Source organism: Glutamicibacter sp. MOO4, from assembly GCF_056934395.1.
Genome location: NZ_CM167800.1, coordinates 1209801 through 1320552 on the forward strand (window position 1 = coordinate 1209801; position 110752 = coordinate 1320552).

At 56.7% G+C, this 110752-nt stretch carries 125 protein-coding genes (1 of these 125 running past the window's edge); 19 read left to right on the forward strand and 106 right to left on the reverse strand.

The genetic code is table 11. The features are described from left to right. The 38 genes from metK to AC1Z3F_RS05680 form a co-directional block, all read right to left on the reverse strand. On the reverse strand, window positions 1-554 hold the 5' portion of the coding sequence (gene metK / locus AC1Z3F_RS05495) for a methionine adenosyltransferase (protein WP_131088248.1). It extends 652 nt beyond the left edge of the window; 554 of the gene's 1206 nt are visible here — the first part of the coding sequence; it begins with the start codon at window positions 552-554; the stop codon falls past the left edge of the window. A gap of 80 nt (window positions 555-634) precedes the next feature. Next, window positions 635-1858, reverse strand: coding sequence for a bifunctional phosphopantothenoylcysteine decarboxylase/phosphopantothenate--cysteine ligase CoaBC (coaBC, locus tag AC1Z3F_RS05500; RefSeq protein ID WP_131088249.1), 1224 nt, complete (start codon window positions 1856-1858; stop codon window positions 635-637). Between the two features lie 134 nt (window positions 1859-1992). Beyond that, entirely contained in the window at window positions 1993-2253 is a 261-nt protein-coding gene (rpoZ, locus tag AC1Z3F_RS05505) for a DNA-directed RNA polymerase subunit omega (RefSeq protein WP_131088250.1), read from the reverse strand. An 11-nt stretch (window positions 2254-2264) separates the two neighbouring features. After that, window positions 2265-2828 (reverse strand): guanylate kinase, encoded by a 564-nt coding sequence (gene gmk, locus AC1Z3F_RS05510; RefSeq protein WP_131088251.1) that lies wholly within the window; start codon window positions 2826-2828, stop codon window positions 2265-2267. Window positions 2829-2831: 3 nt separating this feature from the next. Continuing rightward, window positions 2832-3167 (reverse strand): integration host factor, actinobacterial type, encoded by a 336-nt coding sequence (gene mihF, locus AC1Z3F_RS05515; RefSeq protein WP_131088252.1) that lies wholly within the window; start codon window positions 3165-3167, stop codon window positions 2832-2834. Window positions 3168-3312: 145 nt separating this feature from the next. After that, window positions 3313-4155 carry an orotidine-5'-phosphate decarboxylase gene (gene pyrF, locus AC1Z3F_RS05520; RefSeq protein WP_131088253.1) on the reverse strand — a complete coding sequence of 281 codons (843 nt, stop codon included), beginning with the start codon at window positions 4153-4155 and terminating at the stop codon, window positions 3313-3315. After that, a complete protein-coding gene (gene carB, locus AC1Z3F_RS05525) occupies window positions 4148-7426 on the reverse strand; it encodes a carbamoyl-phosphate synthase large subunit (protein ID WP_131088254.1) in 3279 nt (1092 codons plus the stop codon). The genes pyrF and carB overlap by 8 nt, the downstream gene beginning before the upstream one ends. Further along, entirely contained in the window at window positions 7426-8595 is a 1170-nt protein-coding gene (gene carA / locus AC1Z3F_RS05530) for a glutamine-hydrolyzing carbamoyl-phosphate synthase small subunit (protein WP_131088255.1), read from the reverse strand. The genes carB and carA overlap by 1 nt, the downstream gene beginning before the upstream one ends. Next, complete coding sequence (locus AC1Z3F_RS05535) at window positions 8596-9102, reverse strand: PH-like domain-containing protein (RefSeq protein ID WP_242632439.1); 507 nt, start codon at window positions 9100-9102, stop codon at window positions 8596-8598. Next, a complete protein-coding gene (locus tag AC1Z3F_RS05540; protein WP_131088256.1) occupies window positions 9095-10399 on the reverse strand; it encodes a dihydroorotase in 1305 nt (434 codons plus the stop codon). The genes AC1Z3F_RS05535 and AC1Z3F_RS05540 overlap by 8 nt, the downstream gene beginning before the upstream one ends. Before the next feature lie 11 nt (window positions 10400-10410). Continuing rightward, window positions 10411-11373 carry an aspartate carbamoyltransferase catalytic subunit gene (locus AC1Z3F_RS05545; RefSeq protein WP_131088257.1) on the reverse strand — a complete coding sequence of 321 codons (963 nt, stop codon included), beginning with the start codon at window positions 11371-11373 and terminating at the stop codon, window positions 10411-10413. Further along, entirely contained in the window at window positions 11370-11939 is a 570-nt protein-coding gene (gene pyrR / locus AC1Z3F_RS05550) for a bifunctional pyr operon transcriptional regulator/uracil phosphoribosyltransferase PyrR (protein WP_131088258.1), read from the reverse strand. The genes AC1Z3F_RS05545 and pyrR overlap by 4 nt, the downstream gene beginning before the upstream one ends. A gap of 392 nt (window positions 11940-12331) precedes the next feature. Continuing rightward, a complete protein-coding gene (nusB, locus tag AC1Z3F_RS05555) occupies window positions 12332-12742 on the reverse strand; it encodes a transcription antitermination factor NusB (protein ID WP_483566728.1) in 411 nt (136 codons plus the stop codon). After that, entirely contained in the window at window positions 12742-13302 is a 561-nt protein-coding gene (gene efp / locus AC1Z3F_RS05560) for an elongation factor P (protein ID WP_131088260.1), read from the reverse strand. The genes nusB and efp overlap by 1 nt, the downstream gene beginning before the upstream one ends. A 122-nt stretch (window positions 13303-13424) precedes the next feature. Next, the gene (locus tag AC1Z3F_RS05565) at window positions 13425-13955 is read right to left on the reverse strand and encodes a tetratricopeptide repeat protein (protein WP_131088261.1); all 531 of its coding nucleotides are present in this window, start codon (window positions 13953-13955) and stop codon (window positions 13425-13427) included. Between the two features lie 2 nt (window positions 13956-13957). Beyond that, window positions 13958-15049: a 3-dehydroquinate synthase gene (aroB, locus tag AC1Z3F_RS05570; protein WP_483566729.1), complete on the reverse strand. Its 1092-nt coding sequence runs from the start codon at window positions 15047-15049 to the stop codon at window positions 13958-13960. Window positions 15050-15127: 78 nt separating this feature from the next. Beyond that, window positions 15128-15616 carry a shikimate kinase gene (locus tag AC1Z3F_RS05575; RefSeq protein ID WP_131088263.1) on the reverse strand — a complete coding sequence of 163 codons (489 nt, stop codon included), beginning with the start codon at window positions 15614-15616 and terminating at the stop codon, window positions 15128-15130. 13 nt (window positions 15617-15629) lie between these two features. After that, the gene (aroC, locus tag AC1Z3F_RS05580) at window positions 15630-16829 is read right to left on the reverse strand and encodes a chorismate synthase (RefSeq protein ID WP_131088264.1); all 1200 of its coding nucleotides are present in this window, start codon (window positions 16827-16829) and stop codon (window positions 15630-15632) included. Between the two features lie 29 nt (window positions 16830-16858). Then, entirely contained in the window at window positions 16859-17698 is an 840-nt protein-coding gene (locus AC1Z3F_RS05585; RefSeq protein ID WP_483566730.1) for a shikimate dehydrogenase family protein, read from the reverse strand. Between the two features lie 42 nt (window positions 17699-17740). Further along, entirely contained in the window at window positions 17741-19138 is a 1398-nt protein-coding gene (mltG, locus tag AC1Z3F_RS05590) for an endolytic transglycosylase MltG (protein ID WP_483566731.1), read from the reverse strand. A gap of 49 nt (window positions 19139-19187) precedes the next feature. Then, the gene (gene ruvX / locus AC1Z3F_RS05595) at window positions 19188-19661 is read right to left on the reverse strand and encodes a Holliday junction resolvase RuvX (protein ID WP_262197748.1); all 474 of its coding nucleotides are present in this window, start codon (window positions 19659-19661) and stop codon (window positions 19188-19190) included. Next, window positions 19654-22344 carry an alanine--tRNA ligase gene (gene alaS, locus AC1Z3F_RS05600; RefSeq protein WP_483566732.1) on the reverse strand — a complete coding sequence of 897 codons (2691 nt, stop codon included), beginning with the start codon at window positions 22342-22344 and terminating at the stop codon, window positions 19654-19656. The genes ruvX and alaS overlap by 8 nt, the downstream gene beginning before the upstream one ends. A gap of 19 nt (window positions 22345-22363) precedes the next feature. Further along, complete coding sequence (locus AC1Z3F_RS05605) at window positions 22364-22573, reverse strand: hypothetical protein (protein ID WP_131088269.1); 210 nt, start codon at window positions 22571-22573, stop codon at window positions 22364-22366. Window positions 22574-22651: 78 nt separating this feature from the next. Further along, the gene (locus AC1Z3F_RS05610) at window positions 22652-23023 is read right to left on the reverse strand and encodes a DUF948 domain-containing protein (protein ID WP_131088270.1); all 372 of its coding nucleotides are present in this window, start codon (window positions 23021-23023) and stop codon (window positions 22652-22654) included. A gap of 305 nt (window positions 23024-23328) precedes the next feature. Beyond that, the gene (locus AC1Z3F_RS05615; protein ID WP_483566733.1) at window positions 23329-23475 is read right to left on the reverse strand and encodes a hypothetical protein; all 147 of its coding nucleotides are present in this window, start codon (window positions 23473-23475) and stop codon (window positions 23329-23331) included. Between the two features lie 10 nt (window positions 23476-23485). Beyond that, a complete protein-coding gene (locus tag AC1Z3F_RS05620) occupies window positions 23486-23797 on the reverse strand; it encodes a hypothetical protein (RefSeq protein ID WP_483566734.1) in 312 nt (103 codons plus the stop codon). A 101-nt stretch (window positions 23798-23898) separates the two neighbouring features. Continuing rightward, window positions 23899-24804 (reverse strand): SDH family Clp fold serine proteinase, encoded by a 906-nt coding sequence (locus AC1Z3F_RS05625; protein WP_483566735.1) that lies wholly within the window; start codon window positions 24802-24804, stop codon window positions 23899-23901. 19 nt (window positions 24805-24823) lie between these two features. Beyond that, entirely contained in the window at window positions 24824-25048 is a 225-nt protein-coding gene (locus AC1Z3F_RS05630) for a hypothetical protein (protein WP_483566736.1), read from the reverse strand. A 340-nt stretch (window positions 25049-25388) separates the two neighbouring features. After that, window positions 25389-26351 (reverse strand): LAPAL motif-containing putative phage structural protein, encoded by a 963-nt coding sequence (locus AC1Z3F_RS05635; RefSeq protein WP_483566737.1) that lies wholly within the window; start codon window positions 26349-26351, stop codon window positions 25389-25391. A gap of 122 nt (window positions 26352-26473) precedes the next feature. Then, entirely contained in the window at window positions 26474-26794 is a 321-nt protein-coding gene (locus AC1Z3F_RS05640) for a hypothetical protein (RefSeq protein WP_483566738.1), read from the reverse strand. Window positions 26795-26802: 8 nt separating this feature from the next. Continuing rightward, window positions 26803-27669, reverse strand: coding sequence for a hypothetical protein (locus AC1Z3F_RS05645; RefSeq protein ID WP_483566739.1), 867 nt, complete (start codon window positions 27667-27669; stop codon window positions 26803-26805). A 43-nt stretch (window positions 27670-27712) separates the two neighbouring features. Continuing rightward, a complete protein-coding gene (locus tag AC1Z3F_RS05650) occupies window positions 27713-28021 on the reverse strand; it encodes a hypothetical protein (protein WP_483566740.1) in 309 nt (102 codons plus the stop codon). A gap of 9 nt (window positions 28022-28030) precedes the next feature. Continuing rightward, a complete protein-coding gene (locus tag AC1Z3F_RS05655) occupies window positions 28031-28453 on the reverse strand; it encodes a hypothetical protein (protein ID WP_483566741.1) in 423 nt (140 codons plus the stop codon). Between the two features lie 215 nt (window positions 28454-28668). Beyond that, entirely contained in the window at window positions 28669-30258 is a 1590-nt protein-coding gene (locus AC1Z3F_RS05660) for a carbohydrate-binding protein (protein WP_483566742.1), read from the reverse strand. 217 nt (window positions 30259-30475) lie between these two features. Next, complete coding sequence (locus tag AC1Z3F_RS05665) at window positions 30476-30937, reverse strand: hypothetical protein (RefSeq protein ID WP_483566743.1); 462 nt, start codon at window positions 30935-30937, stop codon at window positions 30476-30478. Beyond that, entirely contained in the window at window positions 30907-33105 is a 2199-nt protein-coding gene (locus AC1Z3F_RS05670; protein ID WP_483566744.1) for a hypothetical protein, read from the reverse strand. The genes AC1Z3F_RS05665 and AC1Z3F_RS05670 overlap by 31 nt, the downstream gene beginning before the upstream one ends. A gap of 9 nt (window positions 33106-33114) precedes the next feature. After that, window positions 33115-33831 (reverse strand): hypothetical protein, encoded by a 717-nt coding sequence (locus AC1Z3F_RS05675; protein WP_483566745.1) that lies wholly within the window; start codon window positions 33829-33831, stop codon window positions 33115-33117. A gap of 12 nt (window positions 33832-33843) precedes the next feature. Further along, a complete protein-coding gene (locus AC1Z3F_RS05680; RefSeq protein WP_483566746.1) occupies window positions 33844-38439 on the reverse strand; it encodes a phage tail tape measure protein in 4596 nt (1531 codons plus the stop codon). 82 nt (window positions 38440-38521) lie between these two features. Between AC1Z3F_RS05680 and AC1Z3F_RS05685 the strand changes: the two genes are divergently transcribed. Beyond that, window positions 38522-39199: a DUF732 domain-containing protein gene (locus AC1Z3F_RS05685; RefSeq protein WP_483566747.1), complete on the forward strand. Its 678-nt coding sequence runs from the start codon at window positions 38522-38524 to the stop codon at window positions 39197-39199. Here AC1Z3F_RS05685 and AC1Z3F_RS05690 read toward each other — a convergent pair. From AC1Z3F_RS05690 to terL, 14 genes are all read right to left on the reverse strand, one after another. Next, window positions 39196-39528, reverse strand: a complete 333-nt coding sequence (locus tag AC1Z3F_RS05690) for a hypothetical protein (protein ID WP_483566748.1) — start codon at window positions 39526-39528, stop codon at window positions 39196-39198. The genes AC1Z3F_RS05685 and AC1Z3F_RS05690 overlap by 4 nt on opposite strands. Window positions 39529-39533: 5 nt before the next feature. Next, window positions 39534-40187: a hypothetical protein gene (locus AC1Z3F_RS05695; RefSeq protein ID WP_444613437.1), complete on the reverse strand. Its 654-nt coding sequence runs from the start codon at window positions 40185-40187 to the stop codon at window positions 39534-39536. Window positions 40188-40292: 105 nt separating this feature from the next. After that, the gene (locus tag AC1Z3F_RS05700) at window positions 40293-40811 is read right to left on the reverse strand and encodes a phage tail tube protein (RefSeq protein WP_483566749.1); all 519 of its coding nucleotides are present in this window, start codon (window positions 40809-40811) and stop codon (window positions 40293-40295) included. A 2-nt stretch (window positions 40812-40813) separates the two neighbouring features. Then, window positions 40814-41029 carry a hypothetical protein gene (locus AC1Z3F_RS05705; RefSeq protein WP_483566750.1) on the reverse strand — a complete coding sequence of 72 codons (216 nt, stop codon included), beginning with the start codon at window positions 41027-41029 and terminating at the stop codon, window positions 40814-40816. An 11-nt stretch (window positions 41030-41040) separates the two neighbouring features. Then, entirely contained in the window at window positions 41041-41463 is a 423-nt protein-coding gene (locus tag AC1Z3F_RS05710; RefSeq protein WP_483566751.1) for a hypothetical protein, read from the reverse strand. Window positions 41464-41467: 4 nt separating this feature from the next. Further along, complete coding sequence (locus AC1Z3F_RS05715; RefSeq protein WP_483566752.1) at window positions 41468-41833, reverse strand: HK97-gp10 family putative phage morphogenesis protein; 366 nt, start codon at window positions 41831-41833, stop codon at window positions 41468-41470. 10 nt (window positions 41834-41843) lie between these two features. After that, window positions 41844-42263: a DUF6093 family protein gene (locus AC1Z3F_RS05720; protein WP_483566753.1), complete on the reverse strand. Its 420-nt coding sequence runs from the start codon at window positions 42261-42263 to the stop codon at window positions 41844-41846. Further along, the gene (locus tag AC1Z3F_RS05725) at window positions 42263-42634 is read right to left on the reverse strand and encodes a hypothetical protein (RefSeq protein ID WP_483566754.1); all 372 of its coding nucleotides are present in this window, start codon (window positions 42632-42634) and stop codon (window positions 42263-42265) included. Before AC1Z3F_RS05725 ends, AC1Z3F_RS05720 begins: the two co-directional genes overlap by 1 nt. A gap of 26 nt (window positions 42635-42660) precedes the next feature. Continuing rightward, window positions 42661-43740 (reverse strand): phage major capsid protein, encoded by a 1080-nt coding sequence (locus AC1Z3F_RS05730; protein ID WP_483566755.1) that lies wholly within the window; start codon window positions 43738-43740, stop codon window positions 42661-42663. Between the two features lie 17 nt (window positions 43741-43757). After that, window positions 43758-44102: a capsid cement protein gene (locus AC1Z3F_RS05735; RefSeq protein ID WP_444613444.1), complete on the reverse strand. Its 345-nt coding sequence runs from the start codon at window positions 44100-44102 to the stop codon at window positions 43758-43760. A 12-nt stretch (window positions 44103-44114) separates the two neighbouring features. Next, window positions 44115-45296: a hypothetical protein gene (locus tag AC1Z3F_RS05740; protein WP_483566756.1), complete on the reverse strand. Its 1182-nt coding sequence runs from the start codon at window positions 45294-45296 to the stop codon at window positions 44115-44117. A gap of 169 nt (window positions 45297-45465) precedes the next feature. Beyond that, entirely contained in the window at window positions 45466-46518 is a 1053-nt protein-coding gene (locus AC1Z3F_RS05745) for a phage minor head protein (protein ID WP_483566757.1), read from the reverse strand. Window positions 46519-46532: 14 nt separating this feature from the next. Beyond that, complete coding sequence (locus tag AC1Z3F_RS05750; RefSeq protein ID WP_483566758.1) at window positions 46533-48086, reverse strand: hypothetical protein; 1554 nt, start codon at window positions 48084-48086, stop codon at window positions 46533-46535. Between the two features lie 18 nt (window positions 48087-48104). Further along, window positions 48105-49610, reverse strand: coding sequence for a phage terminase large subunit (gene terL, locus AC1Z3F_RS05755; protein WP_483566759.1), 1506 nt, complete (start codon window positions 49608-49610; stop codon window positions 48105-48107). Between the two features lie 48 nt (window positions 49611-49658). On the opposite strand from terL, the gene AC1Z3F_RS05760 reads away from it, so the two are divergent. After that, window positions 49659-50027, forward strand: coding sequence for a hypothetical protein (locus AC1Z3F_RS05760; protein ID WP_483566760.1), 369 nt, complete (start codon window positions 49659-49661; stop codon window positions 50025-50027). 702 nt (window positions 50028-50729) lie between these two features. Here the strand turns inward: AC1Z3F_RS05760 and AC1Z3F_RS05765 are convergent. Genes AC1Z3F_RS05765 through AC1Z3F_RS05790 form a run of 6 tightly spaced genes read right to left on the reverse strand, consistent with a single transcriptional unit; the run spans window position 50730 to window position 53445 of the window. After that, complete coding sequence (locus tag AC1Z3F_RS05765) at window positions 50730-51515, reverse strand: hypothetical protein (RefSeq protein ID WP_483566761.1); 786 nt, start codon at window positions 51513-51515, stop codon at window positions 50730-50732. Then, window positions 51512-51949 carry a hypothetical protein gene (locus AC1Z3F_RS05770; protein WP_483566762.1) on the reverse strand — a complete coding sequence of 146 codons (438 nt, stop codon included), beginning with the start codon at window positions 51947-51949 and terminating at the stop codon, window positions 51512-51514. The genes AC1Z3F_RS05765 and AC1Z3F_RS05770 overlap by 4 nt, the downstream gene beginning before the upstream one ends. Window positions 51950-51958: 9 nt before the next feature. Continuing rightward, window positions 51959-52291 (reverse strand): hypothetical protein, encoded by a 333-nt coding sequence (locus tag AC1Z3F_RS05775; protein WP_483566763.1) that lies wholly within the window; start codon window positions 52289-52291, stop codon window positions 51959-51961. Beyond that, window positions 52288-52503: a hypothetical protein gene (locus AC1Z3F_RS05780; RefSeq protein ID WP_483566764.1), complete on the reverse strand. Its 216-nt coding sequence runs from the start codon at window positions 52501-52503 to the stop codon at window positions 52288-52290. Before AC1Z3F_RS05780 ends, AC1Z3F_RS05775 begins: the two co-directional genes overlap by 4 nt. After that, entirely contained in the window at window positions 52500-53198 is a 699-nt protein-coding gene (locus AC1Z3F_RS05785) for a hypothetical protein (RefSeq protein WP_483566765.1), read from the reverse strand. The genes AC1Z3F_RS05780 and AC1Z3F_RS05785 overlap by 4 nt, the downstream gene beginning before the upstream one ends. Beyond that, window positions 53188-53445: a hypothetical protein gene (locus tag AC1Z3F_RS05790; RefSeq protein WP_483566766.1), complete on the reverse strand. Its 258-nt coding sequence runs from the start codon at window positions 53443-53445 to the stop codon at window positions 53188-53190. Before AC1Z3F_RS05790 ends, AC1Z3F_RS05785 begins: the two co-directional genes overlap by 11 nt. Window positions 53446-53646: 201 nt before the next feature. Between AC1Z3F_RS05790 and AC1Z3F_RS05795 the strand changes: the two genes are divergently transcribed. Further along, window positions 53647-53907, forward strand: coding sequence for a GlsB/YeaQ/YmgE family stress response membrane protein (locus tag AC1Z3F_RS05795; RefSeq protein ID WP_483566767.1), 261 nt, complete (start codon window positions 53647-53649; stop codon window positions 53905-53907). 54 nt (window positions 53908-53961) lie between these two features. On the opposite strand, the gene AC1Z3F_RS05800 is transcribed toward AC1Z3F_RS05795, so the two are convergent. From AC1Z3F_RS05800 to AC1Z3F_RS05895, 20 genes are all read right to left on the reverse strand, one after another. Further along, window positions 53962-54369 carry a hypothetical protein gene (locus tag AC1Z3F_RS05800; protein WP_483566768.1) on the reverse strand — a complete coding sequence of 136 codons (408 nt, stop codon included), beginning with the start codon at window positions 54367-54369 and terminating at the stop codon, window positions 53962-53964. Then, a complete protein-coding gene (locus AC1Z3F_RS05805) occupies window positions 54362-54580 on the reverse strand; it encodes a hypothetical protein (RefSeq protein WP_483566769.1) in 219 nt (72 codons plus the stop codon). Before AC1Z3F_RS05805 ends, AC1Z3F_RS05800 begins: the two co-directional genes overlap by 8 nt. After that, window positions 54577-54849, reverse strand: coding sequence for a hypothetical protein (locus tag AC1Z3F_RS05810; RefSeq protein ID WP_483566770.1), 273 nt, complete (start codon window positions 54847-54849; stop codon window positions 54577-54579). The genes AC1Z3F_RS05805 and AC1Z3F_RS05810 overlap by 4 nt, the downstream gene beginning before the upstream one ends. Before the next feature lie 67 nt (window positions 54850-54916). Further along, window positions 54917-55369: a hypothetical protein gene (locus AC1Z3F_RS05815; RefSeq protein WP_483566771.1), complete on the reverse strand. Its 453-nt coding sequence runs from the start codon at window positions 55367-55369 to the stop codon at window positions 54917-54919. Window positions 55370-55477: 108 nt separating this feature from the next. Then, a complete protein-coding gene (locus AC1Z3F_RS05820) occupies window positions 55478-55660 on the reverse strand; it encodes a hypothetical protein (protein WP_483566772.1) in 183 nt (60 codons plus the stop codon). Between the two features lie 136 nt (window positions 55661-55796). Continuing rightward, window positions 55797-56171, reverse strand: a complete 375-nt coding sequence (locus tag AC1Z3F_RS05825; RefSeq protein ID WP_483566773.1) for a RusA family crossover junction endodeoxyribonuclease — start codon at window positions 56169-56171, stop codon at window positions 55797-55799. A 130-nt stretch (window positions 56172-56301) separates the two neighbouring features. Then, on the reverse strand, window positions 56302-56808 hold the full coding sequence (locus AC1Z3F_RS05830; RefSeq protein ID WP_483566774.1) for a hypothetical protein: 507 nt from the start codon (window positions 56806-56808) through the stop codon (window positions 56302-56304). 247 nt (window positions 56809-57055) lie between these two features. Further along, window positions 57056-57490, reverse strand: a complete 435-nt coding sequence (locus AC1Z3F_RS05835; protein ID WP_483566775.1) for a hypothetical protein — start codon at window positions 57488-57490, stop codon at window positions 57056-57058. Between the two features lie 202 nt (window positions 57491-57692). Then, on the reverse strand, window positions 57693-58460 hold the full coding sequence (locus AC1Z3F_RS05840) for a hypothetical protein (protein WP_483566776.1): 768 nt from the start codon (window positions 58458-58460) through the stop codon (window positions 57693-57695). Beyond that, window positions 58457-59203, reverse strand: coding sequence for a hypothetical protein (locus tag AC1Z3F_RS05845; RefSeq protein WP_483566777.1), 747 nt, complete (start codon window positions 59201-59203; stop codon window positions 58457-58459). Before AC1Z3F_RS05845 ends, AC1Z3F_RS05840 begins: the two co-directional genes overlap by 4 nt. 328 nt (window positions 59204-59531) lie before the next feature. Next, window positions 59532-59900 carry a hypothetical protein gene (locus AC1Z3F_RS05850; RefSeq protein ID WP_483566778.1) on the reverse strand — a complete coding sequence of 123 codons (369 nt, stop codon included), beginning with the start codon at window positions 59898-59900 and terminating at the stop codon, window positions 59532-59534. Next, window positions 59900-60187 (reverse strand): glutaredoxin family protein, encoded by a 288-nt coding sequence (locus tag AC1Z3F_RS05855; RefSeq protein WP_483566779.1) that lies wholly within the window; start codon window positions 60185-60187, stop codon window positions 59900-59902. The genes AC1Z3F_RS05850 and AC1Z3F_RS05855 overlap by 1 nt, the downstream gene beginning before the upstream one ends. Window positions 60188-60403: 216 nt before the next feature. After that, a complete protein-coding gene (locus tag AC1Z3F_RS05860) occupies window positions 60404-60886 on the reverse strand; it encodes a single-stranded DNA-binding protein (protein ID WP_483566780.1) in 483 nt (160 codons plus the stop codon). Between the two features lie 2 nt (window positions 60887-60888). After that, entirely contained in the window at window positions 60889-62100 is a 1212-nt protein-coding gene (locus tag AC1Z3F_RS05865) for an AAA family ATPase (protein ID WP_483566781.1), read from the reverse strand. Between the two features lie 74 nt (window positions 62101-62174). Then, complete coding sequence (locus AC1Z3F_RS05870) at window positions 62175-63050, reverse strand: hypothetical protein (protein ID WP_483566782.1); 876 nt, start codon at window positions 63048-63050, stop codon at window positions 62175-62177. A gap of 25 nt (window positions 63051-63075) precedes the next feature. After that, the gene (locus AC1Z3F_RS05875) at window positions 63076-63315 is read right to left on the reverse strand and encodes a hypothetical protein (RefSeq protein WP_483566783.1); all 240 of its coding nucleotides are present in this window, start codon (window positions 63313-63315) and stop codon (window positions 63076-63078) included. Window positions 63316-63493: 178 nt separating this feature from the next. Beyond that, complete coding sequence (locus tag AC1Z3F_RS05880) at window positions 63494-64339, reverse strand: hypothetical protein (protein WP_483566784.1); 846 nt, start codon at window positions 64337-64339, stop codon at window positions 63494-63496. Between the two features lie 146 nt (window positions 64340-64485). Beyond that, the gene (locus AC1Z3F_RS05885; RefSeq protein ID WP_444613474.1) at window positions 64486-64686 is read right to left on the reverse strand and encodes a helix-turn-helix domain-containing protein; all 201 of its coding nucleotides are present in this window, start codon (window positions 64684-64686) and stop codon (window positions 64486-64488) included. Next, on the reverse strand, window positions 64679-64963 hold the full coding sequence (locus AC1Z3F_RS05890; protein WP_483566785.1) for a hypothetical protein: 285 nt from the start codon (window positions 64961-64963) through the stop codon (window positions 64679-64681). Before AC1Z3F_RS05890 ends, AC1Z3F_RS05885 begins: the two co-directional genes overlap by 8 nt. Window positions 64964-64994: 31 nt before the next feature. Continuing rightward, a complete protein-coding gene (locus AC1Z3F_RS05895; protein WP_483566786.1) occupies window positions 64995-65321 on the reverse strand; it encodes a helix-turn-helix transcriptional regulator in 327 nt (108 codons plus the stop codon). A gap of 232 nt (window positions 65322-65553) precedes the next feature. Here AC1Z3F_RS05895 and AC1Z3F_RS05900 point away from each other — a divergent pair, with 232 nt between their 5' ends. The 4 genes from AC1Z3F_RS05900 (at window position 65554) to AC1Z3F_RS05915 (ending at window position 68109) form a co-directional block, all read left to right on the forward strand. Then, window positions 65554-66030, forward strand: a complete 477-nt coding sequence (locus AC1Z3F_RS05900; RefSeq protein WP_483566787.1) for a hypothetical protein — start codon at window positions 65554-65556, stop codon at window positions 66028-66030. A gap of 5 nt (window positions 66031-66035) precedes the next feature. Next, window positions 66036-66590 carry a hypothetical protein gene (locus tag AC1Z3F_RS05905; protein ID WP_483566788.1) on the forward strand — a complete coding sequence of 185 codons (555 nt, stop codon included), beginning with the start codon at window positions 66036-66038 and terminating at the stop codon, window positions 66588-66590. Window positions 66591-66643: 53 nt separating this feature from the next. Further along, window positions 66644-67033, forward strand: a complete 390-nt coding sequence (locus tag AC1Z3F_RS05910) for an ImmA/IrrE family metallo-endopeptidase (RefSeq protein WP_483566789.1) — start codon at window positions 66644-66646, stop codon at window positions 67031-67033. 92 nt (window positions 67034-67125) lie between these two features. Further along, window positions 67126-68109 carry a tyrosine-type recombinase/integrase gene (locus AC1Z3F_RS05915; RefSeq protein WP_483566790.1) on the forward strand — a complete coding sequence of 328 codons (984 nt, stop codon included), beginning with the start codon at window positions 67126-67128 and terminating at the stop codon, window positions 68107-68109. 66 nt (window positions 68110-68175) lie between these two features. On the opposite strand, the gene rpsD is transcribed toward AC1Z3F_RS05915, so the two are convergent. Then, a complete protein-coding gene (gene rpsD / locus AC1Z3F_RS05920) occupies window positions 68176-68799 on the reverse strand; it encodes a 30S ribosomal protein S4 (RefSeq protein ID WP_483566791.1) in 624 nt (207 codons plus the stop codon). A gap of 188 nt (window positions 68800-68987) precedes the next feature. Beyond that, entirely contained in the window at window positions 68988-70394 is a 1407-nt protein-coding gene (locus AC1Z3F_RS05925) for a replication-associated recombination protein A (RefSeq protein ID WP_131088272.1), read from the reverse strand. Window positions 70395-70483: 89 nt separating this feature from the next. Between AC1Z3F_RS05925 and dtd the strand changes: the two genes are divergently transcribed. Beyond that, window positions 70484-70921: a D-aminoacyl-tRNA deacylase gene (gene dtd, locus AC1Z3F_RS05930; RefSeq protein ID WP_483566940.1), complete on the forward strand. Its 438-nt coding sequence runs from the start codon at window positions 70484-70486 to the stop codon at window positions 70919-70921. Here dtd and AC1Z3F_RS05935 read toward each other — a convergent pair. The 4 genes from AC1Z3F_RS05935 to hisS form a co-directional block, all read right to left on the reverse strand. Continuing rightward, entirely contained in the window at window positions 70918-71247 is a 330-nt protein-coding gene (locus AC1Z3F_RS05935; RefSeq protein WP_483566792.1) for a PadR family transcriptional regulator, read from the reverse strand. The two genes, dtd and AC1Z3F_RS05935, sit on opposite strands and share 4 nt — an antisense overlap. Further along, on the reverse strand, window positions 71240-72358 hold the full coding sequence (locus AC1Z3F_RS05940; RefSeq protein ID WP_483566793.1) for a DUF1129 domain-containing protein: 1119 nt from the start codon (window positions 72356-72358) through the stop codon (window positions 71240-71242). Before AC1Z3F_RS05940 ends, AC1Z3F_RS05935 begins: the two co-directional genes overlap by 8 nt. A gap of 148 nt (window positions 72359-72506) precedes the next feature. Further along, complete coding sequence (gene aspS, locus AC1Z3F_RS05945) at window positions 72507-74294, reverse strand: aspartate--tRNA ligase (protein WP_483566794.1); 1788 nt, start codon at window positions 74292-74294, stop codon at window positions 72507-72509. 91 nt (window positions 74295-74385) lie between these two features. Further along, the gene (gene hisS, locus AC1Z3F_RS05950; RefSeq protein WP_444613484.1) at window positions 74386-75708 is read right to left on the reverse strand and encodes a histidine--tRNA ligase; all 1323 of its coding nucleotides are present in this window, start codon (window positions 75706-75708) and stop codon (window positions 74386-74388) included. A gap of 142 nt (window positions 75709-75850) precedes the next feature. Here hisS and AC1Z3F_RS05955 point away from each other — a divergent pair, with 142 nt between their 5' ends. Together AC1Z3F_RS05955 and AC1Z3F_RS05960 are read left to right on the forward strand one after the other, a co-directional pair. Further along, window positions 75851-77209: a DUF349 domain-containing protein gene (locus AC1Z3F_RS05955; RefSeq protein ID WP_483566795.1), complete on the forward strand. Its 1359-nt coding sequence runs from the start codon at window positions 75851-75853 to the stop codon at window positions 77207-77209. A 60-nt stretch (window positions 77210-77269) separates the two neighbouring features. Next, on the forward strand, window positions 77270-77893 hold the full coding sequence (locus AC1Z3F_RS05960) for a hypothetical protein (RefSeq protein WP_483566796.1): 624 nt from the start codon (window positions 77270-77272) through the stop codon (window positions 77891-77893). On the opposite strand, the gene AC1Z3F_RS05965 is transcribed toward AC1Z3F_RS05960, so the two are convergent. From AC1Z3F_RS05965 to pdxT, 9 genes are all read right to left on the reverse strand, one after another. Next, the gene (locus AC1Z3F_RS05965) at window positions 77890-80157 is read right to left on the reverse strand and encodes a RelA/SpoT family protein (protein ID WP_131088279.1); all 2268 of its coding nucleotides are present in this window, start codon (window positions 80155-80157) and stop codon (window positions 77890-77892) included. The two genes, AC1Z3F_RS05960 and AC1Z3F_RS05965, sit on opposite strands and share 4 nt — an antisense overlap. Before the next feature lie 235 nt (window positions 80158-80392). Further along, entirely contained in the window at window positions 80393-81361 is a 969-nt protein-coding gene (gene secF / locus AC1Z3F_RS05970) for a protein translocase subunit SecF (RefSeq protein ID WP_131088280.1), read from the reverse strand. After that, on the reverse strand, window positions 81354-83087 hold the full coding sequence (gene secD, locus AC1Z3F_RS05975) for a protein translocase subunit SecD (RefSeq protein ID WP_131088281.1): 1734 nt from the start codon (window positions 83085-83087) through the stop codon (window positions 81354-81356). The genes secF and secD overlap by 8 nt, the downstream gene beginning before the upstream one ends. 59 nt (window positions 83088-83146) lie before the next feature. Beyond that, window positions 83147-83572, reverse strand: a complete 426-nt coding sequence (gene yajC / locus AC1Z3F_RS05980) for a preprotein translocase subunit YajC (protein ID WP_131088282.1) — start codon at window positions 83570-83572, stop codon at window positions 83147-83149. Window positions 83573-83758: 186 nt separating this feature from the next. Then, window positions 83759-84811: a Holliday junction branch migration DNA helicase RuvB gene (gene ruvB / locus AC1Z3F_RS05985; protein WP_131088283.1), complete on the reverse strand. Its 1053-nt coding sequence runs from the start codon at window positions 84809-84811 to the stop codon at window positions 83759-83761. Window positions 84812-84832: 21 nt separating this feature from the next. Then, complete coding sequence (gene ruvA / locus AC1Z3F_RS05990; protein WP_131088284.1) at window positions 84833-85450, reverse strand: Holliday junction branch migration protein RuvA; 618 nt, start codon at window positions 85448-85450, stop codon at window positions 84833-84835. 92 nt (window positions 85451-85542) lie between these two features. Then, complete coding sequence (gene ruvC, locus AC1Z3F_RS05995; RefSeq protein ID WP_131088285.1) at window positions 85543-86142, reverse strand: crossover junction endodeoxyribonuclease RuvC; 600 nt, start codon at window positions 86140-86142, stop codon at window positions 85543-85545. A gap of 3 nt (window positions 86143-86145) precedes the next feature. After that, on the reverse strand, window positions 86146-86904 hold the full coding sequence (locus AC1Z3F_RS06000; RefSeq protein WP_131088286.1) for a YebC/PmpR family DNA-binding transcriptional regulator: 759 nt from the start codon (window positions 86902-86904) through the stop codon (window positions 86146-86148). A 3-nt stretch (window positions 86905-86907) separates the two neighbouring features. After that, the gene (pdxT, locus tag AC1Z3F_RS06005; RefSeq protein ID WP_131088287.1) at window positions 86908-87519 is read right to left on the reverse strand and encodes a pyridoxal 5'-phosphate synthase glutaminase subunit PdxT; all 612 of its coding nucleotides are present in this window, start codon (window positions 87517-87519) and stop codon (window positions 86908-86910) included. A gap of 248 nt (window positions 87520-87767) precedes the next feature. Here pdxT and AC1Z3F_RS06010 point away from each other — a divergent pair, with 248 nt between their 5' ends. After that, the gene (locus AC1Z3F_RS06010; protein ID WP_131088288.1) at window positions 87768-88403 is read left to right on the forward strand and encodes a DUF6226 family protein; all 636 of its coding nucleotides are present in this window, start codon (window positions 87768-87770) and stop codon (window positions 88401-88403) included. Between the two features lies 1 nt (window position 88404). Here AC1Z3F_RS06010 and AC1Z3F_RS06015 read toward each other — a convergent pair whose 3' ends face one another. Further along, complete coding sequence (locus AC1Z3F_RS06015) at window positions 88405-89616, reverse strand: CapA family protein (RefSeq protein ID WP_483566797.1); 1212 nt, start codon at window positions 89614-89616, stop codon at window positions 88405-88407. A gap of 76 nt (window positions 89617-89692) precedes the next feature. Between AC1Z3F_RS06015 and AC1Z3F_RS06020 the strand changes: the two genes are divergently transcribed. Both AC1Z3F_RS06020 and AC1Z3F_RS06025 read left to right on the forward strand, forming a co-directional pair. Then, window positions 89693-91705, forward strand: a complete 2013-nt coding sequence (locus AC1Z3F_RS06020) for a M3 family metallopeptidase (protein WP_483566798.1) — start codon at window positions 89693-89695, stop codon at window positions 91703-91705. After that, window positions 91705-92469, forward strand: coding sequence for a GNAT family N-acetyltransferase (locus tag AC1Z3F_RS06025; protein WP_131088291.1), 765 nt, complete (start codon window positions 91705-91707; stop codon window positions 92467-92469). The genes AC1Z3F_RS06020 and AC1Z3F_RS06025 overlap by 1 nt, the downstream gene beginning before the upstream one ends. 81 nt (window positions 92470-92550) lie before the next feature. On the opposite strand, the gene AC1Z3F_RS06030 is transcribed toward AC1Z3F_RS06025, so the two are convergent. The 6 genes from AC1Z3F_RS06030 to thrS all read right to left on the reverse strand — a co-directional run bounded on the left by AC1Z3F_RS06030 (window position 92551) and on the right by thrS (window position 98407). Next, a complete protein-coding gene (locus tag AC1Z3F_RS06030; protein ID WP_483566799.1) occupies window positions 92551-92754 on the reverse strand; it encodes a dihydrofolate reductase family protein in 204 nt (67 codons plus the stop codon). Next, the gene (locus AC1Z3F_RS06035) at window positions 92711-93112 is read right to left on the reverse strand and encodes a dihydrofolate reductase family protein (protein WP_483566800.1); all 402 of its coding nucleotides are present in this window, start codon (window positions 93110-93112) and stop codon (window positions 92711-92713) included. The genes AC1Z3F_RS06030 and AC1Z3F_RS06035 overlap by 44 nt, the downstream gene beginning before the upstream one ends. Before the next feature lie 144 nt (window positions 93113-93256). Continuing rightward, window positions 93257-94186 (reverse strand): TauD/TfdA dioxygenase family protein, encoded by a 930-nt coding sequence (locus AC1Z3F_RS06040; RefSeq protein WP_483566801.1) that lies wholly within the window; start codon window positions 94184-94186, stop codon window positions 93257-93259. 382 nt (window positions 94187-94568) lie between these two features. Continuing rightward, on the reverse strand, window positions 94569-95471 hold the full coding sequence (gene pdxS, locus AC1Z3F_RS06045; RefSeq protein ID WP_131088294.1) for a pyridoxal 5'-phosphate synthase lyase subunit PdxS: 903 nt from the start codon (window positions 95469-95471) through the stop codon (window positions 94569-94571). Window positions 95472-95795: 324 nt separating this feature from the next. Beyond that, complete coding sequence (locus tag AC1Z3F_RS06050; protein ID WP_131088295.1) at window positions 95796-96359, reverse strand: HIT family protein; 564 nt, start codon at window positions 96357-96359, stop codon at window positions 95796-95798. Window positions 96360-96391: 32 nt separating this feature from the next. Then, window positions 96392-98407 carry a threonine--tRNA ligase gene (thrS, locus tag AC1Z3F_RS06055; RefSeq protein WP_131088296.1) on the reverse strand — a complete coding sequence of 672 codons (2016 nt, stop codon included), beginning with the start codon at window positions 98405-98407 and terminating at the stop codon, window positions 96392-96394. A 323-nt stretch (window positions 98408-98730) separates the two neighbouring features. On the opposite strand from thrS, the gene AC1Z3F_RS06060 reads away from it, so the two are divergent. Beyond that, window positions 98731-99171 carry a VOC family protein gene (locus AC1Z3F_RS06060; RefSeq protein WP_483566802.1) on the forward strand — a complete coding sequence of 147 codons (441 nt, stop codon included), beginning with the start codon at window positions 98731-98733 and terminating at the stop codon, window positions 99169-99171. Here the strand turns inward: AC1Z3F_RS06060 and AC1Z3F_RS06065 are convergent, their stop codons facing one another. Then, on the reverse strand, window positions 99172-102627 hold the full coding sequence (locus AC1Z3F_RS06065) for a DNA polymerase III subunit alpha (RefSeq protein WP_444613498.1): 3456 nt from the start codon (window positions 102625-102627) through the stop codon (window positions 99172-99174). It abuts the gene before it with no gap. A 37-nt stretch (window positions 102628-102664) separates the two neighbouring features. Next, window positions 102665-102973 carry a DUF6504 family protein gene (locus AC1Z3F_RS06070; RefSeq protein ID WP_347559253.1) on the reverse strand — a complete coding sequence of 103 codons (309 nt, stop codon included), beginning with the start codon at window positions 102971-102973 and terminating at the stop codon, window positions 102665-102667. A gap of 306 nt (window positions 102974-103279) precedes the next feature. Between AC1Z3F_RS06070 and AC1Z3F_RS06075 the strand changes: the two genes are divergently transcribed. Together AC1Z3F_RS06075 and AC1Z3F_RS06080 are read left to right on the forward strand one after the other, a co-directional pair. After that, window positions 103280-104365: an S-(hydroxymethyl)mycothiol dehydrogenase gene (locus tag AC1Z3F_RS06075; protein WP_131088300.1), complete on the forward strand. Its 1086-nt coding sequence runs from the start codon at window positions 103280-103282 to the stop codon at window positions 104363-104365. Next, the gene (locus AC1Z3F_RS06080; protein ID WP_131088301.1) at window positions 104365-104994 is read left to right on the forward strand and encodes an MBL fold metallo-hydrolase; all 630 of its coding nucleotides are present in this window, start codon (window positions 104365-104367) and stop codon (window positions 104992-104994) included. The genes AC1Z3F_RS06075 and AC1Z3F_RS06080 overlap by 1 nt, the downstream gene beginning before the upstream one ends. Window positions 104995-105094: 100 nt before the next feature. Here AC1Z3F_RS06080 and AC1Z3F_RS06085 read toward each other — a convergent pair whose 3' ends face one another. Then, entirely contained in the window at window positions 105095-105823 is a 729-nt protein-coding gene (locus tag AC1Z3F_RS06085; protein ID WP_131088302.1) for an SOS response-associated peptidase, read from the reverse strand. A 123-nt stretch (window positions 105824-105946) separates the two neighbouring features. Here AC1Z3F_RS06085 and AC1Z3F_RS06090 point away from each other — a divergent pair, with 123 nt between their 5' ends. Continuing rightward, window positions 105947-106225, forward strand: coding sequence for a mycoredoxin (locus AC1Z3F_RS06090; RefSeq protein ID WP_262197645.1), 279 nt, complete (start codon window positions 105947-105949; stop codon window positions 106223-106225). Between the two features lie 89 nt (window positions 106226-106314). On the opposite strand, the gene AC1Z3F_RS06095 is transcribed toward AC1Z3F_RS06090, so the two are convergent. Beyond that, the gene (locus tag AC1Z3F_RS06095; RefSeq protein WP_131088304.1) at window positions 106315-107052 is read right to left on the reverse strand and encodes a lipoate--protein ligase family protein; all 738 of its coding nucleotides are present in this window, start codon (window positions 107050-107052) and stop codon (window positions 106315-106317) included. Window positions 107053-107147: 95 nt separating this feature from the next. Between AC1Z3F_RS06095 and AC1Z3F_RS06100 the strand changes: the two genes are divergently transcribed. After that, a complete protein-coding gene (locus AC1Z3F_RS06100) occupies window positions 107148-107753 on the forward strand; it encodes a uridine kinase family protein (protein WP_131088305.1) in 606 nt (201 codons plus the stop codon). Between the two features lie 7 nt (window positions 107754-107760). Here AC1Z3F_RS06100 and AC1Z3F_RS06105 read toward each other — a convergent pair whose 3' ends face one another. Further along, the gene (locus tag AC1Z3F_RS06105; protein WP_483566803.1) at window positions 107761-108579 is read right to left on the reverse strand and encodes a thioesterase family protein; all 819 of its coding nucleotides are present in this window, start codon (window positions 108577-108579) and stop codon (window positions 107761-107763) included. Window positions 108580-108649: 70 nt separating this feature from the next. Beyond that, the gene (locus AC1Z3F_RS06110; protein WP_444613500.1) at window positions 108650-109225 is read right to left on the reverse strand and encodes a helix-turn-helix domain-containing protein; all 576 of its coding nucleotides are present in this window, start codon (window positions 109223-109225) and stop codon (window positions 108650-108652) included. A gap of 77 nt (window positions 109226-109302) precedes the next feature. Here AC1Z3F_RS06110 and AC1Z3F_RS06115 point away from each other — a divergent pair, with 77 nt between their 5' ends. Then, a complete protein-coding gene (locus AC1Z3F_RS06115; RefSeq protein WP_444613501.1) occupies window positions 109303-110211 on the forward strand; it encodes an NAD(P)/FAD-dependent oxidoreductase in 909 nt (302 codons plus the stop codon). Window positions 110212-110752: the final 541 nt, after the last annotated feature.

Here is a 110752-nt window from a genome sequence, read left to right on the forward strand (position 1 = left end):
GTCACCTGGGTCTTGCCGTCCGGGCGCAGCAACGGCATGCGACCGTTTTTTCGCACCTGGGTAAGACGCTCGGACAGACGGTGCGCGAGGAAGATCGGGGTCGGCATCAGCGAGTCGGTTTCATCCGAAGCGTAGCCAAACATCAGGCCTTGGTCCCCGGCGCCCTGCAGGTCGCGCGGGTCCTTAGCGGTACCTTCGCGCGACTCCAGCGAGTTGAAGACGCCGTCGTGAATCTCTTGGGATTGCTGGCCGATCGACACGGAGACACCGCAACGCGCGCCGTCAAAACCGTTGGCCGACGAGTCGTAGCCGATGTCCAGAATGGTTTTGCGGACGATCTCAGGGATCTCGACATAACCGTTGGTGGTCACCTCACCGGCCACGTGCACCAGTCCGGTGGTGGTCAGGGTCTCGACGGCGACCTTGGAATCGGGGTCCTGCGCCAGCATGGCGTCGAGGATCGCATCCGAAATCTGATCGCAAATCTTGTCCGGGTGTCCCTCGGTCACGGATTCCGAGGTGAAAAGACGAAGTTCAGGGGTTGTTGAAGTCACCTTGTTACTCTATCTGGTCTGGTGGACCGTTAAGCAGTTGTTGCGACAATACGTGACCAAGCCGCACATGGCTCAGCTCACTATTCTTGCGCAGCATGTCCTTTTGTTGCGTGGGAAATCTGTTCGATGACGACCCGGGCCACCTCTAATTTGCTTCCGGCAGCATGGACCGAGTCGCTCGAGCCGGCAAAAAGCACGTGAATGCTGTTGGTGTCCTGGCCAAAGGTCAGCGTGGCACCAACTTCATTCACGACCAGCATCTCGCATCCCTTACGGGCGAGTTTGGCGCGTCCATAGTCAAGAACCGTGCCCTGCTCATCGCCCGTTTCAGCGGCGAATCCCACGATGAAGGGCGGAAGCTGGGCGTTGGTGGCACGTTGCGCCACCACTTCGGCCAAAATATCTGGGTTCCGCACCAGTTCGACGACGGGGGCGGAATACTCATCGCGCTTCTTGATTTTCGAATTTTCGATCGTTGCCGGTCGGAAGTCAGCGACCGCGGCGTTCATGATCAGCACGTCCTGACCAGGTGCATGGGTGAAGACCGCCTCATGCAAGTCCTGTGCGCTGGAGGCTTCGATCAGCGTCACCCCGTGCGGGGCGGGCACCTCCAAATGGCAGGCGATCAGTGTGACTTCGGCGCCAGCTGCCCTTGCAGCTTCTGCCAGAGCCACACCTTGGCGTCCCGAAGAACGGTTGCCCAAGAACCGCACCGGGTCAAGTGGTTCACGAGTACCGCCGGCGGTAATCAGCACCTTGGTCCCGGCGAGTCTCGCATCGCCGAGTAGGTCCTGAACGGAAGCGAAAATTTCTTCGGGCTCAGGCAGGCGTCCGGGGCCAGAATCCTTGCCCGTGAGGCGCCCGGTGGCCGGATTAATAATCCGCACTCCCCTGTCGCGCAGGGTTTGTACGTTGGCGACCGTGGCTGGGTGCTGCCACATCTCGGTGTGCATGGCCGGAGCCATCACTACCGGAGCGCGGGTAGCCAGCAAAGTGCCGGTGAGCAGATCGTTGGCCAAACCGGCGGCGGCCTTAGCCATAAGGTCTGCGGTGGCTGGGACAACAAGGACCAGATCGGCCAGCTGACCTAGTCGCACATGGTTCACGTCCTGAACCCCGTCAAAAACGTTGGAGGTCACGCGGTTGCCCGACAGTGCTTCCCAGGTGGCGTCGCCGACGAAGTTTTCGACGTTGCTGGTGGGGATCACGTCAACGTGGTGTCCGGCTTCGCGCAGTAGACGCAGGAGCAGGACCGACTTATAGGCAGCGATTCCTGCCGAGACGCCTAGAACGATTCGCTTCACTAGGGACTTCCTTGAAGTGTCGGTGCTAATTGACGAGCCGCCGGCTGGCAGAAACTGCCACGGGACTCAACGGCTTGTGCTTAAAGGTGCTTAACCAAAAAGAAGGCGCCCTAATCAGGGCGCCAACTTTTGAATTAGTCCTCGACGACCTCTGCCGGAGTGACCTTGAGTAAGGTTTCATCCAGTTCGCGCAAGGCGATGGTCAGCGGCTTCTCGTTCAGCTTGGTCTCGACCAATGGACCAACATACTCGAACAGGCCTTCATTCAGCTGTGCGTAGTAAGCGTTGATCTGGCGTGCTCGCTTAGCCGAGTTGAGCACGATGGCGTACTTCGAGTCGTTGGTCTCAAGCAACGAGTCGATCGATGGGTTAATGATTCCCTCTAGGTTGGACACAGGACTCCCTATTAGTCGTTCTTAAGCCCCATGAGGGCTACAAGCTCTTCGGCGGCACGTGCCACATCGTCATTAACGATGGTCACGTCGAATTCAGATTCCGCCGCAAGTTCTAGTTTAGCGGTTTCTAGGCGACGTTGCTGTTCTTCGGGCGATTCAGTGCCACGCCCCACAAGGCGACGTACCAATTCATCCCACGAAGGCGGGGCCAGGAAGACAAATTTTGCCTCCGGCATCGACTCCTTCACCTGACGTGCACCCTGCAGATCAATCTCTAACAGGACCTTTTTGCCGTCAGCCACTGCATCTTCAACCGTCGATCGGATGGTGCCGTAGCTATTCTGGCCGTGGACTACAGCCCACTCCAGCATCTGCCCATCTTCGACGAGCTCATGGAAACGATCAGGGCCCACAAAGAAGTAGTGAACTCCGTCCTGTTCCCCTGGTCGAGCGTTTCGTGTCGTTGCGGACACCGAGAGCCAGACATCTGGGTAGTTGTCACGGATGTAGGTGGAGACAGTTCCCTTACCTACGGCCGTGGGGCCGGCTAGAACAGTTACCGACGCAGCGGTCATTGACTACACTTTCGTTTTTGGCGGGCTTTGCTTGAAGTGCTCGGTGATTGCGGTGCGCTGCTTGCGCCCCAGTCCACGCAGTCGGCGGGATGGGGAAATGCCAAGGCGTTCCAACAAGTTTGCCGCGCGTACTTCGCCGACGCCCGGCACCGATTCCAGAAGGTCCATGACACGCATGCGTCCCACGGCTTCATCTTCGTATACCAAGTCTAGTACGTCGGTGATGGAAATTTTGCCGGCGCTGAACTCAGCCTTGATTTCCGCACGACGTGTGCGGGCAGCAAGGGCTTTGGCGCGGGCCCGGATACGATCTTCGTCAGAGAGTTCTCGCAGTACCATCGTTCAGCCATCCTTAATGTGTAGTTGACTAAGGCTATGTTGAGAAACATAGCTTTCAAACGCTGCTTTTGCAAGACTAAACGCGTCGTGGCTACCAGAAACTCTAGTAGCCACGACGCGTTTGTGTCACGAACCTATTTTTCAACTACCCCGCGGCGATCAATTCATCGCGTACGCTGCGTGCTTTCTCGCGAAGGGCCGCTACATTCGGCCCGACTTTGAGAATGTCTCGACTGCTGGTGCCCAGCACCTGCGAGTAGCTCGAGGCGAATGACTTGGCGATATCTTTCGCGGTCGCACCCTGAGCCCCGAGGCCCGGAGTGAGCAGCGGAGCTTTGCTGGCGCTCAGGTCGATGCCCAGTTTTTGTGGTGCGTCCCCGATGGTGGCGCCAACTACCAAACCGACGTGACCCAAATCTACTGCAGCAGCATTTTCCCGGGTGACTTGGTCGATAATTGATTTAGCAACCGAGTTTTCACCACCAACGTGCTGCACCGAGGGGCCTTCTGGGTTGGAGGTCAGCCCGAGGACAAACACTCCCCTGCCGGTGGCGGCAGCCAGATCGAGCGCCGGACGCAGGGACTCGTAACCCAAGTATGGGCTCAGAGTTACCGCATCGGAAGCCAGCGGAGATTCATCATCGAGCCAAGCGGTCGCATAGGCGGCCATGGTCGAACCAATATCCCCACGTTTCGCATCGGCCAAGGTGAGCAGCCCGGCAGCCTTGGCCGCAGCCAAAGTTTCCTCGAGGGCAGCAAAACCGGCCGAACCGAAACGCTCGTAAAGGGCAACCTGCGGCTTGAGGATCGCGGCGGCACCGGCCATGGCTTCCACCACGGTCAGTGAGAAAGATCGCACACCTTCGGCCGTATTTTCCAGCCCCCAGGCTTCCAGCAACGCCGGATGCGGGTCGATTCCCACACACAGCGGGCCGTAAGCCTGCATGGCAGAACGCAGGCGGTCACCAAATAGGATCGGGCTAGGCATTGCGCGCCGCATTCAGGTGAGCCTCGTGCTCCTGCAAGCTGGTGACATCCCACGCGTATTCGCGCAGGGCGTCAATCGCCTGAACCGAGGCGCCAAATTCGGCCACCGTGGTGATCACCGGGGTGCCCACTGAGGTAGCTGCAGCGCGGATCTCGTAACCGTCGCCACGGGCGTCGGAACCCGAAGGGGTGTTCAGGATGAGTCCGATTTCGCCAGCGTTGATCAGATCGACGATCGAGTCGCCACCTTCATGCAACTTGCCCACAACCTTGGTTGGGATGCCGTTGCGACGCAGAACCTCGGCGGTGCCACCGGTGGAGATGATCTCAAATCCGTTGTCCGACAGGTGCTTGACCGGAAGGACGATCGAACGCTTGTCGCGGTTGGTCACCGAAACGAAGACCTTGCCGGAGGTTGGCAGTGGGTTGTTCGCGGCGGCCTGGCTCTTGGCGAAGGCCGTGTCGAAGTACTTATCGATGCCCATCACTTCACCGGTGGAGCGCATCTCTGGGCCGAGCAAGGAGTCAACTACCTTGCCCTCTGGGGTGCGGAAGCGAGCGAATGGCATAACCGCTTCCTTGACCGCGATCGGCGCCGAATCTGGCAGGTGTGCGCCGTCGCCCACCGCTGGCAAGTAGTTGCCACGCAGTTCGGCCAGGGTCTTACCCACGCCGATCAACGCTGCAATCTTGGCCAGCTGCACGCCGGTAGCCTTCGAGGTGAACGGCACGGTGCGCGAGGCACGTGGGTTCGCTTCGATCACGTACAAGATGTCCGATGCGAGCGCAAACTGGATGTTGATCAGTCCGCGCACACCAACGCCCTGGGCGATAGCCAAGGTGGCGGCCTTCACGCGGTCGCGCACATCTGGGCCGAGGGTGATCGGAGGCAAGGTGCAGGCCGAGTCGCCGGAGTGAATACCGGCTTCCTCGATGTGCTCCATAATGCCGCCGACGTACAGATCGGTTCCGTCGTAAAGTGCGTCAACGTCGATCTCGATGGCGTCTTCGAGGAAGCGGTCAACCAATACCGGGTGGTCGACGGTGATTTCGGTGGCGTTGGTGATGTAGCGCGAGAGGTTGGCCTCGTCGTACACAATCTCCATGCCGCGCCCGCCCAACACGTAGGAAGGGCGAACCAAGACCGGGTAACCGATGGAGTCGGCGATGGCCTTGGCATCGGAGAAGGATACTGCGGTGCCGTTCTTTGGTGCGATCAGCCCGGCGTTATCCAGTACACGCTGGAAAGCGCCACGGTGTTCGGCCAAGTCAATAGCCTCAGGCGAGGTGCCAAGAATCGGAATTCCGGCAGCCTTCAGCTCAGCAGCAAGCTTCAGTGGGGTCTGGCCGCCCAGCTGTACAAACACGCCCAATACACCGCCGGTCTGCTCTTCGGCGTGAATTACTTCCAGCACGTCCTCTAGGGTCAATGGCTCGAAGTAGAGGCGATCGGAAATGTCGTAGTCGGTGGACACGGTTTCCGGGTTGCAGTTGACCATCACGGTCTCGTAGCCTTCGGCGCGCAAGGCCATCACCGCGTGCACGCAGGAGTAGTCAAACTCGATGCCCTGGCCGATGCGGTTTGGACCCGAGCCGAGGATGATGACCGACTTCTTCTCGTGCGCCACCACCTCGGTCTCTTGATCGTAGGTGGAGTACATGTACGGGGTGAAGGCTTCAAACTCGGCCGCGCAGGTATCAACGGTCTTGAACACCGGGCGGACACCTAGTGCGTGGCGAATACCGCGAACCACGGCCTCGGACTTGCCGGTCAGCTGTGCCAGCTGAGCATCGGAGAAGCCGTGGTGCTTGGCTTCGCGCAAAATGTCTTCAGGCAGGTGCTTATTGGCGGCAACCAGCTGTGCGGTCTCGTTGATCAGCGCCAGCTGATCCAGGTACCAAGGGTCGATCGACGTCACTTCGTACAGGCGCTCGATCGAAAGACCCGAGTAGAGCAGGCGCTGGACCAGCGACAGGCGCTCGGTGGAGCCCTTGACGATGGAGGCCAGTACGGCTTCGTGCTCGGATTCGTCAATGGTCTCGAAGCTCAGCTCCGAGCCCTTCTGCTCTAGTGAGCGCAGGGCCTTTTGCAGTGCCTCGGTGAAGTTACGGCCCAGGGCCATCGCTTCGCCGACCGACTTCATGGTGGTCGTCAGGGTCTTATCCGCTGCCGGGAACTTCTCGAAGGCAAAGCGTGGGACCTTGACCACAACGTAGTCCAGAGCCGGTTCGAAGGAGGCCGGGGTCTTCTGGGTGATGTCGTTCGGGATCTCATCCAAGGTGTAACCCACGGCCAGCTTGGTGGCGATCTTGGCGATCGCAAAGCCGGTGGCCTTGGAAGCTAGTGCGCTGGAGCGTGAAACGCGGGGGTTCATCTCGATAACCACTACGCGGCCGGTGTCCGGTTCAATAGCAAACTGGATGTTACAGCCACCGGTGTCCACGCCAACTTCGCGGATGACGGCGATCGAAATGTCGCGCAGGTTCTGGTATTCGCGGTCGGTCAGGGTCATCGCTGGGGCGACGGTGATCGAGTCGCCGGTGTGTACACCGACCGGATCGAAGTTTTCGATGGAGCAGACGACTACAACGTTGTCGTTCTTGTCGCGCATCATCTCCAGTTCGTATTCCTTCCAACCCAGGATGGACTCCTCCAGGAGCACCTCGGTGGTTGGCGAATACTGCAGGCCGGCACCGCAGATGCGGCGCAGGTCTTCTGGGTTGTAGGCCATGCCCGAACCCAAGCCACCCATGGTGAACGATGGGCGGACAACAACTGGGTAGTTCAGTTCCTCGACGGCAGCAAAAGCCTCGTCCAGGGTGTGTACGATGACCGACTTGGCCGATTCGGCGCCGCAACGCTCCACCACGCCCTTAAACTTCTCGCGGTCTTCACCGAGCTCGATGGCTTCGATGTTCGCGCCGATCAGCTCCACGTTGTACTTTTCCAGGGCGCCGGACTTATCCAGTGCGATGGCGGTGTTCAGTGCGGTCTGGCCGCCCAGGGTTGGCAGGATCGCATCCGGGCGTTCCTTGGCGATGATCTTTTCGACGACCTCTGGGGTGATCGGCTCAACGTAGGTGGCGTCGGCGAATTCCGGGTCGGTCATGATGGTGGCCGGGTTGGAGTTCACCAGAACAACTCGCAGCCCCTCTTCCTTGAGCACACGAAGTGCCTGGGTGCCGGAGTAGTCGAATTCAGCGGCCTGTCCGATAACGATCGGGCCCGAACCGATGACGAGAACTGATTTCAGATCGGTGCGCTTAGGCATTACTTGCTGTCCTTTTCTGCGGCGGAATCCAACGCGGTGATGAAGCGGTCAAAGAGGTAGGCGGCATCGTGGGGGCCAGATGCGGCTTCTGGGTGGTACTGCACTGAGAAGGCTGGAATGTCCAAGCAGTTCAGGCCTTCCACCACGTGGTCGTTCAGGGAGTAGTGCGAAACTTCGACCTTGCCAAAACGCTCAACCGGGGCCAGCTGTGAGCCCTCGATCGGCGCGTCAACGGCGAAGCCGTGGTTCTGGCTGGTGATTTCTACCCGACCGGTGGACTTGTCCATGACCGGCTGGTTGATGCCTCGGTGGCCGAAGCGCAACTTGTAGGTATCAAAGCCGAGCGCGCGGCCCAGCATCTGGTTGCCGAAGCAGATTCCGAAGTATGGCAGTCCGGCGTCGAGCACCGAACGAACTAGCTCCACCTGCTTGGTGGCGGTGGCTGGGTCACCAGGTCCGTTGGAGAAGAACACGCCGTTGGCGCCGGTGGCCTTGATATCTTCCAGGGTGGCATCGTGCGGCAAGACGTGCACACGCAAACCACGCTCGGCCAGGCGGTGCGGGGTCATCGACTTCATGCCCAGGTCGATCGCGGCCACGGTGTGCTTGATGGCACCGGTGTAGCCGTGATCGGCTGGCTCAACGATGTAGGCCTGCGCGACGGAGACCTCAGCGGAGATGTTTCGGCCGGCCATCGGTGGCTGTGCCTTGACGATCTCGATAAGCTCGGCGTCGGACTTGGCCGCAGCATCGCCGGAGAACACGCCGGACTTCAGCGCGCCAACTTCACGCAAGTGGCGAGTCAGTGCACGGGTATCCACACCGCGGATGCCCACGATGCCATATTCTTTTAGGTCATCGTCCAAGGTGCGCTCGCTTCGCCAGTTGCTTGGTCGACGAGCAGCATCGCGCACTACATAACCGGCAGCCCACATGCGGGTGGACTCCGGATCCTGCGAGTTCACGCCGGTGTTACCCACGTGTGGGAAGGTCTGCACGATGATCTGGTGTGCGTAGGAAGGGTCAGTCAGGGTTTCCTGGTAGCCGGTCATGCCGGTGGTGAACACTGCTTCACCCAGGGTTGTGCCCACGGCGCCATAGCTGCGCCCGCGGAAGATGCGGCCATCTTCGAGTACCAACACGGCTGGTAGGTTGCTCAGAGAATTCACTTATTTGTCTCCTGCTCGGCTTACGTCGGTGTGCGACGCCAGCAACTGATAAATCTTTGGGGTGTCCTCGGCATAGCGGGGACGGAATCCGGTGTCGAAGGTGAATCCTTCGCGATTCCAGGTGATCACGATCAGCCCGTTCTTCTCGACAAATTTGCCGATCATCCCGCTGGACCGCTTAACGTTTTCGAAGTGCTCCCACCCGATGTGCAGATCGCGGCTGCCGGATCGGATCAGGTGAATGCCGTGGCTTCCCAATTCCAAGGTGGCATTGGTTCGCACGCCAAGATCATGCACGGCAATGCGGTCCAGCCAGTCATCAAACTTGGTGGTGGCCACATACATTCCGGTGAAGCTGTGTTCGAGCGTATCGGCAAACTCAGCGTAGGGCTCCGGGATGTCCGATTGGCGGGCTTTGAGGTTCCGCCAGCCCAGCAAAATCATGGTGATGCCGGCTGCGATGATCAGCACCGTAATGATGATCGGGCCTAGTGCTCCCTCAGGCATGGACCGGCCTTGGGGTAGCGAGCTTGGAGTCGAGCACCGTGGCGTGACCGTGCAGGAAGGTGGCGCGTACCGAACCCGGTAGCTGCATTCCGGCAAACGGTGAGTTCCGGCCCTTGGTGGCCATAACGCTCGGGTCAACCGTCCAGGTAGCAGCCGGATCAACCAGAGTCAGGTTGGCTGGCTCCCCTACCGCGATTGGTCGGCCCTGATCGGCAACACGGCCGATCTGCGCAGGCACGGTGGAGGTAATCCGGGCCACATCGGCCCAGGAGAGCAACCCGGTATCCACCAGCGTGTGCTGGACGATGGACAGCGCGGTCTCCAGACCGGTCATGCCCATGGCCGCAGCTCCCCATTCACAATCCTTGGATTCGGAAGGGTGCGGGGCGTGGTCGGTGCCGATCACGTCGATGGTGCCATCGGCGAGGCCCGCACGGAGTGCCTGCACGTCGGCTTCGCGGCGCAATGGCGGGTTGACCTTGTACACCGGATCGTAGGTGCGAACCTTTTCGTCGGTCAGCAACAGGTGGTGCGGGGTGGCTTCGGCGGTGACGTTAATTCCGCGAGCCTTGGCCCAGCGGATAATTTCTACCGAGCCGGCGGTGGAGACGTGGCAGATGTGCAGGCGCGCACCCACATGCTCGGCAAGTAGTACGTCGCGTGCGATGATCGACTCTTCGGCGACCGCTGGCCAGCCTGGCATGCCCAAGATGGAGGAAACTTCGCCCTCGTTCATCTGGGCACCCTCGGTCAGACGTGGTTCCTGGGCGTGCTGGGCGATCACTCCGTCGAAGGCCTTCACATATTCCAGTGCACGGCGCATCAACAGTGGGTCCCAGACGCAGATCCCGTCGTCGGAGAACATCTTCACGGCAGCGCGCGAATCGGCCATGGCGCCGATTTCGCTCAGCTGCTTGCCGGCAAGGCCTACGGTGACCGCACCTACCGGACGGACATCCACCCAGCCGGCCTGACGGCCCAGTTCGTACACTTGCTCAACCACGCCGGCGTTGTCCGCCACCGGGGTGGAGTTGGCCATTGCGTGCACGGCGGTGTAACCACCAAGGGCAGCAGCTTGAGAACCGGTTTCCACGGTTTCAGCGTCTTCGCGGCCTGGTTCGCGCAGGTGGGTGTGGGTGTCAACCAGACCTGGCAGGAGCACCAGGTTCTTCGCGTTGATGACCTGTACGTTCTCGGTGGCTTCGATGCTGCCGATCTGCGCGATCTTCCCGTCAACGATGAGCACATCTTGCACGGTGTCACCGAGTACGGCGGCCTGTTGGATCAAATAGTTCATGGGGTCTTCTTTCAGATCAGGTCGCCGGAGAGGAGCATATAGAGGCTGGCCATGCGCACGGCCACACCATTGGTGACTTGGTCGAGCACCGTGGAGCGCGGTGAATCGGCGGCAGCCGAGGAGATTTCCAGGCCACGGTTCATCGGGCCCGGGTGCATGATCAACGTTTCGGCGCCCGAAGCGTCAAGGGTGGCCAGGCGGGCATCGTCCAGTCCCCAGTAGCGTGAATATTCGCGTGGGTTCGGGAAGTAGGCAGCGTTCATGCGCTCACCTTGGACGCGCAGCATCATCAGTGCATCGATCCCGGACGCGATCACTGCGTCGAGGCCGTAGCTGATGGTGCACGGCCAAGCGTGGGCGCCCACTGGAAGCAGGGTTGGCGGGGCCACCATGGTGACCTCAGCGCCGAGGGTGTTCAGCAGCCACAGGTTGGATCGAGCCACGCGGGAATGCAGAATATCCCCGACGATCGCGACCTTCAGACCATCAAGGCCTTTGCCCAGCGGGTTAACACCTTCGCGTAGTGCCACCTGGCGGCGCAGGGTGAATGCGTCCAGCAGCGCCTGGGTGGGGTGTTCGTGGGTTCCGTCGCCAGCGTTGACGATCGGCAGGCCGATCCAGTCGGTGGCAGCAAGTCTGGCCGGGGCACCGGAATCTGGGTGGCGGATGACTACTGCGTCGGCACCGATAGCCAGCAGGGTTTGGGCGGTATCCTTCAGTGATTCGCCCTTGGAAACGCTCGAACCCTTCGCAGAGAAGTTGATGACGTCAGCGCTCAATCGCTTGGCGGCAGCTTCAAAGGAGATGCGGGTTCGGGTGGAGTCCTCAAAGAAGAGGTTGACCACGGTGCGTCCGCGTAGCGCGGGAAGTTTTTTGATGGCTCGGGTGCCGGATTCGCGCATTTCTTCGGCGATATCCAAGATTGAGATGGCTTCTTCGCGGGTTAGATCCGCGGTGGATAGCAGGTGTTTCATGCGGCGCCCTCGATAATCACTTCGTTCTTGCCATCAATTTCTGCAAGGTGCACACGCACCTTTTCGCTCTTGGCCGTGGGCAGATTCTTGCCTACATGGTCAGCGCGGATGGGTAGTTCACGGTGGCCTCGATCAACGAGGACTGCAAGGCGCACGATGCGCGGCCGTCCCCAGTCGGAGAGGGCATCCAGCGCTGCACGAATGGTGCGCCCTGAATAGAGTACGTCGTCGACCAGGACCACAACTTTTCCGTCGATCCCACCGGTCGGAAGGCGGGTTGGGGCCGGGGTGCGTGTGGTGGAGTGGCGCAGATCGTCACGGTACATGGTGATGTCGAGCTGACCTACAAGAGTTGCTGGGTCCAAATGTTCAGGCGCGGAAGCTGCGATGCGTTGCGCTAAGCGCTGCGCCAGCGGGAAACCACGGCTGGGAATGCCCAGGAGCACAAGGTCATCTGTGCCCTTGTTGGCTTCGATAATTTCGAAAGCCACACGAGTGAGTACACGATCAATATCGTCGCCGGTCAGAACCGTGCGCGACACATCTGGCACTGAATTTTCATTCATGCTGTGCACCTCTCCCTTCTCCGCCTCACGGGACGGCATTTAAAGGAATATTGCTAATTCAAATTATCACGATCCGGGGCCGATTCCCTAGCGGAAAGCTATGCATGACACTGAATGGCCAGTGAAATGCATCACTCGATGTATAGCTCTGCGCCCACGCACCCTGAGAATTAGGCACCTTAGCCCCCGCAGCAGCTAAGTGAGGCTGCCAGTATTGGCCTTGGCACACCGTGATCGAGAGATTAATAGAAGCTCCATGCGGGTAATAAAGCAGCGGTGTGATGCTCCTCCATCGCAGCGTGAAATGGGCGCAAAAAAGCCTGGGCCCGATCTCACAATGGAGATCGGGCCCAGGCTAGAAAACTGAGGAACGCGGTTAGTTGACCAAAGTATTAGTCAACCAAGGTGTCCTTGACGCTTTGGATTCGACCCAAAACGCCGTTGACGAATTCAGGTGACTCGTCGGTGGATAGCTCGCGAACGTTAACCACGGCTTCTGCCACGGCTACGGCGTCGGGAACATCGTCGTTGTAGAGCAATTCCCACACACCGATGCGCAGGGCGCAACGGTCAACGGCAGGCATACGCTCAATGGTCCAGTCCTTGACGTAGCTCTCTAGAACTTCGTCAATACGGTCCAGATGGGCCATGACGCCTTCGAGGATCGTCAGCGAGTACTCGTTGAGTACGATGTCCGAGTTTTCCCGGCGAGAGATAGCGACACTCATTGGATCAACGTCACGGGCTTCAGCTTCAAACAGGAATTCCAGGGCGCGGCGACGGGCTTTGGCGCGGGCTCTCACTAGTTGACACGACCCAGGTAATCGCCGGTGCGGGTATCAACCTTGACCTTGGTGTTCTGCTCTACGAACAGTGGAACCTGAATTTCCTTACCGGTTTCCAAGGTAGCTGGCTTAGTGCCAGCCGAGGAGCGGTCGCCCTGCAGGCCTGGCTCGGTGTAGGTGATTTCCAAAACAACCGAAGCTGGCAGTTCCAGGTACAGTGGGCTGCCGTCGTGCATGGCGATGGTCAGTTCCTGGTTTTCCAGCATGAAACCGGCGGTCTCGCCTACGGTCTCGCCTGGAACGGTGATCTGGTCGTAGTCTTCCAAGTTCATGAAGACGTAGTCATCGCCATCTTGGTAGAGGTACTGGTAGTCGCGACGGTCAACAGTTGCGGTCTCGATCTTGGTGCCAGCGTTGTAAGTCTTGTCGACTACCTTGCCGGTCATCACGTTACGCATCTTGGTACGGACGAAAGCGCCACCCTTACCTGGCTTGACGTGCTGGAAGTCAATGATGGTCCAAAGCTGGCCCTCAATCTTCAGCACCACACCATTTTTGATGTCAGTTGTATCCGCCACGTTTCCTCAATCCTCTATTTACACCAGCATGCACTGGCATTATCAAAAAACCATCTATAACTTTACCCTACCGACCGCTTCTGCGTTAGGGTTTGACCCGGTGGCGCTCGTTACTGCCTGGCTTACTGCTCGACGCGCTCTTCGGCAATGTTCAAACAAATGCTCGATGCATTCACCAAGTAGGCGTCGTCGCCGAGCTCGAGGCGAAGGTCCATAGCCTTACGGAAACGAGTCGCCGCAGCCTTGTAGTCGCCCTTGGCGTAGAACGAAAGTCCCAAGTGGTGATGCATCAGTGGCTCGTAATCGGTGCCAGCAAATTCTTCGGCCAGTTTGCGCAGGCGGTTGATCGCACGATCAAAATCACCCTGCATGCGGGTTAGCTCGGTGTCCAATACACGAAGGTGTGCGTTGGTTGGGTCAATCAAGCGGGATTCGGCGATCAGCTCGCCGGCTTCAGCCAGGTGGCCTCGGGCCAGCAGGATCATGACCTGATCGGTCGGCGAACCAACCTGCATCTGGTGCTCGGCGGCCTGCTCGTCGGCGACATAGGGCTTGAGGGTTTCAGGATCGACCAAAACGCCTTCGACCGAAGTTCCGACGCCCTGACGGTTTACCGATGCGACGTCAATGGCGTATGCGGTGTAGTCACCCATTTTCATTCCCCGATTTCCTGGTAGGCCGCAAAGAGCAGCGAATTATCCGGTACTTCGTAAATCCGTGGCTTGCCAATGGCTTCAAGAACAACAAAGCGCAGCTGGTCGCCACGGGCCTTCTTATCGCGCTTCATTCCATCAAGCAGTGCTGCCCAGCGGTCGTTGCGGTAGGTCGTTGGCAACCCCAGTGACTTCAAGATGTTCACGTGGCGATCGGCAACCTCATCGGAGGTGTGCCCCACCGAACGTCCCAGTTCAGCAGCGAAGCACAGACCGATGGATACGGCTGCGCCGTGACGCATCTGGTAGCGCTCGGCAAGTTCGATAGCGTGGGCCAAGGTGTGACCGTAGTTCAAGAACTCACGATCGCCAGCTTCCTTCAGATCCCGGCTGACCACGTCAACCTTGACCGCGATGGTGCGCTCGATCAGTTCACGAAGGCGTGCGCTGCCTGGCTCGATAGCCTCGGCTGGGTCTTCTTCGATCAATTCCAGAATGCGTTCATCTGCGATGAAGCCGGTTTTGACGATTTCGGCCATGCCCGTAACCAGTTCGTTCTTAGGCAACGTCGCCAAAGCATCAAGGTCAGCCAATACGGCGGCAGGTGGGTGGAAGGCGCCAACCAGGTTTTTGCCTTCTGCTGTATTGATTCCGGTCTTGCCGCCCACGGCTGCGTCAACCATCGCCAACAGCGAGGTAGGAATGTGGATGACCTTCACGCCGCGAAGCCAGGTGGCTGCAACAAAGCCAGCGAGGTCGGTCACCGCGCCACCGCCTACGGAGATCACTGCGTCGGTGCGGGTGAAATCGTTCTTGCCCAGCACCTCCCAGCAGAATGATGCAACCTGGATGTGCTTGCCCTCTTCGGCATCCGGGATTTCAGCGGTTAGTGCCTCAAGGCCAGCATTGGCCAATTCGTCACGAACTACGTCGCCGGTGGTGCGCAAGGCGCGGGGGTGAATAACCAAAACCTTTTTAACCGAAGATCCAAGTAGCTCTGGCAAGTGAGACAAAAGTCCGTTGCCAACAAGTACTGGATACGATTCGGCGGGGGTGTTTCCCGAGACCTTAAGAGTGGTCGGTGCCAATGGCATCAGTCTATTCCTCCTGATGGTGATGATTTTTCTAGCGTACGCGTGCAAATGAGCAGAACTTGCATCTCGTGGTCCTAATCACAGTTGCTCAAGTTGCGGCAAAATCTCTTCGACAATTTGTAGAACGGACTTGCCGTCCACCACAACATGCACGTCAGCTAGCATTTCGTAAATGGGGCGACGCTTTTCGTAGACCTGTGCCCAGACGGTGAGTGCTTCGTCACCTGCCAGCAAAGGCCGGTTGGAGTCTTGGCGAATCCGTTCCGAAGCGGCCTCTTGGCCAAGCTCGAGATAAACCACGGTGCCTCGGGAAAGTAGCTGCTGGTTTTCTTCACGCAACACCGCGCCGCCGCCGGTAGCGACCACTCCGGTGAGTAATCGGGCCAGGGCCTGAACCTCTAAGTCGCGGAAGTGCTGCTCACCGTGTTCGGCAAAAATTTGCGGAATGGTCCCGTGATGAGACACCACCGCAGCATCGGAGTCGGCAAAACTAGTGGATAAGGCCGTGGCCAGCGACCTGCCCACGGTGGACTTGCCACTGGCCATCGGACCAATGAGGTAAATCATTACCGAATGCTTCCTAGACGCCGGTCGATCCCAGATTATCCGGGATGTTAGCTAGGTAGGAGTCGATATTGCGCTTGGTTTCGGTCACCGAGTCGCCGCCAAATTTCTCCAGCAGGCTCTGTGCAAGAACCAGCGCGACCATAGCTTCGGCAACAACACCGGCGGCTGGAACCGCACAGACATCCGAACGCTGGTGGTGGGCGGTGGTCTCTTCTCCGGTGGCCGTATCGATGGTGCGCAACGCCCGTGGAACGGTCGCAATCGGTTTCATACCAGCGCGTACACGCAGTACTTCACCGATGCTCATGCCACCTTCGATGCCGCCTGCGCGGTTGGAGTTGCGCTTGATGCTGCCATCTTCGGCGTAAACAATTTCGTCATGGGCAGCGCTGCCACGTCGGGCTGCGGTAGCAAAGCCGTCGCCCACTTCAACACCCTTGATGGCCTGGATGCCCATCAGGGCTGCGGCCAAACGGGAATCTAGTCGGCGATCCCAATGTACGTAGGAGCCGATACCCGGAGGCAGGTTGTAGGCCAAAACCTCAACCACACCACCCAGGGTCTCCCCTGCCTTGTGCGCGTCGTCAACTTCGGCAACCATAGCTTCGCTGGTCGCGGCGTCAAAGCAACGCAATGGATCGGCGTCCAGTGCGGCAACATCGGCGGCGGTAGGCAACGGGGCACCTTCTGGGGACGACACAGCACCAACAGCGGTGGTGTGCGAGACCAGTTCGATGCCAAGATCGTTCAAGAATCGTGAGGCGACCGCACCCAGGGCCACACGGGCCGCGGTTTCACGGGCGCTAGCACGTTCTAGAATCGGACGAGCGTCCTCAAAACCGTACTTCTGCATGCCGGTGAAGTCGGCGTGGCCTGGACGCGGGCGAGTCAGTGGCGCGTTGCGCGCCATGGATGCCAGCTCGTCCAGATCAACGGGGTCAGCGTTCATCACGCGTTCCCACTTAGGCCATTCGGTGTTCCCGATTTCGATGGCCACCGGGCCACCCTGGCTCTTACCATGGCGGACTCCGCCAAGGAAAGTAACCTGGTCCTTTTCAAACTTCATACGCGCACCGCGGCCATAGCCTAGACGGCGACGCGCCAACGCTTCGCGTACTACTTCGCTATCTACCGATACTCCGGCAGGTAGTCCTTCGAGAATTCCAACAAGTGCCGGGCCATGCGATTCGCCCGCGGTCAACCAACGCAACATGTCCTCTATTTTGCCATGACATGACGTATTTACTGGTGTCGAGTCAGGCCCAGAGAGTCAAACATCGCATTTGTGACGTCAACACGACGCTGCTCGTCCCATGCCTCGTGCGCAAAGAGGCGGACTTGTTCCACTGCTTGATGCACCAACATGTGCAATCCGGAAATGACCGGTCCAGCCCAGTTTTGCGCCAAGTGAGAGGGCCATGGATCGTAGGCGACGTCTAGCAGGATGCCGGTTCCCGGACCAAGGGTTGAGACCCAAGTATCGGCCGCGCGTGGCGGCAGGGTACTAAAGACCAGCGGCAGTTCTTGGAGCTGCGCTCCAACTTCTTCGGTGATGCCTGAGATTTCGTGGAAGACCGGGTTGAGCGACAGCTCATTAGCTAGGTCCAGGGCCCGGGAGGCGCTGCGAAGAGAGCGAACCACCAAAAAGACTTGCTGTACGCCCAGCTCAGCGCAAGCCTGCAAGGCTGCCAACGCGGTATTGCCCGATCCGAGGATCAGCGCTTGACCAAATGGCGCTTGAGAAAAATCCCGAACCGCGCGGATAAGCCCGTCAACGTCGGTATTTTCCCCAAACAGTGTTCCGTCGTCACGCACCACAATGGTGTTCAGTGCACCGAGGCGTTGGACTCGGGTGGAAACTTCGTCCATGTAGGGCAGGAACACGTCTTTGAGCGGCATGGTCACCGAGCAGCCGGCCCAATCTTCAGTACGCAGTCGAGCTATGTGCGCAGCGCTTTGGCCAGGCTCCAGATCGATCGCCTCGTAGCTCAGATCGGCACCGAGTAGCTGGTAGGCACGCTGATGCAATACTGGTGACTTCGAGTGGCTCACCGGGTGGCCCAGAACCGCAGCCTGCTTCATCTTTTCCTGCACTTTCTGCTGTGGAGTTACTGCGGGTGGTGTCTAGCAGACGCCGGGATTTTCTGAGCACCAGGTTCGGAACTGTGCCTGGTTCTGCTGGTGTTCTGCATAGGTGGAGGCAAATTTGGTTTCGCCGGTACTGATATTGACCGTCACCCAGTAGTAGTAACCGTTATCTTCCGGATTAGCTGCCGCCTTGATCGCAGCATCTGCGGGAGAGCCGATCGGCGTCGGAGTTAGGCCGGTATGTACATAGGTGTTGTACTTGTTGGCCTTGTCCTTTTTCTCCGACGGACTGAACTGCAGGCTGTAGCGCTTGAGACCGTAGATGACCGCCGAGTCCACCTGCAATAAGCCGTGGGTTTCCTTATTGCCTGGGTCCAAACGATTTTCGATCGCTCCGGCTACGGTGGCGTAGTCCTTCTCGCGCGCCTCGGCTTGGAGGATGGAGGCAACGGTTAAGGTCCGGTAACCCTGTTTCAGATCGGTGATTCCAGCGTTTTTCAACGTTGTTTTGGTGCCCTTAACCATCTTGGCGAGAACGGTTTTGGCGTTGGTGCCCAGCTCAAAGCGGTACTCCCCTGGGTGCAGCCAACCTTCAAGGTTGGGCACAGATGAGGGAAGCCCGAACTTTTCTGGCTGATTGGCCAGCTTTTTCAGGTCCGCTAGTTTCAACCCAGAGCTCTTAGCGATCTCGCTCAGTGCTGCGTCAAGGCGGAGGTTAGCTTTCAGCCCAATGTAGAAGACCTTGCCCGGCTTGTTATTAACCAAAACCTTGGCCGCGTCCGCTGCCGGCATCTGCGACTTAAGCAGGTAGGTGCCGGGGTGAATGAACTTGTTTGTGGATTCGGAATCCTCAACTGCTTTAATGAGCAGCTTGTCGTTGGAAATCACGTCCATCTCTTCAAGCTTGCGCGAGATCACTCCCACGCCCCAGCCATCTTCGACGGTGAATTCCACGGCGGATCCGCCTGGGCCCGGATAGTCGTCGGGATTAAATTGCTTAACCAGAGCCTTAACGAAGAACAGCGACCCTGCGACGATCAGGGCAAAAATAATGACGGTGGCCAGCATGACGACGTTGCGCTTGCGCCGGGTTTTTTTGCGTCGTTCGCGCTTAGACACGGAAGGGATTTCGCCGGTCAAAGAGCTGGCAAACATCGTTTCTGATGCTTGCTCTCCCGTGGTTTGGGTGCTCTGCGCAGGTGCCAAGGCGGGGAGGAACCGGGTGTTGGTATTCTCCCCGTCCTGGCTTTCTGGTGCGCTCGTGCTTGCCGAGGCAGCGGCGGTTTGCTGTGCAGCGCCACCGCTGTAGTGATTCAGGCCGGTTAGTTCCGGAGCCGAAGGTTCTGCGATCGGCGGACGTTGGCCCGCCGAGAAGCTTTCGTATAGCGCGCGATGTGTATCGCGTTGGCGCTCATGACGGGCTTCTTCTCGCATTGACTCTCGTTTCTCGGGGCGGTTCGTACTAAACCTAGGATCGCTAGGTTTACTTCAGTACGATCCGGCTGGCCTGCACGCGGACGTTGTTCCGGCGCATTTCCAGCACCTGCTGCAGGATTTCTGTGGCTGCGACTTGGTCGACAACCTTGCGATGATCCTCCATCTTACGTCCCGAAGCATGCAACGCGCGGTGCGCATTAACCGTGCTCAAGCGTTCGTCAATCAGAAAAACCGACAGCTCGATATTAGCCTCTGAAGCTTCTTCTGCCAAAGCAATAGCGTAGTCACGAGCCATTTTGGTGGATTCTGTGGTGTTTCCGGCCAGCGATTTTGGCTCCCCGATGAACACCTCGGTGGCATTTCGATCGGTGATGATGCGCAAAAGCATTCGACGGTCCGAATTTTTCTTCACATCGCGTCGAAGGGTCATCACAGGGGTCGCCAGAATGCCCGATGGGTCAGACGCGGCAACGCCGACGCGGGCTAGGCCCACGTCGACGCCGAGTGCAACATTAGCCATTAGCTAGGGCCGCCCGGATAGCATCCAGTGCTTCGTCAATCTTCGAAGCATCCTGGCCGCCGCCCTGAGCCATATCGTCCTTGCCGCCGCCACCGCCGCCGAGTACACCGGTCGCGGTACGGACCAAGGCCCCAGCCTTAAATCCATTGGCACGTGCGTCATCGTTGGTCACTGCTAGCACCAGTGGACGGCCGTTGGATTCGCCGATCAAGACGATCACCGCCGCTTCACTGCCTAGCTTGCCGCGCAGATCCAAAGCCATGGTGCGTAGCGCATCAGCCGAATCGATCTGGCCGGCGTTGTGTGCCAGCAGACGGGTCGAACCGATGGTGACGACCTTCTCCAACAGCGATGCGGACTGTGCAAGCATTGCCTGGCTCTTGAGTTCAGCGATCTGCTTTTCAGCCGCCTTGAGCTTGGCAACGGTGTCGTTAACACGCTCGGAGACCTGGTTAGAAGGCACACGGAACAAGCCCGAAAGCTCAGAAACCAAAGCACGCTCAGCTGCGCCGTGACGGAATGCTTCCATACCGACCAGCGCCTCAACACGGCGGTTGCCCGAGCCCACCGAAGCTTCGGAGAGCAAGGTCAGCTGACCAATGCGGGCGGTGTTATCCACGTGGGTACCACCACACAGTTCGCGCGACCAAGCACCGTTCATTTCAACCACGCGAACGTCGTTGGAGTACTTTTCGCCGAACAGGCTCATAGCGCCCAGCTTCTTCGCCTCTGCCAGAGCCATTTCGTTGGTGACAACCTGGTAGTTCGAAGCAATTGCGAGGTTCACAACCTCTTCAACTTCGCTGCGAGCTGCTGGCGAAAGCGCCTCTGCCCACGAGAAGTCGAAGCGCAGGTAGCCTGCCTTGTTGAAGGAACCAGCCTGGGTGGCCGTTGGGCCAAGCAGCTCGCGCAGTGCAGCGTGCACCAAGTGAGTGGCGGAGTGTGCCTGCTCGCCGGAGCGACGGCGTACCGCGTCAACTTCGGTGCGGACCAAAGCCTCGGCTGGAAGCTCGCCCTCACGCACGATCACCTTGTGTACGTTCAGACCCTTAACCGGAGCCTGCACATCGGTGACCTCGAGAACAAAGCCATCACCGGTGATCAGACCGCTGTCGCCAGCCTGTCCGCCGGACTCAGCGTAGAACGGGGTCTCGTTGAGCACCAGGTCAATTTCCTGACCCTGCTCAGCGTAAGGAACAACCTGGCCGTCGCGGATAATGCCACGGATCGACGACTCGCCCTGAAGGGTGTCATAACCGGTGAAGTGCACATTGCCGGCCTCAGCCAGCTGGCTGTAGACAGAAAGGTCAGCGTGGCCGGCCTTCTTGGCCTTAGCATCCTTCTGCGCGCGGGTGCGCTGTTCGTTCATCAGTTCGCGGAAGCGCGGCTCGTCAACGGACAGACCAGCTTCTGCTGCGATCTCTAGGGTGAGGTCGATCGGGAAACCGAAGGTGTCGTGCAGGGTGAAAGCGTCGTCACCTGAAAGGTTCTTGCCCTCGTCCTTAGCGTGACCCAGCGCTTCATCAAGACGGGTGGTGCCCGAAGCGATGGTGCGACGGAATGCGCGCTCTTCAGCGTAAGCGATGCGCGCAATACGCTCGAAGTCGTTGGCTACCTCTGGGTAAACACCCTTCATGGCATCGCGCGAGACTGGAAGTAGCTCTGGGAGTACTTCGGTATCCACGCCCATCAGGCGCATGGCACGCACGGCACGACGAATCAGGCGGCGCAGCACGTAGCCGCGGCCTTCATTGCCCGGAGTGACCTGGTCGGAGATCAGCATCAGCGAGGAGCGGATGTGATCGGCGATCATGCGCAGGCGCACGTCGGTGGCGTGGTTAGGGTCAGTTGGATCCTCGGTGGAGGTGTAGGTGACGCCAGCGAGTTCTGCAGCCTTGTCGAGCACCGGACGGACCTGATCGGTCTCGTACATGTTCTCCACACCCTGCAAGATCATCGCAAGGCGCTCAAGGCCTAGACCGGTGTCGATATTGCGCTTTGGCAGTTCGCCGGCAACATCAAAATCGGTCTTGGAGCGTACGGCCGAAAGGCGGTACTGCATGAACACGAGGTTCCAGATTTCGATGTAGCGGGTCTCGTCGACAGCTGGGCCGCCTTCTTGACCGTACTGTGCACCGCGATCGTAGTAGATCTCCGAGCAAGGACCGCCGGGACCGGGCTGGCCGGTGTTCCAGTAGTTATCTTCCTTACCGGTGCCTACAACGCGCTCGGTCGGGATGCCGATCTCTTCTTCCCAGATGCGTCGTGCTTCAACGTCCTTCTCATCGCCGTCTTCATAGACGGTGACCCAAAGGCGTTCCTTGTCCAGACCGTAGCCACCATCCTCGAGCGAGTTGGTCAGCAGTTCCCAGGCGTAGTGAATGGCTTCATTCTTGAAGTAGTCACCGAAGGAGAAGTTACCGCACATCTGGAAGAAGGTGCCGTGACGTACGGTCTTACCTACTTCTTCGATGTCGCCGGTACGGATGCACTTCTGCACCGAAGTCGCACGGTTGTACGGAGCCTCTTCACGGGCGGTGAGGTACGGAATGAAAGGAACCATACCGGCCACAGTGAACAAGAGTGAAGGGTCGGCTGATACCAGCGAGGCGCTGGGCACCGCGGTGTGGCCCTTCGAGACGAAAAAGTCGACCCACCGACGGGCAATTTCCTGCGTTTTCATCGTGTTACGGATGATCCCTTCACTTAGCGGCGTCCACGCCCAAGGCGGAACGTAATTCTTCTTCGCGGGAGCTCATTCCTTGATGGAAGGCTTCCAAATATTCCGCGACGCGGTCAGTGTATTTGCTGACCTGGCGATTAAGCGCTGCCCCGGACTTTACTTCAGCGTATTTCTTGGTGGCGAGCATTCCTACGCCCACACCAATAGAAACCCACAAGAGCTTTTTCATTCTAGTCTCCTTGGCGGCCATCAGCTGGCCGACGGTCTGATCAAGCATCGATACGTGTTCGATCGAACAGGCTCTGACTTAGCGGCTGCGACGTGCCTTGCCACTTGGCTTGGTGTTCATTGCAACCTTCACGCCTTCGGTGAACGCGGCGACCTTGATCAGCGGCTTGCCTACGGTGGCAGCAACTAGCGAGGACAGCGCGGAAACATTGGCACTGGTATCAGAAACGTTACTGGTGATCGTGTCGACCTTTTTGAGCTGGTCATTGGTGGTGGCGACCGTGTTGGCGACCTCCCCTAGCAATGGGGTGGTTCCGTCTGCCACGTCTTTGATCGTGGTGCGAAGCTCATCAAACACCTTGCCCAATTTAATGATCGGCACTGCCAGCAGTACGACCAGTACTACAAACGCGCCGGCGGCGATAAGCCCTGCAATATCCGAACCCGACATGTGCTTCCTCTTCTGCTTTGGTTTTTGGTGCCAGTCCACCTTATCGAAGTCTGAGCTCCAACAGGTAGTTAAGCGACAAGCCCGCAACCGAAATCGGTTGCGGGCTTGGAACTAGCGCACGGATTTAGCGTGCGTAGTCTGACGCGTATTAAGAGGTATAGATGCTGTGGTCTGTGTTTACGCAGAATTCCGGGGAAAGTATGGAAATCAACGGGTTTGGTGAGCGGTCGTTAGTACAGCGTAGAAAAGCCTAAAAGTACTGTCTACAAGCAGCCAACCGCCACAAAACAGCCACAACTCCCCTACTAATCCCGATCAGCCATGATGCTGATGACTTCGGCGCCTTCGGGTACTAGTTCGCGGGCCTGCTCACGTGCTGTTTCGTAGACATCTCCGTTGACTGAAGACGATCCGAGTTCGCCGTTTTGCAGGTAGTTCACTTTTACTTCCACAAGCCGAATTCTAGTCCGGTTCCGGAAGGCTTGCCGTCCATGGGTCTGCCCGGTAGTTGATCTTCGCGTCTTCGCGTTGGTGCCAGGACGGATCATCTTCGGTGCCACGCCAGATGCTGTCTGCTCGTCTGATGCGTGTGGCTGCCGTCGTTGGTATCCATTTCGCGTCGAGTCGCCCGTTGTAGACCCAACGGGCCCCGTTCGGCGGGTACTCGATGAACAATTCACCGGCAACCCATCCGCGCACACGGGCATGGATCTTCCCCAACTCCGGATCGAACACTTGCACGTACGGGTACTCCCCCGGCATGTACGTTCGCATTCTTTCGAATCTTGGGTCGGCGAACTTGGGCATATCTAGATTGTCTCTTAACGCAGAAAGCCGCCCCACCCTCGAAGGAATGGAGCGGCTTCTCGTTAGGTTCACTGCGTGGGATGATTCTTCATCCACATACGCCCCGTACTGGAAGCAATAAGCTTTGAAGCGAGGGTAGCTTCAAAATAAATTGTCAACAGGTGGTAGCAGGTTAAGACTAGATCTTGGAGTTTGTTATCGTTTTCAAGATCCTCAATCCTGACCCCAATTTCTTTGACTTTCTCGCGATTTATGCGGCGTCCATGGTTCTTGTGAGCGCTAGCATCATTGAAAAATGCAGCTATTCGTCTTGCTTCAGTTTGTGGATCTGGAGAGTTACTTAGCATCCATTTCGATAGCCAACCTCCAACAAGCATCTCTGAATAATCCAACGCGTTCTGCGCATCCTGCAGAAGTGATGGTCCAATGGAAGAGAGGATCGGATGCCACACATGAGCACTTGCGTTATCTTCCATAATTTCAGTGCGAGCGCGTTCAAATTGTTCTACAACGGCACGTGCGGACATTGAACCGTTGGCCATAGTAAATTGTGGATCTATGGGGCCCAGTTGGCTCTGTCGCCCCATTATGATGTTATCGCCAGCGAGGGCCATCATAGTTCCGGCAGACATTGCCATTACGGGAACTATGACTTCAACGTCCTTAAACTTACTCCGTAAATAGTCAACGATTGAATCAGCTGCGTTGGGATCGCCACCCGGCGTGTGCAAAATCAGTGTCAGGCCCTTGTCCCAGTCCATCTGATAGATGCATCCCATGAATCCGTTTATGTCTTCAGAAGATACCGCAAGAAAATTTCCAGGGTAGTGGGGGCGCTGCAAAAAAGCAGAGGCGTAAACCAATACGTTTCGGTCTTCTCGCGAGGCAGAAATCCCCTTCAGGGATTCGGTCAGTTCGCCGAATAACCAATTACTCTTCTCAGCGTCCGCTACTGCAGCAAACTGATTGAGCAAGTCATCCCAAGACGCCAAATTATTTACCTATCAGAGTGAAACCGACGGGAGCAATTTTCGCTTCGGATGAAACAGCCGCTGAGCTGGCAAGATCCGACAACGAACGCAATTGAGAAAGCTCTAGGTATTTGTCGTACTGCTCAGAGACCCCATTTAGCAGATCTGGGATAGTCATGCCATTCATCATTTCTCCTATTGAATTTTCTGAGTTCCGTAGCTTCAAGGCATTGGTTGACAACATCATAGCGATTACGTTGCCTCAGAAGATAGAGCGTAGCCCATTCTCATGGAACTGCTGAAATGATCCTTGTCAGGGCAAAGTAAAGAAGCTTTATGGTGTCCGACAATTGGATGACATGAAAGCAATCCCGTATATGCGGTTCCCGTAAACGAAGGAAACCGCCCCACCCTCGTTATGAGGATGGGGCGGCTTTTGGGCTCAGCGCTTTTTCAAAGTCACAATAGCAAAGCAAGTCGTGAATACTGGAACAAGGATGATCCATGGACTACTGCCATTGAATATTCCGTAAAACGCCAGAACCATGCTTACTAGGCCTACGACCAAAACAGCTATGCTTACGAAGTCAAATTGTCTTTGGGCTCGGTGATTCTCCGGCAATTGTCGATGATGTATCGTCGTCATGCCCACCTCCCCGGTGTTTACGAACGATCTCTAGAAGCTCCCACTCCTTTACGATTCGTTCCTTCTTCATTGTACGCGTCTCACGGATCTTGACGTCGAATATGTCATTCTTGTGCAAAGACATGCCCCGGTCAAGGCTTGCCAGGAATTCTTTGTCGTTCACCTTCGCCTTTCGGCGGCCGCGAAGAGTTTTGACAGACCATTTCTCACCCGGCCTGAAGTCGACTATTTCCAGCTGGGCCTCAGCATCAAATATTTCAACATCCGGATCAGCGTCAATTGGCTCGGCTACAGCAGCGCGGTATGCGTCTTTACCAATTACTACTGCCGGTTCTTCAGTCATCAGTTGATCTGTGACGGAACTCGGAACTCCGTCACGAACTTCAAGGATTTCCACGTCATCACCCAAAGGAGCCATAATCTTGCGCAGCGCCTGGCGGGTTGGCCGTTTCATAGCGTTCAGTTTGTCCCAAGCCTTCATTGGGATTTCCTGAGCAACGTCGTTTTGCCAAATGACCTTTACATTCCCGTTGTCGAGGTGCTCAAAATCTTTAGGTTTCTCGCCTTTTAGGCGACGCACACCGACATTAATTGCCTGCACTACAGAACCGCCGGAAGCCAATAGAACCGGCACTGCATCTTGCGGGTTCTCTCCCGCCCACTGAATGAGCGCCTCAATCACGAACGATCCCTCTTTAGGGGGACGAATTCGAACTTCAGGTGGCAAACCATCGCCGAACACACCACTTTTCGCCAACTGGCTAGTGAATTCGACAAGCCCTTGTAGGGTCTCGGACATTTCAGCCGCGCTAATATCCTTCACTTTACCGCCGTCGTCGGCAAACCGAAGTTGAACTAGCCCGTCTTGAATTTCACCATAGTTCTCTGAATTCTTTTCAGACACTAAAATCCCCCTGAGAATGACAATCCAGACTATGGTATATCGCTTTTCAGAATCTTCTAAAACCAATACGCGGGTTAAGTAAAGATCCGCCCCAACCTCGATTGAGGATGGGGCGGTTCTGTCTATTCGTCCAAGGTAACTGGGCCGGTCACTTCGAAACCTGCGGCAGACGGCTCGTCGTCCTTGGTGCCGGCGGCAAGCCACGGCAGGAAGCGCTGCAGGAACTCCTCGACCATCGGCAGTGCCATGATGCGGGTAACCGCTGCGGCGATACCCAGAGCCAACGCCGCGGCGCCGGTAGCCGCTTCAGGACTTCCCTGGGTGGCAGCACTGTAGATCGATGGTGCCATGGCAGACAGAGCGACGATGACCGCGAGGATAGTGCGGACGGTAGCTCGCCATGGGTGTTGGGACTGCGTGGTGATGGCTGAATGCTTAGCCATGATGCCTCCTAGTAGGTGTTGTTGTCGTTGAGCCAGCGCTGGATGGCTTCGTAGGTCATCTTCTTCGGATCACCGTCGAGGATGCCCTTGTAGAACTTGCGGTCCTTGAGGTAGCGCTGGAATTCGTACCAGAACCACTTACCGTCTCCGCCATCGACCTTGAGTGGAGTTCCCTTCGGCACGCCCCACTTCGCGACCGGAGTCTTCGTGTAGTAAGGGTTGCCGTTCGGGTCGCGTACGTCGCGCAACCAGTTCTGTAGGTCGGTGTAGCCGAGCTTCCCGATCTTGCCGTCCCACTGCTTGTTCGACTTGAAGCCGAGCTGATGCATGAGAATCTGGATCGCGCCCTGTTCCCAGGACTTGTAGTTGCCGTTGATCTTCAGCTCGGCGTAGTCAGTCGGGAAAGTGGTGGAGCCGTTTGGGGTGTTCGATGGCGACTGGTTTTTGACCTTCTTCACCTTCGCGTCTTCAGGCTTTCCGACTGGCTTCACATCACCCTTGGAAAGGCCCCACGAACCAGCCTTGGCCGCGGCAGTAGTGTGCTTGATTGAGACGTGAACATGCTTGGTGTGGGCATTTGCGCCTTCGTACTTGCGCCAGCGAGTGCCGCCCCAGATGCGGTAGTTGTAGATGACGTAGGAGGTTCGGGCATCGTAGATCGTGGCGTTCAGGAACGCAGTAACGTCGATGCCGTCCTTGTCCACGTCGATGGCCCGGACGATACCGCCAGCGCTCCAATCAGGGTTATGGTCAGACACACGTGCACTGTGCGAGGTGTCACCGATCCAACCGTCAGAGCCTTTGTCACGGTCGGGCCAACGGGTATTGCATTCGCTGCGGAGATCCACGAGCGACGGGGCTAGATAGTAAGCCATGCTTGCCACCTTTCGGGCAAAAGAATAAGGACTAGCAGTTTTGCTAGTCCTTGTTGGTTTGTGGTTTTTCTGGCGGGGAAGGCCATGCGCCGATTTGTTCTAACGTTGCACCGTGTTCGATAGCGATCCGGCGCACGTGTGAACAATGCTCAGCGGTCAACCGGCGGTAGGTGGCTTCCCATTCGCGCCACGCTTCAGCAGTCGACACACGCTGCATGAGAGACAGGTTCTCGTTGCGTTCCGACTCAGAACGACCTGACCGCCACTTAGCGAACTCCTGAATACCGACAGTGAGGAAACCACCACTGCCTACCATGATCGCTATCGTCGCCCATATTTGCGGAGCGTCCATACTGGCCTCCTACTTGCCGGGCTCATACGAATACGGTTTGATCCGCCAGTACCTGTTGATGAAATGCAGTAATCCGATGAGGACGAAAACAATCTGCGGGATACGGTTGCCCGCCTGAGTTATGTGCAGTGAAACAAGGATGCCGGCGTACAGGGTGATCGCAGTAGCGCAGGCGATGATCGCGGGCTTCTCAATCAGCCACTTCCCGGTCGGCGCTGAATAAGCACCCATCGCGCCACCGATGAGCGCGAACAACCCCCACGCCAACGTGACACCGTTACCAAAAGCACCCTCAATACTGCGCGGCGGGTCCAAAATGGTCACTAGTCCGCCGATGAAGCAGAGCACATAAATGAGTGTTTGAACAACGGACACAAGGCGAGGCTCCTGAATACGATTCCAAAGACTCACCGTCCAATGCGGGTTAGACATACGAACACCTCGGCAGGTTACGGGGCGGCTGAAAACGTTGTGTAGGCATTGTTACCTCAAATCTTGGGGCACCCGTGCGGAGGGCATAAAAAATGCGCCCCTGTGAGCGCTTTGTTTGGCGCGAGTGGTTGTTTAGATTGCGAGCAGTCAGGTGTTCATGGCGTTCACGTCGATACTGACGGTGATCGCCTGTTGTATCCCTTGTGCTACGTGCCTCATGCCCACGCTCCGGCTGACGCGTGCGCAAGATTTCGGTGCACCGCGGGGATGGTGAGGGTATCGGCGATGTATTGCATGCCGGTCGCGTTGGGATGGAACTTAGCGGAATCATCCGTGGATGCCATCGTGGTGTAATCCCACCCCGGCCCGAGGTCAACAACTCGCGCCGAACTGAACTCGGCGGTTACGGTGTCAATGATCGAGTGAAGGTATGGGCTGTTCTCAGCCCACGCATCCTGTCGGGCCTGCGTGGTCAGTGCCCCGACCGGCGGGTCTTTGAGCACCAACACGGGAGGAGGCACCGCGCCGGGGATAAGCAGTGCATCAACATAAGCTGATGATGCGGCGCCACCCTTGGTGATTTTTACGGTGTGCGAACCAGTCTTCGGGATATTCACCGGGATCACCGCGTGACTGTAGGTGGGCCACCCGGTGCTGGTGACAAGGGAGGTGAACTGTTGCATCTTGCCGCCGCCGTTCCAGGTAATGCCCTGGTCCACGCCGTCGACTTCGACAGTCAGCGATCCGATGTTAGCTTCGGCCTGCTCGTGCACGAACGTGAGGATGTACGCCTTACCCAGTGGGGTTTCGACATTGTTGAAGGTGAGTGTGTTCCCGTTGACGGCGGTGTATCGAGTGGAGCCGCCGGAGCCAATCGGGTTGCTGGTGAAGTTGTTCCATGTCCCGGTGGTCGTAACCGACGAGGCGTTGGACTCGATACGTTTCGCCGCTGTCACTGTCGCCAGTAGGGCGCGTAGCGCGTGCTCGAACCCGAGCCGCCCCTGTGCCGTCGCGGGCCCTGAGAGGGCGTCGTTCGTTTCACATTCGATGATGGTCAGCGCTTTGGTGCCGGGCTGGTGCGTGTTGGCTCCACTGATACCCGGCACGGATGGGGCGATGGCCATGGCGGCGCATTCGATCATGCGTGCACCGGAACGTCCGTAGCTGGTTCGGGTGGTGCCAAGCTTGGCAGCCAGCACGCTCGACCATTCCTGCCCGGGTTGCACGTAAGCGCCGGGGATGATGGTGTAGGAGTGTCCACGCACGACGATGGGGGTGTCTGAGATGACGGGGCCGAGCATGTCGATGATCGCGGTATCGAGTGCGGATCGGGTTTGACTGTCCTGATCGACGATCAGGTTCTTGTTCATTGTGTCGGTTGGCGCTTCGGCGGCTTGCGCGGCGGCTTCGGCTCGGTCGGCGTTTGCCTCCGTTTGAGCGGCCCAGTTCTGTAATTGGGCTGCTGTGGTACCGCCGGGGATTATGGTGGTAAATCGTGGCAGTCGGGAGTAGGCAATGCTGGTCGTACCGTCAGGCACCCCGACGATTTCTGACCATGCCCGATGGTTGATGTGGTCTTTGAGTGTGACCTTGTAAGCCCAATCTGGTTCCGGCCCGTCCGGTGAGACGGCGATGTTGAGCATGGTGGCTTTTCCGTTAGACAGGCCTACGCGTGTAGCTGCCGGGAGGATGGTTGTGGATCCGTCGTGGCGGAGGCTGGTTGGCTCGATAGTGATTTCGCCGAACAGGATTTCTCGGACGTCGCCGCCTCCAATTCGAGCGTCGACGGTAATGTTGCGGCCCATATGGGTTGCCTCCAAAGATGGTTTTTTGGGCATGACAAAGGCGGCAGGATCATTCCTGCCGCCGTAGCTTGCATCCAAATTGGTTTTGCTGGTGTCTATGCTGGTGGGTCTACTGTTTCGGTGGGCTCAGTCGTGGCTTCGAGGAGGCGTTGTATTTCTGTCGCGACCTGCCTGCGTTGCTCAATGGCTCGGAGCATCACCGGATCGCTGGTGCCCATCAGTCGATCATGTAGCGGACGATGCCCTGGGCGATGGTTCTGGTCGCCCCGGTCTGCTGGACGACCCCAATATCTCCGGTGGCCGCATCTACGAAGATCTGCCCGATCTGCCCGTCGCCCATGTACGCTTCGCCGCGGGCGTTGGTTCCAGGCGGGCACAACGCTGGCGGGACGAGCGCTGCGGAAGCGGTGGAGAGGCCGACGGGAAATGAACCTGTGACAGAGACTCTGATCTCCACTTCCCTGCCTACTCGCCGGTAGTCGATCCCCGGCGCCATTTGCACCCGGCGCGTGTCGTAGAACGACTCACCGGATGGGGATAACGCTTTGATCCACTCGGTGATGTTGATGAACCACTGCCGGAACGAACCGCTCCATGGGTTGTCGCTGACTGTGGGGCTTACTGGTGCTGCGGATGTTGTTGGTGTGCTCATAGCTCGCCTCCAAAGTCGATGCCCCATTCGTCGAACGTGTTGAACGTGTCGATGTTGTTGTCTTGGAGCCACTGGTCAAGTTCGTTGAAAGTGTCAATTCCGTGCTGTTGTAACCATTGGTCGTAGTCATCCCAGGTCAGCGCGAGCAGTGCCAAGTCAAGGCGTTGCGTGTATCCGCTTGCGTCGCCACCGTTGCCTACGCCGACGATGAGTGCTTTGGACAGTAGGCCGGTATGGCCATCTGTTAGTCGGACGACGTCGCCGAGCTGTCGGGCGAGGTCTGGTTTCACCCTGACTTGCTCGATCTTTGCTTTCGCTTGGCGTGTCTGGCCTGATACCCATGACAGGAGTTCTTGGGCGATGCCAGAGTCTTGAACCCATGAACCACAATCCAGCGTGAGTACTGAGATAGCTCGGGTAAGCGGCTCTCCCGCCCAGATCGTCAGTTGTTCGCCGGGGATCACCTGTGTTGAGGTGCGTAAGATCAAGCACGGGTCTCCGTTGCCGTCCACGACCCAGAGCGTGTCCTGTGTCGTGTTGGTGATGTTCAAGGTGACTTGGTTGATTCCGGTCATTGTGGCGGTGATGCGTAGCGCCTTATTTGACGGGTGTTCCCCTCCACCTTCAGCACTGGTTGCAGCAGCCCATCGGGAGAACCGTACGTCAGCCGCGCTGGTATCCCAGAGCGTTTTGAACGGCGACAGCCTAGACACGGCACCGTTGAGTTCAGCGACAATAGTAATGGTCTGCCCGATACCCACACGGATCGTGTCGGTGGCTTCCCATACGGTGGTCGCTTCGTCACTGGCCACAACTCGTGTTGGAGTGTAAGACAGTTCGACCCGGTCCGCAGTGTCTGCGGGGTCGATCACCCAGTCCAGGGATTCGATGCTGTCTAACGCTTCTACTGATTCGACAATGTTTCCGGTGCGCATCGCTGACCGGTTCTTGTAGGTGAACACGCCTGACTCGTCCACCCATATAGCACCAAAGGTTGCTGAAGCGATGGCCTGCGCCATACTCCACCCATCAGTGCCTGTTGCGTCAAAGGCCGCATGCAATGGGGAGCCGGTGAGATTGATCTTCGCAGTTGGGGTGAAAGCCCAGTCGTTGACCGGTGCGTTCTCGACCATCACTGACCGGATGAACCGACCCTCAGGCGCAGCGTCGGTGCGCACTGCGATCTTATGGTTGTCGCTCGCGATGATCTTTGACGCGAGTGTCACCGTCAAGGGTGTTGATGATTGGGTAGCTGATGAATGAACGGTGATCGTCGGGGTTAGACTCGTTGCGTTTTCTACGCTGACTCGCACCCGAGCTATGTCAAAGTTTGGGCCTGCCGGGTACGGGATGGTCCAGTCCTGTGCCCCATGGGAGATGATCACGTGATCGCCACGGAAGTTGAACCACATCGTCGACACAACAACTTGACCGCCGGTGCCTGCGACGTCCGCGCTCACATGAATCTCACGGGCTTTCGGTAGTGTTGCTGAGCAGTCCACAATCACAATGCCACCGGGTCCAAGACCTGGTTTCCCATCAAATTCTGTCCACTCAGGTGCGGTCGCCGTGATCGTGTTTCCACGCTCAGCCATCGTTCCACCGACCAGAGGCAATGACATGATCGTGGAGCTACGTGTCCCAGGCGTTTGCCAATACCCGGCAGCTCGGGCGGTCTGGTCGAGCACCCATGCTGCGTCCATCTCGAAACGGTCGGCCCGTACTTCGTTGCGTCGCCATGGGAAGGACACTGGTCGGCGCAACCGCATCGACGCTTCGTCAAGTTCCAAATCGATAGTGCCGGACGTACTCGCTCCACGTATCGGTGCGATCACGAACTGCCCTAGCTTCAACCGCGCAAGACTTGCCGCCCCGTCATGGGTGGCATAGAGAGTGCATGCGCCTCCCGGTGACATGCGTGCCCCGCCGCGCCCCCACGGCGAAAGCACTTCGGTATCAGGTTGCGGTATTTGTACTTGCCCTGAAGCGATACTGAACCCCGACGCACCACGCACCTGCCCTGGTAGCATGCCACCGGTGAGCTGACGGTCAACAGACCATTGCCCTACGACCGCAGAACCAGCCGGGGCGTCACCGACGGATGGAGGCCATGTACTGCCGGGCAGTTCCACCACAAACTCTGGCAGTGTTTCCACCGAGTAGCTTTCTGGCCATCCTGCTGGTTTCTGCTGCATGCATCCTCCTTATAGTTGGCCGGCTTTCCCTACTTCAAGCAAGGTGACCGTGTAGTCGATACGGGTTTGATCAGTGACCAATTGCAGAACCTGCTCTGGGTCTTTGACTGCAACTCGGCAGGGTGTGCCGTTGCCAGCGTGGAACACTCCGTCGAAGGTCCCTTCGTTGAGTCTGAGACCAGACACGTTGGAGCCGGTCACGGTGATGGTGATCGTTGTATCGGTGGCGGGTGTGAAAGATGCTGACCCGTTGCCGCCTGTGCTGTATACGGTGATCGGTGTTGCTGATCCCATCGCATAGGTGAACAGTGCCCCATCGGTGGCACGCCACCCAGACAATGAATAGAGCCTCCCAGCGAGGACCGGAAGGCGCACCTGATGCCCTACCGTGAGCGCTCCCATAGGCAGGCCACCAACCTGCACAGCAGACCCAAGCCCAGTAGAAAGCTGGGCGGGGATCATGTTCTGTCTAGCTGCGGCCACGTCATAGAGCCAACACTCACCGATCAGCCCATGCGCAGCCAACGAGAGAACCCGCACCCATTCAGGGTCCTGCCACTGCCGAGACACTTGCCATGTGCGGGGTGCGGCACGTCCACGTTGAACATGCCGCACCCCGCCAGAACTAACGAACTCGGAGAACCCCCGGCCAGTTTCTACATTCACCCCAGCCGAAACGACCAGCGGACGCATTGCACCCAAGGGGCCGAAATAGAAACCACTCACCAGGTGTTCCTCCTACTTGTGTGTGTTGATATGCCGTTGACCAGATTGCACCAGCGCGCCAGCCTGCCGACCATTCACGTTCAACTGGGCGTTGAGCTGAACCGTTGACATGATTTGCGCCAACGCAGTTAAGTCGCCATCGGTGAAATTTCGTGCAGACGGTGATGCCTGAGCTGACGCGTACTGTGACACCTCATACGACGGTGGAACAGCAAGCCCTGGCTGATAAGCCGAAGCCACATCATCACCCAAAGACGTGTAGGTGTCGATCAGTTGCTGACGCTTACTCTCGGCACCAACAATCACACCGTCGATAGAATCGACACCGCCAATGGCCATAGTCTTTGACGGGGAATGCATGTCCAAGGATCGTCGGAAAGCTTTCTCTGCGCTCTTGCCGAGCTTGTAGAAAGCATCCTCAACGTTCTTGTTCTTGGATTCCAGACCCTTGACCAGACCCTCCGCGGCGTCAATACCGCCCTTGGACATTGATCGGGTCAGTGATTCGCCGACGTTGAGGCCGGTCGATTCCAATGACCTGAACGATCCGATGAAGCTGTGCCGTTCGCCCTTAGTCATGGACAGCATTGCGTCGGCTAGTTCGAAGGTTCCTGAACTAGTCCATTCGTCAATGACTTGCTGGATCATGTTTTCGCCGAAGCCGAGCTTTTGAAGCTTTGCAACTTTGCCGTTCAGCTTCTTAGCTCCACCAGCCAGGGACTTACCAAAGGACAGTAACCCGCGCTTGCCAGCGAACTTGTTGTAGCCCCACTGATCTTTCTGTCCAGTTAGGCCACCCAAGTCGAATGCGCCAACCATGGAGGATTGCACACCCTTTTGAGCCGAGAGCAGATCATCACGCTTTGACGTGGCTTTGTCGAGCGACATCGATAGCGTGTCTGACTGCTTCTCTAGCCGCAGCAGGTCACGTTCCATGCCGTACGCAGTAGACCGCAACGATGAACGCTTACCCTTAGACAGGTCTTTGTTCTTCGACTGCTCAAACAACTTGTCAACAACGCTCATACCCGAGCCCGAGGTGAAGCTGTCTGTGATTTCGCCACGCTTCAAATCACGTGACAAATCAAAGCGAGCCTCAGACAAACGCCCCTGACGCTCACGTTCTTCCTTGGCTGCCTCTTGAGCTTTCTTCTTAGCTTCGTCAGCACGCTTCTTAGCGTCCTTAGCCGCCTTGTCCGAAGCCTTCTTAGAAGAATCGCTAGACTTCTTAGACGCTGTAGCCTCAGCCTTGAGTTGCTTGAGCTCGTACTTAGCGTCGTACAAATCAGCCTTGAGAGCCGCCTTACGAGCCTTATTCTTCTTATCCCCAGACATCAACGAGAACTGACGCTGTAGCTTGTCAACCTTGGACTGTTGCGCTCCAACACGGCCACCTGATGCGAGGCCAGCAAGGTGCTGTACTGCAGGGTCGTCGCGATTGATGGCTGACAAAATGCCGTTGTATTTGTCGGAGCTCTTGTTGTTGATGATCCATTCGCGGTCATCCACCCAAGCGATTGGGTTTCCCTTGGAGGTCATCGCAAGAATTTGATCAGTACCCAACCCAGTGGAAGGCAACTGTCCGCCGTCGGTGTAGCCAGGCAAACTTGCCCGGCCACCGTTAGCGTTCTCAGTCAAACCGCCACGACCACCACGCCCAGTGGAAGTTTGACCGCCACTGATGACTACGCGGGTGTGAATGGTTGACCAACGGTCAGCGGCCGCAGCATTCAAAGCGGCGATTGCTCCACCAACAATTGGGTTAGCGGTAATCGTTGCGATACGGGCCTGAGCGACCGTATCCAACTCTCCGTCTGCTGTACCAGTGTTGGTAGCTTGCGCCTTGATCTGAGCTTCACGGTACTTATTAGCGACAGCGTCAGCTTTCTTACCTGTCACCTCCGCTGTACCGTTGTCAGTCACTTCGATACGACCGTCAGGCAACGTTGTTACCTTGTAACCCATCGCTTCAAGAGCAGCAATAACCTGCGGGCTGTTCTCGTCGATCTGGATCTTGCCGTCCGGTGTTGCCTTGACGAGCTCGTGAATACTAATCAGCTTGGCACCGATGTCGTCAGTGTTCGAATCGAAACTGATGTACACCGAGCCGGGAATCAAGTTCAGCTGATCGGCATACGCTGACGCTGCCTCCCTGCTGTAACCCATCGCCATTGCTTGTTCGATGAAGTTCTCACGACCATGCGCGATCTGTTCAGCCATCTCAGCGGTGGTGGCCCCTGCTTCACGCATGGGATCAATGACACCGAGAGTGCTAGAAGCAATTCCGTCGAGGGCTGCAGCGCTTTCCAAGTACTTCTGTGAAGTACTGTCTATTGCTTCACCGCTCTTGTTTACGACCTTGCCGTTTGCATCGATAGCTTCTGACGCAGAGTTGATACTTTCTTGAAGTCCACGGATCGCTTCGTTCTCACCGATTACGATCATGCCCGTTCGAACCATCGCATCGTAGAAGTCGTCAACCTTCTGCGCTGCAGCTTCAGCATCCGCAGCGATAAGCTCGTATGCTTCAGCTGCTGTAGTAGCACCCTGCGCGGCAGCTTCGCCAGCTGGCAATCCGTCAAGCATCGCCTGAACAAGACGCTCCTGCGAAACTTGCGTTTCACCATTAGCAGTCAATGCCTGATAGGCGGCATCCCGATACTGCGGGAACATGTCAATAACGTCTTGAACATCACCGCCACGTTCAGTGGCGGAATCCATGACGCTCTTGAACCCGGCTGCAGCATCTGAGAAATTCCCACTACCAGCGAGATCGCTCAGCGCCTGGTCCATCTTGCCCAAGTTTCCGCGGACAACCTCGGATCCAGACTCTACTCCGGGAAGCCAGGTTCCAAGGAAGTCGTTAGCTTTGTCGTACACGCTCGTTTTGTATAGGCGATCCATCGCAGACGCAATGTCATTGACTGCCGTTGGTACGCCACCGAACTTCGACCCTGCGATTTCTTGTTTGCCGGTTGCTACTGATCCGCTGAATACTTTGTCGAGTGCTTCGGATGCTTTGTCGCCGCTGTCCGTAATGTCGGTGAGGGCATTTACGAACTCGCTGGAATCTATCTTCTTGTCGAAGCCCTTACGGACATCCGATGCAATAGCGGCGGCTGTAGCAATAGCGGTATAGGCTGCAGCTACGCCGAGCGCGGCTTTCTCCATCTTGGACATTGCGCCAGCAGACCCGCCAGCAGATTTGGCAGTGCCGGCCAGCCCATCATTGCCCTTGCGCAACGCACCTGCGAGGTCACGAAGGCCACCAACAGCGCCGATAACCTTTGGCGCGAACTTGGCGAATGCACCACCGGCCAGCAAAGCTACCCCAGCGACGCCACCCATTACGGTCAGTACGGTTTTTACTGGTCCTGGTAGGTCTTGCCATGCGCCGACCAGATCAGCGACCGCTTCAGCTATTCCTGCGACGGCCGGCAGCAGGACTGCGCCGGCATCGATGCCAGCATCTTTAATATTGTTCCATGCGATACGGATCTTAGACTGTGCGGTCTCGTAGCGTTTTCCAGCTTCTTCAGCTAGTGCAGTGTTTTCTTCCCACGCCTTGGCCCCGAGAGAGAGCGAATCAGACAGTAGGTCGCCGGAGTTGGCGAGGGCGAGCATGACCTGAGTTTCCTCAGTGCCCTTGATGCCCATTTCTTTCAGGGTCGCGGTGACGTTGCCACCTGCTTCGTTCACACCATGGATACCCTTGGACACCAAGTCCAATGCTTCTACTGGTGATTCGCGGAACTTGGTTGCGAACTCGTCGGCAGAGAGTCCGGCGACCTTGGCGAATGACTCTAGGCTGTCTCCACCTTCATCAACGGCACTACGCATCTTCAGTAGGACACGGGTGGTGACACCGCCACCGAGCTCAGCCTTCACACCCATGGAAGCCAGGGTGTTCGACAAGGCGAGCACGTCAGCTTCAGACGCTCCAACCGTTGCACCAGCGCCAGCGATGCGTTGAGCCATCGACAGAATTTCGGACTCTGTGGAAGCACCATCGTTACCGAGTGCTACCAGTGCAGAACCGAACCTTTCGACGCCCTTGGAGCCTTCACGCTCCATCGTGCCCATCACGTTGCTAATCTGCGCGATGTTTGTGGCGGCTTCTTCAGCAGTGAGGTTGGTGGACTCCCCCAAGTCGACCATCGTCTTAGTGAAGCCAGTTACGTCCTTACGGGCTACGCCGAGCTGTCCGGCAGCTTCAGCAACCGCGGCAATCTCTGTGTGAGTAGACGGGAGCGTCTTTGCAAGGTTCCGGAGTTCACCCTCCAGCTGGGCCATCTGCTGAGGTGAACCGTCAACAGTTTTGGTTACGCCAGTCCAAGCGGACTCCCAATCGATGGCGGCTTTGGTGGAGAGAGCGAGAGCGCCAACGATTGCCGTACCGCTGGCAACCATGCCGCTTGAAACCTGCCCCCAAGCTCGATCATGAGTTGAAGCCGTCTGAGCCATTCGCCCAATGCTTGACTCCGCTTTCTGACCGGCCTTTTCAGTTTCGTTAGCGGTCTTCTTTGCGGCGTCAGCGGCGGCGGCCATATCGCGTTTGAAAGCGCCAATTTCGGCTTTGATTCGGACTATTACATCGCGCTCAGCCACATTGGCACCGCCTATTCAATTATTCGTACGAAAGTGACTAGAATCAGCCTCGATAACTCGCATTTTTCGAAGCGGAGAAACAATGAAAAAATATGCCGTAGCGTTCTCTGTCACGGCCATGCTTGCCTTGACAGGATGCAGCGCCGGGACCAATGAAGCGGCAACCGGATCTGAGTCTTCAACGCCAATAGCTCGCTACGATTCGGTGAATGACCTGCGCGACGCATTCGTAAATGCTGGTGGCGAATGCCCGAGCTATGAGCAGGGCAACGGTGTGAAATATTCGGCAGAGTCGGCTACATGCTCTGACTCGACGGTGCTGTCGACTTACCTGTCTTCAGAGACAGTACAAAAGCGTGTCGATGAATCAAAGACAGCCCTTCAGGGAATGGATTCATCAACATGGCTGGTTGGTGAAAATTGGATAATAAATGCACCAAACCCTGAAGGACTTCAAGAAAAAATGGGAGGTCAACTTATTTCTTGGGGTGATACAACTGAACTAGATGTATATGAGAATCAGTTTAAGAAATGGCTTCTCGATGACCCTGCGAGTTTTGCCAGCTACGATTTCCGACCTGCACTTGCCATTGGACACAGAGTTTGCGAAATCTATGACACGGGCGACCATCAAGACGTTCTCAATTATCTAAGCCCACTAGCGGGTGAAGATTTCAATTCGGAACAACTAGGTGCGATCCTCGGAATTTCGGTGGGAACTCTGTGCCCAGAGCATGGTGATGAACTACCTGACAGCTAGTCCTGGTCCCATACTGGGTAGAAAAGTTGTCCTGGGTATTGGTTGTTTTTGTTGTCGTTGTGTGCGGCTTCTTTAGCTTCGCATGCGTGGCAGATAGTTTCTTTCCACTCGACACGACCGACATTGTCATCTCCGAAACCGATGGATGACGGGACACCACATGAGTGGATGCTGTCCTCGTACTGTTGCAGGGCCAACGCCATGACGCGGTCTTGCTCCAACCATCGCCCGTTGTCTGCACGGAAGCCCAACAAGACGGTGACGGGGATCCTCCACGACCGGGCTGTTTTAGCCCAGGTGATGAAGTGTCCCCATCGCCGTGTTGTCATGGCCGCTACGATTTTGGGACGGTGACCTCTGGGGTCTCGTTGTTCGCCTTGTATGCGGCATCTGCGAGTAACCCGATTTGGGATTCGCCGAGCTTCTCGTACAAGGTTCGAGTCTGGTCCAAGGTGAGTTGCTTCCACCCTTCACCGACCTGCATTTTGGTGGCTTCAGCGATCATCCGCAACGTGGTTTCGTGGTTGATGACCTTGTCGGTGAATTCTTTGACACCGATGCGGAGGTAGGCGTTGATGTCTGCGGGCACGGTGATTTCCATGCGCTTGCAGGTTTTCTTCGCTTCGGTCCGGCCCATGGCGGCTGCTTTGTCTATCTTGTCGGTGCATTCGTCCAAGACTTTTTCGCGGATCGCGTCGGTTTCTTGCTTGGTGAGTGCGGTGACGCGGAAGACTCGTTTGGACTGGTCGATCCGGTTCCACAGGTCGTCGATCTGTGCTTCGAGTTCGGCGTTGGGGTTGTTGGTGCCGCCTAGTGCTTCGTCGCCTTCAGCTACTTGTTCTACAGGCTGTTTCTGGGCTTCGAGTGCTTCGACCTCGGCGATGAGGTCCATGCGTGCGTAGAGGTTGACGTTGTGGGTGTTTCGTTCGCCGGTTGCTAGCCACTGGTCGAGGTCTAGTTCGGCGTTTGGTGCAATGTTTTCAGACACGGTTGACTCCTAAAGGTTTGGGAGACTCCCTAAAAGGTTTAGAGTCCGGGGAGGGGCGGGAGTCAAGCACCCCTACCCGGACTGGTCTTTACCTGCGGTTACCGACTATGGGCCAGCAACGATGGCACGAGCCTTGAACGCCTGCGGAGCAAACGACATGCCGAACTTCTCGTAACCAGCCGTAGCTGGCGACAGTGGGCGTGGGGTCAAGGTGGTCACCTGCATCACGGATACTTCATCAGCAGCCACATATGGCGTATCTGATGGGTCTTCGCCGTCAGCAACCTGACCGATACGCTCCACGAGGTAACCGTTGATGTCCTTATCGGTGAACGTGGTCCACGCGATGTCGTCGGCGGTTTCCTTGAATCGGAACATGTTGAAGGCAGCTTCAACAGTGTCGATACCAGGCGCACCAGCTTCGATGTCGTCACACAAAGACTGGTCGACAACAATGTTGGTACCGGTTACGCCGAAGCTGTAATCGGCTGCGGTTACGAGGCAAGTCAGCTGCACGCCAGCGTTGAGCTCTGCCGCGGTTGGGCTCTTGATATTCGCGATGGTCGGCACCCAGTCAAGGCGACGGTTCGCGGTGTTCAGCATCTTTGGTCCGGGAGCGGCCATTGCTATTTACCTGCTTTCTGGGAAGGAACTTCTTTGAGTCGTGGGAATCGTCCGTCGACCCACGTTTCTGGGACTGGTCGGCGAACGACTTCTCCGGTGACGGTGTCGTACACGCGTACTTTCTTGTTTGGGTCGTACACGCGTTGTGGTTTGACTGGTTCGGTCACGGTGTTGGCCGGCGCGGTGGCTGGCTCAGTGACCTGTTTGGGGGTTGCCAAGGGTTGGCCTCCTAATTGGTGGTGAGCCGCCATGAGAGCGGCAGGTAGAACCGGGCCGGTGTGACCTGGTTGTCTGTGAGTGGCGTTGCTACCCGGAACGCGTTTGCGTCGGGTTTGAGCCAGTGGTTCCCTATGCGGGTGTTGGTGAGTGCTTGAGCGACGTATTGGGCGCACATGCGTGAGTGTGCTGGCGTGGGGCCGACGCAGTTAGTTTGTGGCGCCCAGTCGTGAACTTGGGTGTCTGTTTTGCCGGTGAGGTCCGGGTCTTGAATGTCGGCGGTGATTCCGGAGAGCAGTAGAACGTACGGGAGGATGTAGCCTGCGCCGTCGGCGGGGAGCTTTTCGGGTACGTACCCGTCATAGATACGGCCACCTAAAGCGGGGATTGCTTTTAGGGTGGCCGTGAGCTCTGTATTCAGTTGTGTAGCGTCCACTTACTTACCCGCCTATTGCTTTTGCTGCGAGTTGCGCCATTGCCTGCGCGAACGCTGGTTCGTGCTTGTCCGCTGCCGGGCCCATGAACGGTCGAGCCGCCATACGCGACGTACCCATCTCGACATAGACGGCATAATTGGCAGATGCGCGAACCTCGGCAGATGGTGAATCGTGCGAGACGCTCCGCAAGTCGCTAGTTTTGACGGATGATTTCAGATTGCCTGTCTTCACCGGGGAAAGCGTCTTAGCAGTAGCTTCAATATCCTTCGCCGTCTTCTTCACCGCTATCTTGGCTAGTTGACCGGCAACCTTAGGAACAGTGCCGAGATCTGCAGCGAGGGATCGCAGTTCCGATGCATCGAAGCTCATGGGGTACCGCCTAAGGGTTTTGTTGGGTTTGGTTTTCCCATGCGATGAAGTCGTTAGCCCACAACTCGGATCCGGTCATGCGCTGTTTGAGCGTGTACTCAACCCCGTTGCTGGTGACGATGTCGCCGCGCTCCCCCACGTGAAGTGGTGGAAGCGGATTCACCGCAAGCATCGGGAGCTGAATCAGATATTGGCGTGACTCAGTTGGTTGGTCTGTTGGGAACGCTGTTGATTCACGCTTCAGCTCCTGAATACGTGTCATCCCAGACCAAACCGGCGTGCGTCCCGTCCACCCGTCAGGTATCGGGAATGGTGCTGGCCCATCAGTGACACGCTCAATGACACAGTCCGCAGTCATGCCACCAGCAACCACCGGACGATGATGCTCAGACCAACCAGCCGGGATGATGCCGGTTCCGGGGAAAGGCATTAGAAGGCCCTCCACGATTCAAGCTCACTCAACCCGGATCCGGTGTCGATGATTTCAAACACGCCACCAAAGTCAGGGTCTTCATTGTCAGCACGCTGACGTAAGCCTGTGGCTTGCTTGCGCAGTTCAGCAGCAACGCTTGGCCCATCTATTGATAGGTCTTGCGTGCGTATCTTCTTCGAAGTCAGGACTTCACTCGTCGCGATAGCGTCGAGCGCGTCAGCGGCAGCCCGGTAGACAGCCCACCGGGCACCGTCTTCCCAGCCCTGCAACTCCAAATAGGTTTGCAGGGTCTGGTCGTCGAGTAGTGGAGGGGTGGCCATGTCTGCGATTAGTACACGCACGTGCTTGATTGGTGTTTCGTAGTCCATGACCACCACTCCCCTATCCGATGTGTTTAGACCGTGCCGTTCGAGGCATAAACGCCTGAGGTGAAGCCCTTGTCGATACCGTAAACGTCGCGGCCACGGAACCAGATGGAATCGTCGTTGAACGATCCTGCATCAACCGGTACAGTGCCACCGCCTGGGCGTTCGCCCTGGTCACGCTTGACGCGGATGTCCACGTTTTCCTCGCCCGAAAGCAAGGTGCGGATGATTGCTGGCAGATCCGAGGAACCGGCAGGAACCAAAGCCCAACCGGTGGACTGTGCAGCGCCGAGACGCTTGCCAATCGCACGGGATTCCAGTGGTGTGACAACACCCTTGAATGGGTTCTGCACACGGGTCTTGGTGACCTTCGCGCCGTCGGTGACCTGCATTTCCAGTTCGTATGCGTTCAGTACGCGTAGAACCTCGGAGCGTAGGCCAGCCGAGTGAACCAACACGAGGTTGGACACGTCGACCAGATCGCCACGGTGGTCAACAATCTGTGACAACTGCTTGATAGCAGCATCCAGGTTGTCAGCGGTGAACTTCTTGGTGTCCACGGTGCCGAAGAAGTCAGCGCTCCAGTTGCCGGCGGTAGCGTCGACCAGCAGGTCTGCTACACGGCTGTTCTGGCCCTTGACCGAGCCGTTGCCCAGTACTACAGGGAAGTTGGCTAGTGCGGTGAACTGGCGGGAACGGCGAAGCTCCCACGACAGGCCGTAAGACTTACCGTGCTTTTCAGCGCCGTGAGTCAGTTCGGTTTCGTTCATCGAACCGGACTTGTACTCTTCGAGTTCCTTCACGGTCTCGAATTCGTCCGAGCCCCACAGGTCAACCAGCTTGTGACGGTTGAAGTCGTCCACAGTGATGTTGGTGAGGATTGGTTCGAATTCCTTTACCGCAGCTTTCTGGGCTGCGATGGCCTTCTTGGTGAATGCGTCACCGAGCAGGATTGGGAAGTCGTCGGTGCTGAATGCTTCGAGCAGGCGTGCCTGTGCGAATGGGTCGGATCCGGTGCGGCCGGCACCGAACAGCTTGGCGGCTTCGTGGACGCGCTCTTCGTGGGAGGATGCGCGGCGGAAGCCTTCCTGTGCAATTTCGTGAGTCATGGTGTTGACTTCCTTTCTTAGGCGGTTGCGCCAGCGGTGTAGCCGAGCGGCACGACCTCAACGGGTGCGGTGCCGGTGGTCTTCGATGCGAGCGCTACGCCCCAAGGGGTGTTGCCGGTCGCGGTGGCGGTAAGTACGCCAGCCGAAGTGATGTAGACGGGCAGGCCCTGGGTGGCGAGAGCACCGGTAACGGGGATGTCCCAGGAACCGTCCAACCAGATGGTGACCTTTTCGCCGATGGCAGCATCAATCTGTGCTACGCCGGAGATCTGGCCTACCTGTACTGGGTCGCCGGACTTGATCGCCTTGGTGGCGGTGACGGTGATGTGTAGGGCGTTGGTGTAACGCTGGTTCTTTGCCACGGTGTTGCCTCCTTAGAGTGCGTTGATGATGTCTTCGTCGGAGACAGAAGTCTTCGACTCGGTGATGGTCTGGGAGCCAAGTCCGCGTGGCTGGCCTGCACCTTGGTCGGCTTCGTTCTTCGCTGCAGCTTCGGTGACTTCTGCACGGAACTTGTCTGCGTCGAAGTCGTCCGGGGTGGCTGCAGATTCGGCCAAGCGGGTGTAGAGCGCTGGTGCGTCTTCGCCGAAGGCTTCTACGACAATGCGCTTGGCTTCTGCGATGCGGTTCGCGGTAGCTTCGGTCGCACGCTCTGCGGCTTCCTGTGCTCGTGCGTCCTTTTCGGCCTGCAGTTCCGCTTCTAGGGCGGTGACCCGGCCGGCGGACTCGCGGAGCTGGGTCAGCTCTGCTTCCTCAATCTGGGTGGTTGCCATGGAGGCTTCCTCCTTCTTGTTTTCGGTTACCCCGGCCGGAGTGGCGGGGAGAATGACGGGGTCGTATTCGACGCGTCGGCGTACCTCAACTGGGTCGCCGGTGAGGGTGACGTTTACGCCGGTTAGCTCGTAGGCCTGCCGGAAGTATTTGTCGCCGATTTCGTAGTAGACGTAGGTGTCATCGTGGTCAGCTACCCAGGCATAGTTGTCGTGGGAGGCGCGTACTGTGGCTTGCAACCACATGCGCACGTCGCTGGCTGTTGCTTCAGCGATGATGGACCGTGACTCTATGGCTTTGGCTGCTTCTAGGATTTGGTCGACTTTTCCGCCACGGCCTGCCACGGTCACAAGGTCGGCACGGTTGAACGGGTCGGGAATGATTCGTTCAACGACTTTCTTCCCTGACTCGTCTGTACTAATCTCTGCGCTGGCGAAGATGCTGGCGCCAATGTGTTCGTGGAAGTCTTCGACTAGGTCACGCCATGCGGAAGCTACTTTGGCTTCGGCCTGTAGCGCCCCGCCTTCGCCGATGTATGCGTCTTCGTCGAGGACGATGGCAAGGTTTCGGAGTGAACCCTCGGGGCGTTCAATCATCTCTGTTGGGGTGTCGTGGTCGATCATTCCCAACGTGCCACGAGGGAAAGCACGCTCCTGAGCGGCAGTAGCCAACACCTCTGGGGTGTAGCCACCACTGGATCCTTGACCCGGCGTGATTAGGGTGAGCAGGATACGTCCGGGACCGCGCCGGGTTGCGGTGGCCGCTTCACGGATTCTTTTAGGCACGGGGCCTCCTATAATCATGGTCATGGGGTTAGACAACGCGAATGACACACCAGGTGAACCGGGGGCATGCCCGGGCCATGAGTGGCGGGTCGGCAAGGTGTACTTGCGTCCGACTGGCGGATCCATGTCGGTTGTCTGTAAGTGGTGTGGGACGGTGCAGTATGAGCCGTCACGAAGCGATGGCTTGTAGGTCTCTTACTGGGGTTTGTGTGTAGGAGTCTCGCCATGCGTCTGATTTGCGGAGTGTGGCGAGGTCTTCCCATTGGATTTGACCGTCGTTGAGTAGCTGCATCCGGGTTGGCCCCATGATTGCTAGTTTGGAGTCGTCGGTGAGTCCGTCGTACCAAGTGCGTGCGTCGGGGAAGGTGTCGGCTGGTTCGTCAATACCTGTGAAGCCAAGCTCAGCCCACGACTTGGTGATGTCAATGCGTGCACACCGGCCGTTCTGATGGTCAATCGGCCCGAACTCGTCTACCGGGTACAAGGTGCCATGCTTCGATAGGCAGGATGGGCAGGTGCGCCGATCTAGCGTGCACTGCCACTTCCAACCGGTCAGCAAGTCAGTGTTTGACTTAGCCGCAGCTAGCGACCCGTTGCGGTGTGCGTCCAGCATCTCTGTGCGGGCGATCCTGGTTGCGCGGGCTAGTCCCCCGTTGAAGTGTCCTTCGGTAGCTTTCATCAGCTTGCGGGCCACTTCACGAGGATTGTCACCGACGGCTATGCCTCGCACTAGTTCTTGGCGCATCGCTTGAACAACCCACCCAGCCAACGGCTTGCTTGCCGCATGAATCTGTTGGGTCGTTCGGGTAACGATTGCGTCCAATGCTTCCGGCGCGGGTGCATCCAAGTTGAATGACACACCGGCTTGGTTTGCTGGTAGCTGTGACTGTAGGACTGCTTGGTGTGAGCTCACAGCGTCGAGGACTGCTTCAGCGAGACTGTTTTCTATGACTTCGTTCGCGCCGCGGGTTAGCTCATTGAGTGTGGCTCTTGCTTGCCGGAGAGCGGACTGTAGGCGCCGGTTACGTGCAACTACTGCACGGGGCAACCGGTCAGGCGCACCGTGCAAGAGATCCAATAGGGCTTCGTTGAATAACGGTGTGAGTGAATCCCACGCGTCCACCCATGACCGGGTTAGTTCTATGACTTGTTCGTCGGTCATGCGTTGCAGTCGCCGGCGTGTGTCGGCGGCTATCAAGAGTGTTTCGTCTGTGACAGCCACCGATCATCACCGCCTTATACTTCTTCTGCTGGGTCTTCACCACGGCGGAATGCATCCACAGCGGCTTGACCGGCAGCACCAATCGGGTCAATGAAGTTGCCGTTTTCGTCCTGCAGTTCAGCCAACCATTCGTCAACGTCACGCACGTTCAACGCACGCATGACGAGTTCAGCAAGAAGCAACGGTGGGATGTGACCGTCTGCCTTTTCCAAGGCTTCCATCATCGTCTTAGCGTCGATCTTGGAGATGTCCGGGAACGTGATCGTTAGCGTGCGGTCTTCCTCGTTGTTGAGGATGGTCTCTAGCCGGTCACCGTCACGAACAGTTTTCCCTTGACCACGCAGTAACCCACGTGGTGCGATGACTGCATGGTCGATGACGTAGCCGAGGATCTGACGGCGAGCTTCACGCCACACGTCCTGTCGGCCCTGCATGGTCAGTTCGGTTGGCTTGTCCAATGTTTCCGCTACAGCTCGTGCGCCGGTCTGGCCGGGGTCAGCCAACAACATGGTCACTGGGATACCCAACGCAGTGGCTACCATGGCAGCCAGGGGTTTAGCCGACTCGGAGTCGATGGTCGCCCCAGTCTTAGGGATCGCTTCAAGCTTCGTGTCATCCGTAGCGTTCACACTGCCACCAGCTGTCATGCCCGGGATCTTTTCCAGTTCACGACGGGCGTTAGCAGTAGTACGTTTCCCGGACTTGCCGACGCGTTGCCAAACAATCTTGGACAGCGCATTCATCATGACAGCCCATGATTCAAGGAATTCCTTGTACCCGCGAGCCCATGGGATTGCTGCGTATGCGTCGCCGATGCCGTATTGCCAACCGGTGAGGGCGTTGACCTTCACATGGTAGATCGGGGCATCCCACACGATTTCGTGCTGTTCGTTTGAACCGGCTGGCCGGTAGAAGCGTTGGCGGATCTGTGGGCGGTAGTCGTAGCGCGGATGGTAGGTGATGATTTCTTGTTCGTCGCCTGTGGTGGTGCGTCTGTTGTAGACCCGCTTGTAATAGCGGACTGTCAACGAGTCTTCAGGGTCAGTGACTTGTTCTTGGATTTCTTCGAACTGGATCACTCGCGGCTTCACACGCCCTGTGAGTGGGTTGGTGAAGAGTGCGAAGAACACGTTGCCGTCAGTTCCCAATGCGAGCTCGTTGCGTGCCTGGGCTTGCGGTCCTGCGAAGACTTCGCGTACTTCGGCGTCATCCAGCCATGTTTGAACGATGTCGTTGACTTGTTCTCCGGTGGCTGTGGTTCCTACGCCTTGCCCGAAAACATATGCTGCGCGTAGTTCTAGCCCACGTTTGATTAGCGGGTTAGCTATCGCGAATATGCGGCATAGTTCAGCGTTGCGACGCCGTGCCTCTGGGGTGAGTTCTCGTTGTCCGTCCTGCAGGATTCGTTCCCAGCCAGCGTCTTCACGCGCTAACGACAATTGGGCCATGGACTCGGTGAGGTTCTCGATCTTGTGTTCGAGTGTGCCCACGGTGCCTACAGGGACTGTCTCAGTTGCTGTGGTGGTGTCTGATTCTTGGGTGAATCCAAGCCACGTGCGTATGCCCATGGGTGACACCTCGTTTCGTTAGTACTGGGATAGGTAGTAGCCCTGTTCGTCCAGGACGTCGTATTCGTCAGGTTGGACTAGTTCGTCTTCGACACTGTCTATCCGGTGTAGGAGTAACTGGTTGACTGCTTGGGACATGGTGTCTAGCTGGTCATCGTTGGCGCCTGCAGGGAATGACAGTGCTTCTTGGGTGAAGTGTTCTATCCATGGGCAGAGCGTGGTGGATGGGAGAACAATGTTTTTTGAGAACGCCAATGGTGAAACGGCGGATACGCGAGCGTATTTGGATCCGACTGGTTCCACTGGGATCAGGCCGATGATGGTTTGTTTGAGCGAGTTCATCACTGCTGGGCCGTTAGCTTTGTCTTCCACGAGCTTCGCTGTCGCTTCAGGCCACTTCGCTGTGAGCGCTGTGATCGCGTCACAGGTCTCGTTGAAGTTCATCCGCCGGCGCACCTGGTCTAGCAGATAGGCGATATTGCCGACGCGCAGCCAGACTTGGCCAACAACGTAGTCGCTGGTGTTCTCACCCTTGAATGCGAGGTCCCATGACTGTATGAGTTCGTGATCGTCGCGGTCGATACCGGGCACTGTGTGCCTGCCGTCGGGGTGTTCGATCCAGAGTGGTTGGTCGTAGCGTTCCCACTCTGTTGGTAGTACGCCGCCGTCGTCCAAGGTTGGGTTGCCTTGGTAGAGGGATTGCCACACTTTGGGGCCGACAGATACTTTGATCTGTTCCCACTGGTGTGGGGTACGCTGTCGGGCTGATTCGAGCCATTCACCGGGTTTACGCCCTAGCGGGTCGCCTTCGACAGCTTCGGCAGGAATGTTGAGTACAGTCCAGCGGTCAGCGTCTTCACCAGCGAGCAACCGACCGGCTAGGTCATCGGCATGCCAGCGAGTCAGCACAAGGATGACTGGAGCCCCGGGTGCGAGGCGGGTGATACCGACTGACTGCCAGAACCCCCACGCTTGCTCACGATAGGTTTTCGAGTAAGCCTGCTCAAGGTTGCTGATGGGGTCGTCAATGAACAGCGCATCAACAGCGCGACCTGTTAGACCACCGCGGATACCGACTGAGCGGACGCCACCCTTGTTGGCTTCGAGCTTCCAACGTCGTGCAGCGCCGTTGTCTTTGGCAACACGTAGCCCGAGGTCAAGGGTTTCGTCATCACCATCGTTGGATGCGATGTGGTTTCGGATGTTCCTGCCAAACTCGTCAGCGAGGTCTTGGGCGTAGGAAACAATAGCTATACGTCGGTCCGGGTTTCGGGTGAGGAACCAGAGCGGGCCGATCGTGGTTACGCGGGTCGATTTTCCTTCCTGGGGCGGCAGGTTGATGATCAGACGATCGATCTCGCCTGCTTCGACCTTCACCAGGTACTCGTCGATTAGGTCTAGTGCGGGGGTCTGCAGCGTGGTGGGCTCGATAGCCTTCGCCAGCTGTCCGGGGGTCTCCCAGTCATGCTCTGGAACTTCGAACGCTCGGGCCGCGTATTCCGCCCAGTCGTAAGCGGCAGACACGGCAGCACCTCCTGCAGTCTAGGTACGCAATAGACGTAATCTTGAAGAATGGAATTTTTTGTTTATGGGAACAGCACGGAAGATCACGAATCTGCGTACGCAAAGCTGTCAGGAAGAGAAGAGAACGGTAATCCACAGGATCGAATAGCTAAAGTTCATTTCAGACACAACAACGAAGAGTTTCTTGTAGAAGTTGGAAAACCCGTCCAGTTGAAGAGATATCGGGGCCATTCGGATCGGTTCTACTGGATCGATGATGGAACTGCCAAGGTCGTTGCCATAGTCCAATCTGTAACCGTTAGAGTACACACGGATAAAGGACAGCCTGGAGGCGGAAAGACCGAATGGAACAACCCCTTCGATATCGGCAGAAACTCAATAATCGAATGGTGGTCTTTCGCAACGATTGACGCGTAGCCCGTTATGCTGTTGACGGCGGTCTTTTTGTCCGCGGTGTGCGCCTCGCGTAGCGGGTCGCTTGTGTGTTGTGTCGGCTTGTTGGCCGCCGTCAAGGGTGTGTGGGGCAGATCTGGATACCCGTTCGAACTTTTACAGTTTCGGATCATGTCCAGTCTTAGCGCCCGTCGCGACTATTGGAGTCGTGCGGGTTGGCAGGAACCCCTCGTCGGCTTGCGGGATTCGAACCCGTATCTTCTCCCCCATGGGAGGTGCTCTGAACCCGTCCAGTAATTCCCTAGCCGTCCTGCTGCAGCAGCGCTAGCGGATATGTGGGGCTACCCCGTTGAGCTATCAGCCGTTGGTGGTCCGCTTCAATTCGGCGGGGAACCATGCCGACCCGCCCGTGCGTTGGCGGGTTTCTACTGGCCATGAGCAAACCAGTGTCGTGCGCTACTCAGTCGTGAACTGGCGGGGACATACCCGGTAGCGCTCCCCCAGGTCTCGTGTACCTCAGGGGCTATTTAGTTGTGCGTGCGGTGGTGCCGGTCTTGGCAGGATGTGTCTACGCCTTGGGGGTACGTAGTCCTGCTGTCAGCGTTCCAATGGCAGTAGGTGTTCCACCCGCGGCGCGGATCTTCACTGGTTACAGTTCTTCGATCTTGGCTTTAGCCTATGGGACAACGAGGCAGATTGTCCAGTTGAAACGGTCGGAAGCCATGTTCAAATGGAAATTGATTGCAATACTTTGAGGACTTCGGCTGGTGAGTGTCCCTCCTGCCGGGTTTTGAGGTCGCATCGTGGGTGGAGTTTGCCGCGTTGCGCCCACTTTTTCGCTCGTTCGTAGTTGATCGAGTAGCCGGCATCGTTGAGGGCGCGGACTACGACGGCGAGTGGTGCGACATGGTGCCAGGCTTGCGCGAACCGGTCGGTGATCCGGTCGGTGAGGTCGTGTTGGCGGTGGCATTCTTTGCATCGGCCGGTGGTGGCTGTTTCGTGGCCTTCGACGATGCCAGCGCATTTGGTGACTGTGCCGTCTGTGCCGAGGTTGAGCGCCCCGCACTCCCCCAGCGGACGCTTCTGAATTGGCCGGTCTGCTGCGGAGAGTACCCGCCATTCAAGGTCACGCAACTCTAGATAGATGTCGCCAACATACTCGCGTTTCCGCATCGTGTGCGCCACGGCTCTGAGGTACTCTGCAGAGTGGAACGTGGTGGTGAAGATCCGCAGGTGCTGTGGTTCCTCCCGCCCGTTCACCCAATGCGCGAGTTCGGTGAGTCGGCGCTCGTATTCGCTGAGCCGTTCAGCCATGTCCAGATTCAGGGGCGCACCCGGCGCCGACGTTCCAGCTGACCCGACGCGGGGTTGCACGCCCTGATTCGCCAACGTCTCCCCCGCCGTCTTCAACGTCGCCGGCACACGATCCAACACTGCACGGAATCGGGCATCGCACTGATTGCACAAGTACAGGCCGGCCGCGGTGCTGTACTCACAAACTTTGCAGGTCATTTCTTTTTCTTCCGACGGGGTGGCTTTGGATTTTCTTTGATATGGTCGCGCAGAGTTTGGGCAATTGCCGAATATGCCACTTCTCGGTAGGAGGGAGGCTGGTGCGCATCTTCTGCGAGGAGCACTGCTGGTGATATCAGATCGTTGTACCCTTTCTTGCCTTCCATTTCCGAAAGGTACGGGTACGCGTCTTTACGAGCCTGGAGCATCTCCACCACGGTTCCGTAATCGCCTTTGATCTCAAACTGATATTCAGCCAATGACGCTTTGTCGGCTACATCTTGCAACGCCCGCGCATAGTGATTCAACGACTGGATACGCTTCTCGTTGCGATCTCGACGGTCCTTGGCGATGTGATAGCCCTGAACAAGGCCACCAGAGATTAGCGTGCCGACGACCCCGATTAGAGTGTGTATCCAAGATAAATCTGCCATGCCCTAATCCTATTCGTTCTGGTCGAGTACTGATCGGTGTAGGTCTAGCCTTGTTGGGGATGGTTCGCCGGTGATGGTGATGGGGTGGTCTGGGCTTAGGTTGGCGGTGATGAATGTTCCTGCGCTGAGCAGTTCGATTCGGAAGGCGGGTTCGCCAAGGCTGTAGGTGGGGTGCGGGTCGCAGAGACTTGTGTCTTCGATGAGGTTCAGTTGGTGGTCTGCTTTGACTAGGCGCCCGGTGTGGGTGATGGTTTCGCGGGTTTCTGGGTCGAGTATCTTGTAGCTGATGGTTTTGCCGAGGTCTGCGCCGGATAGGTATTTTGCTTCGCGTGTGAGAGTCATGGTGTGTCCCAGTTCTGTCCTTGGGTAAGTAGTCGGATGCGTTCTTTCTCGGTTGCTGCACGGGCTTTCTCTTTGTCCCATTCCTCAGTGATGTGGCGGGTCAGGTCTTCGTCGGCTTCATATCGGTAGCGCGCACCGTATGCGTGCCATCCGCAGGTGCACGAACTTTGGTACATCACGCCTTCGCGGTAGACGCGATTGTGGGCGCTCATGGTGTGCCTCCGGTGAGTTGGCGTAGGGCGTTGGGGACGATGGTGGGGAGCATGTCGGCTTGGATCTTGGAGAGGTTCAACGCGGCGAAGATCTGCTTCAACGCGACCACGACGAGTTCGGCTTTCTGCTCTTCCAGTTCGATGCGACGCTGCTCGATACCGGCTTTCAAGGCCATGGTGGTGAGCTTGGCGAAGTGCTCACGCTCTTTCGTGTAAAGCTGGTACCAGGTGTTGAAGCCGGCTTCCTGAACGGTCATATCAACGGGCCCTTGGGCACCGATACCAACTTCAGTCTTTGCTATCCCCCATACAAGCTCGTTGGGTTCCACCTCGGCTACCTTGGTACGGAGCCATTGGACGTGTGCGTGGCTGATCCGGATCTCTTGCAGGAGTGCTTGGGCAGGGTCGACGTCCGGGTACTTGGATCCGATGCCGAGGGTGCCAACTGCGTGCGTGAGTTCTTGTTCGGCGGTGCGTTGCTCCGCAGCTGCTTTCGCCTTCGGGCTGTTCCCACCATGCCGGCCACACCTGGTGCCACCGGGTACCGGGGAGGATCCACACGCTTCGACCTTGCCGCGCTTCTTCGCCCCACAGATCAGCTTCCCGTCGCGCTCCTGCCCTGGCGCGTAGGCGGGGTCCCCCTTGTACCGTTTGATCGCTTTGCCCAGGTTCTCAGCGGTCACTCTAACGACCATTGGCCGGTTCCTCCATTCCGAGTAGTTGCTTACCTTCTGCGTGCGGACAAAGTTCGCCAGGCTTCAAGGACAGGTATCCGTGGGCTTGGCATCCTCCGTGGTGGTCGAACCAGCAGTCATCCATGTCCAGTAAGTCGCGGATAAGATCACGTAGCTTGGCTTCCCGCTCCTGCATGTGCTTGTCCAGGACCTCAGTAACATGAGCGCGGTGTAGGGTGTACAGCTGGTCCTCCGTCTCAGCGGTCACGACTTCCCCGCACTTGCACCGCATCCGACTGGCTTCACTCCACGGCCGCTTCACCGTGTGCGATTCGAGGATTTCCAACGGTGTCACCCTCGCCTCCTATGTTTCTGATTAGTGAAACCTGTGCATCGACCTGTATTGTTTTCCGAGTGCATCTCAGTCCTGATGCTGAACGAAGTCACTCGATCCCAATAGGAGGAAGTTATGGGTTTCATTGGTTGGATTGTTTTAGGCCTTATTGCTGGTGCGATCGCTAAGGCGATCAAGCCTGGTGAGCAGGGTGGCGGCTGGCTCGCTACCCTGGTGCTTGGTGTTGTTGGTGCCATTCTTGGCGGCTGGATCGGTTCCGCGTTGTTCAACGTTGGAGTGAACAATTTCTGGTCGCTTTCGACTTGGTTGCTGGCCATCGGCGGCTCGCTGATCGTCCTCGTTATCTGGGGACTGATCACACGCAAGAAGGCGTAGTTTGCGCGACAGAACGGGGTCTTACCTTTCGAGGTGAGGCCCCGTTCGCCATGCCTAGGCATCGTCCACCTCCGGGCGTTCGATGTTCAGCGTGTACTTATCCGCTGGCGACCATGCGCGGTCGGACTTTACGATCAATCCGACGAACGTTTCATCAGGTGCCAGCTTCCAGCACTCGTGCTCTGGTTCTTCTTCCCAACTGATCACCTGCACCTGTGCCGGGATCGCTTCCACGCTGTTCACTTCCGGCTGGGCGACGGCGAGGTAAGCGGACACGATTCGCTCGGCCTGTTCTCGATACTCAATCTTCGTAGCTTCACTGATAATTCCGAACTCGTCTGCCTCGTCCCACGGCGCGTACCATGTCTGATCTTTGCGCGGGTCAGTGTCGATTTCGTACTGACGCACTGCCTTGGCAGCCGCTTCGAGCGCGTCCGGGTTTAGCGGGGTCGGGTTAGGCATTGGTGTCTCCTAGTCCGAGGCGTTCCCTAACTTCGGCCTGTAGTTCATCGTATTTTCCGTCTGTCACGAGGCTGTCACTGAGTAGCGCGTGGACCAATGTCGCGGTGCGCTGCTCGTAAGCGAGTGCGAGGGTGGCTTGCGTCATTCCCCACTGTCCGTCTGACTCGTCTTTCCATGATTCTGCAAACGGATTGCCGGGTAAGTGGCTCATTTGGTTTCTCCTTGGTTGGTTCGTGCCATACGGTCTGCATAATTAATGGCTTCGGCGTGGGTGGGGAATGTCTTGATTCCGGTTAGTTGTCCTGCGTGCCAAGGCCCGTAGTATTTTTGAACGGTCCACCTAACGGTTCCGTCAGCGTTCGTGCGGTAGGCATCAGCAATCGAGTCGCTGCGATCAACCCCGTCTGACCACGTGCCGTCAGCGAGGCGGTGTGGTGGTCGTCGGTAGTGCACGCGGCAATCAGGATTCGGCTCGTACATTGAGCCAGGTTCAGTCGCCCCGTAATGCGTTGTGTGCATCTCCGGTGGTAGCTCGAAACAAATGCACTTACTCATTCGACTCACCATCCAGTGCGCGGAGAGCGTAGTTAGCGGCTTGGATGTATCCGTCAGCGAGGGCATGAGCTTGGACGCTTCGGTTCGATCCAGTGCACGGGCGTGCGTTGATCCTCTTGCCAGTCTCACGGGTATCTTCCAACTCACTCCGCACTCGTGCTACCTGCTGCTCGGCTTTGGTTGCGCGGTCTTGCTGTTGGCCTTCGCGTCCTTCGGCTGCGATCTTCGCTGAATCAGCTTCCTCAAAGAATCGTTCGGACAGCTTCAGGTTGACGGTGAGTTCAATGTTTCGTTCCGCCAGAGTTTTGACTGTGGAAGTCTGCTGTTCCAGTTGCCACTGAACCTTCTCTAGGTGGTTGATTAGGGCGAGTGATTCTACGTAGAGGAGGCCTACTTGTTCCTCAGCCCTCGCACGTAGCTCAGTGATGTTTAGTTCTTGGCTCATGACCGCTTCTCGTTTTCTGTGTGTACCTCGGCTAGCCAGTCGGTTAGGCGGAGGATCAGGCGTTTCACGCCGGTGATGAATGCGTGGATGATTGTCATCACTCCCCCTTTAGGCCAGGTACAAACCGACAGGGAAGCTGTCGTAGTCGGGGTATTCGTGGCGGTAGTAGGCGAGACTGTCGCCGGAGAACGGTGCACACCAGTCAGCGTCAGCGCTGTGCGCGTCAATGATTTCGGCGACTGAATCAGTCGGATACACACGCAACTCACGCTGCACGATTTGATTGCTCATGATTTTGAATCCCCATGTGTGTTTTCCCCACTCTCAGACGGTGGGGTGATCGAATTTCTACTGCCAAGCCCAAGCCTAATCCAGTTCAGGTTGCGTGGCAACCATTTTAAATGGACAACAATTTCAAAACTCCATCTCATGACCGCCTGATAACCACCACCAACTTCTCTGGACCGTAGCCGCCATGGTGAATAAATGGGCCGGCTAAGTATTCGCTGGAATCGTCCACGAGTAGCCCGTAATCCACGAGCCCATCAATCACAGGCTTCAGCGTCGGCATGAGGTTGTGCGGGTCGTACCGTACTTTGGTTTTCTTCCACACGTACACGTCAATCCGCACACTGGATAAGCCCTTCGGTAGCTTGGCCTGGCGGGCGTAGATGTGCGCACCGTGACGCCACGCTTGAACGCGCTTATTGCGTGGCGCCCAATGTTCTTTCTGGTTGAGGTTGAGCCAGTCAGCAAGTTTAGGGATTTCAAAGGTAAAACTTTCAGGAGCCGTAGAATCCATTTTAAGAGCCTTTCAGGATGATGAACGAGGAAATATCCGCTCGGATGGTTTGCGTCGCCACGAGGGGCGGTTTCTTACCTCGCAACTGGTTCTTTTAGCCACATAACCAGTTGGGTTGGTTGCCGAGAGCTTAGAATGGGGCTACGCCCCGGGTTGTTTCAGCCATGGTTGGCGTTTGTTCGTCGCCGACGTTTTTGAATGCTTTGCCCCAGTCGACTGGCTTGGTTGTCGAACCCGTTTTTGGTGCGAGTCGTTTGCCCAGCATGTTTTCCGGTCGTTCGCCGAGCTTGATGTCTGCCCAGCAACATGTGCATGTTCTGGCTTGGAAGTCTGGATGTTCTTCACATGGTGGTTCCTGGTGTTTCTTGTGACGTGATCCTGTGGGTGCTGTTTGGTCCCAGTGCTGGCCTGTTGCCGGGTAGACGGCTGGGGTGTGCTTGGCGTATTTGCCGTCGGGGGCTAGTTGGGTGGCGTAGTGGGCTGCGGCTCGGATTGCGTGGTCGAAGTCGTGCCCTGGTAGCCCTCCGTCTTGGTTAGCTTTTTGGAGGATGCGGGCGATTCCTTTGTCGTCGAAGTCTGGCCGCATTGCGGCGATCATTCGGGTGAGTCGTTCGCCTTGGGATCGGGTGAGGATCATGGTTTCTCCTGTGGTGAATTTTGCATCAGCATCGTTCTTCTCGTGTGCGTTAAGTTTCTGAACGAATGCTGCTTTTCTTTAGCTCATTCTTTTAAAACTGAACCAAGAGTGTTCGTAAGTTTTGCTACCTACGTAAGTAGGTTCTTAACTTCTTAAGTTCTGCCACTGCGTTTGCTACTTTGCGACTTGGGGTTTTGTGTCTAGCTAGAGTGGCATTTGCTAGAATTTTGCTACTTTTGCTAGGCGGTTAGAATGGTGGTTCTTCTGGGATGACTTGGGCTTTTTCTCGTTCTTGCGAGTCTTCTTGGCAGTACTCGCAATCTGTAGCAAAAATGCCCTTGTTTTTGTGGTTCTTCGTGTGCCCTCCACGGGCGCCTGAAATGGCCCGTTTTTTGGATAGTTCGTGCACGGTTTGGTGCTTCTCGTAGTCGTGGATCCGGTAGGTTTTTGCGTCTTCTTTGACGAGCAGTTTTCCATCGGTGAGTTCTTTGAGCGTGGTCTTCCCTCGTTGCTCTGCGATGCGTGCTGAAACCTTCCCGCCGGATCGTTGTTGGGCTGCTCTGAGCATTAGAGATAGGTGCAAGAGGATTGCCTGGTCGCTGAGTCCGTCGATCTTTGGGTTGTCGAGATAGTCGATGGATAGCTTGATCCAGGGCCGTTCGTCCTTTTGTCTGTATGTCATTGGGTCCTCCTGACTTGTCGTGTCCAGTGCCAGCCGCCGGCGTGTTCGTAGTATCGGACAGGTTCGGCGGCTGTTCTTTTTTCGGCGATGATTTCTGCTCGGAGTTGTTTGGCAGTGCGCTTGTCAGGTGCCCAGACTTTCCGGCAGTAGGGGTCTGGGCAGATGGGGCGTGGCGAGCAATGCGGGTGCGGTTGCGAGGTCATTACGGGATCTCCTTGAAAGTCCATTGCTCCATTGGTGGTCGCCTAGTTCGATACTTGTCTGAACACGGATTGCAGATGTTGAACGTGTAATCTGGGTGACCTTCCCCTGCTGGGCCACCACCCATTTCGTTGAGATTCTTGCGCGTACCGCAGTATGCGCAGAACTCATCGTCGTATTGATTCGGCCCCGTTTTAGCCGTGAAATGAAGCTTCACCTCCTTTTCAGGCTTTGACACATGAGATTCTTCGAATTCCCACGGGTACTCTGCCGGGTCGAGTGAATATTTCAATACGCCGTTGTCGATTAGATAAGCGCCCAACCATTCGTCGAATATCTCTGCCCGGATTCCCCACCTTTCACGCGTGTGGTCGATCTGCCATCGCAGATGATCTGCCAGTTGAAGTGTGGTTGGCTTTCGTACTGATTTGCCGTGAATCCCCCGCGTATCCCAGCAGCACTGATATGGTGCTTCACCCGACATGCTCTTTACGATCTGCCCCACCGCATATTTCACGTGATTCAACGTCAAATTCATCGCCGTGCACATCCGATTCCCGGCAAGCCAGCCGAGGGGTGAATGGTTGTTTTGGTAGTCGAAGTAGCTGGTCTGTTCGCGCCCACACATGACGCAGTAAACAGGGTTATCGGGTGATGGAACGAAATGCTGATCAGCGAAACTAATCGGACTCCGGTCTCGCTGACTATTCGTACGTTTCGGCTTCTCGGATTCGAGCAGGTCGAAAATATCTAACTGTCCGGCGATCATGCTGCAGCCTTGCCATTGAATCGGAGGCGACGCAGAAGATCCAAACGTTCGAACCTTTCGAACCGCTTCTCCATAGACTCCACTGTCACCCCGAGACCAGTGGCAAGACGGTCAATGGTCTCGCCCGAATCAGCAAAGAACTCAGCTTCTTCCAAGAACGCTTCACGCTTCGCATCAACCTTGGAAACGTTCTGAAGGTTGACCACCGGGCTATACGTCGGGTCATCGATCTGATCGTCATCCCACGCCATAGGAGGCAACCACCCATGGAACCGTGCGTAATTCCGTGCCCTCGTCGCAGCGCTCAAATCCTGCCAACTAGACGCCTGGTTAGGCTTGTCCCACAACTCCGTGTACAACTCACGAACCTTGAGGGCAGTCTTCACCGTGACTTGATCACGCTGAAGCAACACATGGAAATTCGAGGGGCTCACGCCCAATCGAACAGCAAGATTCGAAACGCTCCAACCCAGAGTCACAAGAGCCTGCACCCGGCGACGCGTACCCGTGGCATCAATCGGCCGGCCAGCGGACATGATGTCCATGCTTGGCTTCACCGCAAGAATTTTCTCCGCAGTAGAAGTCAGCACCCGGCCGTAAGGCTCATGACCGCGCTCGCCCCGACCGTAAATCATCGCCATAATCGCTGACTTACTCACACCCGAAGCACTAGCCAACGCCCTGTAGGAGACACCATTGACCCGCAAGAATTCAACATGCTCACGCACAGGCTGTGCGTCCACACGGTCAGCTTCCCGACCGTAAAGACGGTCAAGCCTGCGCGACTTCTCATAGCGAGTAGCAGCAGCCCTGCAAACCTCTCCACGACACTTATGAATCAGATACATGTTCCGGGTGCCGTGCTCGTGTCGGGCAACTTTGCAGGCACATACTACGGTGCAGTTCATCGTCTTCTCCCAATTGCTTTTGCCTCGGATATGGATTGTGCTCGTGCCAGCTCTTCTAAGGTGAGCTTCTTGTAGACCGGTTGATCATTGGTGTGGCAGGAGCACTCTTGCTTACGGCTACACACTTCGTACGGTGTCCAGCAGCATGATTTCTTGCATGCGCTCATGATGCTTGCTCCAACCATCCATCAGCCTTCACAAACCGCTTGCAGTCGTTGCAGTAGTAAGCCTTTTCTGGTGCGTACCTGGCGTTTCGCTCTAGCCCACACCGTTCGCACTCCCGAGAATGCTTCGAGTCCAAAGCCTGAACCGGTTGAAATTCAGCCACTGGCGACACAGCAACCACAACAACTGCGGTAGGCCAATCCCCCGGCACCTCACGTCCGAGACGAACCATCACGTCCGGCTCACCAGCGGTGATGACACCGTGACGGCGTGCCACCTTCGGCAAATCTTCAATCGCTTCCGTGATCAATTCCTCGTGAGTTAGACCGCCACCGATGACAGGCCAGACAGCTTGAAAGACACCCATTACGCTGCGTCCTCGTCTCGTACTAGTGCGAAGTCAGTGATCTTTCCGGGTTGGAAGCCGAACCAGTCAGCAACCAACATGTTGTCGTCGTCGTACACGGTCACATAAGGCATGGTTGCTGGTACGCCGAGCTCGTTGGCACGTCCACGAATAGCTTCAGCAAGGTCATGTGCGTCAGCTGCGTCCGCTTGGACTGTCACGTATTCGACGCTGGATTTGTCTAGGACTCGTTTGGTTCCTCGGCACTGCTGGCAGTTCTGGGTGGTGTACAAAGTGATGGTTCGCATTGGTTCTCCTGAATGGTGTTGGTTGGGTGGCCTGGTCCGACTACTGGCCAGACCACCCTGTGAGTTACTTCGGGTTAGTGCTTCGCTGGAATCTCATAGGTGAGTGAGCACTTTTTGCAGATCAACCAACCGCACAAACGCTTTGTGCAGTGCGGGACTGAGTGGTTGGCTGCGGGGCGTTTACAACGTGGGCAAACTAATTGCTTAGCCATTGGTTTAGAACGGTGGATCCTGTGCGGGTGGGTTGCCCCAGCCACCGCCACCGCTACTGTTGTTCCAGCCAGCACCGCTGTTGCTGTTTGGTGTGCGCCCTGCAGCGCCTTCACCGTTTCCTCGTGCTGTACGGGTGACTTTGGCGGATGCGTACTTCAGGGAAGGGCCGACTTCTTGAATTTCCAGTTCCATGACGGTTCGGCGTTCGCCTTCTTTTGTGTCGTAGGAACGTGACTTCAAGAAGCCTGTCGCGATAACTCGCATCCCCTTGGTTAGGGTTTCCGCAGCGTTTTCTGCTGCTTCCTTCCATACCGAGCACCGGAGGAACAACGCTTCGCCGTCCTTCCACTCGTTCGATTGGCGGTCAAAAGTCCGCGGAGTCGAAGCAATCGTGAAGTTAGCTACCGCGCTACCCGAAGGTGTGAAACGCAGTTCCGGATCCGCCGTCAGGTTGCCGATTACAGTGATAAGGGTTTCGCCAGCCATGGTTAGGCCACCTCTCCGTCGATGATTGTGTATGCGTCTTCGATGTCGTCGCCGACTACTTCGAGCCAGATCTGGTATCCGTGCTCCTGCGCTGTTTCCTCGATCAGTGCGAGGCTGTCAGAGTCCAGCAGTGAACCGTCCTGAATGCGGATGACCTTTAGCTTTGGGTTCAGTGCGATGGCCATTGCCATGGATACGCGGATCTGTTCAGCGCTGGATGCTTGCTTGAACGGCACGCCCTGGTAGGTGACTCCGTCTTCGGTGAAGCCGAGGCCGTCCACTGGGAACGATGCACTTGCGAGGCCGTCGGCTTTGGCCTTGGCGATTTCGTCGAGTTTCGCGGTCAATGAGTTTGCTTGGCCCTTGGCTGCTTCGTGCTGGAATGACAGCGACCCGCGTTCTTTGGCTTTACGCACGAGACGGTTGGTTTCCTCTGCGCCGTCGATCTGCGTTCGCATGCGCTCTAGATCTGCCTTGTAATCGGACTGGTTAGCCACGAGTGCGGACACATCATCGAAGTGCTTTCGGGCTGCCGCTAGTTGACGTTCAAGCTCCTGCACCTTGTACTGAGATTCATTGAGGTCGGTCAGGTACCTGTCGCTCTCCTGCTGAGCGGCTTCTAACTTCCGGTACTCCCCCAGCAGTTCAGAAACGCTGACTTCGTTTGCCGGCACACCCTCCGGCAGTTCACCGAACTGTGCGAGAGCAGATTCGAATTCCTTTACCCGTCGGTTCACTGCGGTGCGCTCGTCAAACACCTGCTTGCGTTCGTCTTCCAACTGGTCCGGGTCAAACGGCAACTCCACCAGCTCCAAAAGCTGTGCCAGTTGCTTCTTGTCATCCAGCAACGTAAAAGCGAGAGGATCCATGGACAAGTCCCCCACGAGCTCGTCCAGCTTCGCCTGCGCCTTCGGGTACTTCGCGCCGTCCTTGCTAGTCAAGGTCAGTCGGGAACCAGATGGGGTGAAGACACGGGTGACCGTCAGTTCCTCAGTTTCAAGGACGATCTCTGCCCGGTCTTCACCGTCACGGATTGGCTTAGGGGTCGTCTTGCTGTTGGCGCCACCAAGTGCTGCAGAGATGCTGTCCAAGACACTGGATTTTCCTTGCCCGTTCTTCCCGGCAACGATGACCAGGTTTCCCTCTGGATCTGGTTTGATCTCTACGTGCTTGGCACGCTTGTAGTTGGTTGTGGTAAGGCTGATGACCTTCATGATGTTTGACTCCTACTAGTTGGTGGTGAGTGCCCAGCTTTAGGGCTGGGCACCCGCCGGGTGTTGGTTTGGTGTTACTGCTGGATGGTTTTGGATCCGGCTTCGGTGATCCGGTCCACCACCTCAGCCGGTGCGCCCTCGGCAACCGCACGGTTCCAAAGGGAAATCAAGGCGTCTCGGTCCCCCTCGGTCTGTGCAAGCTCTGCGTCCCAGTCAGTTTCGAGAACCGATGCTGGGCGGTCGTCCTGAATCTCGCCTGTCGATTCGTCTGCCAACGGTGCATCGACTGACTTCGGTGCTGGGTCAGGGTTCTTGGTTGCAGGCTTGCGGGTGAGCTTTCGTGTCTTCACCGGCGCCTCGGCAGGCTGTGTAGTTTCGCCCATGTCTTCCAGTTCCATCTCTTCCGCGCTGTATGGCATACCTGCCAGCACGTCGGGGGCGATGACTCGGCAGGCTTCGGCCTGCGCCTTGGCAGTGAGCATGGCGATGGGGTCGGTTTTGTACTTCGCGTTACTCGTGTAACCGGCTTGAGTGGCACGCTGAATGGACCAGGTGAAATCGCTCCAACGTTCCTGTCCTTTACGGCGTGCGCTGATGGTCACAGATTCGTTGGTTGCTTCGGTCCGTACGATCTCGTGCCCCTGCGCCATGACCAGGGCGACCATTGTGCGGGCGTACATTGCTGGGCGACCGTGAACAACGAAGATGTTTGCGAGGGCGTTCATTGGGTCGAGGCCTACGGACTTGCCGGTGAGGATTGCTGCGGCTGCTGCTTCGGGCTTGCCCATGAAGTCTTTGGGAACGAATGCCGTTTTGCAGAGGGCGGTTCCGAGCTGGTGTGCTGCGCCGAGTTCTGCAGCCCATTCCGCGAGCTGGATGGTTCCCGCGCTTGCAGGCAGGGATGTTGGGGTGGCGATTTCGCCGGCTGGGTTGAATGGTTGGATACTCATTTGGGTTGACTCCTAGATGTGTTGGTTAGGCTGCTCGGGCTTGTCGTGCACGGATTTCGGCGATCATGTCTTGCAGGACCTTGACCATGTGTTCAGCGCTGTCGACTGGGATGATGACTTCAAGATCTGGTCGGTCACACTTGCGGAGCTTCCCGTACATCCGGCTCCGGTCGGTTGGGTACATGTCGATCGCTATAGCGTCTTCGTCGTAGTAGAAGGCAATCTCGTCGCCACGGTGGTCGTCTTCGAACTTGTAGGCACTCATTTGCGGTTCCTCCTTTTGCGGGCTTGAAGTTTGCGGGTGTGGTTGATCTGGGCGCGGAGCCCCCTAAGGAATAGGACCCTTACCTCTGCGTAGATGGCTCGTTCTGAATGTTTGCGAAGCAGACATTCACGGAGGATTGATCGCTCTATCGCTGCCCGGTATGTTCGGCGGGTGAAGATCATGCTGCGACCTTCATTTCGGTTGGGCGGTTGATGGGTTCGAGCTTCTTCTTGCCTCGCGCTTTCGCGTCCTCGTGGACTGCTTTGGCGTGGAGGAACTGTTGGAAGTGTTCGTCAATCTCGGCGGGAGACGTTGCCAGCGGGTAAAGGCTCGTACCTAGTGGGCTACCTTCGTACCGGGCGTTGATGCCTTCCCGGTCCATCGGTGTTACGTGAGCGACGAACGTCTTCACAACCTCAGGCATGGGGACTTCCTTGTCGCCGTCCATGTAGAACTCGGCACGGGAGTACGCTGCGGTCTGCAACGCGGTCTCGAAATACACGCCCTTGGAAGTTTTGAGGTCAATCTGGATCAGCTTGCCTGCATCAATATCCGCTTGGGACATGAGCAGTGGCGACGTAGCCAGGAGGTCGACCTTGCCGGAGAACCAGTGCTCACGATTCGCCAACACAACTTCGACAAGCACTGGCGTGATCTGCCATTCGTCCAAGAAGTCCATGTACCCCTCGACGAAACCCACGAGGTCCTCGGGTGCTTCGACTTCGCCTGTGGTGGCGAGCTTCTCCGCGAGGTCGTGCACTTCAGTGCCACGTTCGGCAGCGCTGTCACGCTCCTTGTTGGGTAGGGTCTGCAGGAACTTGACCGACTGATCAGTGTCTCCGGCGAGTAGCTCGGCGACCTTGTCAGCGTTACCAGGGTCGGTAACCCATTTGGCAACTACGCCCGGGGCCCACCAGACCAGTGCTGGTTTCGGGATTCCTCCACCGAGGATCGTCGTAACGCCAGTGACCGGCTTTCCATCCAGCTTGTAGCGGTGTGATGCTTCGTTGAATGTCAGGCTCATGACCTATGCACCTATCTGAAAGTTGATTACTGATTCGATAAGGAATGCCGTACCGCACATCGCGATGATTCCTACGCCGATCATTGAGACCAGCACCCGCTCCCCCAGACTGGTGAGCTTCAACCCTTTGCGTTCCATCCACCGGCTCATGCTGCGTGCTCATGCCGGCGCAAGAACCGTTCGATACTTGATTCGCGGATCTTCCACGTACCGCCACGATTGGCCGATGAATACTTGATTCCGACAAGGTCGCCACGACGTAGCATCTTGCGCACCGTTTCCGGGTGAGACCGCAACCGATCTGCCGCCTCCGGAACCGTCAAAAGATCGTCAGTTTGTTTAGCCACGGTGGTCCCTCCAGGTCTTTCCGATCCATTCGTATTGGTGTCCGCCATTGCGGGATTTGACTCTGCTTGTGGCGTTAGCGTGTTTTGCGATCCATCCGCGTCGCTGGGCCGTCGTGAAGATTGAGCCAACCATGTTTTTGTGCGGTGCTGGACGCCGCATTTCCTCGCGGAGGTCGTCTGCTGTGAACCGCCGGCCTTGCGTGGCCCAGCGTTCAACGATGTCCAGTGCGTCTTCGCGCCATGTGGTGTCTTCGAGTGCCATTGGTTGTGCAGTCACCGGCGTGTCCTTTCGTTATACAAGATCTAATTCAGGCTGTTTTTTGACCAATTGAATTGGTTTCTTGTGGGTCGAACAAGACCGTCACGGCGAGCCCGAGAGCCTCCGAGATACGTTCTGCGGTTTCCGGTTTGCAGCTTGTTCGGTACCCAGAGACGAGGTGAGCTATAAAGCTACGCGAGACTCCGGCCTTTTGGGCTAATCGGGTTTGGGTAACTTTTCGCCCGTCGATTGGCTGACCATTCAGAATGGCCGCCTTATCCTCTTGCGTGTAGACAAAAGTTCGAAGACGGTCGCTCGAAGAAAGTCGCATATAGGTACCCTCCTTCCATTTTTTCTTTGTTCGGAATGGTGACATCTCATTTCCTTTCAGTAAACAACTCCCGCCCCTGTGGCGCACCTAAAGCATCCCACATAAGTAAACACGTGTCCAGTTCAAATGGATAAAAATCTCTAATTATTCAGTAAGAGCTGAGCATAGAACCCAAAAATCTAGTAAACAAGTAGTGCCAAGTAGGGCAAACTTGCTAGTAAACACGTCCATTTGAATCGGATTGCGCCCAACGGATTCCAGGAAGCAGATTTGACCCATGACAAATTCACCGACAAACCTGCAACAACTAATCCTGAACAACAAGCGCGATCGGACGTATGAGCAACTCTCAAAAGATGCTGACGGCCTGGCCACAAAGTCCAACATCCAGCGACTGGCAACTCAACCAATCAAAGATATGCCGACCACGGCAGTCCTAAAAGGGCTTGCGCGAGCTTTGCGCGTCAGGCTAACTGACGTCGTTCAAGCGGCAGCGGTTTCGGCCGGACTCAACCCCTCTGGAACTCGCGATCACGATCTGGTGATCGTTGGCGCTGGAGACCTTCCTGCGGAGTCGCAACAAATTCTGATAAGTACCGCCGAGAATATGCTTTGGTGGCAGGAACAGGCCGGCATGTCAGATTCCGTAGACTCCGAAACAGTGGCCGATGTCCATGAGCTTTTCCCGGTTCATCGCGCAGCTGCCGATAAGGGCGAACAGGGTATCGATCCAGAACAGCTTCCAGAGGACTGAGCCAAATGGGGATCTTTGGACGGCTTTTAGGCAAGCCCGCGGAAGTCAGCAATGCGGAACCTGAACGTACTTCCCTCTCGACTCGCGAAGAGCGTCGAGCTGAACGCGTCGCGGAACATCATGCGACAGTCGAGGAATTCTCGGCGCGAAATGCGCGTGAGAATCCATCCAAGGCCAAACGTGCGTTGGTGCGTGGAAAGAACTACATCTATTGGGTTCCCGAAATAGAGCAACTAAAACGAGACGGGCGCCTCGAAGACGCGCTGGATCTGGTTCTTGAATGTTGCCGAGCAGCGGAGCGTGATCGGCAGGGGCGTGAACCTGCGCCAGCTTATACCCGCCATGCAGTGATTATCTGTCGCAAGCTTGGTTACCTGGTAGATGAACAGCGCGAACTGGAGCGTTGGATTTCATTTGGATTTGAATCCAAGGCTGGCGCATTCGAGGACCGCTTGAGCAAAGTGAATTCTTTGATCGATTCCAAGGTTGAAAAAGGAATTTCCCTAGAGGAACTCACGCGTCCATCTTCGACAATTCAGGGAAATCTGATCGAGCCGTAACATCTGGAAGCTTGAACTCTAAAGTGTCGTAGGACTCAACTATATTCGAACTCATGTTCGAAGAAATTCTTTCGCGGATACGCCCACGAGTCATAGAGGCGAACCTCCCCAATAACCTCTGGGGGGCCTATGACCTCGTTACGCACACCATCGCACTCAGACCGCGCCTCGCACCAATTCAACGACGCTCCACGCTCTCTCACGAGACCGCGCACGCAGTACTTGGACACGCAGGCTACTCGCCTCGCCAAGAACGCGCTGCAGAGGAACTCTCAGCGTCCTGGCTAATACGACACGACCAGTTCACCCAAGCATCACTGATCTACGGCACAGCAACCGCCCTAGCTAACGAACTCGACGTGCTCCCCCGAGACATCCACGCATACATGCGCCTACTAAAGCGCACCCAAAAACAGGAGACACCATGGCCACCGGAAGGATAAACGACCTCTGGCACCGAAAAGACCGAAGCCGAACCACGAGGTATGGATCCGGAAAGCGCTGGCAAGCCATATGGACCGACGGCACCGACAACGTGACAAAGCGATCCTTCGACTACAAAGACGCAGCCCAAGCATGGCTCGACAGCAAAACCACCGACTACACCCTGAACCCACACGGGCTCAAAGCCGACATGCTATTCAAAGACTTCTGGGATAAGTGGCGTCACCAGCAAACACACCAGCGGGCAAGCTCGCTTCGAATGATCGACTCTGCCGGCCGCAAAAGGATTCTCCCCGCATTCGTTGACTGCTACCTTACGGAGATCAAACGAGAGGACATTCAAGCCACCATCAACTCATGGATTGCAGACGGGATGGCTGCGTCAACTGCACGGCTCTACTACACGTATATGCGCCAGGCATTCAAAGAAGCCGTATTCCAGAAGATCATCCGCGAGTCCCCGTGCGTGAAGATTAGCTTGCCTCAGGTGGAGAGTAAGAATTTTCAGTTCAGCAAGGAGACTCTAGATCAGTTGATCGAACTGGTTCCGGAGCCGTACGCCACGGCTATGCGCGTAGGAGCGGCGACGGGGTTGCGACCGAGCGAGTTGTTTGGCTTGTCCAAGCAGGACATTGATTTTCCGAATAGTGTCATTCGTTTGACGTTGCAAGATGCAAGCCGTCGAACCGGAGAACTCGTCCGTGGGCCACTAAAGACCAAGTCTTCGCGACGGAGCGTGAGTTTCGGACCGGTGATGCGGAATATTCTTTTGGAGCTCTGCAATTCTTCCGGGCCGGAGGGTCGACTGTTTCACGCCGAGGGGCTCGTGCAGATTTGGAAGTACGAGGCCGTGTGGGTGAAGGCGCGCAGGTCGCTACCTGAGATTGGGCCAGGCTGGCATCAGCTACGCCACTATCATGCGAGCGTACTGATCTCCCATGGCTTCTCGCCCGTGGCTGTGGCGGCACGTCTGGGGCATAAGGATGCTAACGAAACTTTGCGGACTTACGCGCATATGTGGGACAGTGACGGGTCGGCGATGGCTGCTGTTTCAGATACAGTTGTGGCGGCCTAACTAGGTTAGACCGCCACAAAACCGCCACAGCTAAGCTGGATCCCTTTGTTTATAAGGGATCAGGTATTAGCGTGCGTAGTACTCGACCACGAGGTTCTCTTCGCAGGTCACTGGGATCTCTGCACGCTCAGGAGCGCGCAGGTAGGTAGCCTGAAGGACTTCCAGCTTTACGTCCAGGTAGCTAGGAACAGCTGGAAGCACCTTTGCGTGCTCACCTGCTGCAGCCATCTGGAAAGGAACCATCTTCTCGCTCTTCTCGTGTACGTGGATCAGCTGACCCGGCTGTACCTTGAAGGACGGACGGTCAACACGCTGGCCGTTGACCAGGATGTGACGGTGCACAACCAGCTGGCGAGCCTGCTGGATGGTGCGAGCGAAGCCTGCACGCAGAACCAAAGCATCCAAGCGGGACTCGAGCAGTGCCAACAGGTTGTCACCGGTCTGGCCGCCGAGGCGCTTAGCTTCCTTGAATGCGTTCAGCATCTGAACTTCGCGGATGCCGTACTGGGCACGCAAACGCTGCTTTTCGCGCAGACGTACTGCGTAGTCGCTGTCCTGCTTCTTACGGGCGCGGCCATGCTGGCCTGGACCGTATGGACGGCGCTCCATGTACTTTTCAGCTTTAGGGGTCAATGCAAGGCCGAGCGCACGCGAAAGGCGTACGGTGCGGCGGGCACGGGCGTTAGCCATTAATGTGTCCCTTTCGATCAGCGACGATATCTACTGGCCTCCAGGATGGAGAGTGTGTGGGCGTCGCGTCCCTGCTACACTGCAACCCTGCTCCAGTACGCGATCGCTCGCATTCTGGGCATGGCTTGCCAGCCAAAGATCAAGTCTACACGAAACCAGTACGCCTGGCGCTGAGTTCTAGCGCACAATTAACGCTGCTTTTTACCTCGTACCGGGTCCTTGCCGCGAATGATTTCACGCAGCCGGGTGAGCCTGGCGCCAATGGTTTTTTCGGCCCCATTAACTGTCGGCGTGTAGTAGTTGGTGCCGACTAGATCATCGGGCAAATACTGCTGGGTGGCGATGGAATGTGGCGCGTCATGGGCGTAGATGTAGCCCACGCCGTGGCCCAGTTGTTTGGCACCGGGATAGTGTGCGTCGCGCAAATGATCTGGAACCAAGGATCCCTTGCCTTCGGCTACATCCGCTAAGGCGGCGTTGGTGGCGTTGTAGGAGGCATTGGATTTTGGTGCGGTCGCCAAATGCACGGTCGCTTGGCCCAGCATGATCCGCGCTTCGGGCATGCCGGTCAGTTGCACCGATTGGGCCGCGGCGACGGCCAGGGGAAGGGCGGTGGGATCGGCCATGCCAATATCTTCACTGGCTGAAATCATCAGTCGCCGGGCAATGAAGCGGGGGTCCTCCCCCGCGGAGAGCATACGTGCAAGATAGTGCAGGGCGGCATCCACGTCGGAGCCGCGGATGGACTTGATGAATGCGGAAATGATGTCGTAGTGCTGGTCGCCGTCCCTGTCGTAGCGCTGGACCGCTTGGTCCATGGCCAGCTGGACGTGATCCGCGGTGATCTGCACCGGCGGGGCCACGCCAGCTCCGGCGGCGTTCCAGGCCACTGCCCCGGCAGCTTCCAGCACGGTCAGCGAGCGGCGGGCATCGCCCTGGGCCAGCCGGACGATGGCATCGCGCTGCTCCTCTTCGAGGATCACCTGGTCGTTGAAGCCGCGTTCGTCAGATACGGCGCGTTCAAGCAGGGTCGACAGGTCACCGTCGGTCAGCGGACGCAAGGTCAGTAGCAGCGAACGCGAGAGCAGCGGGGAGATCACCGAGAAGGACGGATTTTCCGTTGTCGCAGCCACCAGCACCACCACGCGGTTTTCCACCCCGGGCAGCAAGGCATCTTGCTGGGCCTTGTTGAAGCGGTGGATCTCATCGAGGAACAAAACGGTGGTGACCCCGCGCAGGTCGCGGTCGTCCTTGGCCTGCTCGATGACCCGGCGTACGTCCTTCACCCCGGCGGTGATCGCCGAGAGTTCGACGAATTTGCGGTCGGTAGCGCGGGCGATCACATGGGCGATGGTCGTTTTGCCGATGCCCGGAGGCCCGTAGAGGATCACGCTGGCCGGACCGGCCAAGCCGGTCTCCGGGTTTTCGGCAAGCTGGCGCAAAGGCGAGCCGGGACCGAGCAGGTGCTGCTGGCCTACCAGTTCATCCAGCGACTTGGGGCGCATGCGCACCGCAAGAGGCGGACGCGGCCGGTTGACTTGGGGCTCGCGTGCTTCGCGCGGATCATCGGACAGGGAATCGAACAAATCGCTCACCTGCTAAGCCTACCGATATTCTGGGAGTCGCGCGGTGCATGCCAACACGCCACCGCCGACACCTATTGCCTCTTGAAAGGACTTGCTCCATGCGCGCCGTCGTCCAGGTCGCCAGCACCGCCCACGTCGAAGTTGAAGGGGAGATCACAGGCCGGTTGGACTCCCCCGGGCTGGTGATCCTGCTGGGCGTGACTCACGATGACGATCAGGCCACCGCGCGCAAGGTCGCCCAGAAGATCTGGCAGCTGCGCATTTTGGAGGATGAAACCTCCGCTGCCAGCAAAAATGCCCCGCTCTTGGTGATCAGCCAGTTCACCCTCTACGGCTCGGTGCGCAAGGGGCGCCGGCCTTCGTGGTCCAATGCGGCACCAGGGCCGGTGAGCGAGCCGTTGTACGAATACTTCGTGGCTTACTTGCGGGAACTGGGCGCGAGCGTTCAGACCGGCGCATTTGGCGCGATGATGAATGTCTCGCTGACCAATACCGGTCCGTTCACGATGATCGTCGACTCGGCAGACCTCCCCTAGCGGCTGGTGCTCTGTACCAGTTTGGTCAGTTGCTCGAAGCTGGCTCGTTGCTCGGCTAGTTCTACCCGACCGGCGGCGGCTAGTTCGTAGACCTTGCGCCCCGGCCCGCCTTGGCCTTCTTGCCACCGGGTTTCCACGAGACCCGCGGCTTCCAGCTTCGCCAATGTGGGGTACAGCGTTGCGCCTTTGAGCGGGCCGAAACCGCGTTCTTGCAGGGACTTGGACAGGGCATAGCCGTGAGCGTGGCCGTTGGAGAGCTCAGCCAGCAGGAGCATCGGGAGCATGGCGCGTTGCCAGCTGCCAGGAAATGGCGAGTCCTTACTCATCGCGGCCTTCTTCCATACCGCGGACTTGGGCGCGCCTTTCAGCAAGCTTGGATTCTACGTATTCTGCGCGATTCGCCGGGCGCAACTCGTAGAGGGTCACCGCAACAAAAATCAGAAGGCACGCCGCGAAGAAGATATCCCATCCACTGCGGTCTGGGGCGATCGCCTCCGGCACGAGGCTGAAGCTGTAGAGGCCCACTACGGCTAGCGGTAGCAGGCGGCGTAGTAACCAGCGTCGCTTCAGCGCTGTGCCGGTGTTCACTGACAGGCCGATAGCGAATTCGCCCGGCGTGCCGAACTCTTGCGCAATGCTGGCCCCGCCGCCCTCCATGCTCATATTCGACCAGTGCTCGCGGGCAGGTTCCAGAGCGGACGCCGCTTCCCTGCTTCGCATTCCGTAGCGCCCGCGCAGCAAACGAGTGGTTTCGGAAAACCACGCTTCTGGATCCGTGAAAGCGCAGGCGCCACCGCGTACTGGTTCAGACTCATCATTCCATGGCAGCCAGAACACACCGACAGCCAGGGCGATGCCGAGAATCGGCGCCAGCCAATTGGGCAGCGGCATGACCTCTCCACCGCCGAATACCGCGATCAGTACGGCTGCTGCGATGGAAACCGCAATTCCGGACAACCCCAGCACCCATGATCGCGCGAATTTGCCTTTCAAACGGTAGAACCACCACAGGTGCCCGGATAAGGCGATTCCCGTGCCTGCAGTCAGGGCCGCCAGTTGCCAGAAGTGCCACGAGTTCGACGTCCATCCGTCGCGGAATCCGACCCACGTGCCAAAACCGGTGCACAGCAGGCCAACAACGAGCCCGATGCCAGCCAGGAGCAGCAAACTGCTGTTGATCGGCATCTCCGAATCCGCAAGCTGCTGCGGATCCAGGCGCGCGAAAGCCCGGGCTTCGCCGAATTCAGCGGGATCACCAAAGAGTTCTTCTGCGCTTTGACCGCTGTCGCGGAGCGCATCCAGCACTTTGCCCAGTTCCGCTGCGCACTGGGAATCGTTCAGCTCCTTCCACCACATCGCGATGTTGAAGTCCTGCGCCCATTGTCGGTCGCTTTCAGGGTAGAGCTCGATGATGTCATTGGGTTCTGCCGAGGCCAAGTGCTCTCCTGGGATCTAAAAGTCTAGGTTGAAAACCAACCTAGTATTAAAACCAGCTTTAATCTACTTTTTAGCCTATTTCATGCAAAAAAGTAGCCGGATCGAACGCATGAATACGTTCAATTCGGCTACTTGAAGCTGCGAAAGCCTACTTGGCTTCGGCCTCTTCGGCCTTCTTCTTCTCAGGCTTGAAGTCGATGCCAGCTTCCTTGCGCTGCTGCGGGGTAATTGGCGCAGGTGCCTGGGTCAGTGGATCGAATCCGCCACCGGTCTTCGGGAAGGCGATGACGTCGCGGATGGACTCCGAGTTGGTCAGCAGCTGCAGCACGCGGTCCCAGCCCAGTGCGATGCCGCCATGTGGTGGGGCGCCGTACTTGAAGCCTTCAAGCAGGAAGCCGAACTGGGTGTCAGCCTGCTCCTGGGTCACGCCCATGAGCTTGAAGACGCGCTCCTGAACGTCACGCTGGTGGATACGGATCGAACCGCCGCCGATTTCGTTGCCGTTGCAGACGATGTCGTATGCGTAGGACAGTGCCGAGGCAGGATCGGTGTCGAAGGTGTTCATGAACTCTGGCTTAGGGCTGGTGAATGCGTGGTGCACAGCGGTCCAAGCGCCAGCGCCCACGGCCACATCGCCCGAGGCAACAGCGTCCGACGCGGCTTCAAACATTGGTGCGTCGACGATCCAGACGAAAGCCCAGTCGCCTTCCTTGATCAAACCGGTGCGGTGACCGATTTCAACACGGACCGAACCGAGCAGCGCGCGCGCTTCGTTCTTCTTGCCAGCGGAGAAGAAGATGCAGTCGCCAGCGCTTGCGCCGGTAGCTGCGGCCAGGCCGGCCTTCTCTTCATCGGACAGGTTCTTGGCTACTGGGCCAGCAAGCTCGCCATCTTCCTTGATCAATACGTAGGCAAGGCCCTTGGCACCGCGCTGCTTGGCGAATTCCTGCCAGGCATCCAGGGTGCGGCGAGGCTGCGAAGCGCCGCCAGGCATGACTACGGCGCCGACGTACTCGGACTGGAAGACCTTGAAGGAGGTGTTCGCGAAGTACTCGGTCATTTCGGTCAGTTCCAGGCCGAAGCGCAGATCCGGCTTGTCTGAACCGTACTTGGCCATAGCCTCCGAGTACGCCATACGGCGGATCGGGGTTGGGACCTGTACGTCGATCAGGCTCCACAGTTCCGAGACCAGCTTTTCGCCGAGCTCGATGATGTCGTCTTCTTCAACAAATGAAGCTTCGATATCCAGCTGGGTGAACTCTGGCTGACGGTCCGCACGGAAGTCCTCATCGCGGTAGCAGCGAGCGATCTGGTAGTACTTTTCAAAGCCACCAACCTGCAGCAACTGCTTGAACAGCTGTGGGGACTGAGGCAGCGCGTACCAGGCACCCGGGGTCAGGCGTGCAGGAACAACAAAGTCGCGAGCGCCTTCCGGGGTGGAACGGGTCAGCGTTGGGGTTTCGATCTCGATGTAGCCCTGATCGTGCAACAGGTTACGTGCTACACGGTTAGCCTCGGAGCGCAAACGGATGTTGCGTGCCGGGGTTGGGCGGCGCAGGTCAAGGTAGCGGTGACGCAGACGCGCCTCTTCGCCAACCTCAACGTGCTCGTCAACCTGGAAAGGCAGGGGTGCTGCGGTGTTCAGCACGGTGACGGTATCAGCGATAACCTCGATCTGGCCGGTTGGCAGGTTCGGGTTTTCGTTGCCCTCCGGGCGGCGCTCGACGTTGCCGACGATCTGCAGCACGAACTCATTGCGCAGCGGGTGGAAGTCCTCTTCGTCGCGTACAACAACCTGGGCTACGCCCGAAGCATCACGCAAATCCAAGAAGGCAACACCACCGTGGTCACGGCGACGCGCGACCCAACCGGTGAGGGTAACCTGCTGTCCAATGTGCTCAGCGTTCAAGACGCCCAGCTGATGAGTGCGTAGCACTACGATCCTTTCGGTCGGTTGGGAAAGTTTCTCCCCATGAAGTTTAGTGCACCTTGCCAAGGTGCGTGTGCGGGCCAGTTGGCCGCAAGTATTAGCTGATGGCGATCTTTAGGTCAGACTCGGCCGGCATCCAGGTGAGCGGATCGGCAGTTACCTGCTCACCGGAGCGAATGTCCTTAACCTCGTGGGTGCCGTCATTCTGGGTGAACCAGACAAACGGAATCCCGCGTCGATCAGCAAATTTGATCTGCTTGCCAAATTTCTCGGCACTGGCTGCTACCTCGCAGGCGATTCCGCGTGAACGCAGCTTCGAGGCCACATCCTGAGCTTCGTGCCAGGTGTCATCGTTGGCCAAGGTGACATATACCACTGATGGAACGCTGCGGCTGGCGGTGACCACTTCTTCGGCCAAGATGCGTGAAATCAGCCGGGTGACGCCGATGGACAGGCCCACACCTGGGTAGTTCTTTTTGCCCTTGGACGCCAGCGATTCGTAGCGTCCGCCGGAGCAGATCGAACCCAAGGATTCGTGGCCTACCAACACGGTTTCGTAGACGGTGCCGGTGTAGTAGTCCAGGCCGCGGGCGATGGAAAGGTCAGCCATCACCTTGCCTGGCGCACGCTTTGAAGCAGCATCGATCACCTGGGAGAGCTCATCAAGACCGGTGTCCAGCAACTCGTGGCTTACCCCGAGCGCTCGGACTTGTTCCACGAATGAGGCGTCAAGGGTGCGAATTTTTGCCAGTGCCAGTGCCGCATCAGCCTGCTCGCGTGTTGCGCCGACTTCCTCAACCAGAATCTTGGCGACAGCTTCATCGCCGATCTTTTCCAGCTTGTCGATGGCGCGCAATACCGCATCCGGATCTTGAAGACCCAGTCCACGGTAGAAGCCTTCAGCTAGCTTGCGGTTATTCACTCGCAGGCGGAAGTCGCCAATAGGCAGGGCAGAAAGCGCATCGGCGATGGTCAGCGCGAGCTCCACGTCGTAGCTAAATGGCAAGGTGCCATCGCCAACCACGTCGATATCAGCCTGGGTGAACTCGCGGAAGCGACCGTCCTGTGGACGCTCGCCACGCCAGACCTTCTGCATTTGGTAACGACGGAATGGGAAAGCCAAGTATCCGGCGTTCTCCACGACGTAGCGTGCAAATGGCACGGTGAGGTCAAAGTGCAGGGCCAAAGCGTTGGGATCGTTTTTATCGTCTTCGGCAGCCAAACGGGACAGCCCGTAAACTTCCTTGTCGATTTCGCCCTTGCGAAGCAGCTGCGCACGGGTTTCCACGGCGCGGGTTTCAATATTTGCGAAACCATGCAGTTCAAAAACATGACGCAAGGTGTCCAGCACGTGCTGTTCAACAGCCCGTTCAGCTGGAAGCCATTCTGGGAAACCTGATAGTGAGGCCTTGCGTGCCATGAAACTCCTTAGTGCAAATTGGGCTACCAATACATCTTAAGCCTGATTTGCAAGAAACCTGTGCACGTCGGCTTACTAAGAAACGGAGGTCACAGGTAGAGTTGGCTACAGCAAGTGCTCGTACAGTGAAAGAGTTTCAGCGGTGACCACCAGTCAGCAATCCGACGACAGCCAGAAGACCCCATTGCCGCAGGCGCAGAAGCCTGTAGCAAAGCCGGTCGTAGCGCCTAGCGTCGCACATACCACTCCCCTCGACGAAGCGGCTAAGTTTGCCCGCGTTACCGAAGATGGACACGTCTTCGTGATCATCGATGGTGCCGAGTTCCCAGTGGGTCAGTATCCCGACGCCACGCAGGAGGAAGCTTTGAGCTACTTCGTGCGCAAATATGACGACGCGATTTCCCAGCTCATGCTCCTAGAGCAGCGTGTTGTAGCTAAGGCTCCGGCCGGTGAGCTGAGCAAGGCTGTCTCCACGCTCTCGGCCACCGTCGCTGAGCGCCACATGGTTGGCGATATCCCAGCGCTGGAAACGCGTCTTGAAAACGTTCGTGTTGCAGTCGAGAGTCTTAATGGCGAACAGCGCAAGGCTCACGATGAGGCTCGTGCTGAACAGCAGGCTGCTCGTGAAGCCATTGTTGAGCAGGCTGAAGCGATGGCTGAAAAGCGTCCAGAGCAGATTCAGTGGAAGACCGCTTCGGCGTCCATGAACGAATTGTTCGAAGCGTGGAAAGCCTCCCAGCGTTCATCGGTTCGTTTGCCTCGGGCTACCGAAGATGCTTTGTGGAAGCGGTTCCGCGCTGCTCGCACGATCTTTGATCGTCACCGCCGCGCCTACTTCTCGCAGCTTGATTCCACTAACGCCTCTGCGAAGGCTGTTAAGGAAGAATTGATTGCTCGCGCCGAAGCTTTGCAGACCTCAACGGACTGGGCTGCTACGGCAGCTGAGTACCGCAAGCTCATGGATGAGTGGAAGAAGTCGCGCCGTGCTTCGCGCAAGGACGACGATCAGCTCTGGGGACGCTTCCGTGCCGCTCAGGATGTTTTCTTCCAGGCTCGTACCGCGGCCAATGCCAAGATTGATGCTGAGTACTCAGAGAATCTGGTAGTGAAGGAAGCCCTGTTGGAAGAAGCGCGTGCGCTTTTGCCAATCAAGGATTTGGCTACCACCAAGACCAAGCTTGAGAAGATTCGCGATCGTTGGGAAGCTGCTGGCAAGGTTCCACGCAACGACCTACAGCGCGTTGAATCAGCTCTGCGTCAGGTTGAAGATGCCGTCAAGGGTGCCGAAGATGAGCAGTGGCGTCGGTCCAACCCAGAGACCAAGGCTCGTTCAAACTCGATGCTTTCCCAGCTCCAGGACACCATCTCTGCATTGGAAGATGACTTGGCTGCAGCTCAGGCTAAGGGCAATGCAAAGCAGATCGAAAAGGCTCAAGAAGCTCTTGATGCTCGTCGTATGTGGCTGAACACTTTGGAGAAGTCGGCAGCCGACTTTGAGTAAGTAATCCACAGATCGTCAGTACACCGTCAACGCGACGGCGCTTACTGGTTCAGTAGCTACATGGAATCTAGAAAATGCCAGGCTACCGAATCAGGCGCCGTCGCGTTGCGCATTCCGGAGGATCTTTGGATCGCCGGCCAAATGTTTAGTCGCAATGAACTACAAGCTATGGCCTCTAATGGGCTACTACGTGAAGTATTGGGCGATTGCTTCCTGCCCAGCAATATTCGGATCACGGCTTCACTCAGAGCACGTATCGCCGCGTTTGTCTGCGGACGAGAGTTGAATTCCAGCACTGTGCTGGCCAGACAAACGGCCGCGTGGATCCACGGCTTACTGCCCGAGGTTTATACGCTGTGTATCTATACACGCAGTTATCATCGCCCGTTTCAACCGGGCTTCGGGCTCAACGTTCAATTTATGCAAACCAGGGTGCCCGATACTCAGATGGTTTTTCGCAGTCGAGTCAAAGTGACATCGGCGCTCAGAAGCGTTTGTGACTGCGCACAGTTTGACCCACTACCCGTGGCAAGTCGGGTACTGAGCAACGCGATAAGCTTGCACGACCCGTACCTGAACTTAGAAACGATCAGGGATTCATTACAACGCTACGAACCATCCCCAGAACGCTCACGCGCCCTGCGTCTGGTTGATTCCTTCGATGACGTCGCGCAAGCGGCCTAACGTCGTGAACCTGCGGTCGTGCGGTACACGTCGTAGACACCGTCGATGCGACGCACCTGATTCAGTACGTGGCTCAAGAACTTAGGGTCACCCATTTCAAAGGAGAAGCGGGACAGTGCCACACGGTCCTTGCTGGTCTGCACTGAGGCGGACAAAATGTTCAGATGGCTCTCGGACAGGATTCGAGTGACATCAGAAAGCAACGATTTTCTATCCAGCGCTTCAACCTGAATCTCGACGAGGAACACGCCGTGGTGCTTGGCGGCCCACGTGACATTGACCAGACGGTCAGGCTGGGTCGAAAGCTGTACCAGGTTCAGGCAGTCTGTGCGGTGCACCGAGACACCTGCCCCGCGAGTTACGAAGCCTTGGATCTCATCCGGTGGCACAGGCGTGCAGCAACGTGCCAGTTTAACCAGCACATCTCCGACACCTTCAACAATCACACCTGCGTCGTTGCCCGTAGTCGCGCTTGGAGCGTTCGGGCGAACTACGACTTCCTCATCAACCTGTTCGGCCTCTGGAGGGCCAATGAGGGCCGTCAGGTGCTCAATAACGTTCTGTGCACTCGTATGACCGTCGCCTACCGACTGGTACAGGGCAGAAATGTCGGTGTGGTGAAGTTCGTTGGCAACGGTGGTGAGCAAGTCATGGGTCATCAACTTCTGCAGTGGCAGATGGTTGCGACGAAGCTCCTTGGTCAGAAGCTCCTTGCCCTTTTCAATCGCTTCTTCTCGACGTTCCTTGGAGAAGTAGCCACGGATCTTAGCCTTGGCTCGTGGCGACTTAACGAAGTTTTGCCAGTCCTGGGATGGGCCAGCGCTTTCAGCCTTCGAGGTGAAGACCTCAACAACATCGCCCTGTTTAAGTTCAGTGTGCAGCGGTACAAGCTTGCCGTTGACTCGGCTACCAATCGTGCGGTGACCAACATCAGTGTGAATGGAGTATGCAAAGTCCACGGGAGTCGCACCCACAGGCAGAGACATGATGTCGCCCTTGGGCGTATAAACGTAAACCTCGGCCGAACTGATGGTGTAGCGCAGTCCGTCAAGGAACTCTTCTGAATCAGTGGTGTCGGCCTGCCACTCCATCAGGGAACGCAGCCAGTCCATGTTCTGCTCAGGCGAGAGCATGGAGTTAGCGGATTGTCCGTGCTTGTACTGGAAGTGCGCGGCAACACCGTATTCGGCACGCACATGCATGTCGTGTGTGCGGATCTGGATTTCAACCGGCTTGCCTTCTGGACCCATGACCGTGGTGTGTAATGACTGGTAAAGGTTCAGCTTAGGGATAGCGATGTAGTCTTTGAAGCGGTTTGGCAGGGGGTTCCACTCAGAGTGGACCACGCCGAGTGCGCCATAACAATCTTTGACCGTATCGACCAGAATACGAACGCCCATCAAGTCATGGATGTCGTCAAAGTCTTTTCCTCGAACAATCATCTTCTGATAGATCGAGTAGTAATGCTTCGGACGGCCCGAAACTGAGGCATGAATTTCTACATTGCCCAAGTCGCCGTTCAAGGTCTGTCGGATAGCGGTCAGATACTTTTCGCGTTCTGGTGTTCGGTCCCCCACCATGCGCACGATTTCTTGATACACCTTAGGATGCAGAGCGGCGAAGGAAAGATCTTCCAACTCCCACTTCACGGTATTCATGCCTAGGCGGTGAGCCAGTGGAGCGAAGATCTCCAAAGTTTCTTTGGCTTTACGTGAGGAAGACTCTGCTGAAACGTAACGCCAGGTGCGGGCGTTGTGCAGGCGGTCCGCCAATTTGATGAGCAATACTCGGATGTCGCGCGACATGGCAACAACCATCTTGCGAACGGTTTCGGCTGGAGCAGCTTCACCGTAAGTGACCTTGTCCAGCTTGGTCACGCCATCAACAAGCATGGCGATCTCTTCAGAGAATTCTTTTTTGACCGATTCGAGTGAGTACTCGGTATCTTCAACGGTGTCGTGCAATAGGGCGGCGGCGAGAATCGCTCCGGTCATACCCATCTCAGCAAGGATTGTTGCTACGGCCACCGGATGGGTGATGTAGGGATCCCCACTCTTACGTTTTTGCCCCTCGTGGTATTTTTCGGCTACCTCGTAAGCATGGACCAGCAGGTCCAGATCTGCCCGTGGATGCTTGGATTTGACCGTGCGAAGCAACGGCTCAAGCGTCGGCGAGGTGCCAGGAGTACTACCGCGTCCAGCAAAGCGCACTAAACGGGAGATTGAGCGTCGTTTCGAATTGTTCAGGTTAGGCGTATTAGCCATGCCCCGCTCCTTCCCCATTGCCACCACACTTCGCTGGCAGCTGTGATCTTGCCGCGCGTCGCGTGCTGGTAGTTTTCGGTCGTAGACACCTCTACGACCTTGCACTTAAAAACACCTTGTTTGGTTCATTTGTTATAGCACGTTCGGCCGGTGACAACTAATTACACCGCTTCACGCAGTTGCAAAGAGGCACCTCCAGCGAGTGCTGGAAGTGCCTCTTTTAAGCTACTGCGGACTATGCCTGAGCGATCGACTTTGTATGTTCAGCAACATCTGCATCATTGCGTCGCAGCCATTGGTACAACGGCGCTTGAACGAACAGAGTGGACAGTGCCGAAATGATAATGCCGACGAACAAGGCCAACGAAAGATCCTTGAGCGTACCTGCACCAAGCATGTAGGAACCGATGAACAGAATCGACGCAACTGGAAGAACAGCAACAACCGAGGTGTTGATGGAACGAACCAACGTCTGGTTTACCGCGAGGTTCACCAACTGTTCAAAGCTTCTGCGTGACTGTTTGGTGAAGTCCTTGGTGTTCTCTCGAACCTTATCGAACACCACCACCGTGTCATACAGTGAATAGCTCAGAATCGTTAGGAAGCCGATGATCGCGCTTGGAGTAATCTCAAAACCGGAAATCGAGTAGATTCCGGCGGTCACGATGATGACAACGAACAAACCAACGATTGCAGCCAACGACATCTTCCAGGTGCGGAAGTAGACCGCCATGAGCAACCCGACAAGCACCACGAAGGCAACTAGTCCTACCAAGGCTTGACGCGATACGTCTTGGCCCCAGGTTGGACCGATGAAGTTACTGGTTACTTCCTTAGCTTGGACTTGGTATCCGTCAGCCAAGGCCCGTGCAATTTCCAAGGTCTCGTCATCGCTTAGGCGTTCGGTCTGAACACGCATAGTGTTCTGCGCAATGTTAGTAACTGTCGCTTCAGAACCCGAAGCCACAGAGGTAACAGCTTCTTCACCGATTTTGATGTCAGTGTTCTGCACGCCCGAAACGGTAAATTCTGAACCGCCACGGAAATCGATACCGAGGTTGAAGCCGCCCTTAACCACTGGAATCAGAATGGAAAGGATCACCAACGCGCCAGCAATGGCGAACCAGAGGCGATGCTTGGAGGTGAACGGGTAGGAACGCTTGCCGGTGTAGAGCTCGTTGCCCCACGTCACTAGCTTATTCATTGTTCTCCTCCTGCGCCTTGGACTCCTGCTTGCCCGGCTGTGAAGACTGTAGCGCCTCGGCGCGACGACGCTCGGCAATGGTCATGCGCTTTGCTGCTTCGCCTGAGGCCTTCGCGTTCTTCTTGCCACGGTTAGCCTCAGCATTTTCGCCGAATCGACGGATCTGCCCGGCGCCCTTGTACAGTGGCTCAACGCCCAACAACGAAGGGTCCAGACCGGATAGTCGGTGTCCGTCAGCGAAGAATCGGGTGCGGGCCAGCAATACCAAGGTCGGGTGCGTTAGTCCGTAAACAACGACGAGGTCGATGAGTGCGGTTAGACCCAAGGTGAAGGCGAAGCCTCGCACGTTACCAACAGCCACAATGTAAAGCACCACGGCGGCCAACAGGTTCACTGCCTTGGAAGCAAGGATGGTGCGTTTGGCACGTCCCCAACCAATATCCACGGCGCTTGCCAACGGACGGCCGTCGCGCAATTCATCTCGGACACGTTCGAAGTAAACGATGAACGAGTCAGCGATCAAACCAATGGCAACAATCAAACCTGCAACACCAGCCAGCGAAAGCCGGTAGTTCATTCCCCAACCGAGCAGGACCAGGGCCAAGTAAGTCAGGATGCCTGAAACCAACAGAGACGCAATGGTGACAAGGCCCAGTGCGCGGTACTGGAACAGCGAGTAGATGAAGACCAGAACTAGACCGATGACGCCGGCAATGAGGCCAGCCTTCAGCTGGTCAGCACCGAGAGTAGCGGAGACCTGACGCTCGGACTGGATATCAAAGCTGATCGGAAGCGCACCGTATTTGAGCTGCTCGGCCAGCGCCTGGGAAGTCTCCTGCGTAAAGCCGCCAGAGATCTGGGGGCGACCATCGGAAATTACGGCGTTGGTGGTTGGAGCCGAAATGGTTTCGCCATCAAGCACAATCGCAAACTGGTTCTGTGCACCCTGAAGTGCCACCAGTCGCTGAGTGGTATCTGCGAAGGTCTTGGTGCCCTGCTGGTTGAATTCAATAACAACAACCCATTCACCAGTCACCGATCCATTGGATCCACGTGCCAACTGAGCGTAAGCGTCAGAGATCTGGTCGCCAGGGATTTCCTGAGGGCCAAGAATGTACTTCGCCTGCGTGCCGGTATCGCAAGAAATCATTGGCTTTTTAGGATCAGCGTCTTCGCCGCTACCCTTGGCCAGCTCGGTCTTGCAATCGTAGGCTTCAAACTGCTTGTACAGATCCGCGGTGACCCAGCTGGTATCCGAAGCATTCTTCGGCTCATCCTTCGGGTTTGGCAGCTCCGCCTTAGCAGTCCGCTTGTCCTTAGGGGTCGCCTCGTAAGCGCCCGAAACCAAAACTGGGCGGAACTCCATTGCGGCAGATGCTTGGATCAGGTCACGCGTGGCCTGATCAGGAGTACCAGGCATGGAGACTACAACGTTACGACCGGACTGGGTGGTGATTTCAGATTCTGAAACACCAGATCCATCCACACGTTGGCGGATAATTTCTACCGCTTGGTCCAGCTGTTCCTGATTAATCGTTTGATTACCTTGAACCCGGGGGGCCAAGATCATCTCGGTGCCGCCTTCAAGGTCGAGGGCCAGCTTGGGCCCCCACGCGGTTTTACCTGTCGCTGCACCAGCCACCAGCACGCCGGTTGCGATGATGAAGACGATCAGTAACCACAGCAACGCCTTGCGCGCCTGCTTTACTGGTCTGATTGATGACATCTATTGTGCTTTCTCGTTTTGGTGGCTGAACATTCGGGCCACCGCTGCCAACCCCGGACTTAGGAGTTGCGTTCGTCCTTACCCTGGTCGTTAAGACGACGCAGGGACTCTTCAGGGGTTTCAGCGACATCGCTGGTTGCATCAGCATTTTCTACGGCAGGAGCGGCATCAGTTGCGGTTGCAGCTGGCTCGTTGTCCAAGAAAGTGGAGATGGCCTGGCGGTGCAAGGTCAGCACAACGCCGTTAGCAACCTCAACCTGTACGTGATCTTCTGCGTCAACGCCCACGATGGTACCGAAGATACCCGAGTTGGTCATGACCTTGGCACCTGGCACGGTGTTGGTCTTCAGCTTTTCCTGCTGAGCTGCCTGCTTTTTACGTCCGCGGAACATCATGAAGATCAGCACTGCGAACAGCGCCACCATCAGGATCAGCGATGGGTTGAAGCCGCCACCGGCGGCCTGAGCGATTACGAGGGAATTCACGTATTTACCTGCTAACGATTCGTTGCGTTTTAATCAAAAGTTCTGGGATGCCGAAACGCCCTACTGCGCACGTTAACGACAAAGACGCCCACCTGACCCGTATACGGGCATAGGTCGGGCGTCTTCAGTCTAATCGGTTACTGTCTACCGGCAGACCATTTACGCGAGCAGTGAAGCTTTGCTTGCCTAATCCTCATCGTTTTCATAGCTTTGTGCGTTGGCGAAGATTGCATCCTTGGGCATTTTTAGGCCCAGATGCTCCCATGCTCCCGGCATTGCAATACGTCCACGAGGCGTACGGCCCATCAGCCCTTCGCGCACTAGATACGGTTCGGCAACGGTCTCAACGGTTTCAGTCTCTTCACCCACGGCAATAGCTAGGGTGGATAGTCCTACCGGTCCCCCGCCAAACTTTGTGCACAACGCTTCCAATACGCCGCGGTCCAGACGGTCCAGGCCGCGGGCATCAACTTCGTACATATCAAGGGCAGCGGCCGCAGCCTTGTGGTCGATCTCTTCGAGTTTGTGCACCAAGGCCCAGTCGCGGACTCGGCGCAGCAGGCGGTTGGCGATACGCGGTGTTCCACGCGATCGACCGGCAATCTCGGTGAACGCTAACGACGTCACGCTCAAGTCGAGCATCATCGCCGAACGGCGCAACACCAACTCGAGCTCTTTGGCTGCATAAAATTCTAGGTGGCCGGTGAATCCAAAACGGTCACGCAAAGGACCAGGCAGCAGACCGGCACGCGTGGTTGCGCCAACGAGCGTGAAGGGTGGCAGTTCCAGTGGAATGGCCGTTGCTCCGGCGCCCTTACCAACGATGATATCTACGCGGAAATCCTCCATCGCCATGTAGAGCATCTCCTCGGCGGGACGCGACATGCGGTGGATTTCGTCCAGGAAGAGCACTTCACCTTCGGTCAGCGAGGAAAGAATTGCTGCGAGGTCACCTGCGTGTTGAATAGCTGGTCCCGATGAGATGCGTAGAGGTGCGTTCATCTCGGCGGCAATAATCATGGACAGGGTGGTTTTTCCCAACCCTGGAGGACCAGAAAGCAGAACGTGGTCTGCAGTTCGTTCGCGAATTTTTGCAGCCTCAAGAACCAGCGAAAGCTGCTGGCGAACCCGCGACTGGCCAACAAAATCGTCGAGATTTCGTGGGCGAAGGGCCGCTTCTAGGACGCGTTCCTCAGGCTCGCTGCCCGCATTGGTTAGCCCAGTGGAGTCATTCTTCATGATGGTCCTCTCGACCGCCGGTTAGGCCCGGGTCCCGCTAGACATGCTGCGCAGAGCAGCGCGGAGGATTTCGGCGACATTTCCGCCCGAAACAATTTCAGGTTCAGCCTTGGTGAGCGAATTAAGCGTGCTGGTGGCATCCTTCTCGCTCCAACCCAGACCGGTCAACGCTGCAATGACCTGAGGCTCCCAAACACTGGCGTTACCAATGGTGGTCGTTGATGACACGGGAGCACCGGTTGGCACCAGCTTGCCGTTCAGTTCCAGCACAATTCGGCTGGCACCCTTGGGACCAATGCCGGAGACCTTGGTGAAAGCGGCGGTGTCTTTGGTGTTTGCAGCAATGCGCACTTCTTCGGCACTATGCACGGCAAGGATGGCCAAACCGGTGCGAGGACCAATACCGGAGACCGAAATGAGAACTTCGAACACGTCGCGTTCATCGGCGCCGGCAAAGCCAAAGAGTGTCATTGAATCTTCGCGGACCACCATGGAGGTGAAGACGGTAGCTTCACGTCCAACGTGCAAAGTTGCCAGCGTTCCGGGGGTGGCGTTGATCAGCATGCCGAAGCCGTTGACATCAATTACCGCGGTATTCAGGGACACCAGTTGAACGGTGCCGGTCAATGAGCTGATCATGCCACTCCTTGGGATATATGTTCGATCGAACCTAGCTTATCGAAGATACTTACGAATAGCGACGTGCGCAATGCGCCGGTGGGTCGCAGCTACTACCGTCGGACCGCTCGTCGCTTGGCCGATGCCTCGGCGGCGATCCAGGCTTGCTGCGCACCGGTGAGTTGCGATGAGCCGGTCGCACCAGCTGCAGAGGCTGAAGCATTGGATCCAGAAGCTGCACCACGCCATCCGTGGGCGATAGCCAAGGCCACCGCATCGGCGGCATCAGCAGGTTTTGGAGCTTCCTCCAGGCGACAAATCTTCGCAACCATTTTGCCAATGGCTGCCTTGCTTGCTTGTCCAGAACCGGTGACCGCTGCCTTGACCTCGGTGGGAGTATGCAGGGCAACGGGGATTCCACGACGAGCCGCTGCAGTGATCACTACCCCAGTAACTTGAGCGGTGCCGATGACGGTGGATACGTTGGCCGAAGCAAAAACGCGTTCGATGGCCAATACGTCCGGCTTGTGAAGATCAAGCCATTCATCAATGGCGTTGGCGATCTTTAGCAGTCGGGCGTCCAGTGGAGTTCCTGGTGGGGTGCCGGCGACGGTGACATCAACCAGCGAAACTTGTCTGTTTGCGGCGACGTCGACCACGGCCAGACCACAACGGGTCAGTCCGGGGTCGACGCCGACAACGCGAAGGGTCAAGTCCTACTGCTCTTCGTCCAGCGCGGCGCGAACCTCGTCGGATAGATCAGCGTTGGTGTAAACGTTCTGCACATCGTCAAGTTCTTCGAGAGCGTCGAAGAGGTGAAGGAACTTGCGAGCACCCTCAACGTCCAGATCAACCTTCATCGAAGGAATGAATTCCATTTCGTCGGACTCGTAGGCAATTTCTGCCTCGTCCAGCGCAGCGGCAACAGCACGCAGATCCGATGGATCGCAGACAATAGCGAAGCTGTCGTCCTCGTCCAGAATCTCGTCCGCGCCGGCGTCGAGAACGATCATCAACAGGTCGTCTTCGCTCAGCTCGCCCTTTGGCAGGCGGACTACACCCTGACGGTTAAACAGGTACGAAACCGAACCTGGGTCTGCAATGGTTCCACCATTGCGGGTGATGCCAACACGAACCTCAGAAGCTGCGCGGTTCTTGTTATCGGTAAGGCACTCGATCAGCAAAGCCGAGCCCTGTGGGCCACGTGCTTCGTAAATGATCTCGGTGTAGTCAATAACTTCGCCGGTCAGGCCAGCGCCACGCTTGACTGCGCGGTCGATGTTATTGATTGGCACGGAGTTTTTCTTGGCCTTGCTAACAGCAAGTTCCAGTGCCGGGTTGCCGGACATGTCGGCGCCGCCGGCACGGGCTGCAACTTCGATACCCTTAATGAATTTTGCAAAGGCCTTGGCGCGCTTGGCGTCAATTGCAGCCTTCTTATGCTTGGTGGTTGCCCATTTGGAGTGGCCTGACATGCTTTAAGCGTCTCCTCGCGTGAGTTGGATGAAAAATTCGTGGATCGCCGTGCTGCCGGTGACTTCCGGGTGAAAGCTGGTTGCCAACAAATTTCCCTGACGTACTGCAACAATTCTACCCTGTTCGCGCTCATCCTCAGCCGGAACCATGCTGATCACCTGCACCTCGGGTCCTACTTGCACCGCTTCGGGTGCACGGATAAAGACCGCTTCGAGATTTTTACCGTTGAAGTCCAGCTGGTATTCGAAGGAATCCACTTGTCGGCCGAAGGCATTACGACGCACCGTCATGTCGATTCCACCAAAGCTTTGCTGTACTGCGCCGGCACTGGAGACCGCAGGGTTTTCAATCCGGTCAGCCAGCATGATCATTCCGGCACAGGAGCCGTACGCCGGCATTCCTGCCGCTATGCGTTCCTTGATCGGTTCGGCCAGCGAATAGTTACGTGACAGCCGGTCGATGACAGAGGACTCTCCCCCAGGGATGACCAACGCGTCGACCTGCTTAAGATCCTCAGGGGTGCGTACTATCTGTGCTGCTTGGCCCAAACGTTCCAAAGACGCAAGGTGTTCACGGAAATCCCCTTGAAGGGCGAGGACGCCAAATTTCGGCATGGGTGTGACCTTTAGAGTTCGAGGGCTACATGGCGCACTTCGCGCCGAAACAACGTTAGTACCCTTGCTCGTACCAGCTAATTTTGTTGCACGGTGTGTCGCCTTTTCCTACGCCATGATTCGACGGCGACGCCATCCATTGACATCATCACTCCCAGTTTTTGGTTGTGGCCAACCGGCCAGAAGCCACGCATGGCGAGTCAAGGCGATAGCCTGTTACTAACCACGTCAAAGCAAGGGTGTTGCCAATGCTCCACGGATACCAACGACCGCAGATCACCATTGCCGATTTTCTTGACGCTCGCGGTCTGCCGATTGAGTATGGAAACCGCTGGGATTCCCAGCCACCGGAGGACGCGTATACCCAGGTCGCCCACCCGCACCGTTTTGCGCCGGTGCATGAGGTGACTCAGGCGCTGCTGGAATGGATGTGCGCGCGTTTCAAAGTGCGTCGCTACGAAGATCCCGGACTAGCTAGGCTGCTTCGCGTGAATGATCAAGATCTGATTGCTTCGGTTCGACTTTTTCCTGAGGATTCACGGTGTGCACCGATGGCTTTGGTTTTCACTAACTTTCCTAGCGTGCATCTTGAATTCGGAGCCTTATTCCGGAGAATCACTCCTAACTGCGGTTGCGATGGTTGTGATGAGTCAGTTCCCGAGATGCTTGACGAGCTTGAGGAATGGATCGACGCAGTAGTCTCCGGGGCCTTCGTCGAGATCATGAACTGGGATCAGCAACTAGTAACGCATCTGTTTCATGTCAAGGCACTGGGATTCGCCGAGGAATCGCGCAGCTTCGAAGATATTTCGCCCGCACGCTTGGCCAGGGCCCGTGAAATTCTTCCGCACGATGGCCGCTGGGCTCCTTGGCCAGTGCGCTAATTTAATCCAGACGCCATGGCTGAAGCCCATCTTCAATGGCACCGTACGCGTTCATCGTGGCCTTGGTCCTTGCTAAAGACGCTTTGGAATCAGCAGCAGGCAGACAATCGGAGACGTCAAAAACTTCGCACCATTTCACTGGCGACTTAGAGAGCTGATGCGGAACCCATTCAAGCTTGCTAACTTCCCAGTCCCCGGACTTTTTGCCTTCGCTAAATGTCGCTTTGACGCTGATGCCTTCGCGGTTCAGGATGGTCTTGGTCGCGTGCTTGGCTACCGAGTTTCCCAGCCCGTAAACAATCCAGGTGCCGTCGTACTTTTCAATAGGAAGCACCGAATGCGTGTGGTGCATGTAGATGAAGTCGAAGGCCCCGGAGTCAGCCAGCGCATGGCCAAGATTTTGTTGCTCGGCGGTGGGTCGGTTGGTGTATTCGGTTCCGTCGTGAATCGCGGCCACAAGAATTTGAGCCCCGGCCTTTTTCGCCGCTTTGCCCCGGTTGATTAACCTTTGTGCGTCAACACCGGTATCGACCTGCCAGTTTGCATCGGCAGCTAATCCATTAAGCGAAAAGGTACTGGTCACTACCCCGAGCTTCACGCCATCAATTTCCATAATCGGTGGCTTCTGAGAATCCTTGTGTGTGCGGTAGGAGCCAGTGGCAAAAAGTCCATGCTCCTCTAGCGCATCCAGCGTCCGGTTCACTCCGGAGGTTCCGGCATCCACGGTGTGGTTGGTCGCCGTGGTGCAACCGTCGTACCCCACGTCTTTCAAATCAGCGAGAATCTGTTCAGGGACAGTGAAGCGCGGGTAGCCCGAATATGGTGGCTTTCCTATTGGTGTTTCAAGATTGCACAGGGCTGCGTCCGCGTCCTGAGCGTATGGCTTGAGCCCGGCTAGTAGCGGGGAAAAATCATAATCTTCACCGTTGCCCGATTGTGCTTGGGCGGATGTTTTCGCCTCGTCCAAAAGCGCAGGATGCAAGAGGACATCGCCGGTGACCATCAGTGAGAAGTCTTTTGGTTGATCACGATCAACATCGGCATTCTCCGCACCGGTACTGTCCGGATTTGATGCAGTGCCTGACGGCGTGTGCTGCGCGGAAGACTGACTGTTCTGGTTCGGGGTGTCGGTAGCCGAACAGCCCGAGAGCAGAGCAATACCAAGCAAGCCGGCAGTCAGGGATCGAGTAACGAGGGCCACACGCTGATGCATGCTTTGAGCCTAGCCCAGTATGACCTCAGGGGTGTTAATGCAAGCTCAATCACGTTGTTTATGAAAGCCTATGCTTATGCAAAATCCGCTCTTGACACCAAGTACCCGCCCTTACCAATGGCCGGCCTTTGACTCGATTACTGCCGATCACTACTTGGAAGCGGCCGAACTCGGAGCCGCGGAACAACGCGAAGAATTACAGCGCATTGCCTCTGAACCTGGCGAGCCAACCTTCGCCAATACCTTCCAAGCGCTTGAAAGCAGCGGACAAACCCTGCGTCGGGCAATGATGACGTACTTCAGCGTCTTGTCCGCTCATGGAACTGAACCAATCAGAGCCATCCAATCCCAGATGTCGGCAATCTACAGTGCGCAAGAAGACGAGATTTACCTAAATAAAACCTTGTACTTGCGTTTACAAACCCTTAATTGTTCACAGCTGGAGGGCGAAGACGCTCGTCTAGCGAAACAGACCCTAAAGGACTTTGAACTCTCCGGCGCGGCGCTGGACGAATCCGAAAAGCAAAAGCTCAAAGAACTCAACGCACAGCTATCGGAGCTTTCGAGCCAATTCGGCAATCGTGTGTTGGAGAACCAAAACGCACATGCGGTGCTCTTTGAATCCACCGACGAACTTGCCGGGTTGAGCACACAAGCCATCGACTCGGCGGCTCAGGCTGCCAAACAAGCCGGGCATGCTCAGGGCTACCTTCTGCCCTTGGTATCTCCGACCCAGCAGCCACTGCTTGAATCGCTGACCTCTAGCGAGTCTCGTCGTAAGGTCTTCATGGCCTCGATCTCTCGTGGAACCGACGAGAACCCAACGATCCATCTTGCTGCACAGATGGCTGCTCTTCGCGCCGAACGTGCTGAGCTACTCGGCTTTGCCAACCATGCCGAAACAGTTCTCGCCCAGGCAACCGCGCCTTCAACTGCGGCAGTCCAAGAACGACTGGCTGAACTTACCGTAGCTGCCACTGCCAATGCTCGTAAAGAAGCCGAAATTCTTGCCAAGGTTGCTGGCCATGAGCTCAACGCATGGGACTGGAAGTTTTACTCTAACCAGGTGTTGCGTGATGAATACGCGGTGGATTCCGAGGAGCTGCGGAACTACTTTGAGCTTGATCGAGTTCTGATTGATGGCGTCTTTGCTACCGCTACCAAGTTGTATGGCATCACCTTCACGGAACGCTTTGACCTACCTACGTATCACGAGCAAGTTCGTGTCTTCGAGGTTTTCGACGCTGATGGCAGCCCGCTGGCTCTCTACACCGGTGACTATTTGGCTCGTGAAACCAAAAAGGGTGGCGCTTGGATGACAAGCCTGCGTGATGCGGCATCCTTCTTTGGCGAACTGCCCATTGTGACTAACACGTTGAATATCTCGGCTCCGGCTGACGGTGAACCCGTCTTGCTGTCACTGGATGAAACCAATACGTTGTTCCACGAGTTCGGTCACGCGCTGCACGGCATGTTCTCCAACGGTAAATACGCTTCCCTTTCAGGCACCTCAGTCCCCCGCGATTTTGTCGAATTCCCTTCACAGGTCAACGAGATGTGGGTTTTGGATCAGCAGGTCATACCCGGCTATGCCTTGCATCATAAAACAGGTCAGAAGCTGGATGAAGCAACCATTAGTAAGGTGCGCGACGCCGGGCTATGGGGTCAGGGCTTTTCTACCACCGAATATCTCGCGGCCAGCGTGCTGGATTGGGCATGGCACACGATTCGCGCTGGTGCCGTCATCGAAGATCCACTGCAGTTCGAACAGCAGGTTCTCAACGATGCTGGTTTTGATACAGAACTGATTCCGCCACGCTACCGGACCGGTTATTTCCAGCACATTTTCGCCAACGGATACTCAGCTGGCTACTACTCCTACATATGGAGTGAAGTACTCGACGCCGACACTGTGCAGTGGTTCGAGGAAAATGGTGGCTTGATGCGCGAAAATGGAAGTCGGTTCCGTCAGGAACTACTTTCGCGCGGTAACACGCGCGATCCCCTAAAGTCCTATGAATTGTTCCGTGGCCGCACCGCTCGGGTAGAGCCGTTGCTGCGCCGTCGAGGATTGGTGAACGCAGAATAATGACGACGATTGCCTCCGCACAGGAAGCACTGAGCCACTGGCATCAGGCACTAGCAGTTGCCACAGGCGGCAAGATTTTTACCACCCACGGGTGCTCATGGGCATGGCAACCGGTGCGCAAGCGCTTGATCTTGCTGTTCCCGGAGAACCCGGAGCCCTCAGGGTTGCGCCCAGCACTGGCCGAGGGCCAGCGTTTAGGCGCCCGCCGGGTGGAAGCTTGGGTTAATGCTGGGTCTGACTCCGCTGAACTGAAGGCCACAGGTTTCTCTGACAACGCACAAGTATCTTGGCACGCTGGACCGTTGGCTATTCCGATGGATCGTTGGGCCGGCAAAATTCGCCTGGGCAATAACGTTCCTGAAGCCACCGGTGCCGATGCTTCCGAGCTGAACGTCACTAATTTGTGGCGAGATCTCAGCAGCCAGCTTTCTAGCGGGCATCCGGCCTTACGCCGTGTAGAGCACGCTTTGGCACGAACCGATGAAGGCGAGATCGTTGGTCGCGGTTTTGCTCAGCAGGGTTTGGGCGGTCAGCTGATGATTCATTCGCTGGCAGTGGGCAAGGAATACCGCCGTCAGGGTGCTGGCACAGCACTGCTTCAAGGGCTTTCGCGCTCCATGATCAATCCGCTCTCACCGCCTGACGAAGAGACTGCGGTGGAGCTGCTTGCTGCAGCGACGCCGTCAAGCGCTGATTTCTTCACGGCCAACGGTCTGAAATTACTTGGTCGCGGTCGCCACTTGGTTCTTCGGTCTTGGAACTAGTAGCAAAACTATAGCCAGGTAAACAGGTGCGCGGTGCACAGAAAATATTTTCTGTGCACCGCGCACCTGTTTGTTTCTTGTTTATTCGGAGCGAAGCACTCGATACACCAAGCGAGCAAACGCGCCCGCCTTCCTAGCCTCGGAAAGTTCTAACCTTTCGCTACCAATGGTGCGAGGTAGCAAGGCGGCCCCACCGGAGAGCGCTGCTGGTGCGACGGTCAGGGCCAACGTATCAACGGCGTCAATATCGAAGAATTGTCCAAGAAGTTCTCCGCCACCGAGCACCCAGAATGTTCTGTTCGCCGGCGACTTCTCGAATGTGTGGCAAGATCTCAGCAACGGACCCGCTGACCAGTCGTACGTCGGCGCCCTGTGGGATAGGAAGATCCCGCGAGGTAAACACGTAGGTCGTGATACCGGGATAGAAATCCTGCCACTTTTGTGGATTTTCGATTAGCTGCTCATGTTCAAGCATCCACATATACGTATTGGCACCTTCAACGTGGACGCGCACGTTCTGCGGGAGCAAGTCCGGGTCTGGCTCTTGGGCTCCAGGCACGTCAAAGAGCCATTGCAAGCTGTGGCTCTCGTCGGCCAAGTAGCCGTTCAGGGTCACTGCTGCATCAAAAATGATCTCGCTCATGCACTTCAATTTACTACAGCGACTTACCTCGAACTCTTTCTTCTCTTTCGTCGAGATCGCACCTAGTTGGAATTCGACCTCGACGAAGGATCGGCAATGAAACGAGCGGAACAAACGAGTTCGGCTGCTAACTACTCCCCTGGTTTAGGCAGGATCAACAATCGGAGAGTAATGCGAAGCGTCGCCCTCAACCGAGTAGCTTGATTTTCCTTCAACGCTGCGTGGAATGTCGCCAGCAACGGTGATGCGGTTGAGCTTTCGGGGTGCGCGGCCATAGTTGTCGATGGCGTAGTGCTGGGTAATGCGGTTGTCAAAGAGCACCAGCTGGTTTGGTTCCCACGCTACGCGCAGTACGTTCTCCGGACGGGTCACGTGGCTCTGGAGCAAACGCAAAATGTCGTGGGACTCGTATGGTGAGACGCCAACAATCTTCAGGTGTCGGGCAAAGGTACCGATGAACAGTCCTTTTTCTCCGGTCAACGGGTGAACGCGAACTACTGGGTGGATCGTACGGTACTTTTCCGAGACGAAGGCTTCTTGGTACGCCTTCTCTTTATCGGTGTTTACCGTCCGTGGCCGCACGTAGTCGGAATCGTTAGAGTGTTCAGCCCACAGCCCGTCAGCAAGTTTTTGAATCTCCGCAGGTAGGCTGCGGTACGCGGCAGCCGCGTTAGCAATCAGAGTCTCTCCACCGTACGGAGGCAACGTTATTGCACGAAGCGTGGAAGCTTGAGGCGGATTAACAATAAACGTGACGTCGGTGTGCCACTGATTGGCGATGGCTTGTTCGCTATCTACCGGTAGTACCGTCTTCTTTTTCTGCTCGCTGAAGGTCACCGTCGGGTGGGCAGTAGTCAACGGACCAAAGTGCGAGGCGAAGAGTTCTTGCTGCTCGTCCGTTTCGATTCCCGACTGGCTGAAAACTAGCGCCTTGTGTTCGTTCAGCGCCGAGCGGATCGCATCAACGGTCTGGGAGTCCAGGGGTCCGGAAAGGTCCAGGCCTTCAATGCGAGCACCGATATGTTCGCCGAGCTTTGTTAGTTTCAGGCGGGTGGCGGTGGTGGTAGTAGTCATGTTGGCCTCCTAAGCAGCAGTGTTGACGCGGCTGCGTTGATCTCTTCGATGATGCTCCATCTGTGGAACACCCCCTCAGCCTAGGGGCGAAAAAACTCCGGCAAAATAGGCCCGTCACACGGCGATAAGTATTGCTTTGAGTGTCGTTTGCGCCTTGCTGAACATTGCGAAAAGCTTCGAGAAGGACGACATGCGGGTCGCAGATGTCTTGGAATGACCTAGATGAATTCTCATGAATAGGCTCTCTAAGATCGCGCGTCGGAATCTAGAATTTTGCCGTGCAGCGCAAAGCGGTCCGCCAGAAAAATCTGACGGACCGCTTTGATGTGTGCCTCGTGTCTAGTTGGAGAATCGAGGCCGGAAATATCGGGGTGAGAAGTTCTTACCAGCCACGCTCGGAGAGGCGGTGTGGCTCTGGCAGTTCGTCGACGTTGATGCCGACCATGGCTTCACCCAAACCGCGGGAGATCTTGGCCAGCTCGTCTGGGTTATCGAAGAAGGTGGTTGCCTTCACGATTGCTTCGGCGCGCTCTACCGGGTTGCCGGACTTGAAGATACCGGAACCTACGAACACACCGTCCGCGCCCAGCTGCATCATCATGGCAGCGTCGGCCGGAGTAGCAATGCCACCTGCGGTGAACAATACGACAGGTAGCTTGCCGGTGTGTGCGATTTCCTTGACCAGTTCGTATGGAGCCTGCAGTTCCTTCGCGGCTACATACAGCTCGTCTTCTGGAAGGGCTGCAAGCTTGGCGATCTCGGAGCGGATCTTGCGCATGTGACCGGTGGCGTTAGAAACGTCGCCGGTTCCAGCTTCACCCTTGGAACGAATCATGGCTGCACCTTCATTGATGCGGCGCAGAGCCTCACCAAGGTTGGTAGCACCGCAAACGAATGGAACGGTGAATGGCCACTTGTCGATGTGGTTCTCGTAGTCTGCTGGCGAAAGGACCTCTGACTCGTCAATGTAGTCAACACCGAGGGACTGCAAAATCTGAGCTTCAACAAAGTGACCGATACGAGCCTTGGCCATCACTGGGATGGAGACCTCGCTGATGATGCTATCGATCATGTCTGGGTCGCTCATGCGTGAGACGCCACCCTGTGCACGGATGTCGGCTGGAACGCGCTCAAGAGCCATAACTGCAACGGCGCCGGCATCTTCAGCGATGCGCGCCTGCTCTGGAGTGACTACGTCCATAATGACGCCGCCCTTGAGCATTTCGGCCATACCGCGCTTAACGCGGTCAGATCCGACGACGGAGTTCTGGTTGTTCGTAGACATGGTGAAAAGTAGTTCCTCTCGACACTGCGTGGATTCGCTTTGGACCAGTATTTATAAGGCTTAAAGCGAGGTGGTACGCCAGTAATCGTAGGAGTGGATTGCTTTATTACCTTAGGTGTTTCGTCATATTGTTACGTTAGGAGATTAGTCGCCTAGATGCAGATTAGTGCGTAACATAGCGTTTCGCCCTCAATTACCTAGTCAGAGCTTCTTCTTCGGGTTAATGCACCTTGGGTGTGCGTGGCGGCTGATCACCGGGGTTAAACAGAAAGTGGCGGTAGGAATAATTGGATATTCCTACCGCCACACAACACTGATGTGTGTTTAGCTCGGGTTCTCGCTGTCCCATGCCGCAGCGATGGCCTCACGAACCTCAGAAAGTGTCTGCGGGATCGCTTTTGTTTGAGCAATGATCGGGAAAAAATTCCCGTCTCCGCTCCATCGAGGCACAATGTGCTGATGCAGGTGAGCAGCAATTCCCGCTCCCCCGGATTCACCCTGGTTCATGCCCAAGTTAAAACCGCTTGGGTTCGAGACCTTACGCAAAACCCGCATTGACTGCTGAGCCAGCGCCGCCATTTCTGCGGTTTCTTCCACCGTGATGTCGGTGTAGTTAGGCACATGGCGGTAGGGGCACACCAGCAAATGCCCCGGGTTGTACGGGAAGAGATTCAAAATCACGTAGCAGGTTTCCCCGCGGTGCACGATCAACGCTTCTTCATCCGTGCGACCGGGACCAGCACAGAACGGGCAGCTAGCCTCATCTTTGACTTGGTCCTGGCCGCCCTTGATGTAAGCCATCCGATAGGGAGTCCATAGGCGCTGGAACGAATCCGGCACACCGGCGAGTTCAAAATCGTCGGTGACGGACTGATCTGATTCCTGCATACTTATGGGCTCCCTATCGGCACTAGTAGCAACTAGTTGTTGTTATCGCGGCTCTTGATGGCTTCAACAATGCGAGCTACTGCATCGTCGATTGGCACCTGGTTTTCCTGACTTCCGTCGCGGAAGCGGAAGGACACTGCATTCGCATCGGCATCTTCGCCACCGGCGATGAGTACAAACGGAATCTTGTCCTTGGACGCGTTGCGGATCTTCTTTGGGAAACGATCCGTTGAGTCGTCCAGTTCAACACGAACACCCTGAGCCTTGAGCTTGGCGACAACCTCGGAAAGGTAATCGTTGAAAGCCTCAGCCACTGGGATGGCGCGAACCTGGACCGGCGAAAGCCATGCAGGGAAAGCACCAGCGTAGTGCTCGGTCAGTACGCCCAAGAAACGCTCGATGGATCCGAACTTCGCAGCGTGGATCATGACCGGTTCCTGACGACTTCCGTCAGCAGCCTGGTACTCCAGACCGAATCGTGCAGGCTGGTTGAAGTCGTACTGAACGGTACCCATCTGCCAGGTACGGCCGATGGCATCTTTAGCCTGAACCGAGATCTTCGGACCGTAGAATGCGGCTCCACCTGGATCAGCAACCAGCTCAACACCGGTTTCAGTGGCGACACGTTCTAGCACGGCGGTGGCTTCTTCCCACTGCTCGTCCGAACCGATGAACTTATCCGATTCAGGATCGCGAGTGGATAGCTCCAGGTAGAAGTCATCCATACCGAAGTCGCGCAGCAACGAAAGCATGAAGTTCAGCAGGTGCTCAACTTCAGCCGGTGCCTGTTCCTTGGTGACGTAGGAGTGCGAGTCATCCTGGGAGAAACCGCGCACGCGGGTTAGGCCGTGGACCACACCGGACTTCTCGTAGCGGTAGACGTGACCGAATTCGAACAAGCGCAGTGGCAGTTCGCGGTAAGAACGTCCGCGGCCACGGAAGATCAGGTTGTGCATCGGGCAGTTCATTGCCTTCAGACGGTATTCCTGACCCGGCTTGGTGATGTTGCCATCTTCGTCGCGCTCTTCATCGATATGAAGTGGCGGGAACATGGTGTCCGCGTAGTAAGGCAAGTGACCCGAGGTGTGGAAGAGCCCATCCTTGGAGATGTGTGGGGTGCCCACGTACTGGAAGCCTTCTTCTACGTGGCGATCGCGCACGTAGTCTTCCATCTCGCGCTTGATGATGCCGCCCTTAGGGTGGAACACCGGCAGGCCCGAGCCAAGTTCATCCGGGAAGGAGAACAGGTCCAGCTCGGCACCGAGCTTGCGGTGGTCGCGACGCTCAGCCTCAGCCAGACGCTCCTGGTAGGCCTTGAGGTCCTCTTTGGTTGGCCATGCGGTGCCGTAGATGCGCTGCAGCTGCTTGTTCTTTTCGCTACCCAACCAGTAGGCGGCGGCCGAACGGGTCAGCGAGAAAGCGTTCTTGATCAGCTTGGTGTTTGGCAGGTGCGGGCCACGGCACAGATCCTTCCACACAGTGTCGCCGGACTTGCGATCAACGTTGTCGTAGATGGTGGTTTCGCCGGCAGCAACCTCAACGGTCACGCCTTCACCTGAAGTATCGGCCGAGTCAGCCTTGGCCAGCAGCTCGCACTTGTATGGCTCGTCAGCCATTTCTGCCTTGGCTTCTTCTGGCGAAACTTCGCGGCGGGCAAAGAGCTGGTTCTGGTTGACGATCTTAAGCATCATCTTTTCCAGCTGCTTCAGATCTTCTGGGGTGAATGGCTCAGCGACATCGAAGTCGAAGTAGAAACCGTCAGTGATGTACGGTCCAATGCCCAGCTTGGCATCGGGGCGCAACTGCTGCACAGCTTGAGCCATGACGTGGGCAGTGGAGTGACGCAGCACCTCCAACCCTTCTGGGTCGGTGATGGTTACGCGGGTGACAGTGGTTCCAGCAACAAGTTCGCGGGCCAGGTCGCGTAGGACACCATCGACGTGCATAACAACCACGTCTTTATCATTGGTGAAATACTGCAGACCGGTTGTTCCCGCGTCCACCTGTACCTGCTCGCCGTCAATGGTGAGAGTCAGCTGCTCGCTCATGAGATCGGGTTCTACCTTTCAATCTGGGATGGCTTCATAGCTTGTGGCATACCTTGGCCACAGCCAGCCAGAATCCAGTTTAGTTCAGGACCTCACTTCAGCGCGCGTTCACTTCGGGTTTCGGGAGGATTGTTGACCCACATGTGATTCGTTCAACAACGAGTCTGCATTAAACAGGCTCATGACATACCCAAACTCTTTGGGCCCACTGGTCAAGACTCCTAGAACAAACTCCGCTAACCCGTGCACCAGTGGGACTCGAAAATTCGTGGAAAGCTCGATCATCCATGGCTTCTGTTATCTCAGAAGCCTAGGCTTATGTCATGAACAAACCTGCTTCCCCGGTAATCAGCGCCATCACCCTCGGTGTGCGCGATGTCGGAATTTCCACCAAGTTCTACACCGAGGGCTTGGGGTTCGAACTGGTTCAACCAGCTCACCCGGAGATCGCTTTTGTCCGCGCAGGCTACGGTCTGATGCTTGCCCTTTGGGATGTAAAACAGATGCCGTCCGAGTACGGAAATGTCGGTCACAGCAAAATGGCTCCCCCACTTTCTTTGGGGCATAACGTGCATTCGGATAATGAAGTGGATCATCACTACCGGCGAGCGCTGGATGCGGGCGCTAGCTCGATCTCTGAGCCAACGGTGCAGCCGTGGGGTGGCAAGAGTGCGTGCGTAGCTGATCCGGATGGTTTCCGCTGGGACTTTGTGCATAACCCTTCGTTTGTTATCGATGCCAACGGGCATATTTCTTCGGTTTAGTCACGCCCCACGCTGATCAAGCCCTTCGGCCTCCATACGTTTGGCGAGTTCGCCGACGCTCTCGCTCTTGCGTGCGCCCTCGCCGAACTTTGGTCGGTAACTAATTTGCGGTCGTCCTTGTTCTTCAAGGTATCCGGCGACCGGCAACGATTCTGACTGATGCAGATCCCAAGCGTTCAGTGCTTGTAGTGAGATGCCACGTGGTCCGGTGCGTCGGGTGACTCCATGGATGAGCAACATGCGGGTAGAGAAGAGTAAAGGCCCGGTGCGTTGTTGTGTGTCATCGAAGAAGGTGGCATCGATACAGCCGGTCCCGTCATCCACGGAAATGAAGACCACGCGTTTACCGCCACGCATAGGTGGTGTTTGAGTGGCTATGCGCACTCCGGCGACTAGTACCTCGGTGCCGTTACGCAGGTGTAGTAGTTCCGCTGCTTGGGTAATAGGCAGGTGTGAGAGCCTGCGCCTATAGGAAGTCATCAAATGCTCACTGGCATCTAGGTGCATCAGGTCTAGTTCGGTGCGTACTACCTCGGCCGGGTCCAGCTGTGTTCCGGTGGCTTTGATGTGTTCGATCTGCCCGAGGTCCAGTGCCAGTTGGCCGGGGCCGGGACGGTACTTGGCCGGCAGAGAGCTGTGCACCATCGATTGAGTGTGAGCGATTGTATCGGCACGAGAGGTTCCTGCCAGTAAAGAGTCAAAGACACCAAGCGCGGCAAGGTTTTGGTAGGTACGTCGTGAGAGCCCTGCGCGGGCGCGGACATCTGCGAGGTGCTCATATGGCTGGCCCGCCACTAGTCGCTGGACTTCGCGTTCACTCATCTGGTGAATGTCGCGGAAGGCTAACCGGATTCCGTAGCGTCCGGGGCGTTGTGATCCTACGGCTCTGGGCACCATGGGAACCTTCGCTGGAGCGTATTCGAATACTCGTTCGACTCGATAGTGTCCGTTGGAGCGGTTGATATCTAGCGGGAGGATAGGGACGCCCATACGCCGCGCTTCGGAAACCAGTAATCGTTTGGGGTACATGCCTGGGTCGTGTTCCCAGATCCCAGCGAGGAAAGCCTCGGGGTGATGCGCTTTGAGCCAAGCCGAGTGATAGGTGGGTACGGCAAAGGCAGCCCCGTGGGCTTTGCAGAAGCCAAAGGACCCGAACCCAGAGAGCACCTCCCAGACTTGATCAATAGTTTCCTGGCTGTAGCCGCGCTTGGTTGCCTCGGTACGCACGTAGCGTTCAACGGCTGGTTCTTTCTCTGGGTTGCCAAGCAGGCGCCGGTAGACATCAGCCATCCCTAGACCACAGCCGGTCAGCACATCAAGCATGCGCAACACCTGCTCGTGGAAGACGGTAACCCCGTGGGTTTCGGCGAGCGCAGGGATCAGGTCTGGGTGCAGGTATTGGGCGGGAGCGAATCCGTGGCGGTGTTCTAGATAGGGCTTGACCATATTCGACTGCATGGGCCCGGGACGGAAGAGCGAGATGTCGATGATCAGATCGTTAAACTCACGGGGAGCGAGTTTGCCAACCAGTTCACGCTGTCCTGGGGACTCAATCTGAAAGCAGCCCAGGGTGTGAGTGGAGCGGATCAGATCAAAGGTGGGTTCATCATCGAGTGGCACCTTGGCTAGGTCAATCGCTCCACTGGCATCGATGTAACTGTCGTTAGTGTGTCCGCCTGCACGAGACGCTTGCTCCTTGCTTGGGTGCATGCGAGCGATCTCTTCAAGCGTGTAGGCGATGGCTGATTGCATGCGCACCCCGAGCACGTCGAGCTTGATCAACCCCATCAGGTCCATATCGTGCTTGTCGAACTGGCTCATCTGCAATCCGATGCCTGAGGGCTGCACCGGGGTACGGTCCAGCAAGCTCGCATCAGAGAGGATCACCCCGCAGGGGTGCATGGAGATATGTCTTGGCAGTCGGTCCAATCGTTCGGTGGCGTCAATGAGAATATCGAGCTGAGTGTCATCGGTAATGCGCTGTGCTAACGCTGCTAACTCTGGCTTCTCCACCAGCGCTTCACGGAAAGAGGAGGCAGAGAAGCGCCAGAGCTGTTTGGCGATCTCGTCCACTTGCTCCTGCTCTACACCCAAGGCAGCACCTGCGTCGCGGACAGCGCCACGGGCGCGGTAAGCATTCTGCATGCTCATCAGGCTGACGCGTTCCTCACCGAAGCTGGAGAAAATCTTGTGATAGATCTCGTGGCGTCGCGCGGATTCAACGTCAATATCAATATCGGGCAGGGTGGTGCGGGTATCGGAGAGGAAACGTTCGAACACTAGGTCGTGGGCCAACGGGTTTACTTGGCTAATACCTAAAAGGTAGTTCACTAACGAGGATGCGCCTGAGCCTCGGGCGGCTACGCGTACGCCCATCTCGGTGATCAGGTTTACGGTCTCCGCCACAGTGAGGAAGTAGCCGGCGAAGTCCAACCGTTCGATCACGCCCAGCTCTAGGGCTAGGCGTTCTTCTACTACGTTTGGTGCTTCGTTTCTTAATAGGGTGGGCACGGCCCCGTATACACGATCGGTGAGTTCTTGCATGGCCGGTCGATACAGGCCGATCACCCTGGCTTCCGGAATGACCGGCGACTTCCACCCCAGATCCGTTACGGGATCTATTGCCGCCCAGTGTGCCACCGCTTCGGTTTCCCGCAGCATCTGGTGCGCCCAGCTCCTTTCGGTAGCTTGGCCGATTTCGGTAGCCAGTTGAAACATCTCGTGCGGTGTTTTCAGCCACCCTTGCCCGTTGGGTTGGCAGAAATCCAGATTTTTCAGGCTATGTAGAGCCCGCGCCGAGTCCAAAATGTCTGCGGTGACTGCCCCGTCGGGGTCTACGTAGCGCACGGCGTTGGACAGTACCGCTTTGATCTGGCGTTCGTAGGCGTAGCGCAGTAGGCGTGATGCTTCACCTAAGCTGTGGCGCGAGCCAGGAGTGGAGAGGTGCGTGGTGATTTCTACCCGCAGCATTTTTCCAACTCGTTTTTTCCACTCGGCCAACAGTCCGCGGGCTTTAGCGTAATTCCCCTTCAGGATTGCTCGAGCTACGTCTGATTCACCACCCAGCAGGAGCATCAGGTTTCCGCTTTTACTTAGCTGGCCCAACTGATTAGCGCTGAGCCCAGGCACGCCGTGAGCTGTATTGTGCGCGAGGCTGATAGCCCGGCAGAGTGCTGCATATCCAAGACCATTGTTGTGCCCCTGCGCCAGTAAAACGATCCTGCCTAGAGTTTCCCCATTGTCATCGAGTACAGCTAGATTCACTCCGAGAATGGGAGCTATACCTTCTGCCATGCAGGCGGCTACATGTTTGACCGTCCCGTAAAGCCCATCCCTATCAGTAAGCGCCAGCATAGGTGCTCCCTGCGCCTTGGCTGCTTGAGCCAGAGTGCGTGGATGCGACACCCCGTAATGGGCGCTATAGGAAGAACTGACGTTCAGATGGGTAAAGCTCATAACGGTCCTTCGAAAATATGTTCCCCTGCCCGTAAGCTCAGGCGCTTTGGGCCAGCTCTTGATGCACGCGCACCAGCCGCCACCTCTCGGTTTGCGCATCAAAGCTCACATCAAAGGTGTGCTCTTGTTTGGATCCGCTCACCGCAACCAACTGCAGGCGCCACATCTCATAGTCAGCGAGCCCTGCCCCGATCCCCCGAGGAATCCGCAGGTTTTCGTCCCACCACTTGCGACGTTCAAACCAACGCTGAGGTTCAGCAACCAGTCGGTAGTCCCGCCCCTGCCACTTCACGCGCAGTGGCATTCCGTTTGCTGCACGGGCAACCTCAATTGACTCGGTGAACATCCCCACGCGTGCACTCCTTACTTAGTAGAACCAGTCTATTCGAATACTTGTTCGAACGATAGTTACACTAGTCATCGGCTCCGACAGTTTGGCGCCGAGGGGAACTGGGGCACCTTGCGCAGCAAAATAAATCTCTGCGCAGCTTCACTAGTAGCCAGCCGCAGAGCAACAAAAGATGTGAAAGTCACTGACGACTTGGCTCTGGGCGAAACCGGGTGCGTCATTGTGCCGCGAATGCTCGATTAGTACCGAACACACCGATAGCATCGAAACAGCAACACTCAATCGTTTCAGGAGTTAAATCCCATGCCTCATAAGGTCAAAGCCGTCATTTCCCGTGTTAAGGACGCACCAGTTGAGGTCGTCGATATCATCGTTCCGGACCCAGGTCCCGGAGAAGTAGTTGTCGACGTGCTCACTACCGGCGTCTGCCACACCGACTTGCACTACAAGCTCGGTGGCATCGGCGATGAATATCCTTACCTGTTGGGCCACGAGTCCACCGCAGTAGTCAGCCAGATTGGCGAGAACGTCACCAACGTCAAAGTTGGCGACCGCGTTATCCTGAACTGGCGTGCAGTCTGTGGCCAGTGCCGCGCCTGCGCCAAGGGTCAGCCAAAGTACTGCTTTAATACCTTCAATGCCACCCAGAAGATGACCCTTGAGGACGGCACCGAACTATCCCCAGCACTGGGCATTGGTTCCTTCGCCGAAAAGACCCTGGTTCACTCCGGTCAGTGCACCATTGTTGACGAAGATGCTGATCCAGCAGCTGTAGGCCTGCTCGGCTGTGGTGTCATGGCTGGCATCGGTGCAGCTATCAACACCGGCGAAGTAAAGCGTGGCGAGTCGGTAGCCGTGATCGGCTGTGGCGGTGTTGGCGCAGCTGCCATTGCCGGCGCGCAGCTAGCCGGTGCGACCACCATCATCGCCGTGGACGTCAACGCAGACAAGCTGGAAGGCGCAAAGAAGTTCGGCGCCACCCACACCGTTAACTCTTCCAAGGTTGACGCTGTTGAGGCTATCCAGGAACTGACCGGTGGCTTCGGCGCCGACGTTGTCATTGACGCAGTAGGCCGCCCAGAAACCTACAAGCAGGCCTTCTACGCTCGTGACCTTGCCGGCCGCGTTGTGCTCGTGGGTGTCCCAACCCCAGAGATGAAGCTGGAACTGCCATTGCTTGATGTCTTCGGCCGCGGCGGATCACTAAAGAGCTCGTGGTACGGCGATTGCTTGCCAAGCCATGATTTCCCGATGCTGGTTGAGCAGTACAAGCTCGGACGTCTTGACCTCGGTGCCTTTGTCACCGAGCGCATCTCTATTGACCAGATCGAGGAAGCCTTCAACAAGATGCACGAAGGTACCGTGCTGCGTTCGGTGGTGGAAATCTAATGACCGCTCGTATCGAAAACGTAGTTACCTCAGGTACCTTCTCTCTCGACGGTGGCACGTGGGACGTTGATAACAATGTCTGGATCATCGGTGATGACTCAGAGGTACTAGTCATTGATCCTGCCCACGATATTGAGAAGATTCGTGAAGTCATCGGCGAACGCGAAGTGATGGCAGTTGTGCTCACCCACGGACACGACGACCACATCCGAGTAGCCGGCGAATTTTCTGACGCCGTGGATGCTCCGCTCTTCCTCAACATGGAAGATCGCATGCTCTGGGATGCTGTCTACCCAGAGCGCGACGTAGACGCTGAAATCAACGATGGTGACACGTTCACCATCGCTGGTACAACCCTCACGGCGCTACATACCCCGGGCCACTCGCCGGGGTCCACCAGCTTCTATGCAGAAGATCTGGGTGTGCTCTTCAGTGGTGACACCCTGTTCAACGGTGGCCCGGGCGCGACCGGGCGCAGCTACTCGAGCTTCGAAACGATCATCGAATCGATTCGGACCAAGTTGCTGACCCTGCCTGAACAGACTGTAGTGAACACCGGCCATGGTGACGCCACCACCATCGGTGCGGAAGCCCCGAATCTGGACGAGTGGATCAAGCGCGGCCACTAAAAGGCTCATTAGACACTTTCGGCAGTCAACCATCAGTGGTTGGCTGCCGAAATGTTTAAAGGGTGCTTTTTGAAACATTCTTAGCCGCTGGCGTCGCTGGCTAGAACAGTGCGTTGCTGTGCGCTTCGATAAGTTGCGGAGAATCATTGCGCACATTACCAACCGCCTTATCAACCTCGTGCATGGTCCAAGTTGATGCGACGTCAAAAGCTTGAGCCCGCAATTCCTCGATTAACCCTTGACCGTCTGCTTCCGCAGGGTTCATCCACCGTGCCATCATTTGATGGTCCATCGGAATCGGCAATCGGTCATGCAGTCCAGCAAGCTCACCAAGCACCCCGGGCTCATCGGCGGAAGGCGACTCCATAGTCAGAATCGAGGTGGAGAGGATCCATGTGTCATCCTCGTCCTTCCACCACTCGTACAGTCCAGCAAAAAAGATCAACTTCTCATCTTCACGGTGCACAAAGAAGGGACGCTTTTTGCTCCCCTCTTTCTTCCACTCGTAATAGCCCTGGACGGGAACCGCAGCCCGACGTTTTTTCACCGCTGCTCTAAAGGTCGGCTTGCTGGCCGCAGTTTCGCTACGTGCGTTAAAAGCTCTAACGCCTACGGACAGTTCCTTCGCCCATCCAGGAACCAGTCCCCACCGAGCAACATGGATTTGCCTGTGCAACTGATCATCAATCAGACGCTCTAGCACTACCGGCACATCAGTGGTTGGGGCTACGTTCCACGACTGTCGCAGTTCAAGGTTTTCGTCAGCCTCAGCTTCGGCCTCAGCAACTAAATCACCGATTGCCTTGGCCATCACGTACCGTCCACACATTTTCTGCTCCTCGTACCGCCCGGGGGAAATCTGCTCCCAGTCTAACCATCAAGTTCAAGGAAATCAGAGAAAATTCTGGGCCACTTTGGGAACAAACACAATAGGGTCACGGTTATACCCTGTATGAGCAACGAATTGAACCTTGACCAGTACGTTCCTGACGCAGGTGGCGTCACCATGTTCACCACTAGCTGGTGCGGATACTGCCGTAACCTCAAGCGTCTGATGGATCAGAAGGGTGTGGCATACACCGAGGTAAACATCGAAGAAGTTGAAGGTACCGCTGAGATTGTGGAGTCCTTCAACAACGGCAATCAGACGGTTCCGACATTGATCTTCCCTGATGGCACTGCTGCCACCAACCCACGAATCGAAGAAGTTGTAGAGCGCATCGGCACCTAATTAGTTACACCAAGTATCAGCGCTGACCCCAATAAAAAATCGGTACTTGAATTTCAGGTACCGATTTTTTGTTGCCCAGAGTTGTTAGCTCATGCGCCGATCAAGCTGACATGCTCCCGGTATTCCTCAAGGAGCGCAGCGATGAAGGCTTCAGTAGTTGCGGGGGCGACAAGATCGCTGGCGGCACCCACCGTCGTCGGGTCCATCGGGATTTCCATTGCTTGATAGACAGCGTTCAGCACCTGACGCAGTGGCTCTGAATCCTCAATGACAAACACCGAGGAGAAAAGCCATGCTCCGGCGACCACGCGCTGGGCTGTCCCCACGAGTTTTACCGGATAGTTTCGTGGCGAAGCTGAGGTTGGTAGTCCATGAACGGAGTGCTCCCCCGGGCAGTATTCTCCCGGAATGGGGCCGATCCGAGCATCAACACCCAAACGGGCAAGAGCCTTGGCGTAAATATCGGCAAAAACTTCAAAGCGTTTTTGCTGTCCCAATACCGCTTCGTGTTGTGGCTCGAGGTGATCAACAATTAATGATCCACGGTGGTAGGCAGCAGCACGGCCGCCAGCCTTGCGCACCAGAGGCATGAAGCCTCGGTCTTCTGCGGCCTGACGAGCTGCTTCATATCCAGATAAACGAACATCGCGCTGACCAAAAGCCAACGTAGGATCCGGACGATACAACCGCAGGGTCGGCCCACGATCTCCAGATTGAATTTCGCGAAGTAACTGAACCCCGCGTTCCAAATCTGCAGCAGGATCACCGCTAGGATCTTCGATTTCTAGTGTTAGCGGAGCATCCGACTGAGGATTGAACAAACTCATAACAATGAGTCTAATTCAGGCATTGGCTACCAGTGGAGTTGATGTCACAACGCAGGAATGTAGTCAGCTGAGAAATCTGCGCCATAATTATAGGCGTGCCAAATTCTTCTACTCCTGTCATCCTGATCGGCGGACCCTCCGGTTCAGGAAAGTCCTATCTCGCGTCAAAGTACGGTAATCCGCATCTGCCGCTCGACGAGTACTACCGACAGCTCAGTGAAGATGGCAATCCTGTCCCGTTCCCGCGTACCGCGTACGGCGAAGTCGACTGGGATCATTCGGGCACCTGGAATAAGGAAGCCGCGCTACAAGCGATCGATGAGCTGTTGGAAAACGGCAGCACCATGGTTCCGAACTATTCGATCTCAACTTCCAGCTATGACGGGCACCGAGAAATCAGGTCAGCTGCCGGACCGATTGTCGCTGAAGGAATTTTTCTTTACGAACTGCTCGAGCCACTGAAGGCAAAGGGAATCAACGTACAGGCATACTACGTTGATGAGCCCGCGTTAGTCACTGGCATTCGTCGCTTTGTCCGCGACGTCGCCCAGCGGCGAAAGCCAGTGACCTTCCTGCTCAAACGGGGTTACGCATTGTTCCGTGTTCATGGCGCTGACCGCGAGAAGTATCGCGAGCGTCAGTTTGTTCTTATGCCCAAGCCGGAACTCAAAAAGCTACTTTCCCAACTTTCTGCATCCTGAACGCTTTCTAGCGCGAACGTACAGTCAGAATCTGTTCGGCTCGACCAAACGGACCGGTGAGATCGTGCAGTACCGTCGAGGTGAGCCCAATTCCGTCGGCGCCGAAGCTCTGTTGCACTTCTAACCCGAGCCACGAACCTTCAGGCTGTCGGTACATGTGAATCTGCAGATCCAAGTTTGGGTAGACCCAAGTCCCCTCGCTGGGCTCGACGCGTGGGGCGACACCGTTGGCGGTATCGATCAAACCTACGAGCCTAGCCATATCTGAAGCATCTGCACTATCAACAAGTGCGTACTTGGTGCGCAACCAAGCGATTCCCTTGCCAAGTCGCCAATCCTTGCCTGCCCGCATTTCGAGCGAACGAATGTACCCGCCTGGCCAACGCTGGCTAACTTGCTGTACTTCGCATTCATCTGGACCAGGAATTGTTGCATCTTCGATACCAGCGACCTGGTTCGAATCGCCTTTAATCACTCTCCATGCCCGTGCCACGATGCTGGTTCGGCCCTTGGCTGTCATCTCAGCTTCGATCAGCTCGATGGTTCGTCCCGGTCGAACCATTCGCGTGGTGATCTCAAATTCACCTGCATGGATCAATCCGTGGATTTCAAAACTCAGCCGGGCAATGCGCATGTCATCACGAGGCTGAAAGTTTTCCAGTTCGTAAGCCAAGATTCCTGACGCCGGAGCCATGTGCTGCTCGTGTTCATTCCAGGCTCCTTGCGCGTGCAATGACGAACGGTAGCGCCCCTGCCCCAAAGACTCGAAATAGTAGTCACCTTTAGCGAGAATCTTCTCGAGTTCCTCAGTGAGCTGATGCGTCATCGCTGTCCTCCTGGCGTTTGAAAATGTTGCACTGCCCTCAGGTTATCCAAGAGCGACTAAAACCAACAGACTAGTTGCCACTGTCATGCTGATGAGCTTTCTGTCCAGCGCTGTCCAAGATGCCCAAAATTTCTGCAACACCGTCTTTCGCCCAGATGGCATGCGGCGTCATCGTATCGAATTGCGCCGACTGACCCGCCTTCACGTGATACGTCCGCTCCCCCAGCTTTAACTGAATCTCACCAAGCAAAACGGTGAACCACTCTTTCCCCGGATGGATACGTAATTCGCTAGGCGCCGGCGCTTTAGAAGGATCAATACGCATCTTAGAAACGTTGACCCCATTAACGGCATCATCCGTCGAGAGCTTCCACAGAGTAATGCCGGGCAGTGAAATCGGTTCGGGCCGAATGATGATCTCAGCTTCCGACGTGGCAACAAGTTCATCGAGGCTTGTGCTTAGGGCTTTGGCGATCGGCACCAGCTGGTCCAGCGCAATCCGACGGCTTCCGGTTTCGATTCGGCTCAGTGTTGAAACGCTGAGCGAGGCCTTACTCGCCAATGACTCCAACGACCAGCCATGGTTTTGCCGTAAGGTGCGGATGCGCTGTCGGATGATCTGGTCTACTTCCAATTCTTGCGTCATGCGCAAAACGCTACACCCTCTAACGCAAACCGTCGATAAGGTAAAAATCTCAGCTTCACCATTCGAGAGGAACCATCATGGAACACTTTGAAGTCATCGTTATCGGAGGCGGCAGCGCCGGCCTGGCAGCTTCAATTGCGTTGGCACGGTCGATGCGCTCAGTACTGCTCATCGACGAAGGACAACCGCGCAACACCTCAGCACTACATGCCCACAACCTTCTCGGCCAAGAAGGCAGCAATCCTCTTGAACTCCTCAAACGTGGTCGGCAGGAAGCAGCGAGTTACGGAGTTCATCTCACCGAGGGAACCGTGAGTTCATTATCAGGCACCCTGACAGAGGGGTTTAGCGTCAAGGTTGATGCTCGGAACTTCACTGCGGAACGTATCATCCTGGCCACCGGGCTGAAGGATCAGCTTCCGCAGATCTCAGGGCTTGATCGTGCATGGGGAACCTCCGCTATCCACTGCGCCTACTGCCACGGCTGGGAAGTCCGCGACCAACAGATACTTGTCATTGGCTGCGGCCCAATGAGCGCACATCAAGCAATGATGTTTAAGCAGCTGAGTTCCAACATCAGGTTCGTCAACCACGAACCTGCCGAGCTCACCGAAGAAGGAAAGTCGATCCTCAAGGCCCTAGCCATTCCGATAGTGAACCAGAGTGTGCAAGCGCTGGAGTTTGATCAGTCAGGCACATTCGAAGCTATACGCCTAGATAACAATGAGAAACTGCACGCTCAGGCAGTGATCGTTGCTAGTGCAATGCGCGCCAACGCAGAACTCTACAAATCTCTAGGCGGCGAGTTGAGCGAACATCCGTTGGGAACATTTATCGCCGTCAACGAATCCGGGGCCACCGCGATCCCAGGTGTCTACGCTGTAGGCAACGCAAGCAATCTGGGCGCAATGGTCATGGCAGCGGCGGCGTCTGGAACTTTGGCCGGTGCCGCAATCAACGCTGAGCTACTCACCGCCGCACTGTAAAACTGTTCATACTCTTCTGCTGCCCTGCGATTCATTCCTCAGCAGCAGGAGAGAACAGTGCAACACCGCGGGACGCAACACGAACATTCATGGTAAAAATCGCCAGAATTCCGGGCTTTTTTCGCTACGACGCGCCAACGTAGTGTCAATCACTTCGCGGGTTGGCCGAATCAATGGTACGCTTTAGTTGTTACCTCGACGCCTGCAGGTGTGACTCACCCGCCGACAGACGTTAGCAGTAGGATTTGTAGCACGGCCAACAAATCGTCTGTGCATTACAAATCGGTTCACCGATCTTCGGATTGATTGAACTCCTACCGAAACGAATTCTTCATCTTCTCTTCTTCACTGCAGATAAAACATCTCGACGACTTTCAACGTCACATCTCTGTGGATTCCTTGTTCTACTCCGCTAGCGTGGGGTCATTACCCGTTAGCAGCCTGGATTCCGACGATGTTTAAGCTAGTGCAGCGACTCCCGTTTTGGCCGATACCGGCAAAATCAGTATTCGATAGTCCGTATCGACGGCAGGCGAATCGT

Bases quoted from the DNA above. Each gene is read 5' to 3' on its own strand.
- gmk (WP_131088251.1), bottom strand. From the start codon at position 2,828: ATGACCGCTGCGTCGGTAACTGTTCTAGCCGGCCCCACGGCCGTAGGT.
- mihF (WP_131088252.1), bottom strand. From the start codon at position 3,167: ATGGTACTGCGAGAACTCTCTGACGAAGATCGTATCCGGGCCCGCGCC.
- pyrF (WP_131088253.1), bottom strand. From the start codon at position 4,155: ATGCCTAGCCCGATCCTATTTGGTGACCGCCTGCGTTCTGCCATGCAG.
- carB (WP_131088254.1), bottom strand. From the start codon at position 7,426: ATGCCTAAGCGCACCGATCTGAAATCAGTTCTCGTCATCGGTTCGGGC.
- AC1Z3F_RS05535 (WP_242632439.1), bottom strand. From the start codon at position 9,102: ATGCCTGAGGGAGCACTAGGCCCGATCATCATTACGGTGCTGATCATC.
- AC1Z3F_RS05540 (WP_131088256.1), bottom strand. From the start codon at position 10,399: ATGAACTATTTGATCCAACAGGCCGCCGTACTCGGTGACACCGTGCAA.
- AC1Z3F_RS05545 (WP_131088257.1), bottom strand. From the start codon at position 11,373: ATGAAACACCTGCTATCCACCGCGGATCTAACCCGCGAAGAAGCCATC.
- pyrR (WP_131088258.1), bottom strand. From the start codon at position 11,939: ATGAATGAAAATTCAGTGCCAGATGTGTCGCGCACGGTTCTGACCGGC.
- AC1Z3F_RS05565 (WP_131088261.1), bottom strand. From the start codon at position 13,955: ATGGGTGACTACACCGCATACGCCATTGACGTCGCATCGGTAAACCGT.
- aroB (WP_483566729.1), bottom strand. From the start codon at position 15,049: ATGCCATTGGCACCGACCACTCTTAAGGTCTCGGGAAACACCCCCGCC.
- AC1Z3F_RS05575 (WP_131088263.1), bottom strand. From the start codon at position 15,616: ATGATTTACCTCATTGGTCCGATGGCCAGTGGCAAGTCCACCGTGGGC.
- aroC (WP_131088264.1), bottom strand. From the start codon at position 16,829: ATGTTGCGTTGGTTGACCGCGGGCGAATCGCATGGCCCGGCACTTGTT.
- AC1Z3F_RS05585 (WP_483566730.1), bottom strand. From the start codon at position 17,698: ATGAAGCAGGCTGCGGTTCTGGGCCACCCGGTGAGCCACTCGAAGTCA.
- mltG (WP_483566731.1), bottom strand. From the start codon at position 19,138: ATGCGAGAAGAAGCCCGTCATGAGCGCCAACGCGATACACATCGCGCG.
- ruvX (WP_262197748.1), bottom strand. From the start codon at position 19,661: ATGGCTAATGTTGCACTCGGCGTCGACGTGGGCCTAGCCCGCGTCGGC.
- alaS (WP_483566732.1), bottom strand. From the start codon at position 22,344: ATGAAAACGCAGGAAATTGCCCGTCGGTGGGTCGACTTTTTCGTCTCG.
- AC1Z3F_RS05605 (WP_131088269.1), bottom strand. From the start codon at position 22,573: ATGAAAAAGCTCTTGTGGGTTTCTATTGGTGTGGGCGTAGGAATGCTC.
- AC1Z3F_RS05610 (WP_131088270.1), bottom strand. From the start codon at position 23,023: ATGTCGGGTTCGGATATTGCAGGGCTTATCGCCGCCGGCGCGTTTGTA.
- AC1Z3F_RS05620 (WP_483566734.1), bottom strand. From the start codon at position 23,797: ATGCGAACGTACATGCCGGGGGAGTACCCGTACGTGCAAGTGTTCGAT.
- AC1Z3F_RS05630 (WP_483566736.1), bottom strand. From the start codon at position 25,048: ATGATGTTGTCAACCAATGCCTTGAAGCTACGGAACTCAGAAAATTCA.
- AC1Z3F_RS05640 (WP_483566738.1), bottom strand. From the start codon at position 26,794: ATGGCTAAGCATTCAGCCATCACCACGCAGTCCCAACACCCATGGCGA.
- AC1Z3F_RS05645 (WP_483566739.1), bottom strand. From the start codon at position 27,669: ATGGCTTACTATCTAGCCCCGTCGCTCGTGGATCTCCGCAGCGAATGC.
- AC1Z3F_RS05650 (WP_483566740.1), bottom strand. From the start codon at position 28,021: ATGGACGCTCCGCAAATATGGGCGACGATAGCGATCATGGTAGGCAGT.
- AC1Z3F_RS05655 (WP_483566741.1), bottom strand. From the start codon at position 28,453: ATGTCTAACCCGCATTGGACGGTGAGTCTTTGGAATCGTATTCAGGAG.
- AC1Z3F_RS05660 (WP_483566742.1), bottom strand. From the start codon at position 30,258: ATGGGCCGCAACATTACCGTCGACGCTCGAATTGGAGGCGGCGACGTC.
- AC1Z3F_RS05665 (WP_483566743.1), bottom strand. From the start codon at position 30,937: ATGGGGCATCGACTTTGGAGGCGAGCTATGAGCACACCAACAACATCC.
- AC1Z3F_RS05670 (WP_483566744.1), bottom strand. From the start codon at position 33,105: ATGCAGCAGAAACCAGCAGGATGGCCAGAAAGCTACTCGGTGGAAACA.
- AC1Z3F_RS05685 (WP_483566747.1), top strand. From the start codon at position 38,522: ATGAAAAAATATGCCGTAGCGTTCTCTGTCACGGCCATGCTTGCCTTG.
- AC1Z3F_RS05690 (WP_483566748.1), bottom strand. From the start codon at position 39,528: ATGACAACACGGCGATGGGGACACTTCATCACCTGGGCTAAAACAGCC.
- AC1Z3F_RS05700 (WP_483566749.1), bottom strand. From the start codon at position 40,811: ATGGCCGCTCCCGGACCAAAGATGCTGAACACCGCGAACCGTCGCCTT.
- AC1Z3F_RS05715 (WP_483566752.1), bottom strand. From the start codon at position 41,833: ATGAGCTTCGATGCATCGGAACTGCGATCCCTCGCTGCAGATCTCGGC.
- AC1Z3F_RS05720 (WP_483566753.1), bottom strand. From the start codon at position 42,263: ATGCCTTTCCCCGGAACCGGCATCATCCCGGCTGGTTGGTCTGAGCAT.
- AC1Z3F_RS05725 (WP_483566754.1), bottom strand. From the start codon at position 42,634: ATGGACTACGAAACACCAATCAAGCACGTGCGTGTACTAATCGCAGAC.
- AC1Z3F_RS05730 (WP_483566755.1), bottom strand. From the start codon at position 43,740: ATGACTCACGAAATTGCACAGGAAGGCTTCCGCCGCGCATCCTCCCAC.
- AC1Z3F_RS05750 (WP_483566758.1), bottom strand. From the start codon at position 48,086: ATGGGCATACGCACGTGGCTTGGATTCACCCAAGAATCAGACACCACC.
- AC1Z3F_RS05760 (WP_483566760.1), top strand. From the start codon at position 49,659: ATGGAATTTTTTGTTTATGGGAACAGCACGGAAGATCACGAATCTGCG.
- AC1Z3F_RS05765 (WP_483566761.1), bottom strand. From the start codon at position 51,515: ATGACCTGCAAAGTTTGTGAGTACAGCACCGCGGCCGGCCTGTACTTG.
- AC1Z3F_RS05770 (WP_483566762.1), bottom strand. From the start codon at position 51,949: ATGGCAGATTTATCTTGGATACACACTCTAATCGGGGTCGTCGGCACG.
- AC1Z3F_RS05775 (WP_483566763.1), bottom strand. From the start codon at position 52,291: ATGACTCTCACACGCGAAGCAAAATACCTATCCGGCGCAGACCTCGGC.
- AC1Z3F_RS05780 (WP_483566764.1), bottom strand. From the start codon at position 52,503: ATGAGCGCCCACAATCGCGTCTACCGCGAAGGCGTGATGTACCAAAGT.
- AC1Z3F_RS05785 (WP_483566765.1), bottom strand. From the start codon at position 53,198: ATGGTCGTTAGAGTGACCGCTGAGAACCTGGGCAAAGCGATCAAACGG.
- AC1Z3F_RS05795 (WP_483566767.1), top strand. From the start codon at position 53,647: ATGGGTTTCATTGGTTGGATTGTTTTAGGCCTTATTGCTGGTGCGATC.
- AC1Z3F_RS05800 (WP_483566768.1), bottom strand. From the start codon at position 54,369: ATGCCTAACCCGACCCCGCTAAACCCGGACGCGCTCGAAGCGGCTGCC.
- AC1Z3F_RS05805 (WP_483566769.1), bottom strand. From the start codon at position 54,580: ATGAGCCACTTACCCGGCAATCCGTTTGCAGAATCATGGAAAGACGAG.
- AC1Z3F_RS05810 (WP_483566770.1), bottom strand. From the start codon at position 54,849: ATGTACGAGCCGAATCCTGATTGCCGCGTGCACTACCGACGACCACCA.
- AC1Z3F_RS05815 (WP_483566771.1), bottom strand. From the start codon at position 55,369: ATGAGCCAAGAACTAAACATCACTGAGCTACGTGCGAGGGCTGAGGAA.
- AC1Z3F_RS05820 (WP_483566772.1), bottom strand. From the start codon at position 55,660: ATGAGCAATCAAATCGTGCAGCGTGAGTTGCGTGTGTATCCGACTGAT.
- AC1Z3F_RS05825 (WP_483566773.1), bottom strand. From the start codon at position 56,171: ATGGATTCTACGGCTCCTGAAAGTTTTACCTTTGAAATCCCTAAACTT.
- AC1Z3F_RS05830 (WP_483566774.1), bottom strand. From the start codon at position 56,808: ATGATCCTCACCCGATCCCAAGGCGAACGACTCACCCGAATGATCGCC.
- AC1Z3F_RS05835 (WP_483566775.1), bottom strand. From the start codon at position 57,490: ATGACATACAGACAAAAGGACGAACGGCCCTGGATCAAGCTATCCATC.
- AC1Z3F_RS05840 (WP_483566776.1), bottom strand. From the start codon at position 58,460: ATGATCGCCGGACAGTTAGATATTTTCGACCTGCTCGAATCCGAGAAG.
- AC1Z3F_RS05850 (WP_483566778.1), bottom strand. From the start codon at position 59,900: ATGGGTGTCTTTCAAGCTGTCTGGCCTGTCATCGGTGGCGGTCTAACT.
- AC1Z3F_RS05855 (WP_483566779.1), bottom strand. From the start codon at position 60,187: ATGCGAACCATCACTTTGTACACCACCCAGAACTGCCAGCAGTGCCGA.
- AC1Z3F_RS05860 (WP_483566780.1), bottom strand. From the start codon at position 60,886: ATGGCTGGCGAAACCCTTATCACTGTAATCGGCAACCTGACGGCGGAT.
- AC1Z3F_RS05865 (WP_483566781.1), bottom strand. From the start codon at position 62,100: ATGAAGGTCATCAGCCTTACCACAACCAACTACAAGCGTGCCAAGCAC.
- AC1Z3F_RS05870 (WP_483566782.1), bottom strand. From the start codon at position 63,050: ATGAGTATCCAACCATTCAACCCAGCCGGCGAAATCGCCACCCCAACA.
- AC1Z3F_RS05875 (WP_483566783.1), bottom strand. From the start codon at position 63,315: ATGAGTGCCTACAAGTTCGAAGACGACCACCGTGGCGACGAGATTGCC.
- AC1Z3F_RS05880 (WP_483566784.1), bottom strand. From the start codon at position 64,339: ATGAGCCTGACATTCAACGAAGCATCACACCGCTACAAGCTGGATGGA.
- AC1Z3F_RS05895 (WP_483566786.1), bottom strand. From the start codon at position 65,321: ATGTCACCATTCCGAACAAAGAAAAAATGGAAGGAGGGTACCTATATG.
- AC1Z3F_RS05900 (WP_483566787.1), top strand. From the start codon at position 65,554: ATGACAAATTCACCGACAAACCTGCAACAACTAATCCTGAACAACAAG.
- AC1Z3F_RS05905 (WP_483566788.1), top strand. From the start codon at position 66,036: ATGGGGATCTTTGGACGGCTTTTAGGCAAGCCCGCGGAAGTCAGCAAT.
- AC1Z3F_RS05910 (WP_483566789.1), top strand. From the start codon at position 66,644: ATGTTCGAAGAAATTCTTTCGCGGATACGCCCACGAGTCATAGAGGCG.
- rpsD (WP_483566791.1), bottom strand. From the start codon at position 68,799: ATGGCTAACGCCCGTGCCCGCCGCACCGTACGCCTTTCGCGTGCGCTC.
- dtd (WP_483566940.1), top strand. From the start codon at position 70,484: ATGCGCGCCGTCGTCCAGGTCGCCAGCACCGCCCACGTCGAAGTTGAA.
- AC1Z3F_RS05935 (WP_483566792.1), bottom strand. From the start codon at position 71,247: ATGAGTAAGGACTCGCCATTTCCTGGCAGCTGGCAACGCGCCATGCTC.
- hisS (WP_444613484.1), bottom strand. From the start codon at position 75,708: ATGGCACGCAAGGCCTCACTATCAGGTTTCCCAGAATGGCTTCCAGCT.
- AC1Z3F_RS05960 (WP_483566796.1), top strand. From the start codon at position 77,270: ATGGAATCTAGAAAATGCCAGGCTACCGAATCAGGCGCCGTCGCGTTG.
- AC1Z3F_RS05965 (WP_131088279.1), bottom strand. From the start codon at position 80,157: ATGGCTAATACGCCTAACCTGAACAATTCGAAACGACGCTCAATCTCC.
- secF (WP_131088280.1), bottom strand. From the start codon at position 81,361: ATGAATAAGCTAGTGACGTGGGGCAACGAGCTCTACACCGGCAAGCGT.
- secD (WP_131088281.1), bottom strand. From the start codon at position 83,087: ATGTCATCAATCAGACCAGTAAAGCAGGCGCGCAAGGCGTTGCTGTGG.
- ruvB (WP_131088283.1), bottom strand. From the start codon at position 84,811: ATGAAGAATGACTCCACTGGGCTAACCAATGCGGGCAGCGAGCCTGAG.
- ruvA (WP_131088284.1), bottom strand. From the start codon at position 85,450: ATGATCAGCTCATTGACCGGCACCGTTCAACTGGTGTCCCTGAATACC.
- AC1Z3F_RS06000 (WP_131088286.1), bottom strand. From the start codon at position 86,904: ATGTCAGGCCACTCCAAATGGGCAACCACCAAGCATAAGAAGGCTGCA.
- pdxT (WP_131088287.1), bottom strand. From the start codon at position 87,519: ATGCCGAAATTTGGCGTCCTCGCCCTTCAAGGGGATTTCCGTGAACAC.
- AC1Z3F_RS06010 (WP_131088288.1), top strand. From the start codon at position 87,768: ATGCTCCACGGATACCAACGACCGCAGATCACCATTGCCGATTTTCTT.
- AC1Z3F_RS06015 (WP_483566797.1), bottom strand. From the start codon at position 89,616: ATGCATCAGCGTGTGGCCCTCGTTACTCGATCCCTGACTGCCGGCTTG.
- AC1Z3F_RS06020 (WP_483566798.1), top strand. From the start codon at position 89,693: ATGCAAAATCCGCTCTTGACACCAAGTACCCGCCCTTACCAATGGCCG.
- AC1Z3F_RS06025 (WP_131088291.1), top strand. From the start codon at position 91,705: ATGACGACGATTGCCTCCGCACAGGAAGCACTGAGCCACTGGCATCAG.
- AC1Z3F_RS06035 (WP_483566800.1), bottom strand. From the start codon at position 93,112: ATGAGCGAGATCATTTTTGATGCAGCAGTGACCCTGAACGGCTACTTG.
- AC1Z3F_RS06040 (WP_483566801.1), bottom strand. From the start codon at position 94,186: ATGACTACTACCACCACCGCCACCCGCCTGAAACTAACAAAGCTCGGC.
- pdxS (WP_131088294.1), bottom strand. From the start codon at position 95,471: ATGTCTACGAACAACCAGAACTCCGTCGTCGGATCTGACCGCGTTAAG.
- AC1Z3F_RS06050 (WP_131088295.1), bottom strand. From the start codon at position 96,359: ATGCAGGAATCAGATCAGTCCGTCACCGACGATTTTGAACTCGCCGGT.
- thrS (WP_131088296.1), bottom strand. From the start codon at position 98,407: ATGAGCGAGCAGCTGACTCTCACCATTGACGGCGAGCAGGTACAGGTG.
- AC1Z3F_RS06060 (WP_483566802.1), top strand. From the start codon at position 98,731: ATGAACAAACCTGCTTCCCCGGTAATCAGCGCCATCACCCTCGGTGTG.
- AC1Z3F_RS06065 (WP_444613498.1), bottom strand. From the start codon at position 102,627: ATGAGCTTTACCCATCTGAACGTCAGTTCTTCCTATAGCGCCCATTAC.
- AC1Z3F_RS06070 (WP_347559253.1), bottom strand. From the start codon at position 102,973: ATGTTCACCGAGTCAATTGAGGTTGCCCGTGCAGCAAACGGAATGCCA.
- AC1Z3F_RS06075 (WP_131088300.1), top strand. From the start codon at position 103,280: ATGCCTCATAAGGTCAAAGCCGTCATTTCCCGTGTTAAGGACGCACCA.
- AC1Z3F_RS06080 (WP_131088301.1), top strand. From the start codon at position 104,365: ATGACCGCTCGTATCGAAAACGTAGTTACCTCAGGTACCTTCTCTCTC.
- AC1Z3F_RS06085 (WP_131088302.1), bottom strand. From the start codon at position 105,823: ATGTGTGGACGGTACGTGATGGCCAAGGCAATCGGTGATTTAGTTGCT.
- AC1Z3F_RS06090 (WP_262197645.1), top strand. From the start codon at position 105,947: ATGAGCAACGAATTGAACCTTGACCAGTACGTTCCTGACGCAGGTGGC.
- AC1Z3F_RS06095 (WP_131088304.1), bottom strand. From the start codon at position 107,052: ATGAGTTTGTTCAATCCTCAGTCGGATGCTCCGCTAACACTAGAAATC.
- AC1Z3F_RS06105 (WP_483566803.1), bottom strand. From the start codon at position 108,579: ATGACGCATCAGCTCACTGAGGAACTCGAGAAGATTCTCGCTAAAGGT.
- AC1Z3F_RS06110 (WP_444613500.1), bottom strand. From the start codon at position 109,225: ATGACGCAAGAATTGGAAGTAGACCAGATCATCCGACAGCGCATCCGC.
- AC1Z3F_RS06115 (WP_444613501.1), top strand. From the start codon at position 109,303: ATGGAACACTTTGAAGTCATCGTTATCGGAGGCGGCAGCGCCGGCCTG.